The 115,343-nt window shown below is 61.4% G+C and carries 97 protein-coding genes and 1 pseudogene (1 of these 98 running past the window's edge); 60 read left to right on the forward strand and 38 right to left on the reverse strand.

What is annotated here, in order from left to right; translation table 11 throughout:
• Positions 1–284: 284 nt before the first annotated feature.
• Complete coding sequence (gene bkdR / locus ODQ19_RS12620) at positions 285–773, reverse strand: Bkd operon transcriptional regulator BkdR (RefSeq protein ID WP_003174877.1); 489 nt, start codon at positions 771–773, stop codon at positions 285–287.
• Between the two features lie 195 nt (positions 774–968).
• Here bkdR and ODQ19_RS12625 point away from each other — a divergent pair, with 195 nt between their 5' ends.
• The 5 genes from ODQ19_RS12625 to ODQ19_RS12645 all read left to right on the forward strand — a co-directional run bounded on the left by ODQ19_RS12625 (position 969) and on the right by ODQ19_RS12645 (position 7,137).
• Positions 969–2,204, forward strand: a complete 1,236-nt coding sequence (locus ODQ19_RS12625; RefSeq protein ID WP_014719015.1) for a 3-methyl-2-oxobutanoate dehydrogenase (2-methylpropanoyl-transferring) subunit alpha — start codon at positions 969–971, stop codon at positions 2,202–2,204.
• 1 nt (position 2,205) lies between these two features.
• Positions 2,206–3,264, forward strand: coding sequence for an alpha-ketoacid dehydrogenase subunit beta (locus ODQ19_RS12630; protein WP_005789444.1), 1,059 nt, complete (start codon positions 2,206–2,208; stop codon positions 3,262–3,264).
• Entirely contained in the window at positions 3,265–4,530 is a 1,266-nt protein-coding gene (locus ODQ19_RS12635; protein ID WP_330210195.1) for a dihydrolipoamide acetyltransferase family protein, read from the forward strand.
• Positions 4,531–4,534: 4 nt separating this feature from the next.
• Positions 4,535–5,914 carry a dihydrolipoyl dehydrogenase gene (gene lpdA, locus ODQ19_RS12640; RefSeq protein WP_116667741.1) on the forward strand — a complete coding sequence of 460 codons (1,380 nt, stop codon included), beginning with the start codon at positions 4,535–4,537 and terminating at the stop codon, positions 5,912–5,914.
• A 203-nt stretch (positions 5,915–6,117) separates the two neighbouring features.
• Complete coding sequence (locus ODQ19_RS12645; protein WP_330210196.1) at positions 6,118–7,137, forward strand: branched-chain amino acid aminotransferase; 1,020 nt, start codon at positions 6,118–6,120, stop codon at positions 7,135–7,137.
• Positions 7,138–7,273: 136 nt separating this feature from the next.
• Here ODQ19_RS12645 and ODQ19_RS12650 read toward each other — a convergent pair whose 3' ends face one another.
• Complete coding sequence (locus ODQ19_RS12650; RefSeq protein ID WP_330210197.1) at positions 7,274–8,167, reverse strand: GNAT family acetyltransferase; 894 nt, start codon at positions 8,165–8,167, stop codon at positions 7,274–7,276.
• 284 nt (positions 8,168–8,451) lie between these two features.
• On the opposite strand from ODQ19_RS12650, the gene ctlX reads away from it, so the two are divergent.
• From ctlX to ODQ19_RS12685, 7 genes are all read left to right on the forward strand, one after another.
• Positions 8,452–9,378 carry a citrulline utilization hydrolase CtlX gene (gene ctlX, locus ODQ19_RS12655; protein ID WP_116667814.1) on the forward strand — a complete coding sequence of 309 codons (927 nt, stop codon included), beginning with the start codon at positions 8,452–8,454 and terminating at the stop codon, positions 9,376–9,378.
• Between the two features lie 11 nt (positions 9,379–9,389).
• Entirely contained in the window at positions 9,390–10,436 is a 1,047-nt protein-coding gene (locus ODQ19_RS12660; RefSeq protein WP_116667813.1) for an ornithine cyclodeaminase, read from the forward strand.
• Between the two features lie 227 nt (positions 10,437–10,663).
• Positions 10,664–11,443: an ABC transporter substrate-binding protein gene (locus ODQ19_RS12665; protein WP_330210198.1), complete on the forward strand. Its 780-nt coding sequence runs from the start codon at positions 10,664–10,666 to the stop codon at positions 11,441–11,443.
• 178 nt (positions 11,444–11,621) lie between these two features.
• The gene (locus ODQ19_RS12670) at positions 11,622–12,323 is read left to right on the forward strand and encodes an ABC transporter permease (RefSeq protein WP_014719023.1); all 702 of its coding nucleotides are present in this window, start codon (positions 11,622–11,624) and stop codon (positions 12,321–12,323) included.
• Positions 12,320–13,033: an ABC transporter permease gene (locus ODQ19_RS12675; RefSeq protein ID WP_014719024.1), complete on the forward strand. Its 714-nt coding sequence runs from the start codon at positions 12,320–12,322 to the stop codon at positions 13,031–13,033. The genes ODQ19_RS12670 and ODQ19_RS12675 overlap by 4 nt, the downstream gene beginning before the upstream one ends.
• A 3-nt stretch (positions 13,034–13,036) precedes the next feature.
• The gene (locus ODQ19_RS12680; protein ID WP_014719025.1) at positions 13,037–13,867 is read left to right on the forward strand and encodes an ABC transporter ATP-binding protein; all 831 of its coding nucleotides are present in this window, start codon (positions 13,037–13,039) and stop codon (positions 13,865–13,867) included.
• 4 nt (positions 13,868–13,871) lie between these two features.
• A complete protein-coding gene (locus ODQ19_RS12685) occupies positions 13,872–14,369 on the forward strand; it encodes an Lrp/AsnC family transcriptional regulator (RefSeq protein ID WP_116667811.1) in 498 nt (165 codons plus the stop codon).
• Between the two features lie 139 nt (positions 14,370–14,508).
• Here the strand turns inward: ODQ19_RS12685 and ODQ19_RS12690 are convergent, their stop codons facing one another.
• The 4 genes from ODQ19_RS12690 to ODQ19_RS12705 all read right to left on the reverse strand — a co-directional run bounded on the left by ODQ19_RS12690 (position 14,509) and on the right by ODQ19_RS12705 (position 18,673).
• Positions 14,509–15,342 (reverse strand): TIGR03915 family putative DNA repair protein, encoded by an 834-nt coding sequence (locus ODQ19_RS12690; RefSeq protein WP_330210199.1) that lies wholly within the window; start codon positions 15,340–15,342, stop codon positions 14,509–14,511.
• Entirely contained in the window at positions 15,339–16,559 is a 1,221-nt protein-coding gene (locus ODQ19_RS12695) for a putative DNA modification/repair radical SAM protein (protein ID WP_330210200.1), read from the reverse strand. Before ODQ19_RS12695 ends, ODQ19_RS12690 begins: the two co-directional genes overlap by 4 nt.
• A 174-nt stretch (positions 16,560–16,733) precedes the next feature.
• Positions 16,734–18,071 carry a lysine N(6)-hydroxylase/L-ornithine N(5)-oxygenase family protein gene (locus ODQ19_RS12700; protein ID WP_330210201.1) on the reverse strand — a complete coding sequence of 446 codons (1,338 nt, stop codon included), beginning with the start codon at positions 18,069–18,071 and terminating at the stop codon, positions 16,734–16,736.
• Positions 18,072–18,190: 119 nt separating this feature from the next.
• A complete protein-coding gene (locus tag ODQ19_RS12705; RefSeq protein ID WP_060763710.1) occupies positions 18,191–18,673 on the reverse strand; it encodes a sigma-70 family RNA polymerase sigma factor in 483 nt (160 codons plus the stop codon).
• Positions 18,674–18,998: 325 nt separating this feature from the next.
• Here ODQ19_RS12705 and ODQ19_RS12710 point away from each other — a divergent pair, with 325 nt between their 5' ends.
• The 15 genes from ODQ19_RS12710 to ODQ19_RS12780 all read left to right on the forward strand — a co-directional run bounded on the left by ODQ19_RS12710 (position 18,999) and on the right by ODQ19_RS12780 (position 36,360).
• Positions 18,999–20,168 carry an efflux RND transporter periplasmic adaptor subunit gene (locus ODQ19_RS12710; protein ID WP_330210202.1) on the forward strand — a complete coding sequence of 390 codons (1,170 nt, stop codon included), beginning with the start codon at positions 18,999–19,001 and terminating at the stop codon, positions 20,166–20,168.
• Positions 20,158–22,140 (forward strand): MacB family efflux pump subunit, encoded by a 1,983-nt coding sequence (locus tag ODQ19_RS12715; protein ID WP_165861655.1) that lies wholly within the window; start codon positions 20,158–20,160, stop codon positions 22,138–22,140. Before ODQ19_RS12710 ends, ODQ19_RS12715 begins: the two co-directional genes overlap by 11 nt.
• Positions 22,133–23,545, forward strand: coding sequence for an efflux transporter outer membrane subunit (locus ODQ19_RS12720; RefSeq protein WP_116667807.1), 1,413 nt, complete (start codon positions 22,133–22,135; stop codon positions 23,543–23,545). Before ODQ19_RS12715 ends, ODQ19_RS12720 begins: the two co-directional genes overlap by 8 nt.
• Before the next feature lie 107 nt (positions 23,546–23,652).
• Complete coding sequence (locus tag ODQ19_RS12725) at positions 23,653–24,408, forward strand: alpha/beta hydrolase (RefSeq protein WP_330210203.1); 756 nt, start codon at positions 23,653–23,655, stop codon at positions 24,406–24,408.
• A 108-nt stretch (positions 24,409–24,516) separates the two neighbouring features.
• Complete coding sequence (locus ODQ19_RS12730; RefSeq protein ID WP_330210204.1) at positions 24,517–25,284, forward strand: FadR/GntR family transcriptional regulator; 768 nt, start codon at positions 24,517–24,519, stop codon at positions 25,282–25,284.
• A gap of 229 nt (positions 25,285–25,513) precedes the next feature.
• Positions 25,514–26,716, forward strand: a complete 1,203-nt coding sequence (locus ODQ19_RS12735) for an ABC transporter substrate-binding protein (RefSeq protein ID WP_330210205.1) — start codon at positions 25,514–25,516, stop codon at positions 26,714–26,716.
• Between the two features lie 57 nt (positions 26,717–26,773).
• Positions 26,774–27,634: a branched-chain amino acid ABC transporter permease gene (locus ODQ19_RS12740; protein ID WP_020301305.1), complete on the forward strand. Its 861-nt coding sequence runs from the start codon at positions 26,774–26,776 to the stop codon at positions 27,632–27,634.
• A gap of 1 nt (position 27,635) precedes the next feature.
• On the forward strand, positions 27,636–28,646 hold the full coding sequence (locus ODQ19_RS12745; RefSeq protein ID WP_330210206.1) for a branched-chain amino acid ABC transporter permease: 1,011 nt from the start codon (positions 27,636–27,638) through the stop codon (positions 28,644–28,646).
• Positions 28,643–29,392 carry an ABC transporter ATP-binding protein gene (locus tag ODQ19_RS12750; protein WP_330210207.1) on the forward strand — a complete coding sequence of 250 codons (750 nt, stop codon included), beginning with the start codon at positions 28,643–28,645 and terminating at the stop codon, positions 29,390–29,392. Before ODQ19_RS12745 ends, ODQ19_RS12750 begins: the two co-directional genes overlap by 4 nt.
• Positions 29,392–30,087: an ABC transporter ATP-binding protein gene (locus tag ODQ19_RS12755; RefSeq protein ID WP_330210208.1), complete on the forward strand. Its 696-nt coding sequence runs from the start codon at positions 29,392–29,394 to the stop codon at positions 30,085–30,087. Before ODQ19_RS12750 ends, ODQ19_RS12755 begins: the two co-directional genes overlap by 1 nt.
• A 13-nt stretch (positions 30,088–30,100) precedes the next feature.
• Entirely contained in the window at positions 30,101–31,369 is a 1,269-nt protein-coding gene (locus ODQ19_RS12760; RefSeq protein ID WP_330210209.1) for a Zn-dependent hydrolase, read from the forward strand.
• Positions 31,366–32,769, forward strand: a complete 1,404-nt coding sequence (locus ODQ19_RS12765) for an amidase (RefSeq protein ID WP_330210210.1) — start codon at positions 31,366–31,368, stop codon at positions 32,767–32,769. Before ODQ19_RS12760 ends, ODQ19_RS12765 begins: the two co-directional genes overlap by 4 nt.
• 346 nt (positions 32,770–33,115) lie before the next feature.
• Positions 33,116–34,372, forward strand: a complete 1,257-nt coding sequence (locus ODQ19_RS12770; protein ID WP_165861654.1) for a Vps62-related protein — start codon at positions 33,116–33,118, stop codon at positions 34,370–34,372.
• 61 nt (positions 34,373–34,433) lie between these two features.
• Positions 34,434–35,297, forward strand: a complete 864-nt coding sequence (locus ODQ19_RS12775; RefSeq protein WP_014719042.1) for a LysR family transcriptional regulator — start codon at positions 34,434–34,436, stop codon at positions 35,295–35,297.
• A gap of 58 nt (positions 35,298–35,355) precedes the next feature.
• Positions 35,356–36,360, forward strand: a complete 1,005-nt coding sequence (locus ODQ19_RS12780; RefSeq protein ID WP_116667797.1) for a LacI family DNA-binding transcriptional regulator — start codon at positions 35,356–35,358, stop codon at positions 36,358–36,360.
• On the opposite strand, the gene ODQ19_RS12785 is transcribed toward ODQ19_RS12780, so the two are convergent.
• From ODQ19_RS12785 to ODQ19_RS12810, 6 genes are all read right to left on the reverse strand, one after another.
• Positions 36,357–37,082: an SDR family oxidoreductase gene (locus tag ODQ19_RS12785; protein WP_116667796.1), complete on the reverse strand. Its 726-nt coding sequence runs from the start codon at positions 37,080–37,082 to the stop codon at positions 36,357–36,359. The two genes, ODQ19_RS12780 and ODQ19_RS12785, sit on opposite strands and share 4 nt — an antisense overlap.
• Before the next feature lie 139 nt (positions 37,083–37,221).
• On the reverse strand, positions 37,222–38,754 hold the full coding sequence (locus ODQ19_RS12790) for an FGGY-family carbohydrate kinase (protein WP_116667795.1): 1,533 nt from the start codon (positions 38,752–38,754) through the stop codon (positions 37,222–37,224).
• A 1-nt stretch (position 38,755) separates the two neighbouring features.
• The gene (locus ODQ19_RS12795) at positions 38,756–39,835 is read right to left on the reverse strand and encodes an alcohol dehydrogenase catalytic domain-containing protein (RefSeq protein ID WP_116667794.1); all 1,080 of its coding nucleotides are present in this window, start codon (positions 39,833–39,835) and stop codon (positions 38,756–38,758) included.
• A gap of 25 nt (positions 39,836–39,860) precedes the next feature.
• Positions 39,861–40,853, reverse strand: a complete 993-nt coding sequence (locus tag ODQ19_RS12800) for an ABC transporter permease (RefSeq protein ID WP_116667815.1) — start codon at positions 40,851–40,853, stop codon at positions 39,861–39,863.
• Positions 40,819–42,327: a sugar ABC transporter ATP-binding protein gene (locus ODQ19_RS12805; protein WP_330210211.1), complete on the reverse strand. Its 1,509-nt coding sequence runs from the start codon at positions 42,325–42,327 to the stop codon at positions 40,819–40,821. Before ODQ19_RS12805 ends, ODQ19_RS12800 begins: the two co-directional genes overlap by 35 nt.
• A gap of 62 nt (positions 42,328–42,389) precedes the next feature.
• Positions 42,390–43,313 (reverse strand): substrate-binding domain-containing protein, encoded by a 924-nt coding sequence (locus ODQ19_RS12810; RefSeq protein WP_014719049.1) that lies wholly within the window; start codon positions 43,311–43,313, stop codon positions 42,390–42,392.
• Positions 43,314–43,639: 326 nt separating this feature from the next.
• Here ODQ19_RS12810 and ODQ19_RS12815 point away from each other — a divergent pair, with 326 nt between their 5' ends.
• On the forward strand, positions 43,640–44,341 hold the full coding sequence (locus ODQ19_RS12815; RefSeq protein ID WP_330210212.1) for a sterol desaturase family protein: 702 nt from the start codon (positions 43,640–43,642) through the stop codon (positions 44,339–44,341).
• A 5-nt stretch (positions 44,342–44,346) separates the two neighbouring features.
• Here the strand turns inward: ODQ19_RS12815 and ODQ19_RS12820 are convergent, their stop codons facing one another.
• From ODQ19_RS12820 to ODQ19_RS12845, 6 genes are all read right to left on the reverse strand, one after another.
• Entirely contained in the window at positions 44,347–45,795 is a 1,449-nt protein-coding gene (locus ODQ19_RS12820) for a hypothetical protein (RefSeq protein WP_330210213.1), read from the reverse strand.
• Positions 45,796–45,910: 115 nt separating this feature from the next.
• Positions 45,911–46,291: a hypothetical protein gene (locus ODQ19_RS12825; protein WP_116667789.1), complete on the reverse strand. Its 381-nt coding sequence runs from the start codon at positions 46,289–46,291 to the stop codon at positions 45,911–45,913.
• Positions 46,292–46,293: 2 nt separating this feature from the next.
• Positions 46,294–47,289, reverse strand: a complete 996-nt coding sequence (locus tag ODQ19_RS12830) for a hypothetical protein (RefSeq protein WP_330210214.1) — start codon at positions 47,287–47,289, stop codon at positions 46,294–46,296.
• 140 nt (positions 47,290–47,429) lie between these two features.
• Complete coding sequence (locus ODQ19_RS12835) at positions 47,430–48,494, reverse strand: lipocalin-like domain-containing protein (RefSeq protein WP_330210215.1); 1,065 nt, start codon at positions 48,492–48,494, stop codon at positions 47,430–47,432.
• Positions 48,484–50,946, reverse strand: a complete 2,463-nt coding sequence (locus ODQ19_RS12840) for an ABC transporter permease (protein ID WP_330210216.1) — start codon at positions 50,944–50,946, stop codon at positions 48,484–48,486. Before ODQ19_RS12840 ends, ODQ19_RS12835 begins: the two co-directional genes overlap by 11 nt.
• Position 50,947: 1 nt before the next feature.
• A complete protein-coding gene (locus ODQ19_RS12845; RefSeq protein WP_116667785.1) occupies positions 50,948–51,616 on the reverse strand; it encodes an ABC transporter ATP-binding protein in 669 nt (222 codons plus the stop codon).
• Between the two features lie 274 nt (positions 51,617–51,890).
• On the opposite strand from ODQ19_RS12845, the gene ODQ19_RS12850 reads away from it, so the two are divergent.
• The 3 genes from ODQ19_RS12850 to ODQ19_RS12860 all read left to right on the forward strand — a co-directional run bounded on the left by ODQ19_RS12850 (position 51,891) and on the right by ODQ19_RS12860 (position 55,954).
• Entirely contained in the window at positions 51,891–52,571 is a 681-nt protein-coding gene (locus tag ODQ19_RS12850) for a histidine phosphatase family protein (RefSeq protein ID WP_330210217.1), read from the forward strand.
• A 181-nt stretch (positions 52,572–52,752) separates the two neighbouring features.
• The gene (gene arnT, locus ODQ19_RS12855; protein WP_330210218.1) at positions 52,753–54,408 is read left to right on the forward strand and encodes a lipid IV(A) 4-amino-4-deoxy-L-arabinosyltransferase; all 1,656 of its coding nucleotides are present in this window, start codon (positions 52,753–52,755) and stop codon (positions 54,406–54,408) included.
• A gap of 28 nt (positions 54,409–54,436) precedes the next feature.
• Positions 54,437–55,954, forward strand: coding sequence for an ArnT family glycosyltransferase (locus tag ODQ19_RS12860; protein ID WP_330210219.1), 1,518 nt, complete (start codon positions 54,437–54,439; stop codon positions 55,952–55,954).
• Between the two features lie 283 nt (positions 55,955–56,237).
• On the opposite strand, the gene ODQ19_RS12865 is transcribed toward ODQ19_RS12860, so the two are convergent.
• Positions 56,238–62,507 carry an amino acid adenylation domain-containing protein gene (locus ODQ19_RS12865; protein WP_330210220.1) on the reverse strand — a complete coding sequence of 2,090 codons (6,270 nt, stop codon included), beginning with the start codon at positions 62,505–62,507 and terminating at the stop codon, positions 56,238–56,240.
• 490 nt (positions 62,508–62,997) lie between these two features.
• Here ODQ19_RS12865 and ODQ19_RS12870 point away from each other — a divergent pair, with 490 nt between their 5' ends.
• Together ODQ19_RS12870 and ODQ19_RS12875 are read left to right on the forward strand one after the other, a co-directional pair.
• Positions 62,998–63,792 (forward strand): helix-turn-helix transcriptional regulator, encoded by a 795-nt coding sequence (locus tag ODQ19_RS12870; RefSeq protein ID WP_116665360.1) that lies wholly within the window; start codon positions 62,998–63,000, stop codon positions 63,790–63,792.
• Positions 63,792–65,216, forward strand: a complete 1,425-nt coding sequence (locus ODQ19_RS12875) for an efflux transporter outer membrane subunit (protein WP_330210221.1) — start codon at positions 63,792–63,794, stop codon at positions 65,214–65,216. The genes ODQ19_RS12870 and ODQ19_RS12875 overlap by 1 nt, the downstream gene beginning before the upstream one ends.
• Here the strand turns inward: ODQ19_RS12875 and ODQ19_RS12880 are convergent.
• The 3 genes from ODQ19_RS12880 to hpaA all read right to left on the reverse strand — a co-directional run bounded on the left by ODQ19_RS12880 (position 65,213) and on the right by hpaA (position 68,307).
• Entirely contained in the window at positions 65,213–66,067 is an 855-nt protein-coding gene (locus tag ODQ19_RS12880; protein WP_330210222.1) for a hypothetical protein, read from the reverse strand. The two genes, ODQ19_RS12875 and ODQ19_RS12880, sit on opposite strands and share 4 nt — an antisense overlap.
• A gap of 37 nt (positions 66,068–66,104) precedes the next feature.
• A complete protein-coding gene (locus tag ODQ19_RS12885) occupies positions 66,105–66,860 on the reverse strand; it encodes a hypothetical protein (protein ID WP_330210223.1) in 756 nt (251 codons plus the stop codon).
• Positions 66,861–67,446: 586 nt separating this feature from the next.
• Positions 67,447–68,307 (reverse strand): 4-hydroxyphenylacetate catabolism regulatory protein HpaA, encoded by an 861-nt coding sequence (gene hpaA, locus ODQ19_RS12890; RefSeq protein ID WP_330210224.1) that lies wholly within the window; start codon positions 68,305–68,307, stop codon positions 67,447–67,449.
• A gap of 128 nt (positions 68,308–68,435) precedes the next feature.
• Here hpaA and ODQ19_RS12895 point away from each other — a divergent pair, with 128 nt between their 5' ends.
• The 8 genes from ODQ19_RS12895 (at position 68,436) to hpaI (ending at position 75,822) form a co-directional block, all read left to right on the forward strand.
• Positions 68,436–69,101, forward strand: a complete 666-nt coding sequence (locus ODQ19_RS12895; protein ID WP_330210225.1) for a fumarylacetoacetate hydrolase family protein — start codon at positions 68,436–68,438, stop codon at positions 69,099–69,101.
• Positions 69,098–69,868, forward strand: coding sequence for a fumarylacetoacetate hydrolase family protein (locus ODQ19_RS12900; protein ID WP_330210226.1), 771 nt, complete (start codon positions 69,098–69,100; stop codon positions 69,866–69,868). The genes ODQ19_RS12895 and ODQ19_RS12900 overlap by 4 nt, the downstream gene beginning before the upstream one ends.
• A 5-nt stretch (positions 69,869–69,873) precedes the next feature.
• Entirely contained in the window at positions 69,874–71,334 is a 1,461-nt protein-coding gene (gene hpaE / locus ODQ19_RS12905; RefSeq protein ID WP_330210227.1) for a 5-carboxymethyl-2-hydroxymuconate semialdehyde dehydrogenase, read from the forward strand.
• 154 nt (positions 71,335–71,488) lie between these two features.
• Positions 71,489–72,346 carry a 3,4-dihydroxyphenylacetate 2,3-dioxygenase gene (gene hpaD / locus ODQ19_RS12910; RefSeq protein ID WP_330210228.1) on the forward strand — a complete coding sequence of 286 codons (858 nt, stop codon included), beginning with the start codon at positions 71,489–71,491 and terminating at the stop codon, positions 72,344–72,346.
• A 15-nt stretch (positions 72,347–72,361) separates the two neighbouring features.
• Positions 72,362–72,754: a 5-carboxymethyl-2-hydroxymuconate isomerase gene (locus ODQ19_RS12915; protein ID WP_330210229.1), complete on the forward strand. Its 393-nt coding sequence runs from the start codon at positions 72,362–72,364 to the stop codon at positions 72,752–72,754.
• Between the two features lie 131 nt (positions 72,755–72,885).
• Complete coding sequence (locus ODQ19_RS12920) at positions 72,886–74,190, forward strand: MFS transporter (protein WP_116665353.1); 1,305 nt, start codon at positions 72,886–72,888, stop codon at positions 74,188–74,190.
• Between the two features lie 11 nt (positions 74,191–74,201).
• Positions 74,202–75,005 carry a 2-oxo-hept-4-ene-1,7-dioate hydratase gene (hpaH, locus tag ODQ19_RS12925; protein ID WP_116665352.1) on the forward strand — a complete coding sequence of 268 codons (804 nt, stop codon included), beginning with the start codon at positions 74,202–74,204 and terminating at the stop codon, positions 75,003–75,005.
• A 16-nt stretch (positions 75,006–75,021) separates the two neighbouring features.
• The gene (gene hpaI, locus ODQ19_RS12930) at positions 75,022–75,822 is read left to right on the forward strand and encodes a 4-hydroxy-2-oxoheptanedioate aldolase (protein WP_330210230.1); all 801 of its coding nucleotides are present in this window, start codon (positions 75,022–75,024) and stop codon (positions 75,820–75,822) included.
• Positions 75,823–75,946: 124 nt separating this feature from the next.
• On the opposite strand, the gene hpaR is transcribed toward hpaI, so the two are convergent.
• Positions 75,947–76,369, reverse strand: coding sequence for a homoprotocatechuate degradation operon regulator HpaR (gene hpaR, locus ODQ19_RS12935; RefSeq protein WP_032896376.1), 423 nt, complete (start codon positions 76,367–76,369; stop codon positions 75,947–75,949).
• A gap of 207 nt (positions 76,370–76,576) precedes the next feature.
• On the opposite strand from hpaR, the gene ODQ19_RS12940 reads away from it, so the two are divergent.
• The 5 genes from ODQ19_RS12940 to ODQ19_RS12960 all read left to right on the forward strand — a co-directional run bounded on the left by ODQ19_RS12940 (position 76,577) and on the right by ODQ19_RS12960 (position 80,756).
• Entirely contained in the window at positions 76,577–77,875 is a 1,299-nt protein-coding gene (locus ODQ19_RS12940; protein ID WP_330210231.1) for an NAD(P)/FAD-dependent oxidoreductase, read from the forward strand.
• A 139-nt stretch (positions 77,876–78,014) separates the two neighbouring features.
• On the forward strand, positions 78,015–78,380 hold the full coding sequence (locus ODQ19_RS12945) for a cupin domain-containing protein (RefSeq protein WP_330210232.1): 366 nt from the start codon (positions 78,015–78,017) through the stop codon (positions 78,378–78,380).
• A gap of 13 nt (positions 78,381–78,393) precedes the next feature.
• Complete coding sequence (locus tag ODQ19_RS12950) at positions 78,394–79,215, forward strand: molybdenum cofactor biosynthesis F family protein (protein WP_330210233.1); 822 nt, start codon at positions 78,394–78,396, stop codon at positions 79,213–79,215.
• Positions 79,208–80,011 carry an SDR family NAD(P)-dependent oxidoreductase gene (locus ODQ19_RS12955; protein WP_330210234.1) on the forward strand — a complete coding sequence of 268 codons (804 nt, stop codon included), beginning with the start codon at positions 79,208–79,210 and terminating at the stop codon, positions 80,009–80,011. The genes ODQ19_RS12950 and ODQ19_RS12955 overlap by 8 nt, the downstream gene beginning before the upstream one ends.
• Positions 80,001–80,756, forward strand: a complete 756-nt coding sequence (locus ODQ19_RS12960; protein ID WP_330210235.1) for an SDR family oxidoreductase — start codon at positions 80,001–80,003, stop codon at positions 80,754–80,756. Before ODQ19_RS12955 ends, ODQ19_RS12960 begins: the two co-directional genes overlap by 11 nt.
• A gap of 186 nt (positions 80,757–80,942) precedes the next feature.
• Here ODQ19_RS12960 and feaR read toward each other — a convergent pair whose 3' ends face one another.
• From feaR to ODQ19_RS12975, 3 genes are all read right to left on the reverse strand, one after another.
• Positions 80,943–81,884, reverse strand: coding sequence for a transcriptional regulator FeaR (feaR, locus tag ODQ19_RS12965; protein WP_116665346.1), 942 nt, complete (start codon positions 81,882–81,884; stop codon positions 80,943–80,945).
• A 114-nt stretch (positions 81,885–81,998) separates the two neighbouring features.
• Positions 81,999–82,565, reverse strand: a complete 567-nt coding sequence (locus ODQ19_RS12970; protein WP_330210236.1) for a DUF3156 family protein — start codon at positions 82,563–82,565, stop codon at positions 81,999–82,001.
• A complete protein-coding gene (locus ODQ19_RS12975) occupies positions 82,528–84,027 on the reverse strand; it encodes an APC family permease (RefSeq protein ID WP_330210237.1) in 1,500 nt (499 codons plus the stop codon). Before ODQ19_RS12975 ends, ODQ19_RS12970 begins: the two co-directional genes overlap by 38 nt.
• Positions 84,028–84,243: 216 nt before the next feature.
• Here ODQ19_RS12975 and ODQ19_RS12980 point away from each other — a divergent pair, with 216 nt between their 5' ends.
• Positions 84,244–85,566, forward strand: a complete 1,323-nt coding sequence (locus ODQ19_RS12980) for a hypothetical protein (RefSeq protein WP_330210238.1) — start codon at positions 84,244–84,246, stop codon at positions 85,564–85,566.
• Between the two features lie 32 nt (positions 85,567–85,598).
• Here the strand turns inward: ODQ19_RS12980 and ODQ19_RS12985 are convergent.
• Together ODQ19_RS12985 and ODQ19_RS12990 are read right to left on the reverse strand one after the other, a co-directional pair.
• A pseudogene (locus tag ODQ19_RS12985) lies at positions 85,599–86,072 on the reverse strand (flavin reductase family protein); the annotation flags it as partial.
• Positions 86,073–86,128: 56 nt separating this feature from the next.
• The gene (locus ODQ19_RS12990) at positions 86,129–87,298 is read right to left on the reverse strand and encodes a p-hydroxyphenylacetate 3-hydroxylase oxygenase component (protein WP_330210239.1); all 1,170 of its coding nucleotides are present in this window, start codon (positions 87,296–87,298) and stop codon (positions 86,129–86,131) included.
• A gap of 236 nt (positions 87,299–87,534) precedes the next feature.
• Between ODQ19_RS12990 and ODQ19_RS12995 the strand changes: the two genes are divergently transcribed.
• On the forward strand, positions 87,535–89,022 hold the full coding sequence (locus ODQ19_RS12995) for an aldehyde dehydrogenase family protein (RefSeq protein ID WP_330210240.1): 1,488 nt from the start codon (positions 87,535–87,537) through the stop codon (positions 89,020–89,022).
• A 124-nt stretch (positions 89,023–89,146) separates the two neighbouring features.
• Here the strand turns inward: ODQ19_RS12995 and ODQ19_RS13000 are convergent, their stop codons facing one another.
• A complete protein-coding gene (locus tag ODQ19_RS13000; RefSeq protein ID WP_116665341.1) occupies positions 89,147–89,551 on the reverse strand; it encodes a RidA family protein in 405 nt (134 codons plus the stop codon).
• A 661-nt stretch (positions 89,552–90,212) separates the two neighbouring features.
• Between ODQ19_RS13000 and ODQ19_RS13005 the strand changes: the two genes are divergently transcribed.
• On the forward strand, positions 90,213–90,488 hold the full coding sequence (locus ODQ19_RS13005; RefSeq protein WP_116665340.1) for a DUF6124 family protein: 276 nt from the start codon (positions 90,213–90,215) through the stop codon (positions 90,486–90,488).
• 191 nt (positions 90,489–90,679) lie between these two features.
• On the opposite strand, the gene ODQ19_RS13010 is transcribed toward ODQ19_RS13005, so the two are convergent.
• The 8 genes from ODQ19_RS13010 to ODQ19_RS13045 all read right to left on the reverse strand — a co-directional run bounded on the left by ODQ19_RS13010 (position 90,680) and on the right by ODQ19_RS13045 (position 97,979).
• Entirely contained in the window at positions 90,680–91,612 is a 933-nt protein-coding gene (locus tag ODQ19_RS13010) for a pyridoxamine 5'-phosphate oxidase family protein (RefSeq protein WP_116665339.1), read from the reverse strand.
• A gap of 79 nt (positions 91,613–91,691) precedes the next feature.
• Entirely contained in the window at positions 91,692–92,576 is an 885-nt protein-coding gene (locus tag ODQ19_RS13015) for a LysR family transcriptional regulator (RefSeq protein ID WP_330210241.1), read from the reverse strand.
• Positions 92,576–93,496, reverse strand: coding sequence for a LysR family transcriptional regulator (locus ODQ19_RS13020; protein ID WP_116665370.1), 921 nt, complete (start codon positions 93,494–93,496; stop codon positions 92,576–92,578). The genes ODQ19_RS13015 and ODQ19_RS13020 overlap by 1 nt, the downstream gene beginning before the upstream one ends.
• A gap of 16 nt (positions 93,497–93,512) precedes the next feature.
• Positions 93,513–94,139, reverse strand: a complete 627-nt coding sequence (locus tag ODQ19_RS13025) for a glutathione S-transferase family protein (RefSeq protein ID WP_116665337.1) — start codon at positions 94,137–94,139, stop codon at positions 93,513–93,515.
• 140 nt (positions 94,140–94,279) lie between these two features.
• The gene (locus ODQ19_RS13030) at positions 94,280–95,527 is read right to left on the reverse strand and encodes an ATP-grasp domain-containing protein (RefSeq protein ID WP_330210242.1); all 1,248 of its coding nucleotides are present in this window, start codon (positions 95,525–95,527) and stop codon (positions 94,280–94,282) included.
• Positions 95,524–96,441, reverse strand: coding sequence for a DMT family transporter (locus ODQ19_RS13035; protein ID WP_050989046.1), 918 nt, complete (start codon positions 96,439–96,441; stop codon positions 95,524–95,526). Before ODQ19_RS13035 ends, ODQ19_RS13030 begins: the two co-directional genes overlap by 4 nt.
• Positions 96,442–96,463: 22 nt before the next feature.
• Positions 96,464–97,024, reverse strand: a complete 561-nt coding sequence (locus ODQ19_RS13040; RefSeq protein ID WP_330210243.1) for a phosphoribosyltransferase family protein — start codon at positions 97,022–97,024, stop codon at positions 96,464–96,466.
• A complete protein-coding gene (locus ODQ19_RS13045; protein WP_330210244.1) occupies positions 97,002–97,979 on the reverse strand; it encodes a cysteine synthase family protein in 978 nt (325 codons plus the stop codon). The genes ODQ19_RS13040 and ODQ19_RS13045 overlap by 23 nt, the downstream gene beginning before the upstream one ends.
• 346 nt (positions 97,980–98,325) lie before the next feature.
• Here ODQ19_RS13045 and ODQ19_RS13050 point away from each other — a divergent pair, with 346 nt between their 5' ends.
• A complete protein-coding gene (locus ODQ19_RS13050; RefSeq protein WP_330210245.1) occupies positions 98,326–99,402 on the forward strand; it encodes an aldo/keto reductase in 1,077 nt (358 codons plus the stop codon).
• A 283-nt stretch (positions 99,403–99,685) separates the two neighbouring features.
• On the forward strand, positions 99,686–100,891 hold the full coding sequence (locus tag ODQ19_RS13055; RefSeq protein ID WP_330210246.1) for a DUF1835 domain-containing protein: 1,206 nt from the start codon (positions 99,686–99,688) through the stop codon (positions 100,889–100,891).
• Positions 100,892–100,906: 15 nt separating this feature from the next.
• Here the strand turns inward: ODQ19_RS13055 and ODQ19_RS13060 are convergent, their stop codons facing one another.
• The gene (locus tag ODQ19_RS13060) at positions 100,907–101,428 is read right to left on the reverse strand and encodes a hypothetical protein (protein ID WP_003192436.1); all 522 of its coding nucleotides are present in this window, start codon (positions 101,426–101,428) and stop codon (positions 100,907–100,909) included.
• Positions 101,429–101,626: 198 nt separating this feature from the next.
• Between ODQ19_RS13060 and ODQ19_RS13065 the strand changes: the two genes are divergently transcribed.
• The 9 genes from ODQ19_RS13065 to ODQ19_RS13105 form a co-directional block, all read left to right on the forward strand.
• Positions 101,627–102,316, forward strand: coding sequence for a fimbrial biogenesis chaperone (locus tag ODQ19_RS13065; RefSeq protein WP_442962743.1), 690 nt, complete (start codon positions 101,627–101,629; stop codon positions 102,314–102,316).
• A gap of 23 nt (positions 102,317–102,339) precedes the next feature.
• The gene (locus tag ODQ19_RS13070) at positions 102,340–103,323 is read left to right on the forward strand and encodes a fimbrial protein (protein WP_003192439.1); all 984 of its coding nucleotides are present in this window, start codon (positions 102,340–102,342) and stop codon (positions 103,321–103,323) included.
• 57 nt (positions 103,324–103,380) lie between these two features.
• Positions 103,381–106,179 carry an ATP-binding protein gene (locus ODQ19_RS13075; RefSeq protein WP_330210248.1) on the forward strand — a complete coding sequence of 933 codons (2,799 nt, stop codon included), beginning with the start codon at positions 103,381–103,383 and terminating at the stop codon, positions 106,177–106,179.
• Positions 106,166–107,359 carry an EAL domain-containing response regulator gene (locus tag ODQ19_RS13080; RefSeq protein ID WP_003192443.1) on the forward strand — a complete coding sequence of 398 codons (1,194 nt, stop codon included), beginning with the start codon at positions 106,166–106,168 and terminating at the stop codon, positions 107,357–107,359. Before ODQ19_RS13075 ends, ODQ19_RS13080 begins: the two co-directional genes overlap by 14 nt.
• A 70-nt stretch (positions 107,360–107,429) precedes the next feature.
• Positions 107,430–110,603: a hybrid sensor histidine kinase/response regulator gene (locus ODQ19_RS13085; RefSeq protein WP_330210249.1), complete on the forward strand. Its 3,174-nt coding sequence runs from the start codon at positions 107,430–107,432 to the stop codon at positions 110,601–110,603.
• Positions 110,604–110,626: 23 nt separating this feature from the next.
• Positions 110,627–111,274 (forward strand): response regulator, encoded by a 648-nt coding sequence (locus tag ODQ19_RS13090; protein WP_330210250.1) that lies wholly within the window; start codon positions 110,627–110,629, stop codon positions 111,272–111,274.
• 197 nt (positions 111,275–111,471) lie between these two features.
• Positions 111,472–112,074, forward strand: a complete 603-nt coding sequence (locus tag ODQ19_RS13095) for a fimbrial protein (RefSeq protein ID WP_003192447.1) — start codon at positions 111,472–111,474, stop codon at positions 112,072–112,074.
• Positions 112,075–112,149: 75 nt separating this feature from the next.
• A complete protein-coding gene (locus ODQ19_RS13100) occupies positions 112,150–112,890 on the forward strand; it encodes a fimbrial biogenesis chaperone (RefSeq protein ID WP_003192448.1) in 741 nt (246 codons plus the stop codon).
• An 85-nt stretch (positions 112,891–112,975) separates the two neighbouring features.
• Positions 112,976–115,343, forward strand: the 5' portion of a protein-coding gene (locus tag ODQ19_RS13105; protein ID WP_330210251.1) for a fimbria/pilus outer membrane usher protein. Its footprint extends 143 nt past the window's final position; the window shows 2,368 of its 2,511 coding nt (coding positions 1–2,368); the start codon lies at positions 112,976–112,978; its stop codon lies off the right edge, out of view.

Genomic DNA, 115,343 nt, shown 5'->3' on the forward strand with positions numbered 1-115,343 from the left:
TGTAAAAGCGGAACCCTAAGTAGCCGTTACCGCAGGAATGGATATGTACTCGGTCTGACACCCTGTGTCGGCTGGCAGGCCGTCTTCGCAGGCAAGCCAGCTCCCACAATTTGATCGCGGGGCGTCAGGTAGATAGGTGTCGGCTGGCAGGCCGCCTTCGCAGGCAAGCCAGCTCCCACAGTTTGATCGCGGGGCGTCAGGTAGATATGGGTAGTCTGGCAGGCCGTCATCGCAGCGATGCGGCGACCCGACAAGCCAGCTCCCACATTTGGTCCTGTGTGGAATCAGGAACCGAGGCTGATGCCATTGGCCGGCAGCGGCAGCGCCGTCTTGTAGCGCACTTGCTTCAAGGCAAAGCTGGAGCGAATGTTCGCCACCCCAGGCACCTTGGTCAAAAAGTCCATCATGAAACGCTCCAGGGACTGGATCGTGGGCACCAGCACGCGGATCAAATAGTCCGGGTCACCGGCCATCAGGTAGCACTCCATCACCTCAGGCCGATCCGAGATCGCTCCTTCGAATTGCTGCAGCGCCAGCTCGTTCTGTTTTTCCAGGCTCACATGGATGAACACATTGACGTGCAGCCCCAGCAAATCAGCGTCCAGCAGCGTGACCTGCTCCCGAATCAACCCCAATTCTTCCATCGCCTTGACCCGGTTGAAACACGGCGTGGGCGACAGATTAACCGAGCGGGCCAGGTCGGCGTTGGTGATGCGGGCATTCTCCTGCAGGGCGTTGAGAATGCCGATATCGGTACGGTCCAGTTTGCGCATGAGACAAAATCACCTGTTTATTATGTTTATGCAGTTTTTTTATCCGCAAATAGCCGGCGACGCAATGAAACAGAGATAAATATTCTTCTACGCCACGCCTATGATTGTTGTAGGACAAGATTTCTTCTACCCGAAGACTGACTGTCAGCTAGCGCGCCCACTACAAGAAATTCACAAGATAGAGCGTAGAAAGCCATGACCCAGCCGTATGCACCGCTGCGCCTGCACGTTCCCGAACCCTCGGGCCGCCCAGGCTGCAAGACCGACTTCACCTACCTGCGTTTGACCGACGCCGGCCTGGTACGCAAACCCGCCATCGACGTAGAACCGGCCGACACCGCCGACCTGGCCAAGGGCCTGATCCGCGTGCTCGACGACCAGGGCCAGGCCCTGGGCCCGTGGGCCGAGGGTGTCTCCACCGAGATCATGCGCCGCGGCATGCGCGCCATGCTCAAGACGCGCATCTTCGACAACCGCATGGTGGTCGCCCAGCGTCAGAAAAAAATGTCGTTCTACATGCAAAGCCTTGGCGAAGAAGCCATCGGCAGCGCCCAGGCCCTGGCCTTGAATATCGACGACATGTGCTTCCCCACCTATCGCCAGCAAAGCATCCTGATGGCCCGTGAGGTGCCGCTGGTGGACCTGATCTGCCAACTGCTGTCCAACGAGCGCGACCCGCTCAAGGGCCGCCAGTTGCCGATTATGTATTCGGTCAAGGAGGCGGGCTTCTTTACCATTTCCGGCAACCTCGCCACTCAATTCGTCCAGGGCGTGGGCTGGGGCATGGCCTCGGCGATCAAGGGCGATACCAAGATCGCATCGGCCTGGATCGGCGACGGCGCCACTGCTGAATCGGACTTCCACACCGCCCTCACCTTCGCCCATGTGTATCGCGCGCCAGTGATCCTCAACGTGGTCAACAACCAGTGGGCGATTTCCACCTTCCAGGCCATCGCTGGCGGTGAAGCCACCACCTTCGCCGGACGCGGCGTCGGTTGCGGTATCGCCTCCCTGCGCGTGGACGGCAACGACTTTATCGCCGTGTACGCCGCCTCGGCCTGGGCTGCCGAGCGTGCGCGCCGCAACCTGGGGCCAACCCTGATCGAGTGGGTCACCTACCGCGCCGGCCCGCACTCCACCTCCGATGACCCGTCCAAGTACCGTCCCGCCGACGACTGGAGCCACTTCCCCCTGGGCGACCCGATTGCCCGCCTCAAGCAGCACCTGATCAAGATTGGCCAGTGGTCCGAAGAGGAACACGCGGCGGTCAGTGCCGAGCTTGAAGCCGAAGTGGTCAAGGCGCAGAAGGAAGCCGAACAGTACGGCACCCTGGCCGGTGGCCAGATTCCAAGCGCCGCGACCATGTTCGAGGATGTCTATAAAGAGATGCCGGAGCACTTGAAGCGCCAGCGTCAAGAGCTGGGGGTGTGACATGAACGACCACAACAACAGTATCGAACTGGAAACCGCCATGACCACAACCACCATGACCATGATCCAGGCCCTGCGCTCGGCCATGGATGTGATGCTTGAGCGTGACGACAACGTGGTGGTGTTCGGCCAGGACGTCGGGTACTTCGGCGGCGTGTTCCGTTGCACCGAAGGCTTGCAGACCAAGTACGGCAGCTCGCGGGTGTTCGACGCCCCCATCTCGGAAAGCGGCATCGTCGGCGTGGCCGTGGGCATGGGCGCCTATGGTTTGCGCCCGGTGGCCGAAATCCAGTTCGCCGACTACGTCTACCCCGCCACCGACCAGATCATTTCCGAGGCGGCGCGCCTGCGTTATCGCTCGGCGGGCCAGTTCACTGCGCCCTTGACCATGCGCATGCCCTGCGGCGGCGGCATCTATGGCGGCCAGACCCACAGCCAGAGTATCGAAGCGGTATTCACGCAAGTGTGCGGCCTGCGCACGGTGATGCCGTCCAACCCCTATGACGCCAAGGGGCTGCTGATCGCCTCCATCGAAAACGATGACCCGGTGATCTTCCTCGAACCCAAGCGCCTGTATAACGGCCCGTTCGACGGCCACCACGACCGCCCGGTAACGCCGTGGTCCAAACACCCCCAAGCCCAGGTGCCGGACGGCTACTACACCGTGCCCCTGGACGTAGCCGCCATCGTGCGCCCAGGCTCGGCCGTGACCGTGCTGACCTACGGCACCACCGTGTATGTGTCGCAAGTCGCCGCCGAAGAAACCGGCATCGACGCCGAGGTCATCGACCTTCGCAGCCTGTGGCCGCTGGACCTGGAGACCATCGTCAAGTCGGTGAAAAAGACCGGCCGTTGCGTGGTGGTGCATGAAGCCACACGCACCTGCGGCTTTGGCGCCGAACTGGTATCGCTGGTGCAAGAGCACTGCTTCCACCACCTGGAAGCGCCGATCGAGCGCGTCACCGGTTGGGACACCCCCTACCCGCACGCGCAGGAGTGGGCGTATTTCCCAGGGCCGTCCCGAGTGGGTGCGGCGTTGAAACGGGTCATGGAGGTCTGAATGGGCACGCACGTTATCAAGATGCCGGACATTGGCGAAGGTATCGCGGAAGTTGAATTGTCGGTATGGCATGTAAAGGTCGGCGACCTGGTGGTTGAAGACCAGGTGCTGGCGGATGTGATGACCGACAAGGCGATGGTGGATATTCCCTCGCCGGTCCACGGCAAGGTGATTTCCCTGGGCGGTGAGCCGGGTGAGGTCATGGCAGTGGGCAGTATTTTGATCAGCATTGAAGTAGAAGGCGCAGGCAATACCAAGGACGTACCGGTGGTTGCCGAGCCGCCGAAGGCCGCGCCGCCTGTGGCCGAAGCCAAACCGGTACAGGCACCGGTAGAAAGCAAACCCGCTGCAGCAGTGAAAGCACCGCAAGCGCCCGTGGCCCGTGAAGCTAGCGAACGCCCATTGGCCTCGCCTGCCGTGCGCAAGCACGCGCTGGATGCCGGGATTCAACTGCGCCTGGTCCAGGGCACAGGGCCTGCGGGGCGGATTCTGCATGAAGACCTGGAGGCTTACTTGCGCCAGGGCCCGGCAACGGGCGCCAGCGCCGCCAACCCGTATGCCGAGCGCACTGACGAACACCAGATCCCGGTGATCGGCATGCGCCGCAAGATTGCCCAGCGCATGCAGGACGCCACCCGCCGCGCCGCGCATTTCAGCTACGTGGAAGAGATCGACGTCACCGCCCTCGACGAGTTGCGCGTGCACCTCAACGAAAAGCACGGCGCGACACGTGGCAAGCTGACCTTGCTGCCGTTTATCGTGCGGGCCATGGTTGTAGCCTTGCGCGACTTCCCGCAGATCAATGCGCGTTACGACGACGAAGCCCAGGTCATCACTCGCCTTGGCGCCGTGCATGTGGGCGTCGCCACCCAGAGCGACGTGGGCCTGATGGTGCCGGTGGTGCGCCACGCCGAAGCCCGCAGCCTGTGGGGCACTGCCGAAGAAATCGCGCGTTTGGCCAACGCCGCACGTACAGGCAAGGCCAGCCGTGAAGAGCTGTCCGGTTCGACCATTACCCTGACCAGCCTCGGCGCCTTGGGCGGTATTGTCAGCACGCCAGTGCTGAACCTGCCGGAAGTGGCCATCGTCGGCGTCAACCGCATCGTTGAGCGGCCGATGGTGATCAAGGGCCAGATTGTGGTGCGCAAGATGATGAACCTCTCCAGCTCCTTCGATCACCGCGTGGTCGATGGCATGGACGCGGCGCAATTCATCCAGGCCATTCGCGGCCTGCTCGAACAACCCGCCAGCCTGTTTCTGGAGTAAGGGCATGACTCAGACATTGCACACCACGCTGCTGATTATCGGCGGTGGCCCCGGCGGTTATGTAGCGGCGATTCGCGCTGGCCAACTGGGCATCCCGACCATCCTGGTGGAAGGCCAGGCACTGGGCGGCACCTGCCTGAACATCGGCTGCATTCCCTCCAAGGCGCTGATCCATGTGGCTGAGCAGTTCCAGCAAACCGTGCACCATAGCCAGGGCTCGCAACTGGGCATTGAAGTGGATGTGCCGACCCTGGACATCCGCAAGAGCGTGGAATGGAAAGACGGTATCGTCGACCGTCTGACCACCGGCGTCGCCGCGCTGCTGAAGAAACACAAGGTGCAAGTGATCCATGGTTGGGCGAAGGTCGTCGACGGCAAGACTGTCGATGTGGGCGACCAACGCATCCAGTGCGAACACCTGCTGCTGGCTACCGGCTCGAAAAGCGTCAACCTGCCGATGCTGCCGATTGGCGGGCCGATCATCTCCTCCACCGAAGCCCTGGCGCCGACCCGCGTGCCCAAGCGCCTGATCGTGGTGGGGGGTGGTTATATCGGCCTGGAGCTGGGCATTGCCTACCGCAAGCTCGGCGCCGAAGTCAGTGTGGTCGAGGCCCAGGCGCATATCCTGCCTGCCTACGACGCCGAGCTGACCCTGCCAGTGGCTGAATCCCTGAAGAAATTGGGGGTGAAGCTGTACCTCGAGCACAGTGTCACCGGTTTTACCGACAACAAACTCCAGGTCCGCGCCCCCAACGGCGACACCCTGGCGCTGGACACCGACCAAGTGCTGGTGGCCGTGGGGCGCAAACCCAATACCCAGGGCTGGAACCTCGAAGCCTTGAACCTGGACATGAACGGCACGGCGATCAAGATCGACAGCCGCTGCCAGACCAGCATGCGCAATGTGTATGCCATCGGCGACCTCAGCGGCGAACCGATGCTAGCGCACCGGGCCATGGCCCAGGGCGAAATGGTTGCCGAACTGATCAGCGGTAAAGCCCGCGAATTCAACCCGGCGGCGATACCCGCGGTGTGCTTTACCGACCCGGAACTGGTGGTGGTCGGCAAGACCCCGGACGAGGCCAAGGCGGCAGGCCTGGATTGCATCGTGTCGAGCTTCCCATTCGCCGCCAATGGCCGGGCCATGACGCTGGAGTCCAAAGCGGGCTTCGTGCGGGTGGTGGCGCGGCGTGACAATCACTTGATTGTTGGATGGCAAGCGGTGGGGGCCGGAGTGTCCGAGCTGTCGACCGCGTTCGGCCTGAGCCTGGAAATGGGCGCGCGCCTGGAAGACGTGGCCGGCACCATCCATGCCCACCCGACCCTGGGTGAAGCGGTGCAGGAAGCCGCGCTGCGGGCGTTGGGCCACGCGTTGCACCTGTAAAACCGTGGCGAGGCCATCGCGGGCAAGCCCGGCTCCCACATTGGAATGCGTTCCAAGTGTGGGAGCTGGCTTGCCTGCGATAGCGGTGGATTAGCCAATGCAGAGGTTAATGGTCCGCCGCCCTCCTCCCACACCGGCCAAGAATGCAGTATTGTTGCGCCCATCCAGAAAAAAATCCGACTTGACCAGAGATAGAGGGTGTCATGGGTAACGAGAGCATCAATTGGGACAAGCTGGGTTTTGACTACATCAAGACCGACAAGCGGTTTCTCCAGGTCTGGAAGAACGGCGAATGGCAAGCTGGCACCCTGACCGACGACAATGTGCTGCACATCAGCGAGGGCTCCACTGCCCTGCATTATGGCCAGCAATGCTTCGAGGGCCTGAAGGCCTACCGTTGCAAGGACGGCTCGATCAACCTGTTCCGCCCGGACCAGAACGCCGCCCGCATGCAGCGCAGCTGTGGCCGCCTGCTGATGCCACAAGTGCCGACCGACGCGTTCATCGACGCGTGCAAACAAGTGGTCAAGGCCAACGAGCGCTTCATTCCGCCGTACGGCAGTGGCGGCGCGCTGTACCTGCGCCCGTTCGTGATCGGCACCGGTGACAACATTGGCGTGCGCACCGCGCCGGAGTTCATCTTCTCGGTGTTCGCCATCCCGGTCGGTGCCTACTTCAAGGGCGGCCTGGTGCCACACAACTTCCAGATCTCCGGCTACGACCGCGCCGCGCCGCAAGGCACTGGTGCCGCCAAGGTGGGTGGCAACTACGCCGCCAGCCTGATGCCCGGTTCGGAAGCGAAGAAATTCGGCTTCGCCGACGCGATCTACCTGGACCCGATGACCCATTCGAAAATCGAAGAAGTCGGCTCGGCCAACTTCTTCGGGATCACCCACGACAACCAGTTCATCACGCCGAAGTCGCCTTCGGTATTGCCAGGCATCACCCGCCTGTCGCTGATCGAACTGGCCCAGACCCGCCTGGGCCTGGAAGTGGTAGAAGGCGAAGTGTTCATCGACAAGCTGGACCAATTCAAGGAAGCCGGCGCCTGCGGTACCGCGGCAGTGATCTCGCCGATCGGCGGCATCCAGTACAACGGCAAGCTGCACGTGTTCCACAGCGAAACCGAAGTCGGCCCGATCACCCAGAAGCTCTACAAAGAGTTGACCGGCGTGCAGACCGGTGACGTGGAAGCGCCGGCGGGTTGGATCGTCAAGGTCTGACAGCCACGAAAGCCAGCGACACCACAAAACCCTGTGGGAGCTGGCTTGCCTGCGATAGCGGTCTGTCAGTCAGGATATTGGCTACAGACCCACCGCTATCGCAGGCAAGCCAGCTCCCACACTGGTTTGTGCACCTTCAAGAGCGTGGCGCAATATTCTCGGCAATCTTCTTGCCCATACTGATCCTCGGCTCCACCCCATACCCCAACGCCTCATAAAACCCCACCACCACATCATTGCCGCCGGTGATCTGCAGGTTGATCTTCATGCAGCCCAGCGCTGCCAACGCCTGTTCGGCATAGCGCACCAGCGACGATCCCAGGCCATGGCGCCGATAGTCGGTATGCACCGCCACCGAATACAACCAGCCACGATGCCCGTCATAGCCGGCGAGAATGGTACCGATCACGGCTTTGTTGTCGGTGGCAACGAAGAACAACCCGTCGTTGACCGCCAGTTTCTTATCAATCGCCAAGCTCGGCAGGTTATGCGCGGTGTCATAGCCAAACGCCTGCTGCCATAACTCAATCACCTGGGCACGGTGTTGACGGTCGCGATAAGGCCCGATGGGGTGGCGGGACGACAGCGTTTTTTCCATCACCAACGTGCGCTCATTGCCGTGGTACACGTCACGCACATTGTGAAAACCCAACTTGGCGTAGAAGGCTTGCGCCGTGAGCGAGGACGGCACGCTCAAGACCGTCACGCCGGCCTCACGGGCGCGCAGTTCGATCTCGATCATCAACAATCGGCCAATCCCCTGCCCTTGCAGCGCCGGGTTGACGAACACCGAGCGCACCACATTGCCATCCAGTGCGGCCGTAGCGACGATCAGTTGATCCTGAGTCGCCACCAACACTACCCGCCGCTGGAGCAACGCCAGCACAGCGTCGGGGGTGAAGTTGCTGGCAACCCGCGCAATCACATCCGCGGGGTAATCACGTGCGTTGCTGCTGTGCAGCGCAGCCAGGATGACGTGGCTGATACCTTCGGCATCTGAAGGTTGGGCAAGGCGAACAGCGGTAGACATGGTTCCTCCTGGCTGACACAGCGATAACAATCACCACAATACCAATGTGGGAGCTGGCTTGCCTGCGATAGCGGTGGGCCAGCCAGATTAATGGGGCTGACCCACCGCTATCGCAGGCAAGCCAGCTCCCACAGTTTGATTGCATTTCAACCTAGCAGCTGATTCGGCTGCGTCACTCCCCTTTTCAGCTTTCCCGGCTGAGCCGCCCTACTGTTTCAGCCGGGATCCTCCCCGCACAACGCACAAAATAGCGCTACAAGATCCCCCCATGGACCCGTGCCCCCATGCAAACCACGAACACCGTCCTGATGATCCGCCCGGCGCGCTTTGCCTTTAACCCGGATACCGCGATCAACAACCGTTTCCAACGCCCGCCGCTGGATCCGCTCAGTGCACAGCACAAAGCGCTGGAGGAGTTCGACGGTTATGTCGAGACTTTGCGCCAGCACGGCGTGGAGGTACTGGTGGTGCAGGACACGCCGGCGCCCCACACGCCCGACTCGATCTTCCCCAACAACTGGTGGAGCAGCCATGCCGACGGCAGCCTGGTGCTCTACCCCATGGAAGGCCAGAACCGCCGACTGGAGCGCAACAAGGGCGTGCTGCAAGTCTTGGAGCAACGTTTTGCGATCAGCGCCACCATCGACCTCAGCCACCTGGAACAACAGAACATCTTCCTGGAAGGCACCGGCAGCATGGTGCTCGACCGCCAGCACCGCATCAGCTACGCCTGCCATTCGGGGCGCACCCACCACGCGGCCCTGCGCCAGTTTGCCGAACGCCTCGACTACCAACTCTGTGTGTTCCATGCCCTGGACCGTCACCAGGCCCCCATCTACCACAGTAACGTGATGATGAGCGTGGGCCGCGACCTCGCGGTAGTGTGCCTGCAGGCCCTGCCCGACGACAGAGAGCGTCTGGCCCTGGAACGCTCTCTGCGTGACACCGGCAAGGACATCCTCAGCCTCGACTTCGACCAGCTGGAAGCCTTCGCCGGCAACATGCTGGAGGTCCACGACCGGGACGGCCAGCCGTTGCTGGTGATGTCCGCCAGTGCCTGGGGTGCCCTGCATCCGACGCAGCGTCAGCATGTGGAGCGCCATACGCGGCCGGTGGTGGTGAATATCGACAACATCGAACGCATCGGCGGCGGCAGTGCCCGCTGCATGCTGGCCGAAGTGCATCTGCCGGCCCGTCCCTCATTTCAATAAGGAGTCTTGCCATGACCCGTTATATCGACGTCAACGACCTCAGCTACCTGGTCTCGCAGAAAGGCCTGCAAACCTGCATCACCGAGATGGCCGACTACATCCGCGCCGACTACCTGCGCTGGCAGGACTTCGAGAAATGCGCGCGCCTGGCCAACCATTCACCGGATGGCGTGATCGAGCTGATGCCGGTGTCCGACGCCTCGCTGTACGCCTTCAAGTACGTCAACGGCCACCCGAAAAACACCCTCGCCGGCATGCTCACCGTGATGGCGTTCGGTGCCTTGGGCGACGTCGACACCGGCAAGCCGGTGCTGCTGGCGGAAATGACCCTCACCACCGCCATCCGCACCGCCGCCACCTCGGCCCTGGTCGCCCGCTACCTGGCCCGCGCCAACAGCCGCAGCATGGCGCTGATCGGCAACGGCTGCCAGAGCGAATTCCAGGCACTGGCCTTCCACGCCATGCTTGGCATTACTGAAATCCGCCTGTTCGACATCGACCCCCAGGCCACCGCCAAGCTCGCCGCCAACCTCAAGGCGTTCCCGGCGATCAAGGTGATCCTGGCCGCCAGCGTCGCCGAGGCGGTCAAAGGCGCGGACATTGTCACCACTGTGACTGCGGACAAAGCCTACGCCACCATCCTGACTGACGAGATGATCGAGCCAGGCATGCACCTCAATGCCGTGGGCGGTGACTGCCCGGGCAAGACCGAGCTGGACCGCCGCATCGTCGAGCGCGCCCGGGTGATCGTCGAGTACGAACCGCAAAGCCGCATCGAAGGCGAAATCCAGCATATGCCGGAAGATTCGCCGGTCACCGAGCTGTGGCAAGTGATCAACGGCCAACAGCCGGGCCGCGAAAATGACCGCCAAATTACCCTGTTCGACTCGGTGGGTTTCGCCATCGAAGACTACTCGGCCCTGCGCTATGTACTGGACGTGGCCAAGGCGTTGGAAGTGGGCAGTGAGCTGGAGCTGGTGCCAGACCTGGCCGACCCGAAAGACCTGTTTGCGCGCCTGGCCCAGCAACCGGTTGTACAGCACAAAAAGCGCGCCTGAAACCGCTCTGGCCTGCCGCTTTTCGCCCAGGGCAGGCCAGATTTTCACGGCTTGAAAGCCGATTTTGCCGGTGTCACAGCCGTTTCCGCTGCATTGCTCGTTTTAACAGCGCAATTTGCGCTTTGCACACCGGGTAAACGACACAAAAAACGCACCATCATGAAGCATTCTCTGCTCCCAGTTATTCACTGCCCCTGACATCAATTACAAAATATAGGGACCGACACATGACTCCTCTGCGATCACTCTTCGCTGCGTTGCTGTTGCCACTGTGCGCCACTGCCGCCCACGCCCAGGACTGGAAAGAAATCCGGTTTGGCGTGTTCCCCGAATACCCGCCCTTCGAATCTGTCGCCGCCGATGGCAGCCTGCAAGGTTTCGATATCGAACTGGGCAACGCCATCTGCGCCAAGCTCGAAGTGAAATGCACCTGGGTGCACAACGAATTCGACGGCATGATCCCGGCCCTGCGTGCGCGCAAGTTCGACGCGATCATGTCCTCCATGGCCGTGACCCCGGCCCGTGAGAAAGTCATCGACTTCACCGACCGCCTGTTCCTCAGCCCCACCTCGGTGATCACCCGCAAAAACGCCACCTTCGGTGACACCCCCGAGTCGCTGAACGGCAAGCACGTTGGCGTGCTGCAAGGCTCGTTGCAGGAAGCCTATGCCCGCGCGCACCTGGCCAAGCTCGGTGCACAGATCAAGGCGTACCAGTCCCAGGAACAGAACTACGCCGACCTGCAGAACGGCCGCCTCGACGCCACCCTGACGGACAAGCTCGAAGCCCAGCTCAACTTCTTGTCCAAGCCCGAAGGCGCCGACTTCAAGACCGGCCCGGCCTTCAAGGACCCGACCCTGCCGCTGGACATCGCCATGGGCCTGCGCAAGAACGACAAGGCGCTGCGTGAGCTGATCAACAAGGGCATCGCCGCCGTCCAGGCCGATGGCACCTACGCCCAGATCCAGAAGAAATACTTTGGCGATCAGGACATCTACAACGAGTAACCGGCAACCCGTGCCCCTGTGGGAGCGGGCTTGTTGTGGCGAGGGAGCTTGCTCCCGCTGGGGTGCGAAGCGCCCCCAAAAAGCCGGCTCCAGCTGCGCTGTCGAACGGGAGCAAGCTCCCTCGCCACAACAAGCCAGCTCCCACAGTAAATCCGTGCACTCCTTCGAGATCTTCCCCATGAACGACCTCCTCAACCTGCAAGGCTACGGCCCCATGCTGGCCCAGGGTGCCTGGATGACGCTCAAGCTGGCGTTCCTCGCCCTGGCCCTGAGCCTTACCCTGGGCCTGGTCGCCGCAGGTGCCAAACTCTCCAGCGCCAAATGGCTGCGCGTACCGGCCACGCTTTACACCACGTTGATTCGTAGCGTGCCGGACCTGGTGCTGATCCTGCTGATCTTTTACAGCCTGCAACTGTGGCTCAACGACCTGACCGAAGCGTTCGGCTGGGACTACGTTGAAATCGATCCGTTTACCGCTGGGGTGATCACCCTGGGCTTTATCTACGGCGCGTATTTCACCGAAAACTTCCGGGGCGCGATCCTCAGTGTGCCGGCGGGCCAACTGGAAGCCGCCACCGCCTACGGCCTGAGCCGCTGGCAGCGCTTTCACCTGGTGCTGTTCCCGCAACTGATGCGCTTTGCCCTGCCAGGCCTTGGCAATAACTGGCTGGTGCTGCTCAAGTCCACGGCGCTGGTGTCGATCATCGGCCTGTCAGACCTGGTCAAGGCCGCGCAGAACGCCGGCAAGTCCACGAGTGAGCCGCTGTACTTCCTGATCCTCGCGGGCCTGGTGTACCTGGTGATTACCACCCTATCCAACCGCATCTTCAAGCGCCTGGAACGGCGCTATAACCTGGGCATCAAGGGGATGGCGCGATGATCGAACTGTTCCAGCAATACGGCCTGGCCTACCTGTTCAGCGATGGCAGCGGCCTGTCCGGTGTTGCCATGACCTTGTGGCTGTTCATTATCTCGGTGGTGCTCGGCTTTGGCCTGTCGATCCCCCTGGCGCTGGCACGCGTCTCAGAGCATTTCTGGCTGCGCTGGCCGGTGGAGGTCTACACCTACCTGTTCCGTGGCACGCCGCTGTATATCCAACTGCTGATTTGCTACACCGGGCTGTACAGCCTGGAGGTGGTGCAGGACAACGCCCTGCTCAACCAGTTTTTCCGCAATGCGCTGAACTGCACGCTGTTGGCGTTTGTGCTCAACACCTGCGCCTACACCGTAGAAATTTTCGCTGGGGCAATCCGCAACATTCCCCATGGTGAGATCGAAGCGGCACGCGCCTATGGCCTGCACGGCTGGCGGCTGAACCTGTTTGTGATAGTGCCCGCCGCGCTGCGTCGCGCCCTGCCGGCCTACAGCAATGAAATGATCCTGATGCTGCACGCCACGTCGCTGGCGTTCACCGCCACCGTCGCCGACATCCTCAAGGTCGCCCGCGATGCGAATGCAGAGACGTTCCTGACCTTCCAGGCTTTCGGCATCGCCGCCCTGCTCTACATGCTGCTGTCCTTTGCACTGGTGGGCCTGTTCAGGCTGGCCGAACGTCGCTGGATGCGCTTTCTTGTTCCTACCCGAGGCTAACCCATGAATCAGTCCGCGCAGGCCCTGGCCGCTTATCCAATGGATGTACCCGTCGGCAAAACCGCCACGGCGGCCATCAAGCTGCAAGTCGAAGGTATCCATAAACGCTACGGCGAACACGAGGTGCTCAAGGGCGTGTCCCTCAACGCACGCCAGGGCGATGTGATCAGCTTGATCGGCGCCAGCGGCTCGGGCAAAAGCACGATGCTGCGGTGCATCAACTTTCTGGAACAGCCTGACGCCGGGGTGATCACCCTGGACGGCATCAGCATCGAAATGCAACCAGGCCGCGCCGGCACCCGTGCGCCGCACCAGGCGCAACTGCAAAACCTGCGCACGCGCCTGGCCATGGTGTTCCAGCACTTCAACCTGTGGAGCCACATGACCGTGCTGGAAAACATCACCATGGCCCCGCGCCGGGTGCTGAACGTGAGCGCCGCCGAAGCCGAGAAGCGTGCGCGGCTGTACCTGGACAAGGTCGGCCTGCCGAGCCGCGTGGCGGACCAATACCCGGCGTTCCTGTCCGGCGGCCAGCAGCAGCGCGTGGCCATTGCGCGCGCGCTGGCAATGGAACCGGAGATTATCCTGTTCGATGAACCCACCTCGGCCCTGGACCCGGAACTTGTAGGAGAAGTCCTCAAAGTCATACAGACGTTGGCCGAGGAAGGTCGTACCATGCTGATGGTCACCCACGAAATGGGCTTTGCCCGCCAGGTGTCCAGCCAAGTGCTGTTCCTGCACCAGGGCCGAGTCGAAGAACACGGCGGCGCCGAGATCCTCGACCATCCCACCAGCGAACGCTTGCAGCAATTTCTTTCCAACCGTTTGAAGTGAACTCATGGATACCAAGGCCAACGGACCCCATTCTTCCCCTACGCTGGATCGCATCGACGAAGCGATCATCGACGTACTCAGGCATCAGGGGCGTATCACCTACGAAAAGCTCTCGTCACTGGTGCACCTCACCCCCAGGCCCTGCCTGGAACGGGTGCGCAAGCTGGAGCGACGCGGGGTGATCCGTGGGTATGGGGCGATCATCGATGTGCAGATGGTCTCACCGGGGCTGTCACTGCTGGTGCTGGTGGCCTTGTCCAACCAAAGCGGGCGCTCGGCGCAAAAGGCCTTCGAAGCCTGCGTAAAAGCCTGCCCGCAGGTGTTCGAATGCCAGCTGATCAGCGGGCCGTTCGACTACAGCCTGCGCATGCGCTGCCGGGATATGGAACATTACCGAGTGCTGACGGAGATCTGGTTGAACAATGACGAGTTGCACATTGATAAGTTAGTGGCGCATCCGGAGTTGGCGGTAGTCAAGAACACTGCGACCGAACTGGCCTGATACCCACTCCCCCAGGCTGCGAAAAGCAAATGTGGGAGCTGGCTTGTGTGGGAGCGGGCTTGCTCGCGAAAGCGGTGTGACAGTTACACATAAGCTGACTGACCCACCGCTTTCGCGAGCAAGCCCGCTCCCACATTTTTTAACCTTGCCCACCTAATATTCTCTTGCCTGGCTTGGCCCCCACCAGCTTCGCCTGCCCATCCTTCTGCTTGCCCGTACGCGCCTCGCTGATCAACCCCGGGATCAACTTGCCCTCGGGCAAATTCTTCCAGAAGCGGCTGGGCAAATGCCCTTCCATCACTTTGGGGTTCAGCCGCGCCGGGTTGAAGATGTGGCTGTAGTAGGTCAGCCACATGGCGCTGTGGGGATCTTCGACATTCTGTGCCAGTTGCTGCCAGGCCTCGGGGCACTGGCGCTGATGAATCAGTTGCTCGCCGTCGTAATACACCCCGTCCAGGGGCGTGGCGATCATCCAGCGATGGCGGCCCATGCGCCCGATGAAATGCTCGCTGGCGCTCTTGAGAATGTCATGGGCCGGCTCATGCCAGGCCACGTACTCCGGCAGTGCCGACCCGGCCTCGACCGGCAGCGCGATGAAGCGCACAAACGCGTGCAAGTGGTGGGCTTCCCGGCTGACTTGCTTGATGCGCCGCTGCAATTCGCTGCCAAGCTTGTCCCCCGCGAGCATGGCCGTGCGATCACCGTGGCTGACCCGCCACAGCACTTCATACAGCAGGCTCCAGCGCTGATCACCGTGATAACAGGCAGCGGACTCCAGCAATTGCAACAACGCCTTGGGTATGCGCGCCTGAAACGGCCCCATCCCTGGTGGGATAGGTTCATCGGTAGCAAATAGGTCCGCCGCCTGCACCTCGCCCCAGCTGACCTGGCTGGGGTCGACCTGATGGCTGAGCAACCAGCGTGCCTGTTCGCGCCAAGTGCTGAAAAGGTTGTCGCACTCCAGGCTGATCATCCCCACAGCCCCATCTGTTGCGGCTGCGGACGGTCACGCAGTTGTTCGCGCAACAACACACTGGTGCTGTCGGCCTGTTGCGGGTGGTAGTCGCTGGTGATGAAAAACGGCTTGGCCTTGGCCAGCACGCAACGCATGCGCGCCAGGTCTTCGAAGCGGATCTTGCGTTCACGGCGCAGGTCGACCAGGCGCTGGGTGGTGCGCAGGCCGATGCCGGGGATACGTGCGATCAGGGTCGGCTCGGCGCGGTTCAAGTCCAGGGGGAACACCTCGCGTTGCTCCAGGGCCCAGGCCAGCTTGGGGTCGATATCCAGTGCCAGGTCACCGGGGCCGGCGAACAGCTCATTGGCGCTGAAACCGTAGCTGCGCAACAAGAAATCGGCCTGGTACAAGCGGTGCTCGCGCATCAGCGGCGGCGCGGCCAAGGGTACGCTTTTCGGGCTGTTGGGGATGGGGCTGAACGCCGAGTAATACACACGGCGCAGCTTGAAATTACCGTACAACGCCTCGGCACCGTGCAGGATGGTGCTGTCGTCGGTGTCGTCGGCGCCGACGATCATCTGCGTGCTCTGCCCGGCCGGGGCGAAACGTGGCGCGCGGGGTTCGTTGAGCACCGTCTGTTCGCCGGTGTAGATGGTCTGCATGGCCTGCTTGATCGAGCCGATCTGCTTCTCGGGCGCCAGGGTTTGCAGGCTGGCGTCGGTGGGCAGTTCGATATTCACGCTGAGGCGATCGGCATAACGGCCAGCCTCGGCGATCAGGGCCGGGTCGGCATCGGGGATGGTCTTGAGGTGGATATAACCGCGAAAGTCATGCTCTTCGCGCAGCAACTTGGCGACCCGTACCAGTTGCTCCATGGTGTAGTCCGACGAACGGATGATGCCGGAACTGAGGAACAGCCCGCTGACGCAATTGCGCTTGTAGAAATCCAGCGTCAGGGTGACCACCTCCTCCGGGCTGAAGCGCGCACGGGGCACGTCGCTGGAGCGGCGGTTGACGCAGTATTGGCAGTCGTAGAGGCAGAAGTTGGTGAGCAACACCTTGAGCAATGACACACAACGGCCATCAGGCGTGTAGCTGTGGCAGATGCCCATGCCATTGGTGGAACCCAGCCCCGCCTTGCCCTCGGAACTGCGCTTGGGCGCGCCACTGCTGGCGCAGGACGCGTCGTACTTGGCGGCGTCGGCGAGGATGCTGAGTTTTTCGATCAACTGCATGGAGGGCTACCGATACTGGTTTTTTGTACAGTACCAATAGCCACACTTTGTCACAAGTGCCGTCTGTAGGAGCGAGCTTGCTCGCGAAGAACGCAAGAGCGCCGCGTTAATCCAGAGAGGGCGCGTTATCGTTGACGTTCTTCGCGAGCAAGCTCGCTCCTACAGAGAGGCAGGTCAGCTGGCGGTTGCCAGGAGCAGATCCTGCACCGAACGCGCCTTGCCACGGTGATGGTCCAGCGCATACAACGACGCCGCAATCTCATCGGCCCGAATCGGCAGCACCGACAGCAAGGTATCGCTCAAGCCATGGCTGGCCTGGCTGAAGCCCTGGATGTAAATGCCAGCTTTGCAGCGCTCGTCGGTGACGATGCGGTAGTCGCGGGCCACCTCAAAGTCGCCCATGTAGGCCTCCAGCGGCGCCAACAGTTCCCGGTGCATCTGGCGCTCGTAGCCGGTGGCCAGAATTACCGCGTCGTAATGGTTGAGGCTGGTTTCGTCAGTGGCGGTATTGCGCAGGGCCAATTCGATGCCCAGCGGGCCAGGGGTGGCTTTCTCCACCACGGTCAGCGTGCGGAACGCCTGGCGGGCGATGCCGGAGACTTTCTGGCGGTAGAAAATCCCGTAGATTCGCTCGATCAGGTCCAGGTCCACCACCGAGTAGTTGGTGTTCTGGTACTCGGCGACCAAACGCTCACGCTCGGCACCGACCTGTTGGAACACCAGGTCAGTAAAGGCCGGCGAAAACACTTCGTTGACAAACGGGCTGTCGTCGGCCGGTTTGAGCGCCGAACCGCGCAGGATCATATCGACCTGTACCGACGGGAAGCTGTCATTGAGGTCGATAAAGGCTTCGGCTGCGCTCTGGCCACCGCCGATCACGGCGATGCGCATCGGCTTGCCGTCTACGCACGGCTGGTTGGCCATGCGCTCCAGGTACTGGGAATGGTGAAACACCCGGCTATCGCCCTTGAGCGCCTTGAATGCCTCGGGGATGCGCGGTGTGCCGCCGGCGCTGACCACCACCGAACGGGTGGTGCGCACATGCTGCTCGCCCTGGGCACCACGGGAGATCACGCGCAACGCCTCGACCTGTTGCTGATGCAGGATCGGCTCGATGGCCAGCACTTCTTCACCGTAGTTGGCCTGGGCCTGGAACTGCCCCGCCACCCAGCGCAGGTAGTCGTTGTACTCCATGCGGCAGGGATAGAAGGTGCCCAGGTTGATGAAGTCCACCAGGCGGTCGTGGGCCTTGAGGTAGTTGACGAAGGAGTACGGGCTGGTGGGGTTGCGCAGGGTCACCAAGTCCTTGAGGAAGGAAATCTGCAGTTCGCTCTGGGTCACCAGGGTATTGCCGTGCCAGCGGTAGTCGGCTTGTTTGTCGAGAAACAGCACGTCCAGCTTGCCCTGGGCCTTTTCACGCTCCTGCAGGGCGATGGCCAGCGCCAGGTTCGAAGGGCCGAAACCGATCCCGATCAGGTCATGAACCGCGGGCGAAGCAATTGCCTGTGTCATTCCAGTGTCCTCTGGATAAGCCCCATGGCGGTGGGGCGGGAATACCTTCATGGCCTGAACAACAGGCCGTGTGTTGATAGGAAACGAGGACAGTGAAATAAAATTTAACTAACCAGTGATCAGTGCGCTTCCCACTCGCGCATGCGCACCCGGCAGTGCTTCATCGCATTGACGATGTGTTTTTCCACCAGGCTGCGGGAAATGTTCAGGCGTTCAGCGATTTGCAGGTGGGACAGGCCTTCGAGTTTGCGCAACAGGAAACTGTCGCGACAGGCCGCCGGCAACTCGGCCAGGGCGCGTTCGAGCATCTCCAGGCGCTGGCCCTGGTCATGGCTGGCGTGGGGTGAACAGGCGGCGAAGCGCTCTTCGCTGTCCAGCACCTCCAGAGGCTCGGCCTGGCGCACGGCATTGCGCCGATGGCCGTCGATCACCAGGTTCAAGGCGGTGCGGTACAGGAAGGCGCGCGGTTGTTCGATCGGGGTGTCGCTTGCGCGCTCGAGCACCCGCACATAAGCGTCATGCACCACATCTTCGGCCACCTGACGGTTGCCCAGCTTGGCGTTGAGGAAACACACCAGCTCGCGATAGTAGTTTTCCAACATGACTCCTGGCCCCACGGCCTTAATACAAACGACGCCTACCCCTATAGGAGCGAGCTTGCTCGCGAAAAACCCGAGAGCACATCCCCTTACCTGGACGCACCCGCAACCATTGACGGTTTTGCCATCACCGATGATGGCAGTTTGAGTGTGTGCAATTTATAGTAATTCTCATCTACTTTTAAAGAACTCTCTCATCAGCGGTCGATTTTTTTCTCCAGCTGAGCTGTAACTACTTATGTAACAGCCTAAATTCCGGAGCATTTTCCTCGTTTACCTGTCAGCTCTGCGCGACTGCGCCCCGAACTTTCCTGGCTGGAAGCTACCCATGAAACGCCCTCGACCTGCCCGACGCGCCCTGCTTGTGGTGGCGTGCCTGATTCCCATCGTTGCGTTTGCCACCTGGCAGGGCCTGACGCCGGGCCGCGACGCCCTGGCCACCGTTACTGTGACCCGCGCCGACATCGAAAACAGCGTCACCGCCCTGGGCACCCTGCAACCGCGGCGCTACGTGGACGTCGGCGCCCAGGCCTCCGGGCAGATCCGCAAGATCCACGTCGAGGCCGGTGACCAGGTCCAGGAAGGCCAATTGCTGGTGGAGATCGACCCCGCCACGCAAAAAGCCAAGCTCGACGCCAGCCGCTATGCCATCGAAAACCTGCAGGCCCAGTTGCAGGAGCAGAAAGCCCAGCACGCACTGGCCCGTCAGAAGTACCAGCGCCAGCAGCGCCTGAGTGCCGGCAACGCCACCCGCGAAGAAGACGTGCAGACCGCCAAGGCAGAACTGAGCGCGACCCAGGCGCGGGTCGAGATGTTCCAGGCACAGATCCGCCAGGCCCAGGCCAGCCTGCGCAGCGATGAAGCCGAGTTGGGCTACACGCGCATCTACGCGCCGATGACCGGCACCGTGGTGGCCGTGGACGCGCGCGTCGGCCAGACCCTCAACGCGCAACAGCAAACCCCGCTGATCCTGCGCATCGCCAAGCTGTCGCCCATGACGGTGTGGGCGGAGGTCTCCGAAGCCGACATCGGCCATGTCAAACCCGGCATGAGCGCGTATTTCACCACCCTGAGCGGTGGCAGCCGGCGCTGGACCAGCACGGTGCGCCAGATCCTGCCGATCCCGCCCAAACCCTTGAACGAAACCCAGGGCAACGGCAGCCCGAGCAGCACCAGCAAGAGCGGCACAGGCCGAGTGGTGCTGTACACGGTGCTGCTGGACGTAGACAACGCCGACAACGCGCTGATGGCCGAGATGACCACCCAGGTCTTTTTCGTCGCCAGCCAGGTCAAGGACGCCCTCACCGTACCCGTCGCCGCCTTGCAAAGCGTGCCCGGCTCCGCAGCGCAAATCGCCCGGGTGGTGGCCAAAAACGGTGCCATCGAAGACCGCGAAGTGCGCCTGGGCATCAGCGACCGCCTGCGCGTCGAAGTGCTCGGGGGGCTGAACGAGGGCGACCACCTGTTGATCGGCCCGGCTGATAGCAATGGGGGCTGACTTGACCACGCCCCTGATTGAACTCAAAGGCATCCGCAAATCCTACGGCGGCGGCGACAGCCCGCAGGTCGATGTGTTGCGCGGCATTGACCTGTCGATCCATGCCGGCGAGTTCGTCGCCATTGTCGGCGCGTCGGGCTCGGGCAAGTCGACGCTGATGAACATCCTCGGCTGCCTCGACCGCCCCACCGAGGGTGATTACCTGTTCGCCGGGGAAAACGTCGCCCACCTGGGCAGCGACGAATTGGCCTGGCTACGCCGCGAAGCCTTCGGTTTTGTGTTCCAGGGCTACCACTTGATTCCGTCAGGCTCTGCCCAGGAAAACGTCGAGATGCCGGCGATCTATGCCGGCGTCAGCGCCGCCGAACGTCATGCCCGCGCCAGCGCCCTGCTCACCCGCCTGGGCCTGGCCGAGCGCACCGGCAATCGGCCGCACCAATTGTCCGGTGGGCAACAGCAACGGGTGTCCATCGCCCGCGCCCTGATGAACGGCGGCCATATCATCCTCGCCGACGAACCCACCGGCGCCCTCGATAGCCACAGCGGTGCCGAGGTCATGGCCTTGCTCGACGAACTGGCGAGCCAGGGCCATGTGGTCATCCTGATTACCCACGACCGTGAAGTGGCGGCGCGGGCCAACCGCATCATCGAGATTCGCGACGGCCAGATCATCAGCGATTCGGCTGACACCCGTGCGGCCACACCCAGCGTGGCGGCCGGCGCCTTGCACGCCGTGGACCTGCGCCAACGCCTGGCCGACGGTGCCGAGCACAATGGTGCCTGGAAAGCTGAATTGCTGGATGCGGTACAAGCCGCTTGGCGGGTGATGTGGATCAACCGTTTCCGCACGGCGCTGACGCTGTTGGGCATTATCATCGGCGTCGCGTCGGTGGTGGTGATGCTGGCGGTGGGCGAAGGCAGCAAGCGCCAGGTCATGGCGCAGATGGGCGCGTTCGGCTCCAATATCATTTACCTCAGCGGGTCTTCGCCCAACCCGCGTACGCCGCTGGGTATCGTGTCCCTCAACGATGTCGCCGCCCTGGCGACGCTGCCTCAGGTCAAGCGCATCATGCCGGTCAACGGCACCGACGCGGGTGTGCGCTTCGGCAACGTCGACTATATGGCTTACGTGGGGGGCAACGACACCAACTTCCCCGAGATCTTCAACTGGCCGGTGGTCGAGGGCAGCTACTTCACCGAGGCCGACGAACGCGCCGCTGCCACGGTCGCTGTGATCGGCGCGCGCATCCGCCAAAAATTGTTCAAGGGCGTGGCCAACCCTATCGGCCAGTACATCCTGATCGAGAACGTGCCCTTCCAGGTGGTCGGCGTGCTCGCGGAAAAAGGTTCCAGCTCCGGCAACAAGGACAGTGACGACCGCGTCGCCATTCCCTACAGCGCCGCCAGTGTCCGCCTGTTCGGTAGCTACAACCCCGAATACGTGGCGATTGCCACCACCGATGCGCGCAAGGTGCATGAAGCCGAACGCGCCATCGACCAGTTGATGCTGAAGCTGCACAACGGCAAGCGCGACTACGAGCTGACCAACAATGCCGCGATGATTCAGGCCGAAGCACGAACCCAGAACACCCTGTCGCTGATGCTCGGCTCGATTGCGGCGATTTCCCTGCTGGTGGGCGGCATCGGCGTGATGAATATCATGTTGATGACCGTGCGCGAACGCACCCGTGAAATCGGCATCCGCATGGCCACCGGCGCACGCCAGCGCGACATCCTGCGCCAGTTCCTTACCGAGGCGGTAATGCTCTCGGTGGTCGGTGGCCTGTTCGGTATTGCCCTGGCATTGCTGGTGGGCGGTGTGCTGGTGCTGGCCGAAGTGGCGGTGCAGTTTTCCCTGGTGGCGGTGCTCGGTGCGTTTGGTTGTGCGCTGGTCACCGGCGTCGTATTCGGCTTTATGCCGGCCCGTAAAGCTGCCCGGCTCGATCCGGTTAAGGCGTTGACCAGTGAATAAACGATCCATCACCCCGCCGTTGTCAGCGCTCAGCCTGTGCCTGTTGCTCACGGCCTGCGGCGCTAACCCGCCGGTCATCGACAGCGGCCTCCCCGCGCCCGCCGCCTGGCACTATGCCGAGCGCGAAGCGACCCAAGCCATCAACCAACGCTGGTGGACGCAGTTTGGCAGCCCGGCGTTGAACCGCCTGATCGACCAGGCCCGTCGTGACAGTTTCGACGTGGCGGCCGCCATGGCGCGTGTCCGTCAGGCCCAGGCCACAGCAGTGATTGCCGGCGCACCGTTGCTGCCGGAGCTGAAGTTCAACCTCGCCGCCAGCCGTCAAAGACTGTTGCGGGGCAGCGGCAACTCGGACCTGGACGCCACTGAGAGCAATAAGACCGTCAACAACTACGCCGCCAACCTCACGGCCAGCTACGAAATCGACTTCTGGGGTGGCCGCGCCGCTGCGCGTGACAGTGCAGTGCATAGCCTGCAGGCCAGTGAGTACGATCAGGCCAACGTGGAACTGACCCTGCTCAGCAACGTCGCCGACCGCTACGCGCAAACCCTGGCCGCACGCCAGCGCCTGCAGATTGCCGAGCTCAACCTGGCGAATGCGCGCAATGTGCTGAACCTGGTGCAGACCCGCTACGACGCAGGTTCCGCCACGGCTCTGGAACTGGCACAACAGAAAAGCCTGGTGGCCGGTCAGCAACGGCAACTGCCGCTGATCGAGCAATCGGCCGAAGAATCGCAGATCACCCTCGCTGCCCTGCTCGGCCAGCCTGTGCAAGCTTTGGAGCTAGGCACAGAACCCTTTCAGGCACTGACCTGGCCAAGTATCGGGCCCGGCGTGCCCAGCCAGTTATTGAGCCGGCGCCCCGACCTCGCCCAGGCCGAGGCCCAGTTGGCGGCCGCCAGTGCCGACGTCACGGTGGCCCGTGCGGCCATGCTGCCGACGGTGACACTGGGTGCGACCCTCGGTTCGGGCGCGTCCAAGGCCGAAGACATCCTGCGCAGTCCCTTCTACACCCTGACCTCGGGCCTGATGGCGCCGATCTTCAACAATGGCCGGCTGAGCGCCGAGCGCGACAAGGCTCGGGCACGCCAGGATGAACTGCTGCAAACCTACCGTGGGGCGATCATCAACGGCTTTGCCGATGTGGAAAAAGCCCTCAGCAGCATCACCCGCCTGGACCAGCAACGCCAGTGGCAGGCCGAGGAGCTGCAACAGGCGCAGACCGCCTTCCAGATTGCCCAAAGCCGCTATGAAGCCGGCGCCGAAGACCTGCTCACGGTACTGCAAACCCAGCGCACCCTGTACGACGCCCAGGACCAGAACGTGCTACTGCGCCTGTCGCGCCTGCAAGCCAGCATCGCCCTGTACAAGGCATTGGGCGGTGGCTGGAACACCGATATCTGATAAACGAAACTCATATTTCATACACGAGCTGTTTCTTCACCTTACATTTTCCACCCCAAGGTCCTTGGTAAAAAAGCCGTTATCACACGGATGCCCGGGACCTCATGATGAAACCCAGCGCTTTTGTAAACGGTCTGGTCTGCATCGGCTTTTGGCTGATACCAAACCTGGCGTTGGCCGAGCCCTTGATCGCCCCCACCGCGATCGACTGGTTGCTGGACTGCCCACTCACTGCAACAGCGCGCCTGGACCCCGAAGTGGTTGGCCGCACCCAATGCGGCCTGGTCAGCGTGCCCCGCGACCATGCCGCCCCCCAGCGTGGCCGTATTCGTCTGAGCGTGACACGGGTAGGCGCACGGCAGCCGCTCAACCGTGAAGGCGTGGTGTTCATCCAGGCCGGCGACCCCCAGCGGGTCAAAGACGCACCTTTCGTCCTTCACTTGGCCAGCCGCTGGGAGTCGCTTGCCACCACCGCCTATCGCACCCTGGTCGACCGCTACGACGTGATAGAGCTGAGCACCCGCGACCTGCGCCAGGGCAATGCCGTGGAACAGGCCGCACGGGACATGGAGTACGTGCGCGGGCAACTGGGCGAGGGGCGCCTCAACTACCTGGGCAACGCCGCGGCCACCCGCCTGGGCAGCCGCTATGGCACGCTGTTTCCCGAGCGCGTCGGGCGCATGGTGCTGATCAATACCGAACCTGGCGAAGCGCTCGCCGCCGGTGTCGAGCAGCTCTTGCTCAAGGAGTCGGCACACGCAGGCGCTGACGGTTGTGTGAGCCGCTGGCTAGGCGATTTCCTCGCTTATGGCAAACAGCCGCCGGCGTCCGCACGCTGCCTGGACCCGGGCGCCTGGGAATAACCTGCACATTTACGACCCCTATTCACCGAAAACGACCCCTTGCGTTGACGCACCTGCCCAATCGTTATTAAGTGCTATTTATCCGCATTAATACGATAAATCACCGCCATGCTGAGTCGCCCGTTACGCCGCAAACGCCAGAAGCTTTCCGATGTGATTGTCGAGTCGGTCAAGCGCTCGATCGTCACCGACGCCTTGAAGCCCGGCGACCGCCTGCCCACCGAGCGCGAGCTGATGGAAAGCTTCCAGTGCTCCAAGGGCTCGGCGCGCGAAGCGCTCAAAGCGTTGGAGGTCGAAGGCTTGGTGAGCACGCGCACCGGCCCCAGCGGCGGGGCCTACTTGAACCAGGCCGGCACTGAACCTGCCAGCCGCGCCTTGCGCAATTACCTGCACTTCCAGCACCTGGACGGCGAGCAGGTCTACCAACTGCGCAAGGTCATCGAAGTGGAACTGGCAGTGTCAGTGCTCGGGCGTTTGAGCGAAGACGATTACCTGGCCCTGCAAGCCAACGTGGATTTTTGCAGCGCCCCCGAAGATAGCGAAGCCGGCCAGCGCGAACAGCGCCTGGCGGAACTGGAGTTCCACAACCTGCTGGCCCGGGCCTGTCCCAACCCGCTGCTGAGCTTCATGGCGCAGTTTCTCAATGACTTGCTGCGCGACCTGGTGGTGCTGAAAAAGGCCTACAAGCCCAAGCGCAAGCAGTTCGACGCGGCCAACCTCGACTATCACAGGCAACTGCTGATCGCCTTTCGCGCCGGGGATGAAAGCGCGGTGCGCAGCTTGATGCATGAACACATGTGCGATGCCGAACACCATATGACCGCGCTGGAAGGCCAGGTCAGCCCGCACTTCCTACTGGAGTTCGACCACTCGTAAGCACACAGGCAATCAACTGTGGGAGCGGGCTTGCTCGCGAATGCGGTGTATCAGTCATTGCATGCGTAGCTGACCCAGCGCATTCGCGAGCAAGCCCGCTCCCACATTTCGACCAGGTTCCAACCTTTAGATCGGTTCACTCAGCCCAATAAAAAGCCTGCCCACAGGCCCTTGCTCCACCGTATCGCCCTTGCCGCTCCTGCCAATAACTAAACCAGGGAGTCACCCCATGCAGCGTCGTACGTTATTGAAAGCCAGCCTCACCGCGGCCGCCGCCCTCAGCCTTCCGCTGAGCGTGCGTTCGGCATTCGCCGCCGAGCCCTTTACCTTTTACGGCCTCAAGTCCATGTCTGGCGCCTTTGCCAGCTATGGCAAATTTGCCGACATGGGTTCACGCCTGGCGGTGCAACAACACCCCGACTTGCTCGGCCGCCCGCTGAACTACAAGGTCATCGACACCGAAGGCAACGCCGGCAAGGCGGTGCGCAAGGTGCAAGAGGCCATCGCGCAGGACGGCGCACGGTTCTTCCAGGGGTGCACGCTGTCGTCTTCCGCCCTGGCGGTGGCCAAGGAAGTGGACAAAGTCGGCGGCGTGTTCATGACCCCGGTGGGCGCCGATGAAGTCACAGGCAAGGACTGCAACAAAGCGACCTTCCGCTGGTCAGTGCCCACCTACGGTGCGATCCGCGAAACCATGGTGCCGCTGATCAAGTTGCTGCCGGACGCCAAGCGCTGGTACACCATCACCCCGCAATACGTGTTCGGCGAAGCCTTGCTCGAAGGCGCCAAAAACGTGCTCAAGGAACATAACCTGGAACACGTGGGCAACAGCTACCACTCACTGCAGGAACAAGAGTTTTCCGGTTACCTGACCAACGCCATTTCCACCAAGCCCGATGTGCTGGTGCTGCTCAACTTTGGCAGCCAATCGTCCAACACCCTGCGCCAGGCCGTGAACTTCGGCATCAAGGAGCGCATGAAGGTATTGCTGGTGTGGTCTGCCGGCCTGGATCAGTTCCAGGAACTGGGCAGCGATGTGCTCGAAGGCGTGTACCTGGGCGCGCAGTACTGGCACCAGGTCGACACCCCGCTCAATCGTGAGCTGGTCAAGCTGACCCAGGCCAAATACGGCATCAACCCCACCTACCCGCTGGCCGCCGACTACATCAGCACCAAAGTCATGCTCGACACCATCATCGCCACCGGCAGCTTCGACGGCCCGACCGTAGCCAAGGCCCTGCAAGGCTTGAGCTACGAAGGCCCGACCGGTAAGGAGTCGATCCGCGCCGGCGACCACCAGGTGATCAAGGATTACTACCTGCTGATCGGCAAGGCCAGCGGCGACATGGCCGACAAGGACGACCTGGCCAAAGTGCTCAGCGCTGGCCAGTCGTTCCCCGCAGTCGAGGCGACGGGCTGCACACTCGGCTGACCGCTTAACTATTGTCGCGCAGGGCCGCGCAAGCGGCCGCCTGCGGAGGGTGCCTGCATGCTTAATCTGTACCTGTTCCAGATCCTCAACGGCCTCGGGTTGGGGATGATCTACTTCCTGATCGCGGTGGGGCTGACGATCATTTTCGGCCTGCTCAACTTCGTCAACTTCGCCCACGGCGCGTTCTTCCTGCTCGGCGCCTACATCTGCTACACCGCGGTGAGCCTCACCGGCAGCTTCTGGCTGGCGTTGCTGATCGCGCCGTTGGTGGTGGCTGCGTTGGCCTGGGTGATTGAGCGCTTGTTGATCCAGCGTATCTACCACTTGCCGCATATGTTCCAGATTCTGGTGACCTTGGGAATCGCTCTGATCATCCAGGAAGCCAGCGTGATGATCTGGGGCCCGGTGGGCAAAAGCGTCGCCGTGCCGGAACTGTTGCGTGGCGTGCTGGTGGTGGGTGATTTTGTCTATCCGTACTACCGCCTGTTCCTCATCGTGTTTTCCGGGCTGGTGGGCTTGGGCCTGTGGCTGCTGCTGGAGCGCACGCGCTTCGGTGCCCTGGTGCGCGCCGGCAGTGAAAGCACCGAAACCGTCTCGCTGCTGGGCACCAATATTTTCCGCCTGTTCTCCATGACCTTCGCCCTCGGCGTCGCCCTGGCCGGTGTCGCCGGGGTGTTGTTCGCGCCCTTGCGCGGCGCCCAGCCCTTCGTTGGCCCGGAGATTCTCGGCATCGCCTTCGTGGTGGTGGTGATCGGCGGCATGGGCTCGTTCAGCGGTGCGCTGGTCGGCGGTTTGCTGGTGGGCGTGGTGCAAAGCCTGATGACCACACTCTGGCCCCAGGGTGCGAGCCTGATGATCTACGGCGCCATGGCCGTGGTGATCCTGGTGCGCCCCTACGGCCTGTTCGGGAGAGCCTGACATGAGCGAGAAAAACCCCCTGCCGTTTGCCAAGACCCAATCCAGAGCCATGTTGCTGTGGGTGTTGGCCGTGCTGATCGGCCTGCCATTGGTGTTGCCCTCGGCGACCCTGGCCACCGAGATCCTGATTTTTGCCATGGCCGCCCTGGCCTGCAACCTGCTGCTGGGCTACACCGGGCTGCTGTCCTTCGGCCAAGGCATCTTCTTTGGTGCCGGTGCTTATTGTGCGGCGCTGTTGATGATCCACCTGCAACTGGGCCTGTTCACCGCGTTGCTGGGCGCGGCGCTGGCCGGTGGCGTGCTGGCTTTGCTGGTGGGCGCCCTGGCGATTCGGCGCACGGGCATTTACTTCGTGATGCTCACGTTGGCGTTCAGCCAGATGGCCTACTTCGTCGCCTACACCTTGAGCGACTGGACAGGTGGCGACAACGGCCTGCTCAGCGTGCCACGTCCGGAAATTCGTGTGGGTGACACCGTGCTGCTGTCCCTGGACGATGCCCGCGCCTTCTACGGTTTTGTCGCGGTGCTGTTCCTGCTGATTTTCATCGGCGCACGCCGGGTGATCGCCTCGCCGTTCGGCAGCACGCTGATGGCAATCCGCGAAAATGAAACCCGCGCCTCGGCCATCGGCTACGACACGCGTCACTTCAAGATCCTGGTGTTCGTGCTGTCGGGCGCGGTCACCGGGATAGCCGGGGCGCTGTACGCCATGCTGCTGCACTTTGTGCCGCTGTCGAATATCGACCTGGCGATGTCCGAGAACATCCTGATCATGACCATCGTCGGCGGCACCGGCTCGCTGTTCGGCTCACTGCTGGGCGCCGGTTCCATCGTGCTGCTGGGCGACTTTCTCTCCGATCTGTGGCCGCGCTGGCTGATGCTGCTGGGGGTGATCCTGATCCTGGTGGTGATCTTCATGCGCGGCGGTTTGTGGGGCGGCCTGGCATCGCTGTTCGAAAAGCTGCGCGGCACGCGCAAAACCGCAGTCGTCGCCAAGGAGGACGGGCTATGAGTATCCTGCTGGAAACCCAAAACCTGGAGCTGGCCTACGGCGCGTTCCATGCGGTCAATGGCGTCAACCTCAAGGTTGAAGCCGGCACCATCCACACCATTATCGGCCCCAACGGTGCCGGCAAGACCAGCCTGTTCCACTGCCTCACGGGTGAGCGCCAGGCCACCGCCGGAGCAATGCATTTCGACGGCAAGAACCTGATGCGCAAGCCCGCCCACGGCCGCGTCGGCCTGGGCATGGCGCGCTCGTTCCAACTCACCAGCCTGTTCCAGAACCTCAGCGTGCGCGAGAACCTGCGCCTGGCCGCCCAGGGCCGCGACGGCGCCCGCGCCCTGAATTTCTGGCGTCGGGTAGACAGCCAGCGCGAGCACCTGGAGATGGCCGACCAGGTGCTGGAACGCCTGCAACTCACGGCCCGCGCCGACACCCTGGCCGGTGAGTTGTCCCACGGCCAGCAACGGGTGCTGGAGGTGGGCATGTCGATCTGCTCCAAACCCAAACTGTTGATGCTCGACGAGCCCACCTCGGGCATGGGCATCGACGATATTCCGATCATGACCCAACTGATCAGCGACCTTGGCCGCGACCACACGGTGCTGTTGATCGAACACAACATGAGCATCGTCATGTCCATCAGCCAACGCATCACGGTGATGAGCCATGGGCAGATCCTGGTGGAAGGCACGCCGGCGTTCGTGCGCGCCGATGAACGTGTGCGCACGGCCTATCTTGGGGAGGCTGCCTGATGCTGATCGTCGAGAATATCCATTCCTACTACGACAAAAGCCATGTGCTGGAAGGCGTGTCATTGACCGTCAACCCTGGCGAACTGGTGACCCTGCTGGGTCGCAATGGTGCCGGCAAGACCACCACTTTGCGCAGCATCCTGGGCATCATTTGCCCGCGCCAGGGCCAGATTCACTTCAACGGCCAGGCGCTGGTGGGGCAGAAAATCTTTGAAATCGCACGCCAGGGCTTGGCGCTGGTGCCGGAGAACCGTGGGATTTTCCGTCTGCTGACCGTTGAGGAAAACCTGCGCATCGCCGCCCGCAAGCACAGCCGCTGGCAACTGGAAGACGTGTACGCCATGTTCCCGCGCCTCAAGGAGCGGCGCAAAAACGCCGGCCATGCGTTGTCCGGCGGCGAACAGCAAATGCTCGCCATCGCCCGCGCCCTGCTGAACGACCCCAAGCTGCTGATCCTCGACGAACCCACTGAAGGCCTGGCCCCGGTGATCGTTGACGAGCTGGTGAAGATCCTGCGCAAGGTCAAGGACGAGGGCCTGCCGGTGTTGCTGGTGGAACAGAACCTGATGGTCTGCGACAAGCTCGCCGACCGCCATTACGTGCTCGAACAGGGCCGCGTGGTGTACGAAGGCAGCGCCGCTGACTTCCGCGCCGACCCGACCATCAAAAACCGTTACCTGGCCTTGAGTGCCTGAGTGGAGATTCCTGATGAATAGTCTTGCGCAACCGCTCCAGAGCAATGCCCCGCTGATCAACCGCGACCGCTTGTGGCAGTCACTGATGGACCTGGCCCAGCTCGGCGCCACGGCCAAGGGCGGCGTGTGTCGCCTGGCCCTCACCGACCTGGACCGCCAGGCCCGCGACCTGTTTGTGCAGTGGTGCGAAGCCGCCGGGTGCAGCGTCAGTGTGGATGCCATCGGCAATATTTTCGCCCGGCGCCCTGGGCGCAACCCCGCCCTGCCCCCGGTCATGACCGGCAGCCATATCGACACCCAGCCCACCGGCGGCAAGTTCGACGGTTGCTACGGGGTGATGGCCGGGCTGGAAGTGATCCGCACACTCAATGACCTGCAAATCGAAACCCAGGCGCCCATCGAAGTGGTGGTGTGGACCAACGAAGAAGGCTCACGCTTCCCGCCGTGCATGATGGGCTCCGGGGTGTTTGCCGGGAAGTTCGACCTGCAGGAGACCCTCGACAAGCGCGACGACCAGGGCCTGTCGGTAGGCAGCGAACTGCAGCGCATCGGCTATGCCGGTGACCGTGCGGTGCTGGGCCATCCGGTAGGCGCGTATTTCGAAGCGCACATCGAGCAAGGCCCGGTGCTGGAAGACCAGGCCATTACCCTGGGCGTGGTGATGGGCTGCCTGGGCCAGAAATGGTTCGACCTGACCCTCACTGGCGTGGAGGCGCATGCGGGCCCGACGCCCATGCACCTGCGCAAGGATGCCCTGGTGGGCGCTGCCGAGGTGGTCAGCGCGGTCAACCGTATCGCCCATCAGCATCAGCCTCACGCCTGCGGCACCGTCGGCTGCCTGAGCCTGCACCCTGGCTCGCGCAACGTGATCCCCGGCCAGGTGCACATGACCATTGACCTGCGTCACCTGCACGCCGACAAGCTGCAAGCCATGGTCAATCAAGTGCGCAGCGTGATCCAGGACTCGGCCGCCCGCCACGGCTTGACGTTTGAACTGACGCCCACCGCCGACTTCCCGCCGCTGGACTTCCACCCGACCTGCGTCAATGCCGTGCGCGAGGCTGCCCAGGCATTGGGCTTGAGCCATATGGACATTGTCAGCGGTGCCGGGCATGACGCGATCTTCGTCGCTGAACTGGGCCCGGCCGGGATGATCTTTGTGCCGTGCGAGGGCGGTATCAGCCATAACGAAATCGAAAACGCCGCGCCGGATGACCTGGCAGCGGGTTGCGCGGTGTTGCTGCGCGCCATGGTCAATGCGGCCCAGGGGGATGTGGCATGAGCGAGATTGGCCAACTGACAGCGGTGCAACTGTTGCAGCATTTTCGCGAAAAGAGCTTGTCACCCGTAGAGGTCACCGAAGACGCTTTGCTGCGCATCGAGCGCTATAACCCGGTGGTGAATGCCTACTGCCATGTCGACCCGCAAGGCGCACTGGACGCTGCGCGAGCGTCGGAACAACGCTGGTTGAAAGGTGAACCCTGCGGCGCGCTGGATGGCGTGCCGGCGTCGATCAAGGACCTGACGTTGACAGTCGGTATGCCCACGCGCAAAGGCTCGCGCACCTCATCCGCTGAGGGCCCGTGGGACGTAGACGCGCCCTTCTCGGCCTTCATGCGCATGGCCGGCGCGGTGCTGCTGGGCAAGACCACCACCCCGGAATTCGGCTGGAAAGGCGTCACCGATAACCCGCTGTACGGCATCACCCGCAACCCGTGGGACACGCGCACCACCGCCGGTGGTTCGTCCGGGGGCGCCGCTGCGGCGGCGGCGTTGAACCTGGGCGTGCTGCACCAGGGCAGCGACGCCGGTGGCTCGATCCGCATTCCCTGCGCGTTTACCGGCACCTTCGGGATCAAGCCGACTTTCGGCTATGTGCCGCAATGGCCGGCCAGCTCCATGACGATCCTGTCGCACCTGGGGCCGATGACGCGCACCGTGGAAGACAGCGTGCTGATGCTGCAAGCCGTGGCGCGACCGGATGCGCGGGATGGCTTGATCGGCGCGCCGCGGACTACGCCCTGGCTCGCTCCAGGGACGGACTTGAAAGGGTTGCGTATCGCCTATAGCCCCACGTTCGGCTATGTGAAAGTCGACCCCCAGGTCGCCCAGGTGGTGGATCAGGCGGTGCAGGGCCTGGTGCAACTGGGCGCCCATGTCGAACAAATCGACCCTGGCTTCAGCGACCCGCTGGATGTCTTCAGCACCTTGTGGGCCGCCGGTGCCGCTCGCCTGACCGGCGCGATGAGCGAGGCGCAAAAGCAACAACTCGACCCCGGGCTGCTACGCATTGCACAGCGGGGCGAACGCGTGAGCCTGGACGATTTCAACACGGCCCTGGAAGCGCGAGCGGCGCTGGTTGCACGGATGGCAGCGTTCCATGAGCATTACGATGTGCTGGTGTCGCCGATGATGCCGATCACCGCGTTCGAAGCCGGGCACAACGTACCGCCGGGCTCGGGGATGACGGAGTGGATGCAATGGACGCCGTTCACCTACCCGTTCAACCTCACCCAGCAGCCGGCGGCGTCAGTGCCCTGTGGGTTGGCGGCAAATGGCTTGCCAGTGGGCTTGCATGTGGTGGGCGCGCGGTTTGCCGATGAGCAGGTGCTTAGGGTGTGTCACGCGTATGCACAGGCATTCCCCACAGAGCACTTGCACACACCGAGAAGCCCGACCTGAAATACCCACAACGGTGGGAGCTGGCTTGCCTGCGATAGCGCTGGTTCAGTTAGCCCATTGGCCTCTGACACACCGCTTTCGCAGGCAAGCCAGCTCCCACATTGATCGCATTGCAATCCTGCAGCTTGCATGTGGTGGGCGCGCGGTTTGCCGATGAGCAGGTATTGAAGGTATGCCAAGGCGTTCCCGATGCCGTTTCTGAAAGCACCGAAAAACCCGGGTTGACCGATTTCACGACAGCGTTCAGCTAAATGGCCTGGGACAGCTATGTACCGCTCTACCAGGTCGTTTCAGCGGTCAAATCTTCAGGGTGTTTCAGCACCTCAACCTTGAAGGAGTTCCCACCGTGGAATCGATCCGATACAAAGACCTGCTTATTAACTTCACCTCTAACTTCACCTATTACGGCAACAACCGTACCGGCGAATACGAGCACTTCGGTGACGCCGCCTTCACGCTCTATCGCCCCCGAGTTACGCCGGCACTTGCCGAATATTCGATACTCGGCGATGTACTGGAGCCCAACTTTACTGATATCCATGGCCTGAAAGTGGTGCCGATCGTCGCGGACGCACAGGGCTCGACAGGTACAGCGCTCAAACCACCGACCGGTTTTACCTGGGTATGGGAGATACAAAGACCCGAGCTCACCCTGTCCATCTGGCGCCCGCAGCCACCGCCCGGGTACGTGTGCATGGGCTTGGTCTGCAGCAACTCACTGCGCGCACCTGATATCGGAACGGTCAAGTGCATCCGCGCAGACTTGGTCATTGAAGCCCGCATCAGTCAGGAGGTCTGGAACGACAGGGGTACCCACTCAGGCACGAACTTCTCGGCCTGGAGCATTTCACCGCCGCCACCCATGCCAGCAGAAGTGTTTTTCAGCACCGGCACCTTCATCGGTCACGACCAATACCAAGCGCCGTCACCCGTAACGCCCACCTATGCCCTTCGTACTCACCTGTCCATTGAGCCCCCCGCCGAGCCGTCGCACGCCCCCGTACTGCACAACTATGCGCAACCCACGACACTGACCTCCGACACTGCGACGTATACAACCTTGCTGCCCTGGTTTGTCATCTCCGACCCGGGTTTGACGGCGGACCAACAGTTCCTTCAATCGCCCCAGTACCAGTTGGTAACCACTGAAACCTATAAGCTGGTACGCCATGCTTATAACAACACAGGTGACATTCAACGCTACAGTTGGACGTTCCAATCCAGCACGTCCACCAGCGCCACGCAAACCGACACAGATACCAAGACCGCAGAGGCATCGGCAGAAGCGACCTTTGCCGGCTACTTCAAGACCAGCGTCAAAGTCGGTTCCAGCATCAGTCAAAGCAATGCCATCACCCAAGGTTGGAGCACCACAAAAAGCTCCACCGTCTGGTGCACGCTGGGCGCCTATAAAGCCGTCGCCGTGTACTTGATCAGCTACACCTACCGACTACTGCGTGCTGACAAAACGGAAGTGGGTAAAAGCCTTACCCGTCAACCCAACAGTAGTTTGTACTGGACCGAATACCCGCCAGCGCCGAGAGCAGTGACCATCGTCGAAGCGACGGAACCCCAGGACCCCGCGTTTGTGCAGCACGAATGAGTGCAAGTCCAGGCGCCGATGACTCTACAATAACCGCCACTTTCCTCGGCGGCTGACATCCATGGACATCGAACTGGCACGCACCTTCCTCGAAATCACCCGCTGCGGCAGCCTGGCCGCAGCGGCCGAGAAACTGCACGTCACCCAGACCGCTATCACCGCTCGTGTCAAAAACCTTGAGAACCAGCTCGGCTGCACGCTGTTTGTGCGCAACCGCGCCGGTGCGCGCCTGACCGCCGATGGCGAGGCCTTTGTGGTGTACGCCAACCAGCTGCTGCAAACCTGGGAAGCGGCGCGGCGGGACCTGCCGTTGCCCGATGGCTATCGCAATGTGCTGCATATCGGCGGTGAGGTCAGCCTGTGCAACCCGCTGATGCTCGGTTGGGCCAAAGCGTTACGCGAACACATCCCGGGCCATGCACTGCGCACCGAGGTGCGTGAGGGCGAGTACCTGCTGCGCCAACTGGAGCTGGGTGTGCTCGACGCCGCCTTGGTGTTCCAGCCGCAATACTGGCCGGGCTTGCAGGTGGAGCAGGTGCTGGAAGAAAAACTGATCCTGGTGCAATTGGCGAGCAAACCCTCGCCTTACGTATATATCGACTGGGGCCAGGGTTTTCGCCAGCAGCATGATGCCGCCCTGCCCGACCGCGCGCGTGCCGCGCTGAGTTTCAACCTGGGGCCGCTGGCGTTGCAGTACATCCTGGAAAACGGCGGTGCCGGCTACTTCCGCACACGGGTGGTGCAAAGCTACCTGGACAGCGGCGTGATGCAGCGCGTGCCCAAGGCGCCGGAATTCAGCTTTCCGACCTACCTGGTGTATTCGCGGGCGCGGGATTCGGCGGTGTTGCAGCAAGCCCTGGAACTGCTACGCGCGGTGGTGAAGGCCGAAGGCGACTGGTCGCAACGCTGGGACCCGCTGATTTGAATCACTCTACGCCTGCGCACATGCTAGCCTGCTGGTGTTTCCCCTCGCAGCCTTACCGATGAACAAGAAAAAGTCCGTCACCATCAGCGACATTGCCAAACGGGTCGGTATGACCACCATTACGGTGTCCCGGGCCTTGAGCAAACCCGACCTGGTCAAACCCGCCACCCTGGCGCGCATTCTTGAAGTGGCACGCGAGCTGGACTACGTGCCCAACGCCTTCGCGCGCGGGCTCAAGCGCAGTGAAAGCCTGATCATCGGGGTCATCACCGCTTCGGTAGACAACCCGTTCTACAGCGAGATGATCAAGGCCATCTCCCGCGAGGCGAAAAAGCACGGCTACACCATCATGCTGGTGGACACCGATGAGCTGGAAGAACTCGAAAGCAAGGCGGTGGATACCCTGCTGGGCTACCGCGTGGCCGGGATCATCCTGTCGCCGGTCTCCGACGAGCCGAGCTACCAGCCCGACTACCTGGAACGCCTGGGCAACGGCAAGACCCCGGTGGTGCTGCTCGATCGCACGATCCACGACAGCCCGTTCAGCCGTGTGGTGCTCGACAACTACCACAGCGGCCTGCAAGCCGCACACTACCTGTTGCGCCAGACGCCGAACCTCAAGCGCCTGTTGGTGCTGACCGGCCCCGAGCACTCGCGCATCAGCGTGGAGCGCCTCAAGGGCCTGCGCGAAGTGCTGGCTGAGCACCCCGACATTCAGGTCGAGGTGCAGGCGGGCGACTACACGCTGATGCCGGCTTATCTGCATACCCTCGACTACCTGACCGCACACTCGGCGCCGGACGCGATCATGGGTTTCAACCAGTTGATCACCCTGGGTGCCCTGCGTGCGTTGCGCATGCACAATATTGCCCATGACAGCCTGACCATCTGCGGCATCGACCGCCTGCCCTTCGCCGATATCTTTGGCGTGCCCATCGCCTGCGTAGCCCATGATGCATCCCTGGCCGGCAGCAGTGCGGTGCGCCTGCTACTTGACCGCCTGCAAGACCCGCACAAGCCACGGGACAAAGTGGTCATCGCCGGGCAGTTGGAAAACGGCTAACGGCTGGTGTAGCCGCCGTCTACCGGCAGGCTGACGCCACTGATCATGTTTGCCGCGTCACTGAGCAGGAACAGCACCGGCAGCGCGACGTCCGCCGGTTGCGCAAAACGCCCCAACGGAATCGCAGCCAGCGCCGGGTCGCGCTTGGCCGGGTCGGACCAGGCCATGGCTGCCATCGGCGTCAAGGTCACGGTGGGGTTGACGCTGTTGACACGTATGCCAAAACGGCCCCACTCGGCGCATTGCACGCGGGTGATCGCGTCCAGTGCAGCCTTGGAGGCGCAGTAGCTCAGGTGATCGTCCAGCGCCACCAACGACGCCTGGCTGGAGACGTTGACGATGCTGCCGGCAATGTTCGCCTCGATCATCTTCGCCGCGACCCGGCTGGCCACTTGCGCAGCGGCGCGGGCGTTGACGCTCATCACCTGGTCGAAAGCGTTGGCGCTGATGGCAGCGGCGGGCTCCAGGCGTGAGATACCGGCGCAGTTGACCAAGCCGTGCAGGGGCGGCAAATCTTGCAGGGTTTTGTCGAGGGCGATGCTGTCAGCGATATCCACGCACAAGGTATGGCAACCCAATGCCGCCAACGCCTGGGCATCGCGACCAAGGGCGAAGACTTCAGCGCCGCTGGCGATCAGTTGCTGGGCAATTTCGCGACCGATGCCGCTGCTGGCACCGGTGACGAGGATGCGCTGGTGAGAGAAGTCGAAGGTGGTGATCATAAATAAAGATCTCAAAACCAATGAAGATCCACTGTGGGAGCTGACTTGCCTGCGATAGCGGAGTGTCAGTCTCCTTATCGGGTGCTGATACACCGCTATCGCAGGCAAGCCAGCTCCCACATTTCTGGACCGTGTTGAATCAGGTGGCTTGCAGGTTGTGCATGATGGGTTTCAGGGCCGGGTACAGCTTCAGGTATTCGGCAAATGCCCGGTCATAGGTCATGACATTCTCCCGCTTGGGCTGCGCCCGCAATTGCAACTGCACCCAGCCGGTGTCCATCTGCCCATCACTCACCAGCCCCACCGTATGTGCCGCCAACAACGCCGCGCCCAGGGCTGCTTCTACCTCCTGCACGATGGTGTACACCGGGTAGCGTGTGACGTCGGCGATGATCTGCATCCACAGGTCCGAATGGCTCGCTCCGCCTACCACAATCAGGCGCGGGTCCAGGGAGTGCGCGCCTTGAGTACCCGCTTCGATATTGTGGCGCAGGGCAAAACTCACACCCTCCAGCACCGCGCGGTACAGGTGAACGCGACTGTGGTACAGGTTGAGCCCGACAAAACTGCCGCTGGCGTGGTCATCCCATACCGGGCTGCGCTCGCCCATCAGGTAAGGCAAAAACACCACGCCTTCGCTGCCTGCCGGAATCTTCATCGCGCTCTGCTCCAACAGTGCCAGGCTGTCTTGCCCCGTGGCCTGGGCCTGCTGTTCTTCGGCCTGGCAGAACTGCTCGCGAAACCAGCTGACCGAGGCCCCGGCGGTGATCGCACCGCCGAAGATGTACAGGTCCCGGTGGCCGTTGTACACGTGGGGCATGCTCACCAAACCGTGACGTGCATCTACCTGCTGGTTCAGATAGCCCCAGCACATGCTGGTGCCGATCATCGCCACATGATTGCCTGGCTGAGTGACACCCGCCGCCAAAGTCGCCATGGCCGCGTCCACGCCCCCAGCGAGGATTGGCGTGCCCGCCTGCAAGCCCAGGCGGGCGGCCCAGTCTGCGCGCAAACCACCCACCACCTCGCCGGAATACACCAACCGCTCGGGCATCATCGACTGCGCGATACCCAGCGCATCCAGCATCTCGCCTGACCAGTTGCGCGCCGCCACATCGTAGACACCACCGATATTCCCGGCGCTGCTGTGGTCCACCGCCAACTCGCCGGTCAGGCACCAATTGATATAGCTGTTGGGCGGCAACAGGTAACGGGTATTCGCCCACACCTGGGGCTGGTGCTGCTTGAGCCAGAGCATCTTGGTGAAGCCGTAGTAGCTGTCCACCGAGTTACCGGTGATGGCGAACAAGCGCTCCAAGTCCACGTGCTCGCGCACCCAGGCCACCTGCTCGCCGGCGCGGCGGTCCATCCAGATCAGGCACGGGTGCAGCGGCGTCATCTGCGCATCCACGGCAATGCCCGAACCACCGTACAAACTGCTGATGCACAGCGCCTTGACCTGCGGCGCCGGCACCCCGGCCTTGGCCATGCACTGGGCCACGCAGGTTTGGACGGCATCCAGCCACACCTGCGGCCACTGCTCGGCCCAGCGCACTTTCGGGGTGTCCACCCGGTAGCCGTGGCTGTGCTGGGCGATGATCGTGCCCTGGGCATCCACCAGCAGCGCCTTGGTGCTCTGGGTGCCAATGTCTACACCGATGACGTAGTCCATCTCAGAGCACCGGCTTCAACAGCACCTTGATCGACTTGGTCGAATTGGCCAGTTCAAAAGCCTCGGCCCAGTCGTCCAGCGGGAAATCATGGGTGACGATGCCTTGGGAGGTGACCAGGCCACGCTCGAACAGGTCAATGGCGATCGGGTAGCAATACGGGCCCAGGTGCGCGCCGCGCACGTCGAGTTCCTTGCGGTCGCCGATGATCGACCAGTCCACGCTGGTCTCGGCGCCAAACACGCTGAACTCGACAAAGCGCCCGAGCTTGCGGATCAGGTCCAGGCCCTGGGTGACGCCGGCCGGTACGCCGGTGGTTTCGATATAGACGTCGCAGCCGTAATTCTCCGTGAGGCCGTTGATGATCTCGCGAGCGTTGTCACGGCCGGGGTTGATCACCACATCGGCGCCGAACTTTTTCGCCAGTTCCAGGCGCTCGTCGACCATGTCGATCACCACCAGCTTTTTCGGGGTCTTCAGCGCGGCGACCTGGACCATGCACAAACCCAGGGTGCCCGCGCCGGCAATCACCACCACGTCGTCGAGCTGGATATCGCCACGGTTGACGGTATGGATCGAGCAGGCCATCGGCTCCACCAGCGCCGAGTCTTCCAGGGACACCGACTCGGGGATCTTGTGCACGATGGCGGTCTTGGGAATGCGCATGTACTGGGCCATGCCGCCTTCGGCCACTTCGCGCTGGAAGCCGAAAATGTTGTGCACTTCGCACATCCAGTATTTGCCCGATTTGCAGAAGCGGCACTTGCCACACGGCACGATCTGTTCAGCGATGACCTTGTCACCGACCTTGACCTCAAAGTGCTCCTCGGCGCCCTCGCCGGCCTCGACCACGTAGCCGAAAAATTCGTGGCCCGGTACCACTGGCGCCTTGACCCAGGGGTTGTCGCCGCCCCAGAACATCGCCGCGCCCGAGTGGCACTTGCAGTCACTGGCGCAGATGCCGCAGGCAGCAATACGGATCACCAGTTCATTGGCACGCGCCTGGGGTTTGCCGATGCGCTCCAGGCGGTAGTCTTTCGGGCCGTGGCAGACGACGGCTTGCATGTGAGTGTGCTTGTCCATGTGTTCGGTCCTGTGTGGTGAGGTATTAACGATGGCGCTGACGGCTGATGAAAATCGCCAGCAAGATGATCCCGCCCTTGATCACGCTCTGGACGTAGGGCGACACGCCAAGCATGTTCAAACCGTTGTTCAACACGCCCAGCAGCATGGCGCCGAGCAAGGTGCCGATGATCACTCCGCGGCCGCCGGCAATCGACGCGCCACCCAGTACCACGGCGGCTATTGCATCGAGTTCGAACGACACGCCGGCATTCGGCTGGCCGCTCATCAAGCGCGAGGTGAGCACCAGCCCGGCAATCGCGGCGGTGAAGCCGCTGATGCCGTACACCAGCAGCTTGAAACGCGCCGCACGGACCCCGGACAAGCGCACCGCTTCTTCATTGCCGCCGATGGCATAGATGTAGCGGCCGATACGCGTGTGTTGCAGCAGTACATAAGCTGCCAGGTAGGTGATCAGCATGATCAGGATCGGCACCTGCAGGCCAAACACACTGGCGCGACCGAAGAACGCGAACCACTCTGGCAACCCCGAAATCGGGTAGCCGTCGGTGTACATCAGCCCGAACCCGCGCGCGATGCCCATGGTCGCCAGGGTGACGATGATCGGCGGCATGTGCAGGTACGCCACGAACAGCCCGTTGCCGATGCCGAAGGCCACGCCCACCAGCAGCCCGACGCCAATCGCCAGGCCCGGCGGCAACCCGGCGACCATCAGCCCGGCGGTCAAGGTGCCTGACAACGCCATCACCGGCCCCACCGACAAATCGATGCCACCGGTGAGAATCACGCAGGTCATGCCCACCGCGATGATTGCGTTGATCGACACCTGGCGGGCGATGTTGGAGAGGTTGCTGGCGGTGAGGAAGGTGTCACTGGCGAGGATCATCACCAGGGTCACCACCACCAGCCCGACAAAGGGATAAAACGCCGGCGAACGCAGCAGCCGCGCCACGTTCAGGCGCAACCGGCCGGTGCCGGCGGTGTTAATGGACGTATTCACTTGAGCCCCCTGTTGCATGGCGCATGACCTCTTGAGGATTGACGGCGGACGCTTCCAGTACCTTGACGATGGCGCCCTTGTGGAACACGGCGACGCGGTCGCACATGCCGATGACTTCGGGCAGCTCGGAGGAAATCATGATGATCGCGTAGCCCTGTTCGGTGAGGCTGCGCATCAACGCGTAGATCTGCGCCTTGGCACCCACATCGATGCCGCGTGTGGGTTCGTCGAACACCAGCACGTCGCAGTGGTGGTTGATCCAGCGGGCGATCACGACTTTTTGCTGGTTGCCGCCGCTGAGGTTCACCACAAGGCTTTCGCCACTGGGCGCCTTGATCGACAGCTGGCGCATCAGCGCTTCGACGCTGGCGCACTCGCGGGCCTTGTCGATCAGGCCCGAGGCGTTCTGATACTTGGGCAAATTGTTCAGCGAGATATTTTCGCGAATGCTGAAAGCGGTGATCAGCCCTTCGCTCTTGCGGCTTTCGGGGAGCAGGCCGATGCCGTGGGCCAGGGCTTGGGCCGGGTCATCGAGGCTGACTTTTTCCCCGCGCAGCCACACGTCTTTGCTCACCGTGGGCAGCGCGCCCATCATGCCCAGGGCCAGCTCGGTGCGGCCCGAGCCCACCAGGCCGGCGAAGCCCAGGATCTCGCCTTTGTGCAAATTGAAACGGTTGTGGGGGCCGTTGCGCACCAGCTGGATATCCTTGACCTCCAGCAGCAACGGGCCGCGTGCGGTAGTGGGTTTAGGCGGAAAACTGCACTCCAGGCGACGGCCGACCATCATCTCGACCAGGCGGTCGATGTCGCTGTCGGCCACCTCGGTGACGCCTGCATTGCCGCCGTCGCGCAGCACGCTGATGCGGTCGCAGACCTGGAAAATCTCTTCCAGGTGATGCGAGATAAAAATCACCGCCACACCCTGGCGCTTGAGTTCGCGCATGATGTCAAACAGCAACTCGGCCTCACTGGGGGTCAGCGTCGCGGTCGGCTCATCGAGCACCAGCAAGCGTGCGTCCAGGGCCAGGGCCTTGGCGATTTCGACAAACTGCTGCTCGGCCACGCTCAGGTGCTTGACCGCGCAGTGCAGGTCAATACTGACCCCGAGGCGCTTGAACAACGCCTGCGAGGCCTCGGCCATTTCGCGCTTGCGCAACAGGCCGAAGCGGTTGCTCAGCTCATGGCCCAGGAAGATATTTTCTACCGCCGTGAGGTAGGGAATCAGGCTAAATTCCTGGAACACAATGCCTATCCCGGCGGCAATTGCATCCCGATAGGTCGCAAATTTTCGGGCCTGCCCGTCGATAAGGATCTGCCCTTCGTCCTGATGCTCGACCCCGCCCAGAATCTTCATCAGGGTGGACTTGCCCGCGCCATTTTCGCCGAGCAAGGCGTGGATTTCGCCGCGCTCCACTTGCAGGTTGATGGCCTTGAGGGCCTGCACCCCCGGGTAACGCTTACAGATATTTTCCAGCTTCAGAAGACTGCTCATACCGCCGACCTCGCACTCAGAAGGAAGACCTGGGCCCCACGCATTGCGCGGGGCCTGGGGGTTTACCAGCTGAAGTCCTTGGCCTTGGCCTGGTCGATCAGGGTGATGTCCACCGGCACGCTGGCCGGTACTTGGGCGCCCCACTTCTTGGCCAGGGCAATGCCCAGGGCGAGGCGGATCTGGTCGCGGGGGTATTGGGCCGAGGTGGCGATGAAATGGCTGCCGGGTTTCTGGATCGCCTTGATCGCTTCCGGTGCACCGTCGACACTGACCAACTTTACGTCCATGCCGCTGGCTTCGATGGCCGACAGCGCGCCGAGGGAGCCATTGTCATTCACGCTGAAAATACCCTTGAGGGTGGGTTGGGCCTGCAACATGTTTTCGGTGACGGTCAGGGCCTGGTCACGCTCCTGCTTGCCGTTCTGGATGCTGACAATCTTGATGTCCGGGTGCTTGGCCACCGCCTCTTTGCAGCCGCGCACACGTTCCAGGATCGGCACCACGGCGATGCCATCAAGGATGGCGATATTGCCTTTGTCACCGATGGTTTTAGCCAGGTACTCACAGGCCTGGAAACCGGCATCGAAGTTCTTCGAGCCCACGAACGAATCCAACGGTCCATCTGCCTGGGCATCCACCGCCACCACTACGACGCCGGCAGCATGGGCCGACTTGACGGCCGATTGCACGCCGACCGAATCAGTGGGGTTGATCAGCAGGATGTCGATGCCCTTTTGCAGCATGTCTTCGACATCACTGACCTGCTTGGACACGTCGTGGCGGGCGTCGGTGATGATCAGCTTGGCACCGATGGTCGCGCCGGCTTCTTCCAGGGCATTTTTCATGGTGACGAAATAGGGGTTGTTGATTTCCTGGAACGAGGCGCCGATGCGGATGGGCTTGGCGGCGTCGGCAAACGCGGGGGTCGCGCTGCCCAGGGTAATGCTGGCAGCCAGTAAACACAGGGTTTTTGGGAGCATTTTCATGGCGTGGGTCTCTGTTTTGTTTTTATTTTTAGAGCAAATGTTATCGTTAACATTTTGCCAGAAACTAACAAGTAATTCAGACCTGTGCAAGTCTCCGCTGGTCGGCAGTGGTCAAAATGTGGGCGCGGGCGTGCCCTGTTGTAGGAGCGAGCTTGCTCGCGAAAAACTCACAGGCGCTGCGTTTATTCAGGAAGCCCGCGTTATCGTTGACATTTTTCGCGAGCAAGCTCACTCCTACAGGGGGCAAGGGTTGCCAGTAAAAACTCGCACATCCGCCTAAGCCAACTAAGCTCAGCCTCAAATAAAAACACAGCGAGCAGCCGGCCATGTCCCACCCAACCGAGACTTTCCGCGACCGTTACCGCGCAAACGTTAACCCGCATTACAACCCCTGGCTGCATGCCGCGTTCGTCCTCGGTTACGGCATCGCCTGCATCACGCTGGCCTGGTCGTCAACCACCGATATCACTGCCCTGCAGTGGCTGACCGTGCCCCTGACCCTGCTGTTCTTCAACCTGTGCATTTACCTCGTGCACCGCCACCTGGGCCATCACAAACATGCGTTCGCCCGGCTGTTCTACGCACGCCACACTGGTGACCACCACAGTTTCTTCACCCCCGATCACATGACCTACGACAGCCCCCGGGACTGGCGCGTCATTCTATTTCCGGCCTGGCTGATCGTACTGCACAGCCTGGCCATCACCCTTCCCGCCTGGTGGCTGCTCAGCCAACTGAGCCCCAACGTTGCCGGGTTGTTTGCCGGATGCATGATCCTCGGTTACCTGCTCTACGAAGTGTTCCACGCCTGCGAACATCTGCCTGCCGAACACCCGTTGGCGCGCCTGCCTTGGATTCGCCAGATGCACCGCCTGCACGCCTTGCATCACCGTCGTGAGCTGATGCAGGGGCGTAACTTCAACATCGTGCTGCCGTTGATGGACTATCTGTTTGGCACTTTGCATTGGGAACCCACAGTAAAAAAAAGGGGCAGTCCAACTGGACTGCCCCCCGCTTCACACACATAGATCAATCAGCGCACGATGGTCTGGCTGCAGATGTGGCCGAGGCTGACGTATTGGACGGTATTGCCACCCACGCCCACACCAGGGAACTCCCTGAGCTCGATGCGCCAGCCGCCCTCGTTGAACCAGGTTTCCCAGTTGTAAGTCTGGCCCGAGCCGCTGTCCGGGTACCGCACTTTGTAGTCCCCAGAGCAGGTGCCCAGCGCGACATTCCCCGAGGCTGCACCGGTGATGCCGGTCTTGGCCTCATAGTCGACCCAGTTGTAAGTGCCGCCAAAATGCTTGTCGACACGCAGTACAGGGGTGACGCCGCGCAGGGGCTCGCCAGTGCTGTCTGACCACTGGGTGCTCCAGCTCAGATTGCGGGCCGCCTGGGTGGCCAGTTGGAAGATCGAGCTGGGGATGCGCACCACGTTATCGCCGTTCACATTGTGCTGGTTCAGGCGTGGCGCCGAGCCGAGGGTCAGCTTGTATTGAGCCTGAGGGTTCAATGCCACCGCCGGGTTGGCCCGTACACGCACCTTGACTGTGTAGCCCGGCGTCAGGTTGGGATAGGTGGAGGTAGAGCCCTGCGGGACTTCCACCCACTGGGTGCCATCGAACCGTTCGAAGATCCACTGGTTACGCGTACCCGCACCGTCATCGCCCAGGAACATGCCCACACCTTGGCCACGCAACGAGACGAAGGAGAAGTAATCCACGTCATTGACGCTGTCGAGGTTACCGGTCACCTGGTTCAAGGCATCCGGCAGCGCGAACGCGGTTTGCTCAGTGTCGTTGGGCTCGTAGGCATCCACATTGCTGTCCACTGCCACACCGAAACTGAACTGCGAGTTGCTCGCGGTATTGGCCACCATGAACCAGTAGTAGTCACCGGCCGGCAACACGCCGTTGAGGTATTCATCGGCACTGCCAGGGTTATCCGAGGTGCCCAACGGCGTCAGGTTGCCTTGGCCGTCGTCATGGAACAGCGTCAACGACATATCCGTCCCGGCACTCTGGTTCAGCAGCTGTACCTGGATTCGCGCGTTTTTCGGCAGGTTGAAGTGGTAAGCGATTTGCGCGCCGGTCTCCACACCGGTGAGGGTATAAAGGGTATTGATATCCAGGGTGGGAAACAACGGCGTGAAGGCTGCAACCGCGGCTTGTTTCATGTGCGCCGAGTCAGGTTTTTCCAGCTGGCCAACCGGGGAGTCAATCGCCGCATTACCGACGGCCGCCTTGCTTTTTTTGACGACGTTGGACTGCCCGGCCTTGGCGGCATTGAGCTTTTGCTTGAGTTCGCCCGAAACGCTGGCCTTTTCCAGCGTACCGCCAGGTTTCAACGCTTTGTCCACGGCCTGCTTGACCGCCTGTGCGCTGAGTTTTGCCGGGGTTTGCTCGGCCAGGGCAAAGGCCGAAACGAAGCAAGAGGCCGCCATGGCCGCGCCCAGAATGAAGGCTTTTTTCGATTTCATTTTTTATCCATCCATAGTTAAAAAATTGAAGCTCAGGTAACCGGTGACATCCGGTCACCTGGGATGGACTGTAGGACAAAGCTGTATGCATGTACAGTGTTTTTTCTGCCTCCTTTTATGGAATTGGGATATCACACCATCTGCGCCAAACCTCCCACACAATCATCTCGATGAAACAAACATCCGCGAGGCGATACGGCCACAAGGCCCAGCGCTTAAGCGTCAAGGGGACAGACGCCAGCTCGGCTTCGGTCACAAGGCCTGCCTTCAGAAAAGCTTTCGGCCCTGACAGGATGTCGATCATCAGGCTCATGCGATGATATCTATCGATCGGATCATATCCTTCCCTGAAACGCTTATGCCTAAGAACCTTCTCGTTCTCACTGAAGTAACTTTCCAGTTCATCCAGCTTTGCGTATTCAGCAAACACTATCAGTACGAAGACGACAAACACCCAAGCGAACATCACAATGCTATATACAAGAAAAAGGGACATCGTTATGTTCCCTCGGGTTGGAATATCAGATCGCCGTCGACTTCCAATATTCTTCCCCCCAAAAACCCACCAAACTCACCAAAAAAAGCGCCTCCCGCAGCCCCGCCCGCAGCCCCTCCGATAATTCCACAAGCCAGTTCACCGTTGCCTTTCAGTGAAACACCCAATGCAATTCGGCATGCACTGCGGGCAATAGTTGCGCCACGCTTGCCCAAAACAGCAGCCCCTAATACTCCACCTACCAACCTACCCGTCTCCACATACTTCGCCCGCCGACACTGTGCCTCCCTTCCCACCACGCACGCCTCCTTGATTTCCAAACTCGCCACGCCGACATCCAGAGCCAGCCCCACATAAGTCCCCTTTCCCAGCCATTTCGACGCCTGCGCAATTGCTCCGATCCGCTGCGCATACCCCGCTATCTCGCCTTTATGCAGATAGCTCTTGGTCGAAACCCCAAGCACCTTTTTCAATGACTGATTCCCCCGCAGCCCCGTCCCAAACCGCGCTGCACCTTGCAGTTGCATGTTCAAGTTGCCGAACAGAATCTGCCGCTGGCGAACAAACTCAACCCGATCCAAGCCACCACCCTTCAACCGATGATGTAACTGTTCAATCGACTCGAGCGTGAGCACCACCTCATCCAGATGTCGCCCCCACGCCGATGTCGCACTGCCCACTCCTATCGAGCCATATCCCAACAGGCTCTGCAGCAGGTCGTAGTCATTGATCGCTGCTGCTCCAGCCGATGTATCCAGTGCCAGTCCCCGGCGAATCTCTTCGGCATAACGCATCAACCAGGCTTCCTCTGCACTGCAAGTAATGCTGTAGTTATCCGGGATAATCACCAACTGCCCTGGCGTCACCAGCCCATGGCGCAGGTGCCTATTCAATACATTGAAATGATCAGAACGCTGCAGACTCAACGCCCCACCCATCAGCCGGGATTTCAAACTGAGGTAGTCCGTGGTGCGGTCGTTGAGGTATGCCTGCGCCATGCCTTACATCTCGAATGCCATGAAGATGGCATCGAAATATAAGCAAGCGCCTACAGCCCGGACACAAGCAGGCGGGGGTCAAAAAGTACGTTTGGGAAGTTGCCTACACAGCAAAAGATGAACGCCTACAGAAAGCGCCCCTAATACCCCGTCATCTCCAAATACCCTACCCCACCCTCAAACCGCACCGGCCCTTCCCAGTACGGAATACCCAGGTCCATCCACGCCTTCGGGTTGACGGCTTCGGTGGTGATGTACAGCTGTTTGCCGGGAATTTTCAGCGACCAGCGTGTGGGAATGTTGCGCCCGTCGATGGCCGTGGTGGTCAGCGGTGTGAGTTGGATGTCGCTGTTGTGCAAGGTCTCGGTGTGGCCCTGGGCGTCGATCCAGGTGCCGGTGAGGTAACCGTCGCTGTCTTTCTGCCGCACGCGAAACAGCATCAGCTGCGCGCCGCGGTCCAGGTGCAGGGAGAACCAGTCCCAGCCGGTCTGGCTGGCGGCCAGGGGTTGGCTGCTCCACTCGCGGTCGAGCCAGGCTGGGCCGCTGACCTGGTAGGTGTGGCCGTCGAGGCTGACGCTGCCGCTGGCGGTGAAAAACGGCTGGCTGTAGTAGTACGACGCCTGGCCCTGGTCGGATTTGCGGCTGTAGCCATGCTCGCCTTGCAGTACCAGCGGGCGGCTGGAGGTCAGGTGCAGGTCGTAGGCAAATTGCGCGCCGCTGGCCTTGAGTTGCATGTCGGCCAAGGGGCTGGCGGCGCCGGGGCGGCTGGCGAAGGTCCAGTCGTCGATCCAGGCGTTGAACGGCAGCGCCTGTGCCCCGGCTTGCCCCACGCCACCCCGGGCCAAGCGTTCGGCAGCGTAGTGGCGGGTGGCCGAGGTGACGGCGGCGTGGCCGAGCCACACGGTTGAATCGCGCCAGCCCGGTTCAACAGGGCCGGCCTTCAACGCGTTGCGAAACAGCGTCCATTGCACGCCGAAGACATTGCCTTGGGCATCCTTGAGGTTGGCAGTGACGTACCACCATTCGATACGAAAGCCGTCATGGGGCCCATGGTCCTCAGGGAAGCTGAAGACTTTGCCGGGCACCACCTGGGCAAAGTCCGCCGCATTGCTACCCAGCCCGGCGAAACTGTCCTCGGGTGCGGGCGCCTGGTCGCACCCGCTCAGCAGTAACCAGGCGATGCACGCCAATGCCTTAATCTTCATGGGCGAACGTCCTCAACAAATCCGCCGGGCGGCTGCGGTACAACTGCCATAAAGGCCAGGCCGACGCCAGCAAGGTGGCAAGCATCGCCAGCCCCAGCAATTGCGCAAGCTGCCCGGGGAAGACCTGCAGTGGCAGGCGCCAGCCGAAGGCCTGCACGTTGATCACCGCATCCAGGCACCACGCCAGCAACAGCCCCAGCGGCAACGCCAGAATCAACGTGAGTACCGCCAGCAGCCAGGTCTGGCCGAGGTTGAGCAGCATCAATTGTCGGCGCGTCACGCCCAGTGCCCACAACGGCGCGAGCTGGCCGAGGCGGCTTTGGCTCTGGGTCAGCAGGCTGATGAACAACGCCACGCCGGCGACGCCAAGGGTCAGGCTGTTCAACGCGGCAGTGGCGGCGAAGGTGCGTTCGAAGACCTGGCTGGACCAGCCCTTGAGTTGCTGTTGGTCGACGATGCGACTGTCTTCCAGGGCAAACTCACGCTGCACTTCACGGATCAGCGGCGGCACGTCGGCTGGCGCCACCCGCAGGTTGAAGCGTGCCGGTGAGAGCGTCGGCCAATGCACCAACAGGTGCCGGGCGTTGACCAGCAGATGGCCCTTGGGGTTGCCGTAGTCGGCATAAATGCCGACGATCTTCGGCGCCCAGATGCCCTGCGGGGTGGGGATGGAAACCGTATCGCCCAGTTGCACCTTCAGGCGTCGCGCCAGTTGTTCGCTGAGCATCAGGCTATCGTCTTGCAGCAAGCGGTCCCAGGGCGCGTCCACCGCCTCCAGCAGCGGCCAGTGTTGACGATAAGTGGGGTTGTCGACCACGCCGAACACCTCCGCAGGCCAGCCTTGCAGTTGTACTGACACCTGCCAGGCGGGCAATACGGCCTGCACCAGGGGTTGGCGGGTCAACCACGTTTTCAGTTGCTCAGCCTGCTGTGGATTTTGCGGGTTGAGGTACAGCTCGGCGGTGAGGCGTTGCTCCAGCCAATGGGTGAAGGTCTGGCGAAAGCCCGAGGTCATGGAGCCGGCGCCGATATTCGCCGCCAGGGCCAACAGCAACGCCATCAGCGCCAGGCTCAAGGCCGGCAGCTGTTGGCGACAATCGGCCAGGAACCACTGGCCCAGCACCGAGCGGCTGCGCCCCAGCACCGCTTTCAATAACCCGTTGAGCAGCACCGGTAACGCCAACGCCGCGCCCAACAGCAAGGCCGCCATCAGCACAAACCCGGCGGCCAGGCTATCGCCCAGCCACAGCGCCAACAGCGCGATCGTCAGGGCCACGGACGCCACCCATCCCTGGCGCCGCAGCCAGCGCCCATGGGCTTGATGCCAGGCCTGGGCGTTGGCCAGCGCCAGTAACGGCAAACGCGCTGCGCGCCACAGGCTGCTGGCCCCGGCGAGCAACGCGCCGAGCAGGCTCACGCCCAGGCCGGCCAGCCACCACCAGGGGCTCAAGTTCAATTGGCCAGCGACTTCGGCGCCGTACAGGCCACGCAAACTGGCGGCGACATCCGGCAGCAACAGGCTGGCCAGCAGGTAGCCGCTGGCGATACCGAGCACACCGCTCAACACCGCCAAAGCGCCCAATTCGAGGCCCAGGCTCAGGATCAGCATGCGTGCGCTGACCCCACAGGCGCGCAGGGTTCGCAGCAGGCCACGGCGCTGTTCCAGGGCCAGGCCGATGGCCGCATGCACGATAAACAGCCCCACCACAAAGGATAAAAAACCCACCGCGTCCAAGTTCAGGTGAAAGCTTTCGGTGAGGCGTGACAGGTTGCTGTCCTCGCCCTGCTTGAGTTGCAACGCGGCAGGTGGCGTGGGGTGGCGGGCGGCGAAGGTGTTGTCCAACAGTAAGCTCGACAGGCGCCCGGGCATGTTGAGCAGGGGTTGGGCAAAAGCGATATCGGTCAGCAGTAGGCCGGGCGCCATATCGGCCTGTACCTGCAACGGTGGCAGGCGTTGCCCGGTGGACGTCAGTGGCTGCTCACCCGCCTGCAAGCCCAGCGCCTCTAACGTTTGCGCAGCGACCCAGGTACGCCCCGGCGGCTCGAAAAACGCCAGCATCTGCGCCTGGCTCAAGCGTTGCCCCGCCACGCTGCCGCTGCCGGGCAACGACACCGGGTCGATGCCCATCAATTGCAGACGCTGTTGCTCACGCCCCTGGAGCACCACCCGCCCCTGCACCACCGGGGATACCGGCCAGCCGGCGCGACGCAGCTCGGCAAACAGTGCTTGGGGGAAACTGGCGGCGTCCGGCGCAATCAGGCTGGCTTGAGGTTCGCCACCGATCAATTGGCTGGCGCGTGCGTAGCTGTCCCGCGCCTGGCTGTTGAGGGCCTGCACGCCGGTCAGTAGCGCGGTGGCCAGCCACAGGCCGGTGAGCACGCTGAAAAATTGCACCGGATGACGCCGCCAGTGGCTCAGCAAAGCGCGCAGCGTCCAGTAAAACAGCGCCATTTCAGCGCGCGCCCATCGGCACGACACGCCCACGGTGCAGCACCACTTGCCGGTCAAGCCGTGCGGCGAGGCGCGGGCTGTGGGTGACCATCAGCAGGCTGGTGGGGCTGTCCCGCAGCAGGTCCAACAGCAGTTGCAGCACTTCATCGCTGGTGGCTTCGTCGAGGTTGCCGGTGGGTTCATCGGCCAGCAACAAACCCGGTCGCGAGGCCAGCGCCCGCCCGACGGCAACCCGTTGCTGCTGGCCACCGGAGAGTTGCTCGGGGTAACGCCGCAGCAAGTCGCCCAGCCCCAGGCGTTCCACCAATTGCGCTTGCCAGTGCGGGTCGAAACGCCCCGCCAGCCGCGCCTGGAACGCCAGGTTGTCTTCCACGCGCAAGCTGCCGATGAGGTTGAACTGCTGGAAGACCAGGCCGATTTGCGTGCGGCGCCAATGGGCCAGTTGCCCTTCGTTGAGTTGGTCCAGGCGCTGCTCGCCGATGCGGATGCTGCCGGCGTCCACTCGGTCCAACCCGGCCACCAGGTGCAGCAAGGTGCTTTTGCCACTGCCCGATTCGCCCATCAGCGCCAGGCTGCTGCGCGCACCCAGGTACAGGTCGACGCCGGCCAGGACGGTCAGCGGGCCTTGCGGGGTCGCGTAGTTTTTAACAACACCTTGCACCTGCAACATAAGAACGCTCATCTGAAGGACCCGCAATGAGAATAACGGCTGACGCTCCTGCCCACGCAAATTTTTCACATGGATTTCACCGTCTGCCCATCCACCGAACTTTAAAGTGCCCGCCAACTCGTGGTAATTCACAACTTATTAGTTAATCCAAGTGACACTCTTAACATGCAAGTGTTCAGCAAAAAGACAGCAGTGCTGTGACAGTCTCCTGCCTCACTAAGGGCAACTGCCCCGTCGTGCAACCTTTTTATAAACACAATAAACAGTGCCGAGGATGAACCGCGTGGCAGACATGATCCTGGCCAACCCGCAACCCAAAAGGTCAAGGTTAAAACGCCTGAGAAAATACCGCCTGCACCTGCTTGGCATCAGCGTTACCGCCTTGTTGTTGGCGGGCTTTTTATTCTGGCCCAGCTCGCCCCTGGACCTGGGCGTGGGCAATCGCCTGGTGACCTCCGGGGTGCTCGCCAGTTGGCGCGAGGGTGAGCTGGTAGTGCTGGTGCGCCATGAAGAGCGCTGTGACCGCTCGGCCAACCCCTGCTTCGGCCCCGCCGATGGCCTGACCATCAACGGTACTGAACGCGCCGTCGAACTGGGCAAAGCCTTTGATTCATTGGGCATGGCCCTGACCGACGTGCTCAGCAGCCCCACCACGCGAACCGCCCAGACGTCACTGTTCATGTTCGGCAAGACCGAGCTGTCCCCCGGCCCGCTGGCCATCTGCGGCGACGCCATGGGCGACGAAATCCTCAGCCACAAACAGCCGGGGCGCAACCTGATGCTGATCACCCACAGCGCCTGCATGAGCGACTTCCAGACCAGCCTGGGTTTCCCTCACGCAGCCGCTGCAGAGTACGGCAGCGCACTGTTCGTCAAGGTGCTGCCCAACGGCACCTTCAAGGCCATGGGCACCATGAACAGCGAAGAGTGGACCGCCGCACTTAAACAACTTTAATTACACTTGTTTACATATTAAGCCGCGAGACGTTCAGCAAAACGACAGCCCCCCTCTGGCATGTTTAGTCGCGCCTGGTAGTTAAGTTTTCCTACAACAACTTAGTGACCCTTACGATGCTTCATCCTATTAAATTAATACCGACATTGCCCCTGCTTGAACGTTATGGAGCGATGTGCGTATGCCCCGCGTAAACCCTCTGTCCTGGCTCTTGCTGGGCGTTGCCGTGTTCTTCCTGTTGCCCCTGGGCTTTCACGGTTTATGGACGCCGGACGAAACCCGCTACGCCCAGGTCAGCCAGGAAATGCTGATGAGCGGCAACTGGGTGGCGCCGCACTTCATGGGCGTGCGTTATTTCGAGAAGCCCGCCGCCGGCTATTGGCTCATCGCCCTTGGCCAGGCGGTATTCGGTGAAAACCTGTTCGGTGTGCGCATCGCCTCGGTCCTGAGTACAGGCCTGAGCGTGGTGCTGGCCTACCTGCTCGCCCGTCGTTTGTGGAACGACCCACGCAAGAGCTTTGCCTGCGCCCTGCTCTACATGAGCTTCGGCCTGGTGGCCGGGCAAGCCGGGTATGCCAACCTCGACCCGCAATTCACCCTGTGGGTGAATCTGAGCCTGATGGCGATGTGGTTTGCCCTGGACTGCCGCACGCCACGCGAACGCCTGTGTGCCTGGGCAGTGTTGGGCGTGGCCTGCGCCATGGGATTCATGACCAAGGGGTTCCTGGCCTGGCTGTTGCCGGTCTTGATCGCCGTTCCCTACCTGGTCTGGCAACGTCGCGTCGGTGAGTTGATGCGCTACGGGCCGCTGGCGGTGCTGGTTGCCGTACTGGTATGCCTGCCATGGGCCCTGGCGATCCACCTGCGGGAACCGGATTACTGGCATTTCTTTTTCTGGCATGAGCACATCCGCCGCTTTGCCGCCGACAACGCACAGCATGCGCGGCCGCTGTGGTTCTTTTTGCCGATCATGGTGGTGGCGTGCCTGCCGTGGGCCGCCTTGCTACCCGGCACCCTGCTAAAAACCTGGCAGGAAAAGCGCCAGCCGGCGATTGCCTTTCTCGCCCTGTGGCTGCTGCTGCCCCTTGGCTTTTTCAGCCTGAGCAAAGGCAAATTGCCGACCTACATCATGCCGTGCCTGTTGCCCCTGGCCTTGTTGATGGGCCACGGTTTGATCGACCTGATCAAGCAAGGCAAGGTCCGCACCCTAGTCATCAACGGCGCGCTCAATTTCGTGCTTGGCATGACGGCCATGGTGGCGCTGATCTACCTGCAAATCACCCGCCCGCTGTATGGCAATAGCCATGCGGAGATGTTCAACCTGTCCCTGACGTTTATCGTGCTGCTGGGCTGGATCCTCGCCAACCTGCTGCAAGCGGTGCGCCCGCTGACGTTGTGGGCGATGCCCGCCCTGGGCATTGGTTTGCTGGTGGCACTGCTGCCGGCGGGCATGCCGGCCCTGATCGAAGATAACGAGATGCCCGACCAATTCGTGCTGGAACATCTGGACGAACTGCAACCTACCCGTGCTTTGCTGAGCAATGACCTGGGCCTGGCATCGGCCTTGACCTGGCGCCTGCGCCGGCCCGACGTGGCGTTTTATAACACCCAGGGTGAGTTACGCTACGGCTTGAACTACCAAGACGCGGCACAGCGCAAGGTCACGCCGGATAGCGTCCAGGCCTGGTTGGCCGAGGCCCGCCAACACGGGTCGGTCGGCGTGCTGATGCAGGTCAAGAGCACCAGCGAACACCGCGAAGAAGGGCAGTTGCCCCCCGGCGGCAAACGCTATCGCAAGGGCAACCTGGTGCTGACGATCTACCCCCAACAACCTTGAATGCAGCGCCTGCCACAGGGAACATCCCATGAGTTTCTGGAAAACCGAACGCGGCGCCCTGGTGTTACTGCTGGGCACCTCGGCCTTGCTGCTCTTGCTGGGCCTGGGCAGCCGCGACCTGTGGGGGCCGGAAACGCGCTGGGCGAATATCGCCTTGCAGATGTTGCAAAGCGGCGACTATTTCGACCCGTATCTCAAAGGCACGCCGTATTACGACAAACCCCTGCCCTCCTACTGGCTGATCACCGGGCTTGCCCATCTGCTCGGCGGCCTCGGCCCGTGGTCGCTGCGCCTGTCATCGGTGCTTGCCGCGTGGTTGAGCATCTGGCTGGTGTACCTGATCGGTGAACGCCTGTTTCGCAAAGGCACTGGGCTGATCGCCGGGTGGATGCTCGCCACCACCTTCTATTTCCTGTTCTGGGCCCGCGTGGCCACCGCCGATGTACTCACCGTGTGTGGCGTATTGGCAGCGGTGTGGTGGTATTGGCGTGGGCCGGATGACACGCGGCTGGGGCGCTACACGGTGTTTTTCCTGTTGCTGGCCGCCACCTCGCTGTTCAAAGGCTTGATCGGAGTGGTGCTGCCAGGGTTGGTACTGCTGCCACACCTGCTCAGCGAACACCGCTACAAACGCCACCTCAACCTGCGCCTGGTGCTGGCCCTGCTCATCGCCGGCGTGGTGTATGCGATTCCCTTTGTGCTGTCCCACCGCTACGGCGCCCCCACTTACGGCGAGAGCGGCCTGGAACTGGTGTTCCGCGAAAACGTGGTGCGCTTCTTCGACCCCTTCGACCATATGGGGCCGATCTACACCTACCTGATTTACCTGCCGGTCTACACCCTGCCCTGGGCACCCTGCTGGTTACTTGGCCTGTGGCTGGCCGTGCGCAACTGGCGCAGGGCGCCGCCCAACGTGCGCTGGCTGGTGTGGGGCCTGGGCCTGTTGTTTGTATTCTTCACCGCCAGCGGCAGCCGCCGCAGCTACTACGTGTTGCCGCTGGCGCCCTTTGCCCAACTGCTCGGTGCCTGGTGGCTGAGTGAACGCCTGCGCAAAAAACCTTCAAGCTGGCCGCGCTGGCAAACAGGCTTTGGCCTCAGCGCGGGCCTGCTCTTGCTGGTGCTGGGCGTGATCTACCCCTGGACCAACGGCAACGGCGGCGTTACCCGCTTCGCCACCGACCTGCAAGCCCAGGCGGAGAAAAGCGCGCCCTGGAACCAATGGCAACTGGTGCTGGTAGAGGTCGACAACAAGCTGCCCATGTACCTGCAAAACCACGGCAAGCCTTTCTACTACGTCAGCGAAAGCCAGGACTTCCCGCGCCAGGGCGACAGCGCCGCGTTCATGGCCTGGCTGGAGAAAACCAGCGGCCAGGGGTTTGATCCGCAACGCACGATAATCGTCGCGCAGTATTCCAAGGACGAGCCGACGCCGTTGGCGTTTCTGGGGGTGGACCATCAGGTGGTGACGACCCAGCCGGATAATGGGGAGCGGTTGTTCAGGGCGCGTGAGGGAGGGAGTGTGGCGTTTGTTCCGGGGATACGCTGAGGCACTGTGCTTGCTGGCCTTTTTCATGGCGAAGATTCTGGCGGTGTGGCATTTGTTGGCGATAGCCAAGACTAAGGTGGATCGGTCTCTGTAGGAGCGAGCTTGCTCGCGAAAAACTCACAGGCGCCGCGTTTATTCAGGAGGCACGCGTTATCGTTGAGGTTTTTCGCGAGCAAGCTCGCTCCTACAGTGGTATTTGATGCAAATACCTTGGTAGTTCAGGCATACCGAGTCGATGCCATCGCAGGCAAGCCAGCTCCCACATTGGATCGCAGTGCCTGAGCTAAATCCGTCGACGGCGGTTGAGTTGGGGGATGGCGGTATAGGGGGCTTCTACGCGAGGGGCCTGGGCCAGCGTTTTCGCGGCCAGTTGCGCCAGCGTGGGCTGGCTGAACAAGGTGCGTGCGTCCACGTCCAGCCCGGCCTTGCGCAGGCGGGCTACCAGGTTCACTGCCAGTAGGGAGTGCCCGCCCAGTTCAAAGAAGTGGTCATGGCGTCCTACCCGTTCGAGTTTCAACACGTCGGCCCAGATCCCGGCCATCAGGGTTTCCACCTCGCCCACTGGCGCTTCGTAGGCTCGGCTAAGCACGGCCTCCAGCCCCGGTGCCGGCAGGGCCTTGCGGTCGAGTTTGCCGGCGGGGTTAAGGGGCAGTGCGTCGAGTTGCACGAAGGCGGCCGGCACCATGTATTCCGGCAGGTGTTCCAGCACATGGTCACGCAAGGCTTGCAGGCTCGGCGCCTGGCCGCGCAGGGTGAAGTAGGCCACCAGGCGCTCATCGCAAATCAATACCGCCACCTCGTGCAGCGCCGGGTGGGCGGCCAGGTGTGCTTCGATCTCGCCCAGTTCCAGGCGCACGCCGCGCAGTTTGACTTGGAAGTCGTTGCGCCCAAGGAATTCAAGAGTGCCGTCGGGCAGGTAGCGCACCAGGTCGCCGGTGCGATACAGGCGGTCGCCGGGCACGAAGGGGCTGTCGATAAAACGTTCGGCAGTCAGCTGTTCCAAGCCCAGGTAACCACGGGCAACGCCGACGCCGCCGATGTGCAGTTCGCCGCTGACGCCCATGGGCACCGGCGCATCATGGGCGTCCAGCACATACAGGCGGGTGTTGTTGATGGGTCGGCCAATCGGCAGTTGCAGGGTGGGCACCGGCGCGCCGGGTTCGAGGGTCCAGGCGCTGCTGTCCACTGTGGCTTCGGTGGGGCCGTACACGTTATGCAAACGCACCCTGGGCAAGCGTGCCTGTACGCCACGGGCCAGGGCGGCGGTGAGTTCACCGCCGCCGCACAGTACGTCGGTGAGGCTGGTGCACAGGGCCGATTCGTCCAGGTCAAGAAACTGCTGCAACATGGCGGGCACGAACTTGATCACGCTGATCTGCTGCGTGCGAATCACCTGAGCCAGGTAAGCCGGTTCACGGTGCCCATCGGGCCGCGCCAACACTAGGCGCATGCCGTTGCTCAACGGCCAGAACAGCTCCCACACAGAACCGTCGAAGCTGAACGGCGCACGCTGCAACAAGGCGCCGCCTTCGGCGTTCGGGCACAGTTGCGAGCCCCAATGCAGCAGGTTGCCCAGGCCGCGATGCTCGATCATCACGCCCTTGGGCGTGCCGGTGGAGCCCGAGGTGTACATCACGTAGGCAAGGTTGGCGACGCTCAAGCCTGGCACGTGTGGGTTGTCGCTCGGTGCCTGGCGCCAGGTGCAGTGGTCGAAGTCGATCAGCGGGACCGAGACATCGCCCACCACTTTGCGGGTGGCGGCCTGTACCAGCAACGCCACCGGCTGGCTGTCGGCGAGCATGTAGGCCAGGCGCTCGCGTGGGTAACCGGGGTCGAGGGGCACATAGGCCCCCCCTGCCTTGAGAATGCCCAGTAAGCCCACCACCAGGTCCAACCCACGTTCTACGCACAACGCCACCCGAGCGTCGGGCTGTACGCCGTGCTCGCGCAAGTGGAAGGCCAGTTGGTTGGCGCGCTCGTTGAGCGCCCGGTAGGTCAATGCCTGCTCATCCGTCTGCACCGCGATGGCATCGGGGATTCGTCGCACATGGGCTTCAAACAGCGCTTGCACGGTCGATGTATGCGGGTAGTCGGTGACGGTCGCGTTGAAGTCCACCAGCAATCTGCGCAGTTCGCCGGCGGGCAACACTGGCACCTCGCGCAACGGCATTTTCGGCGTGTTTTCCAGTGCGTCCACCAGGCCGTTCAGCGTGGTGTCCAAGTAGTCCAAGGCCCGTTCAGCGCCGACTGCGTGTGGCGTTTTTGCCTTGAGCCGCAAGCCACTGCCCAGGTCGTCCACCGTGAGCATCAACGGGTAACTGAGGATGTCTTCACTGCTGAGCAAGGCAATGCCCGGCACCAGGTTCAGCTCGGGGTCGGCCGAGGTGTGACGGTAGTTGAGCAGGCTGTTGAACAGCCCGGTCACCCCACTGCAGCGCTGGGCCAATGCCAGCGACGCCTGTTCATGGGCGAGCAAGGCGCTCAGTTGTGCGTGGGTGTCGTGCAACGCCTGTGCCACGTTTTGCCCGGCCAGGCGCAGGCGCAGCGGCAAGGTATTGATGAACATGCCCAAGGCCCGCTCGGCGCCCTCGCCGGCTTGCAAGCGGCCGAGCAGCACCGTGCCGAACACCACGTCTTCGCGGCCCGCGACACGGCTGAGCACCTGGGCCCAGGCCAGGTGGAACAGGCTCGCAGCACTCACCCCCAGGGCTCGGGCCTGGCTGCGCAGGCGCACATTGAGCGTGTCGCTGAGCGTGCGCTGCGCCTCTTCGGTCTCGGCACGATTGGCCTGGCGCTCCTGCAGGCCGAACGCCAAGGTCGGCTCACCCACATCCGCCAGACGCTCTCGAAAGAACGCTTCGTGCGCCGCCTGGCGCAGGGTCGAACGGGCGTGCGCCACCATGTTGCGATAAGGCACGGGCACAGGCAGTTGCGCCTGTTGACCCAGCAGATGGGCACGAATCTCGTCCACCAGCAGCGTGGTCGACGTGGCATCGTTGACCAGATGATGAAAGCGCAGCCTGGCGACCCAGCGCTGGTGCTCGGGCTCCTCGGCGTAATCCAGGGCCATCAGCGGCGCCTGGCGCAAGTCCAGGGGTTGCGCCGGATCGCGCAGCGGTTCGAGCCGCAGCTGCGCCTGGCGCCACACCACCTGCATCGGTTGTTCAAGGGCATCCCACACCAGGCTGGTGCGCAAAATATCGTGGCGATCAATCACCTGTTGGAGGGCACTGGCGAAGGCCCCCAGTTGCTCACGATGCGCAAAACTGAACAGCGCCTGTTGCTGGTACGGGTCGTGCGCGTCGGTGAGGTGGTGGTAGAGCAACCCTTCCTGCAACGGCGCCAGCGGGTAGATGTCCTGCACGTTGGCGGCGCCACCGGGGATGCCGGCGACGATGCGGTCGAGGCTGGTTTGGTCAAGTTCGGCCAGGGCGAGCAGATCCTTGGTGATATGGGTGCAACCGGCCGGGATTCGATTGGCCGGCACCGCCTGTTCGTGACCGACACACGCCGCCGCCAGCGCCGCCACGGTGGGCTGGCCGAACAGCACTTGCACATCGGCGCGCAGGCCGGCCTCGCGCATGCGCTGCACCAACTGCACCGCCAATAGCGAATGCCCGCCCAGCTCGAAGAAATGGTCATGGCGGCCCACTGGCTGCACGTGCAGCAACTCGGCCCAGATCTGCGCCAGTGTGGTTTCCACACCCTCCTGTGGCGCTTCGAAGCCGCGGGTGATAAAGGCTTCCTGGGTCGGCGACGGCAAGGCTCGGCGGTCGAGCTTGCCGTTGGCGGTGAGGGGTAACGCGTCGAGGCGCACGTAAGCCGCTGGCAGCATGTAGTCCGGCAGCGAGGCTTGCAGGTGGGTACGCAGCGCTTCGATCGCCACAGGCTGACGAGGCACAAACCAGGCCCATAATTGCCCGTCGCGAAACTGCACCACTGCATCCTGAAGCGCCGGATGGCTGGCCAGGGCCGACTCGATTTCTCCCAGTTCAATGCGCACGCCACGGATTTTTACCTGGTCGTCGTTGCGCCCCAGGTAGTCGAGATTGCCGTCTGGCAGCCAGCGCGCCAGGTCGCCGGTGCGGTACATGTGACCGCCGCTGAAAGGGTCGTCGAGAAAACGTTCGGCACTGAGCTCCGGACGGTTCAGGTACCCCCGCGCCACGCCCTTGCCGCCGACATACAACTCCCCCGCCACGCCAATCGGCACCGGGCGCTGTTGCGCATCCAACAGGTAGACCCGGGCATTAGCGACCGGCGCGCCGATATGCAACGGCTGGCCCACCTCGACAAGCCCCGAGGTTGCCACTACGGTGGCTTCGGTGGGGCCGTAGTTGTTCACCACCGCGAACGTCTGTGCCTGGGTGAAGGTGCGCAGGCGGTCGCCGCCGATCAGCAAGGTGCGCAAGGTGGGATGCCCCAGCCCCTGGCTAAACGCATATTCGGCCACAGGCGTGGGCAGGAAACACACATCCAACGGTTGCGAGCGCCACCAGCCAAGCAACGCGTCGATATCTTCCGCGCCTTCGGGGGCCGGTGGCAGGTGCAAGGTCGCGCCCACGCACAAGGCCGGCCAGACTTCCCAAGCCATGGCATCAAAACCGAAGCCTGCGACGCTGGCGGTGTGGCTGCCCGCGTGCAGGTCGAACGCCTGGCAATGCCAATCCACCAGGTTCGACACGCTGTGATGTTCAACCATCACGCCCTTGGGCAAGCCGGTGGAACCCGAGGTGTAAATCACATAAGCCAGGTTGGACGGCGTGACCGCGACCTGAGGGTTACTGTCGATGGATGCGCTGCCAGGCTCCAGCGCGATCACCGGTACCGTCGAGACGGGCAGACGCTGGCGCACGTTCTGCTGGGTCAGGATGGCAGCGGGTGCGCTGTCGTGCAGCAAATACTCCAGGCGTTCGGCGGGATGGGCCGGGTCCAGCGGCACGTAGCAGGCGCCGGACTTGAGGATCGCCAACAGCCCCGCCAGGGTGTCGAGGCCACGCCGGGCCAGGATTGCGACACGGTCATCGGGCTGTACGCCGAGCGCTAATAATTGATGGGCCAGTGCATTGGCCTGGCGGTTGAGTTGGGTGTAGCTCAGTGGGCGGTCCTGATATACCGCCGCAATAGCGTGAGGCGTGCGTGCGGCCTGGGCTTCAATGCGCTGGTGCAGGGTTTGCGGCGTAGCGTTGGGCTGCGCGGTGGCGTTCCAGTGCTGCAATCGGGCCTGCTCCTCGGGCAGCAGCATGGAAAACTCGCCGATGGGCAGCGCAGTGTCCTCCAGCCCCTGCTCCAGCAGCCCGATGAAACGCTGAGCCAACGCCTGCACGTCGTGCGCCTGGAAGTACGCCTCGTTGTAGACGCAATGCAGCCACGCATTGTCTTGGTAGCGGTGGCTGCGCAGGTGAATGGCCAGCGGTAGCCCTTCATGCTGATTGGAGACTTTGATCGCGCGGGCCTGGACCTGACCGAAGCGCAGGTCGTGGTCGTCCTGCTCGAACGATACCGACACGTCGAAGAGTTGCCCGCGATCTGTTCGGCGCAAGCCCAACTCGCGGTTCATCTCACTCAACGGGAAGCGCTGATGACGAAAGTCCTGCTTGAGCTGGTCACGAATGCCACGCACCAGGGCGCCGAAAGACACGCCCTCGCTGAACGCAAAACGTACCGCGCTGACCTGAGTGAACAGGCCCACGGTGGCGCGAAAACGCGCGTTGGAGCGGTTGAGAATCGGCAGCCCCACCCCCCATTCCTGCCGTTGGCTGGTGCGGGTGAAATACACGTACATCGCCGCCAGCAACACATGAAAGGCCGACGCCTGGTACTGGTTGGCAACCTGCTCCATGCGGTTGAGCAGCGCCACCGGAAAGCCTTGCACCCAGGTGTTGCTCGACGTCTTTGCGCTGTGCCTGGGGGTGAGCAGCGGCTCGGGCAGCACCTGGTATTTGCCCAGCCAATAGTCGCGGTCGCGGGTGTAGCGGGCCGATTGCAGGTAACGTTGGTCGGTGTCAATAAAGTCGATGTAGGACGGCGCCAGCGGCTCGGTGACGCGCCCCTGTTCCAGGGCGCTGTAGAGCTGCGCGAGGGATTGCAGCATCTGGCCGAAGCCCCAGCCGTCGAGGATCAGGTGATGAGCCTGGGTGCCGAGGCGGTAGTGATCATCGTCAAGTTTGACCAGGAAAAAACGGCAAAGTGGTTCGCCGCTCAGGGCGTAGGGCCGAGCCATTTGCGCCTGCATCAAGGTTTGGCTTGCCGCGGATGGGTCGGGCAGCGCGGAGAAATCATGCAGCGCCATTTCCACCCTCAGCTCAGGGGCGAATGTTTGCCCAGGCAGGCCATTGGCGTCGGTGTGCAGTTGGGTGCGTAGCGCATCGTGACGGGCCACCAGCAGTGCGACAGCATGCTGCATGCGTTCGGGCTCGACGGTGCCGGCAAAATCCAGGTAGCCGCCAATGTTGTACAGCGGTGAATCGCCCACGCGCAGTTGGTCGAGCCAAATGTCTTGTTGGGCGCCAGTGAGGGGGAAGCGGGCCGGCAGGCTGGAGGAATGCTGCATAAGATCCTTCTCATGGGGGTCAGGCACTGGCCGCGCAGAGGTGGCTCATTACGCCGAAGTTGCCGGATTGGAGCATGGCCGCCGGCGGGTGTCTGTCACCCGAAACCCGGACATTCAAACGGATGGAAATGGGTTGGTCGCAGGTTCATGACTGAAACGATTAAAGCGCTGTAGGAAATTGGCTATAGCTGATCGATAGTGGCGTTTTTGATATTTCCTAATTTTGTTATTTTCCTTATTAATTTCAGCATGTTAAGCAAAACTAAAAATAACTTACGCTTGTACGTAGCCGGCTTCACTCATGAGAAACGTCGGATTAATGGCGCAATTTTTATGGCAGCTTGTGTCCCTCGTTTCCACTACATACGTAGGACAAATCCCCATGGCTAAATAAAATCTCGAACGCCGAGTTACGTTCAAGCAGTACGGAGCGCCCTGCACAGGCCCTGGGCAACCGTTGACGGTTTTCGACATCAAGGATGAGATGGCTATGAGTCTGACCCCAAGTATTGGCGGCACCTGCGGCCCGCATTTCTATGCCGAAATGGGCGAGTTGATTTCAAACAGCGGCGACGAACATTTCGCCGCCACGATGTTGCAGTTGGTGGGCAAGTGGGTACCGATTCACCTGGTAGACCTCAGCGAATGGACCCTGGATGAACTGCGCGACCGCGTGCTGGACATCAAGTTACTGGGCAGCGCCGGGGTGAAAAAGGATTTGACGGTGCCCCAGACCTTGCATGCGCTGAACGACCACCCGCTGTTGCGGCAGATGCTGCACATGCAAGACCCGCTGCTGATCCAGATGAACGCCAAGGCCAACAGCGCGCACCCGCGCGGCACCTCGCACCAGTGCAACCTGGTATCGCGCCAGGGCAATCGACGCTGTGTGATTTCGTTCTACCGCCCGCCGACCCAGCAGGGGTTTTCCCTGGCTGAGTTGTCGTTTCTCAAGTGCCTGTCGGATACGCTGTTGCCGTTGATGGAGCGGCATGCCCAGAGCCTGCGCCAGGCGCCACACGCCGAGACTGAGCCGGCCCATACCCTGCTGGAACAATCGCAGTTACAGCGTGAGTTCTACAAACGCTTGTCTTTGAGCGACATCACCCTTTCGGCGCGGGAACAGGAAGTGTGCCTCGGTCTGCTGACCGGCGGCACCGTGCCGCAAATCGCGGAGAAACTCAGTGTCAAAAACAGCTCGATCGAGACCTACCTCAAGCGCGCCGCCGCCAAGCTGGGCGTGAGCGGCCGGCATGGCCTGGCCAAATGGATGGTGGGCGCCTGATGAACACACGAGCACTGTGCACCGTCGGCATAGTCTGGATGCTCGGCGGTTGCTCGCTGATCCCCGAGTATCAGCGGCCAGCCGCGCCGACGCTTGCGCAGTACCCCCAAGGCGGTGTCTACCGCCTGGCGCAGGCCGGCACCCAGGCGCAAAACCCAGACTGGCAGCAGCTGTTCCACGACCCGGCGCTGCAACAGCTGATTAATGATGCGCTGGTCAACAACCGCGACCTGCGGGTGGCGGCCCTGAATGTGCAAGCGTTCCAGGCGCAGTACCGAATCCAGCGCGCGGATCTGTTCCCGGCAATCTCTGCCACAGGCGCCGGAAAGCGCCAGAAGTTGCCAGGGAGCGTGACCGGCACCGGCAAATCGGCGATCACCTCCAACTATTCCGCCACCTTGGGCCTGAGTGCCTATGAGCTGGATCTATTCGGCCGCGTGCGCAGCCTCAGCGAACAGGCGTTGCTCACTTACCTGGGCAGCGAACAAGCGCGGCGCAGCACGCAATTGAGCCTGGTGGCCAACGTCGCCAATGCCTACCTGACCTGGCGCGCCGATCAGGAACTGCTGGCCCTGGCCGAGCAAACCCTGGTCGCCAACGACCACAGCTGGCAATTGACCCGCCGCAGTAAAAGCGCAGGCAAAGCCTCGGCGCTGGACGTAGTGCAAGCACGCACAGCGGTAGAAAGTACCCGCGCCAGCGTAGCCCGCTATGAACGCCAGGTGGCCCAGGACCTCAACAACCTCACACTGTTGGTGGGTGGCCCGGTGGATGAACACCTGCCTGCGCGCCCATTGGCCGACGATCTGGTCGCCCGCGTGCCCGCCGGCTTACCCTCCGACCTGCTGCAACGCCGCCCGGATATCCTCCAGGCCGAATACCAGTTGCAGGCGGCCAACGCCAATATCGGTGCGGCCCGTGCCGCGTTCTTTCCCTCCGTGACCCTGACAGCAAACGCGGGCAGCACCAGCAAGGAGCTTTCGGGGCTGTTCAAGGGCGGCTCGGGCAGCTGGGCGTTCCAGCCGCAGATCAATCTGCCGATCTTCAACGCCGGCAGCCTGCGCGCCAGCCTGGATTACGCCAGGCTGCAAAAAGACATCACGGTGGCCCAATACGAAAAATCCATCCAGACCGCCTTCCAGGAAGTCGCTGACGGCCTCGCGGCGCGCCAGACCTTCAACGACCAACTGGAGGCGCAACGGGATTTCGTCGAGGCCAACCAGACTTATTACAACCTGGCCCAACACCGCTACCGCAGCGGCGTGGACAGCAACCTGACGTTCCTCGATGCCCAGCGTTCGCTGTTCAGCGCGCAACAGGCGCTGATTGTGGACCGGCTGGCGCAGTTGGTCGCCGAGGTGAACCTGTATACGGCGTTGGGTGGCGCGTGGAGTGAGTGGCCGAGCCTGGCGGCTGCGCGTTAGAGTAACTTGAGCCCAACCGCGGCATGACTGTGTGCATCGCGGCTTTCCAGTGGCTGTTTGTGCCCGTAACTGTCCAGGAAGCCGCCCACCACGGCCATCGAATGAAACCCGCTGTTGACCGTGCCGATAGCGCCGTTCAGGAAGTCCTGAAGGGTTGCGGGCGCAACGAAGTCTTTCAAGCCCAGGCGACGCAAGGCCTGTCCCGGATACTCTCCATCATTGAGGCTGCGTATGGCGGCGGCAAAACTCTTATTAGCCTCCCCGTCGTTATTTTCGAGGTAAGCGCGTTTGGCACTGACGGCATATAGAAAGTGCGCATTGACCAGAACATCGTTGGGCCGGTCGGTGCCGAAGTTGGCGCCGGCCTTGGCCTGCTTCAGTTCGTCATGGGTGATGTGCAGCTTGAACCCATCGCGCGTGACAATACGATAGCCGGTGTCGGTGACCACGATGGATTTGTAAATACCGTAAGGGTTATGGCCGAATCTCATCATTGCGGCCTTAATGGCGGATATCGTCACACAATTACCTTCGGTCAATTGGTAAAAGTCTTTGAAAATATCAGTGGGCTTGATGCCCGTATTCGCAGGTGTACCTTTCAAGAATTCGTCACGATTGACGTTGCGGTTAGCGGTGACACTCGCAGGCAAAGGTACTGAATCAACCTTCGGTTTCAACCGAGCGGATAACGTCGCCAACAGACGCTCCAACTCGCCTACCAGGCTACTGAGTTGTTTGGCTTCGCTGGCTGGCGCAGGCGGGTTGGAAGAGGACAAAACCACTGGAGAAGTTACGGCATCGCTCGTTCTGGCATGACCAAAAGCAGCAGCGTTCACGGAAGACACTAACATGTTGAATAACCTCCTGACACTTACCGAATACTTTAAATTACCCGCGAAGGGTGACCACCTTCAATGACGGTGAAACCGGCCTGTTGTATAACTGACCCTCCATCACGCCTTCAATAATCACGCCGTTCTTGTTTCTCTCGCCTTTGTCCAAGGGCACGCCGATCTGCGCGCCCAATGCACTGGCCTCGATAACCTGCATATGTTCTTTAAGCCCCAGATAGGACAGCGCCGTGTCACCGTCGATGCCGCCCCCGGCCCCCACCAGTACACCCGGATAACTAGCCTCGGCATGGTACGCGCTGTCTTTTTCATAATGGCTGAAGAAACGGTTCGCGGCCCTCTCGCGCGCCAGCTCAATGTGTTGGCGCTTGATCATCACGCCAAACAGAAATTGCGCATCCTTGACCATACCTTCATCGCCGCCACTGAACTTTGCCGCCCTGGCCGCCAGTTCAAGTTCTTCAACGGTGATTGTCAGCTTGACGCCGTCTCGCATCGTCACGTCATAGTGGTCACCATGTTTGACGACGTGCTTGAAAATCCCGACAGGGCTTTGCCCGAATGTAGCCATGGCAACCTTGATCGCGGCCACGTGCTCCTCTCGGCCCAAGGCGCCCAGGTAAGGAAAGTTCTCATACGTGGCACGCAACCCATTGCGCAGGTCGTCAGGCTTTTGCCCTTTAGGTTTTTCAGACATAAACGTAGTGATTGGCTCATAGTTTTTATCTGAAAACATCTCAGCGAGCTCGGTATCAAACGCGCTACGGGTCTTGGCCAGGTTCGGCCGGTTCATGAAGGGCGCCAAGTGTTCTTTCCATACACTTTTAACGGTTGGTACGGTGTCAGGTGCAGGCTCCGTATTCATCAGTGGCCTATGCGGCGAACTCACAACAGGGGTTGGGTAAGCCGCAACGGGTGGCTGGGGTTTCGGCGTCTCATTCTCCCTGCTCATCCATGTTTTAAGTGCCACGACTAATGTACCCAACAACTTCAACAGCTCCCCCAACTCTGCGTCACGGTTTGAGTTAACGCTTGGGCCAATCGGATAATGTGCCGGTAATTGACCAAGGTGATTGGGTCGATCTGTAACGGGTTGATCAAGGGTTTTATCAGGCTGTGCAAACGTTGAGTGCGCAGGTGAGTAAGCAGGCTGAGTGTGCGTGAGCATTGTAGGAAGTCTCATTTAATCGAAGGAGGACAAGCGAAAACTATCAGGCGCTACTTGCTCACCGCCGCTGCCGAAAGCCTGCACTGAACAAGTACTCATGCGTGGCCAGGCGGTCGGAAAAGTTCCTGCCAGACAGGTAACAACATCCTTCTCGTTCAACGGACCACTATCAGAAAATTCCTCAGCATTGCGCTTTTTTTCCGAACAATCCTCAGCGTATCGCCGACTGACGCACCCGATATTCCCCCGGCGTCATCTGCGCGTGCCGCAAGAAAAACCGGCTGAAATACGCTGGGTCCTTGAACCCCAGTTGGTAGCAGATTTCATTTGCGGAACTGCCGGTAAACAACAGCAGGCGCTTGGCCTCCTGCATCAGCCGTTCAAGGATCAGGCGCTTGGAGGGCAGGTCGGCGATGCGCCGGCACACTTCATTGAGCCGCGCCTGGGTCACGCCAATACCTTGGGCATAACGCGCCAACGGCCAATGTTCCAGATAGTGGGCTTCGATCAGTTCGTTGAAGCGATGGAAGATACGCAGGTCTTCATGGGCTGTCGGACGTGCGGGCTGGGCGTGGGCGCACAGGCGCAGCAGGCGGATCATGATCAGCCGCGTCAGACTGTCGAGGGCGGCGGCGCGCCCTGCCCGTTCGGCGTTGATCTCACTGCACAGCGCCTCGAAGAGTTGCTCCAGACCCTCGGCGTCGCCATTCAAGGCGACACATGCGGCACCGGAAGCCAGGCTGGGGTCGGCGTCGATCAAGCTCCACACCAGCTGCTGGCGCACCGTCAACACATGCCCGTCGGCATCGGCCTCGGTGACAAAAGCGTGGGCCACCGTGGGCGGCGTGAGAAAAAACATCGGCCCCGATTCAACGTATTGGTGGTCATCCAGATACACCCGCACCGCGCCACTCTTGACGTAATGCACCTGGAAAAACCGGTCATGGCGATGCACCGCCATATTGCGCCCGAAAAAACCCGCCAGGTTGCCGAGCTTGTCGTAATGCACCTCGGCGTCGCTGTAGCGCTGGTCGTAGACCTGCCCGATGTTGATGTTGGGAATCGGCTTCACGGGGCTCTCTTCTTGTTGTTGTGAGGCCAGCGCAGTGTGCCACGCTTGACGGTAGTTAACATATTAATTATAACGTTAACAACTTAACGAACGGCCTGTGCAGCCGTCGTCACCGCCAGGAGAAACGCATGAGCCGTACTCTGCATGATGTTGCCAGCGGCACCCTGTTCGGCGTTGCGCTGAACTACCAGGGCCTGCTGGACCAGCATCTCGCCGCCTTCCAGCAGGCGCCCTACCAGCAGCCGCCGACCAAGCCGGTGCTGTTTATCAAAACCCCCAACACCCGCAATGGGCACGACGGCGTGGTGCTACACCCGCACGGCGAGCGCCTGCAACCGGGCCCGGCGCTGGGCGTGGTGATCGGTCAGCGCGCCAGCCGTGTCAGCCTGGAGAACGCCATGGCGCATGTGGCCGGGTATGTGGTGGTGAATGAATTCAGCCTGCCGGAAGACAGCTACTACCGCCCTGCCGTCAAAGCCAAATGCCGCGATGGGTTTTGCGCCCTGGGCCCACAGCTGGTGGCGCGGGATCAAGTGGCCAACCCCAATCAATTGAGCCTCAAGCTGTTCGTCAATGGCGAGCTGCGCCAGGAAAGCTCAACCGCCCATTGGGTACGGGACATCCCGCAATTGATCGCCGAGATCAGCGAGTTCATGACCCTGTACCCCGGCGATGTGCTGATCACCGGCACCCCGGAAGGCCGCGTGGATGTTCAGCCGGGCGACCAGGTTGAGGTCGACATCACCGGCATTGGCCGTCTGAGCAACACCATTGCAGCAGAGGCATCGGCATGAAACGCGCGCGTATCCGCTTTGAAGGTGCAACCCACAACGTATTGGTGCAAACCGACTGCAGCGTGCGCCTGGAGGATGGGCGGTTGCTGGCCGAAGACCAAGTGCAATGGTTGCCACCCGCCACCGGCAACATGTTCGCCCTGGGTTTGAACTACGCCGACCACGCCGCCGAACTGGCCTTTACGCCGCCGACCGAACCGCTGGCCTTTATCAAATCGGTGGGCACCTACACCGGCCACCGCCAAGTCACCTGGCGCCCGGACAACGTCGCCTACATGCACTACGAGTGCGAGCTGGTGGCGGTGATTGGCAAGACCGCGCGCAACGTCAAGCGCGCCGACGCCCTGGACTACCTGGCCGGTTACACGGTGTGCAACGACTATGCGATCCGCGACTACCTGGAAAACTATTACCGCCCCAACCTGCGCGTGAAAAACCGCGACGCCACCACCCCGGTCGGCCCGTGGATCGTCGATGTCGCCGATGTGCCCGACCCAGGCAACCTGAAATTGCGCACCTGGATCAACGGCGAACTGCGCCAGGAAGGCAGCACGAAAGACATGATTTTCGATATCCCCTACCTCATCGAATACCTGTCCAGCTTCATGACCCTGCAACCGGGCGACATGATCGCCACCGGCACGCCCGAGGGCCTGGCCGATGTGGTACCGGGGGATGAAGTGGTGGTGGAAGTCGAAGGCGTGGGCCGCCTGGTCAACCGTATTGTCAGTGAAACGGAGTTTTTCTCCGCGCGCAAAGAGGCTTGAGCACCATGATCAAACACTGGATCAACGGCCGTGAGGTCGAAAGCAAAGACACCTTTATCAACTACAACCCGGCCACCGGCGAGCCTATCGGCGAAGTGGCCAGCGGCGGCGTCGAAGAAGTCGCGCAAGCCGTGGCGGCGGCCAAGGCAGCGTTTCCCAAGTGGGCCAGTACGCCGGCCAAGGAGCGCGCGCGCTTGATGCGCAAGCTGGGCGAGTTGATCGAACAGAACGTGCCACGCCTGGCCGAACTGGAAACCCTGGACACCGGCCTGCCGATCCACCAGACCAAAAACGTGTTGATCCCGCGAGCCTCGCACAACTTCGATTTCTTCGCTGAAGTCTGTACCCGCATGGACGGCCACACCTACCCGGTGGACGACCAGATGCTCAACTACACCCTGTACCAGCCGGTAGGCGTATGCGGGCTGGTGTCGCCGTGGAACGTGCCGTTCATGACCGCCACTTGGAAGACCGCGCCGTGCCTTGCACTGGGCAATACGGCGGTGTTGAAGATGTCGGAACTGTCGCCGCTGACCGCCAATGAACTGGGGCGCCTGGCGGTGGAGGCCGGGATTCCCAATGGCGTGCTCAATGTGATCCAGGGCTACGGCGCCACCGCTGGCGATGCACTGGTACGGCACCCGGATGTACGGGCGATTTCCTTTACCGGCGGCACCGCCACCGGCAAGAAAATCATGCAGAGCGCCGGCCTGAAAAAGTATTCCATGGAACTGGGCGGCAAGTCGCCGGTGCTGATTTTTGAAGACGCCGACCTGGAACGCGCCCTCGACGCCGCGTTGTTCACGATCTTTTCCCTCAACGGCGAGCGCTGCACCGCCGGCAGCCGCATCTTCATCCAGGAAAGCGTCTACCCGCAATTTGTCGCCGAGTTCGCGGCGCGCGCCAAGCGCTTGATCGTCGGCGACCCCCAGGACCCGAACACCCAGGTCGGCTCGATGATCACCCAGGCCCATTACGACAAGGTCACCGGCTATATCAAGATCGGCCTGGAGGAAGGCGCCACGCTGCTGGCTGGCGGCCTGGAACGTCCGGCCAACCTGCCGGCGCACCTGCGCCGCGGCCAGTTTATCCAGCCAACGGTGTTTGCCGACGTGAACAACCGGATGCGCATCGCCCAGGAAGAAATCTTCGGCCCGGTGGTGTGCCTGATTCCGTTCAAGGATGAAGCCGAGGCGCTGCAACTGGCCAACGACACCGAATACGGGCTGGCCTCCTACATCTGGACCCAGGACATCGGCAAGGCCCACCGCCTGGCGCGCGGTATCGAAGCGGGCATGGTATTTATCAACAGCCAGAATGTACGGGATTTGCGCCAGCCGTTTGGCGGGGTCAAAGGCTCGGGCACCGGCCGTGAGGGCGGCCAGTACAGCTTTGAAGTGTTTGCCGAGATCAAGAACGTGTGTATTTCCATGGGCAGTCATCACATTCCGCGCTGGGGCGTGTAGCCCAGGATCAAACAAGCCTCCTGTGGGAGCCGGGCTTGCCCGCGATGCAGACACCGCGGTCCTTCAGCCGTACCGAGTCGATGCCATCGCAGGCAAGCCAGCTCCCACAGGGACCTCACAGGCCATACAAGAATAATTATTCAGGAGAGTCATCATGGGCGAAGTGGTTCTGGCAGCCAAGATCTGCCACGTACCGTCGATGTACCTGTCGGAACTGCCCGGCAAGCATCACGGCTGTCGCGAAGCGGCCATTGCCGGACACAAGGAAATCGGCCGGCGTGCCCGCGAACAGGGGGCCGACACCGCGGTGGTGTTCGACGTGCACTGGCTGGTCAACAGCGGCTACCACGTCAACTGCGGCGAACAGTTCCAGGGCACCTACACCAGCAACGAACTGCCGCACTTCATCAAGAACATGGACTACGCCTACCCCGGTTGCCCCGAGCTGGGCGAGCTGATCGCCGCCGAAGCCAACCTGGCTGGCGTGCGCAGCATGGCCCACAACATCCCGAGCCTGGAGCTGGAATACGGCACCCTGGTGCCCATGCGCTACATGCATATGGGCGTGCCCGACGCACAGAAATTCAAGGTCATTTCCATCGCTGCCTGGTGCGCCTGGCATCGCCTGGAAGACAGCTTTGCCTTCGGCGCCGCTGTGCGCCGGGCGATCGAAAAGAGCGACCGCAAGGTGCTGGTGCTGGCGTCCGGCTCGCTGTCCCATCGGTTCTCGGACGACCGTGAGGCTGAGGCGAATATCCACAACTGGACCCGCGAATTCGACAAGCAGGTGGACCTGCATGTCGTGGAAATGTGGAAGCAAGGTCGCTTCAAAGAGTTCTGCGCCATGCTGCCCGACTACGCCGAACACTGTTTTGGCGAAGGCAAGATGCACGACACCGCCATGCTCCTGGGCCTGCTGGGTGGGCCGGACTATGCCAAGCCGGCCGAGATCATCACGCCGCCGTTCGGCAGTTCGGGCACCGGCCAGATCAACGCGATTTTCCCGCTTTAACCCTGGGAGAGCCCCATGCCGCACTTTATCGCTGAGTACACCGACAACCTCGAACAGCAGGCCGACTTGCCCGGCCTGTTTGAAAAAGTCCACCGCGTGCTGGGCGACAGCGGTGTGTTTCCGCTGGGCGGCATTCGCAGTCGCGGCGTACGCCTGGACACCTGGCGCATGGCCGACGGCAAGCATGACTATGCCTTTGTGCACATGACCCTCAAAGTCGGCCATGGCCGCGACCTGGCCACGCGCGAGGCCGTCGCCCAAGCGGTGTTCGCGGTGATCATCGCGCACTTCGCCGAGCTGCAGGCACAGCGCTTGCTCGCGTTGTCGTTCGAGATGATCGAGCTGCACCCGCAGCTCAACTTCAAGCAGAACAATGTGCATGCGTTTCTGAACAACGCGACAAGCTGAAACGACCCCGCCCCCCTGTAGGAGCGAGCTGGCTCGCGAAAAACCTTCAGGCACGGCGGATCCAACAGCGCTGCGTTTTCGTTAACGTTTTTCGCGAGCAAGCTCGCTCCTACAACAAAAAGAACACCACCATGAGCACAGCCCATTCCACTGCAAGCCTGCAGCTTGCCGAGCACGACCGCACCCATCGTTTGGTGACCTGGCGCCTGATGCCCTTGTTGCTGGTGTGTTACCTGTTCGCCCATCTGGACCGCATCAACATCGGCTTTGCCAAGATGCAGATGAGCAGCGACCTGCACTTCAGCGACACCGTGTATGGCTTCGGCGCCGGCCTGTTCTTCATTGCCTACGCACTGTTCGGCGTGCCCAGCAACATCGCCCTGGACCGCGTCGGGCCACGGCGCTGGATCGCCGGCCTGATGGTGGTATGGGGCCTGCTCTCTACCGGCATGCTGTGGGTGGAGAGCGCACGCGGGTTCTACGTGCTGCGCTTTCTACTGGGGGTGGCCGAGGCCGGGTTTTTCCCGGGGATCCTGGTATTCCTCAACCGTTGGTACCCGGCACGCCGTCGCGCCCAGGTCACCGCATTGTTTGCCATTGCGGTGCCCATGGCCGGGGTGCTGGGCGGGCCGATTTCCGGGGCGATCCTGGAAAACTTCCACGATGTCGGCAGCCTGCGCGGCTGGCAGTGGATGTTTCTGATCGAAGGCGCGCCCGTGGTTTTGCTGGGGCTGGTGGTGCTCAAGTGGTTGCCGGACAGCTTCGAGTCGGTGCACTGGCTGACTGCCGAGCAAAAACAGCAACTGCGCACCCAACTGAGCAACGAGGAACAGCGCAAGACCATCACCTCATTCGGCGGCATCCTGCGTGACCCGCAGGTGTGGCTGCTGGTGGCTGTGTACTTTGCGGTGATGCTGGCGGTCAACACCCTGGCGTTCTGGATGCCCACCCTGATTCACGGTGCTGGCATCGGCCGTGACAGCCAGGTCGGCTTGCTCAGTGCCGTGCCGTACCTGGCCGGTTGCTTCTTCATGCTCGGCTGCGGGCGCTCGTCCGACCGCCACCGCGAACGCCGCTGGCACCTGTGCGTGCCGTTGCTGATGGCCGCGCTTGGTATCGCCGTGGCGGGCCTGGCGCCCGGCAATGCACTGCTGGTGATGAGCGGCCTAGTGGTCGCCGGCATGGGCGCCAGTGCCGCCCTGCCGATGTTCTGGCAACTGCCGCCGGCGTTTCTCTCCCACACCACCCAGGCGGCGGGCATCGCCATGATCAGCTCGTTCGGCAGCATCGCGGCGTTCCTCGCGCCCTACCTGATCGGCTGGATGCGCGACGCCACCCAGAGCGCCAGCCTGGCCCTGTACGTACTCGCCCTGTTTATCGCCCTCGGTGGCTTGCTGGTGCTGCGCACCCAGGCCGCCATCGTCAACCCACACTAGAGACCGTTGCCATGCTCGACTCCCAGCAAATCCTCGCGGCCGCCGCCCACCTGGACCGCGCCGAACGCAGCCGCGAACAGGTGCGCCAGTTTTCCCTCGACTACCCCGGCATGACGATCGAGGACGCCTACGCCATTCAGCGTGAATGGGTCGCGCAAAAGATCAAGGACGGGCGCACGCTCAAGGGCCACAAGATCGGCCTGACGTCACGGGCCATGCAGGTGTCGTCGAATATTACCGAACCCGATTACGGCGCCCTGCTCGACGACATGTTTTTCGACGAAGGCAGCGACATTCCCTTCGAGCGTTTCATCGTGCCACGGGTGGAGGTGGAACTGGCCTTCATCCTCGGCAAGCCGCTCAAAGGGCCAAACTGCACGGTATTCGATGTGCTCGACGCCACCGAATGGGTGATCCCGGCGCTGGAAATCATCGACGCCCGCATCCAGCAGGTCGACCCGCACACCAACGCCACGCGCAAGGTGTTCGACACCATCTCCGACAACGCCGCCAACGCCGGTGTGGTGCTCGGCGGCCGCGCCGTGCGCCCCACCGAGATCGACCTGCGCAAGGTGCCGGCGGTGTTGTATCGCAATGGCGTGATCGAAGAGTCCGGGGTGTCGGCGGCGGTGCTCAACCACCCGGCCAAGGGCGTGGCGTGGCTGGCTAACAAGCTGGCGCCCTATGACGTCACCCTGCTGCCCGGCCAGGTGATTCTCGGCGGCTCGTTTACCCGCCCCGTGGCAGCCCGCCCTGGCGATACCTTCCACGTCGACTACGACCTGCTCGGCTCGATTGCCTGCCGCTTCGTCTGAATCCAGGAGTGCTTTCATGGACATGCCTGTCAACCGCTTCAAGCAACGCCTGCACAACCGCGAGGTACAGATTGGCCTGTGGCTCGGCCTTGCCAACGCCTACTGCGCGGAGCTGGCCGCCAACGCCGGTTTCGACTGGCTGTTGATCGACGGCGAACATGCGCCCAACCAACTGGGGGACATGCTCGCGCAGTTACAGGCCATTGCGCCCTACCCCAGCCAGGCGTTGATTCGCCCGGTGATCGGCGATACGGCCCTGATCAAGCAACTGCTGGATATCGGCGCGCAGACGCTGCTGGTGCCCATGGTCGAAAACGCTGCCCAGGCCCAAGAACTAGTGCGCGCCCTGCGCTACCCACCCCAGGGTATTCGCGGGGTCGGCAGCGCCCTGGCCCGTGCCTCGCGCTGGAACAGCATCGCTGATTACCTCGACCAGGCCGATGCGCAGATGTGCCTGCTGGTGCAGATTGAGAATGCCGAGGGCCTGGCCAATCTGGACGCCATTGCCGCCGTCGAAGGCGTGGACGGGGTGTTTATCGGCCCGGCAGATTTGAGCGCGTCCATGGGCCATCGGGGTAACCCGGGGCATCCGCAGGTACAGGCGGCGATTGAGGACGCCATCGTGCGTATCGTCAAGGCGGGTAAGGCCGCAGGGATTCTCAGTGCAGATGAAAATCTCGCACGACGCTATATCGAGTTGGGGGCGACGTTCGTGGCGGTGGGGGTCGACACCACGGTGTTGATGCGGGGGCTGCAAAGCCTGGCCGGGAAGTTCAAAGACGTGCCTCTGGCTGCCAGTACCGGTGGTGTCTACTGAGATCCAATGTGGGAGCTGGCTTGCCTGCGATAGCGGTGCATCAGCGACAAATAAGCCAGCTGACCCGGCGCTATCGCAGGCAAGCCAGCTCCCACAGTTGACCGGTGGTGGTTCAGTCACTAGGTCAGCGCTTGATGTTCTTCAAGTCATCCAGCAACCCTAACAGCATCTGGAATTTCTCTTCGCCAAACTGATCCTGCAAGCGCTGGTAGTTGGCCTCCATGCACTGGCTCATCGACTCGAAACTCGCCTTGCCCTTGTCTGCCAGGGTAATCAGCACCCGGCGCTGGTCCTGTTCGGCCTTGCGCCGGTGCACCATGCCGGCCGCTTCCATGCGCACCAGCACGCCGGTCATGCTCGGCTTGAGGATGCAGGCCAGTTCCGCCAGTTGGTAGATCTCCAACTCACCATGCTGTTCAAGGATGCGGATGATGCGCCATTGCTGTTCGGTCAGGCCGTGTTCATTCAGGGAAGGACGGAAAAAACTCATCGCGGCCTCACGTGCTTGCAGCAAGGCCAGGGTCAGGGATTGTCGAGGTGTGGACATAGGGCTCAGGGTCACGAAGTATTTAGTTAATAGTTTAACGAAACTCTAACATTCCCGGCCGCAGAGCGCGCTATAACTTGTAGGTGCCCTCGCCCGTGGCGCGCTGAATCAAAAACCCGGGCACGCAGGATCAAGACTTCCAGCCCGCCAGGGGCCCTAATGGAGGTATCCGCTTTAGCGCCTTCCTTCACTTTTTCAGGCTGCGCCATGATCAACATCGAAACCCCCACGTACTACACCGCCACCAAGAAATACAACCTCAGCTTCCCCACCCTGGAACAGGATATCGAGGCAGACGTCGTGGTCATCGGCGGCGGCTTTTCCGGGATCAACACGGCCCTTGAGCTGGCGGAAAAAGGCATCACCAACATTGTGGTGCTTGAAGCGCGCTACCTGGGCTTTGGCGGCACGGGCCGCAACGGTGGGCAGATCATGGCGGGCATCGGCCATGACTTGGAGAAGATCAAGAAGGACGTGGGCGAAGACGGCCTGCGCCAAGTGTTCGAGATCAGCGACCTGGGCGCCGACATCATCAAGAACCGCATCGCCAAGTACAACATCGATGCAGACTTTTGCCACGGCTACGGCTACATGGGCTTCAACGCCCGCCAGGAAAAAACCCTGCGCGCCTGGGAGAAGGACTTCAAGTCGATCAACAGCCAGCACGAAATCCGCTTTCTCGGCGGCTCCGACGTGCAGCAGATCATCGGCTCCACCGCCTACACCAGCGCCCTGTTGCACATGGGTGGCGGGCATGTGCATTCGCTGAACCTGCTGCTGGGCGAAGCCACCGCACTGGCCAGCCATGGCGTGAAAATCTTCGAGAACAGCCCGGCGCTGGAAGTCAGCTACGGCGAGCGCATTACTGTGCGCACCGGTCGCGGCTCGGTACGCGCCAGCAAGTTGCTGTGGGCCTGCGACAGCTTTCTCAACAAGCTGGAGCCAGAACTGCACCGCTCGACCATCAACACCTACGCGTTCCAGATGATGACCGAGCCGTTGTCCGAGGAGTTGATCCAGCGCATCAGCCCGATCCGTGGGGCCTACAGCGACATCCGCCCGGTGATCGACTACTACCGCGTCACCAATGAGAACCGCCTGCTGTTCGGCGCCGCCACGCCTTTGGTGGAGCACATTCCCGGCGACCTCAAAGCCTGGAACCGCCACCTAATGCTGAAGATTTTCCCCTACCTCAAGGACGTGAAAATCGACCTGGCCTGGGGCGGCCCGATGGCGTGCAGCCCGAACCTGTTCCCGCAGGTGGGCACCTTGCCGGGGCGCAGCAATGCGTTTTTCGTGCAGGGCTATTCCGGCTTCGGCGTCACCCCCAGCCATATCATCTGCAAGGTGCTGGCCGAAGGCATGAGCGAAGGCTCGGCGCGCTATGACCTGGTCAGCTCGATTCATCGCCCCACCATCATTGGCAAGGACGCGATTCGCCCGCTGCTGCTGACGGCGGGCAAATCCTGGCACCAACTTTCCGGCTACTGGAACGGTCGCCGCTAACCCCCTGTAGGAACGGGCTTACCCGCGAAAAACGTCGACGATAACGCGGGCATTCAGGTGAATCGCGCTGCCAATACGTTCTTCGCGAGCAAGCTCGCTCCTACAAAAAATAATGCTGTATTAATCAGGAGCATCTGCCATGACCCTTACCACTATCAAACACAACGTCCAGCTGTCGGAACTCGACGCCTGGGGCACCGTGGCCGACCTCGGCTCGCAAATCCTCGAAGGCGAAGTACGCGCCTTCGGCAAGATGACCTTAGGCGCGCCCACCGATGCGGTCAGCAGTGCGTACTTCGGCACCACCCAGGGCAAGTTCCGCATGGTTTACCCGTTCGCCGAACAGGCCATGATAGTCACCGGCGAAGTGGTGCTGACCGACGAGTCCACCGGCCAATCCACACGCTACAAAGCCGGTGACAGCTGGTTCGTGACCAAGGGCACGCCCGTGCTGTGGGAAGTGGTCAGCGAGAGTTTCGTCAAACACTACTTCGCCGTCGTGTAAGGGAGGCGTTGCCATGTCGAATTCATCTGACTGGATCACCGTAGGCGCCCTGGCCGACGGTTTTGCACCCGAGGCGTTCATCCTGCCGAACCTGGCCGACCTGGCCGGCCAGACCTTCACCCTGCACTTTGCCAATGGCTGGCGGATCGAACACCGCTTCGAACAGGAACGCCTGGCCTGGCATGCCGCCGATGGCCACTCCAGCGGCAGCGCGGCCTACCGCGCCAGCTCGATTCGCCCGGGCCTGTACCTGGTGGACTTTATCAAGCACGAGGCCGGGCAAAGCTGGTCGATCAGCCTGGTGCTGGACACGCCAAATGCCTCCTTTACCGCGGTGATTGGCCGTATGCCGGAACCGGCAGAGACCCACGAAGGCCTCTACCACCGCGCCCTGGCCGGCAAACCGCTGACCTCTGTACAGGTTGACTTCCTCCACGGCAGCCTCGACCGGCCGTGGCAGGACGGCCACTGCCTGCACGCCCCCACCGACGAGTTGGTCGGCCTGCGCAACCACTATCGCTACAGCCCCAGCGAGGTCTACGAGCACATCTACCTCAACCCGCGGTTCTACGCCTGGCAATGCCTTGAGGGCGTGGAGAAAGGCCTGTGCGACACCGACCGCTGCCATTACTACAAGATCGCCGAACAGCTGTACCTGTTCGTCTGGCAGGAGAAGATCGTGCCGACCCTCGGCCTGGTGCTGATCGACCTGCAACAGCACCGCAGCGACGGCAAGATCTTCGGCTATGCCGGGGCGTCCTTCGACGCGCTGTCGAACTTCCCGATCAGTTCCTATTGCCAGGTGCTCAACCGCACGGAGTACCCCCGTGACTGAGCCGCGCACGGTGGTGATCACTGGGGCCGGCACCGGCATCGGTGCCGCCTGCGCACGCTTGTACGCGCAGGAAGGCGCGCATCTGGTGCTGATCGGTCGGCGTCGTGAGCCACTGGAACAGGTGGCGCAGGACACCGGCGGGCTGATCCTGGTGGGCGATGCTGCCTGCCCGGACACCTGGGACGGCTTTATCCAGCAAATCCGCACCCACTGCGGGCGCCTCGATGTGCTGCTGGCCTGTGCCGGTGGCCACGGCCTGGGCAGCGCGACCCAGACCAGCCCGGCCACCTGGGAAGGTGCGCTGCGCAGCAACCTCGACAGTGCGTTCTACAGCGCCCGCGCTTGCCTGCCGCTGTTGCAGGAAAGCGCCGGGAACATGGTGCTGATTGGCTCCATCGCCTCATTGGCGGCAGGCCCCGAGGTGTGTGGCTACACCACCGCCAAGCATGCGTTGCTCGGGCTCAACCGCTCGCTGGCCCGCGATTATGGGCCCCATGGCGTGCGGGTGAACGCGGTGTGCCCAGGCTGGGTGCACACGCCGATGGCCGATGCGGAAATGCAGCCGTTGATGGCGGCATATGGCGACACCTTGGCGCAAGCGTACGCGCGCGTGTGTGCCGATGTACCGCTGCGGCGCGCCGCCCGTGCCGACGAGATCGCCAAGGTGTGCCGCTTCCTGGCCAGCGACGACGCCTCGATCATTACCGGCGCCACGTTGGTGGCGGACGGTGGGGCCAGCATCGTCGACGTGCCAACGCTGGCGTTCACGCGCCTGGAGCCTGCCCATGCCCCATGACCTGGATTTCAGCGGCCAAGTCGTGCTGGTCACCGGCGGTGCCCAAGGCATTGGCCTGGGCATCGTCCAGGCCTTTGCCCAACGCGGTGCGCGAGTGGTGATTGCCGACCGTCTGCTTGAACAGGCTGAAGCCCTGGCTGCCGGATTACGCACGCAAGGGCATCAGGTTGACGCCATTGGCGTTGACCTGGCGGATGCCGAAGCGGTGTTCGCTTGCGTCCAAGGCTTGGCGCAACTGGATGTGCTGGTGCACAACGCCGGGTACTTTCCGCTGACCGCCTTTGCCGACATCACCCCAACGATCCTGGAGCGCACCCTGGCGGTGAACCTGTCGGCGCTGTTCTGGCTGACCCAGGCGGCGTTGCCGAGGTTTCGCGAGCAAGGCCGGGGCTGCGTGCTGGTGACGTCTTCGGTCACCGGCAACCGGGTCGGTTATCCGGGGCTAAGCCACTATGCGGCGTCCAAGGCCGGGGTGAATGGGTTTATCCGCAACGCAGCGCTGGAGCTGGCGCCGTTGAATGTGCGGGTCAACGGCGTGGAGCCGGGCATGATCGCCACGCCGGCGATGGATAACCTGGGCGATGCGGCCGTGAATGACAGCATCGCCCGCCGTGTACCGCTGGGGCGCCTGGGCGCGGCGGCGGATATTGCCGGGGCGATGGTGTTTCTGGCCTCTGACCTGGCGGGCTATATCACCGGGCAGACGCTGGTGGTGGATGGTGGGTCTACCCTGCCCGAAACCTGAAACCGGAACTAACTGTGGGGGCTTGCCCCAATGCCCTGTAGGAGCGAGCTTGCTCGCGAAAAACGTCAACAATAACGCGTGCTTCCTGAATGAACGCGGCGCCTGTGGGTCTTTCGCGAGCAAGCTCGCTCCTACAAAATGCCTTGCCTGCCCCACATTGGCTCTCATGCAGCTTGAAGAAGCTGTTTATGCCTGCACCGCCTGCAACCGGCTCGAACGAAAATCCTTGGGTGATACCTCGAACTGCTTCTTGAACGAGCGGCTGAAATGCGCCGAGTCGGTAAAGCCCCATTTGTACGCAATCGAGGTGATCGACTCACTGCGCAGGAACGGGTTGGTCAAGTCATCCGCACTGCGCTTGAGCCGTGCGCGCTGGATATAGCGGCAGACGCTGTCGTCCTGTTCTTCAAACAAACGGTACAGGTGTCGCACCGAAATATTCAGGCGGTTGGCCAGGCCAATCGGGCTCAGGCCCGGCTGGCTCAGCGACTCATCGATGACTTTTTGCACATAGCTGCGCAGGTTATTGCCCTGCAACGAGGCCACGCCTTCACGGCACTCGCCGCCCTGCTCCAACGCCGAACCCAGCAGCGAGACAAAGGCCGCTTGCAGTGCTTCCACTTGCGTGGCGTCTTCGTCGGTATCGTCCTTGCACAGTTGGTCCATCAGCACATGCAGCATGCGCCCGCAGGCTTTGGTCGAGGAGATCTTGCCGAAGGCCCGTGCCTGGCCGCCCAGGTGCTTGCACACCGCAGTGCGCGACAGGGACAGCGAGGCGTGTTCGATCAGGCCGAAGGGGGTGATTTCGATTGAGCCCACCGAGTCCATCAACAGCATTTCGCCGGGAGCCAGTTGTACGGTCTGGTCGTTTTGGGTGATCTGGGAATAGCCGCTGCGCTGGCTAACCAGGAAACATTCCTGGTCGTTGTCATGGTCAGCTTGGTGCGTCGGGCGTTTGATCAGCCCGGCGTTGGTGCGCAGGATGGCCAGGCCACGCGACAGGTTGTGGATCTCGCCGATAAACAGCGAACGGTTAAAGGCCAGTTCGGTATCGAAGTGGCCGCACGCGGCGCGCAGTTCGCGGTTCCAGCTGTCGAGCCCGTCGGGTGCATGCTGTGGGATGCTCATGGGGTGTCTCCGCAGTGGCGTTATTCTTGTTGTTCTGGTGCAATAGTTAACATGTTATCTATATGCACGCAACAACAACCTGTTTGCCCTTTGCAGAAGCACTAATGGTGCCAATCAGAGATTCGACAGTACCCTGTGCAGGCCGACCAATGTGGCGAGCAAATGCTCGCGTTGTGCACGGCTCACAGCAATGTAGCGCCGAAACGCCGGCATGCGGTTGACCACCTCGCTGCCGCCCATATGCTCCAGGCGCACGCACCATTGCTGGTCGTGCAGCTCGATGCGCAGGCGCTTGAAATCCAGCGGCATTAACGCTTGGAACAACGTGCTGTCAGCCAGCAAACGCGCCTGCAACTCACGGCCCAGTGCCTGGTTGCCAGCGCGGCGCCGCACATGAATGCCGCTGCGACGGAACGCGCCGCCATGGTGCACCTCGAAGTTGCCAGCGCCACCCGCTGCAGCAGGAACGCGCAGGACACATTCGGTCAGCACCAGGTGCATTAACAACTGCGACTCGGTGCGCTCGACAATCTCGAAGGCCACACCGTCCACTTCAAGGGTTGCCAGGCCCAGATCACGCCGCAGGTGGGCCAGGGTCACCCCCGGCCGATACCCGCTGGGTGCGCGGTCAGCACGAAACAGCTCAAACAGTTTTTGCCGCAAGGTCGCTATAACCGTCATGGGCCTGCCCCGGTTCGTGATTGAATTCCTTGGCCAACACCTCCTCCACACAGGCGGGCTTGAAGGGGTTGACCTTCTGCACCACCAGGGTCCAGAACAGTGCGTAGGTGGCCGTCACGCCGAGCATCACGCCAAACGGCACGTAGATGTCAGCCGGGTTCATGCCTGGTGGGGTGATAAACCACATGCCCAGCAGGATGCCGATGCTGGAGACGATCTGCGGCAGCGGGAACCACGGCGAGCGATAGGCCCGTGGCAAGTCCGGACGCCGAATGCGCAGGATCACCACTGACAAGGTCACCAACAGGTAAGCGAAACTCCACGCGCACACCGCCGCCAGCACCAGGTGCATGATGTTGTCGGTGTTGCCGCCCAGGTACAGCGCGTGCAGGCACGGAATCAACATGGCCACCAAGATGCACAATAGCGGCGTCTTGAAACGCGGGTGCAGGTAGGTGAACACCTTGGGCAAGGCGCCATCCACCGCCATACCGTAGAGGATGCGCGGCACGCCGGCCATCAGGGTATTGATGGTCGCAGCGCCAGCGAACAGAAAGCCGATGCCCAGCCACAACGGACCGATCTGCCCCATCACCTGTTCGGCGAACCGGGGGATGGCCATGGGTGTGTCCAACAGGTGAACGCCGGACGCCACATCGAGCACCACGTTCTCTACCTGGCGTTTCATCGCCGCGCCATAGATGAACATGCAGGTGGCCACGCCCATCAGCCCGAGCATCATCGCCCGTGGCATCACCTTGGCCGATTGGCGCAGGTCCGGCGCCAGCGGGGTGACGAACTCGCAGCCCACGAACATGAACATCGCCATGCCCACCAGCGACAGCACGGTAACCAGGTCGGTGCCCACCAACGACTCGCCGAACCAGCCATCCAACTGCACCGCCGGCGCGGCGATCAGGCCCAGTACGCCGAACACCATCAGGGTGGTCCACATGCCGAAGGTGAGGATGATCTCGGCGCGGCCAAATGCGCTGACGCCAAAAGCATTCAGCACGCCGAACACCAGTACGAAACCGACGCCCAGCAACCACGAGCCGCCGGCCGACTCTGCCAGGGTATTGAGGTGTTCGAAGTTCACCAGGGCCATGACGCCGGCGAGGATAGTTTCGGCGGTGCCGGCGAACACATGCACGATCAGGTAGGCCGACAAGGTCCCGGTGATCGCAAAGAACCTACCCATGCCGCAGTTGATGTAGTCGTACACCGAACCGGTGGTAGGCAGTATCGACGCGGCCTCGGCGAAGGTGGTGGCCTGGGCCAGCATCATCACCACGGCGATCAGCATCGCCAGGGCAAAGGCGCTGCCGCCGATGCCAAAACCCATGGTGGCGGTGAGAATCACCGGGCTGGCCATGATCAGGCCGATGGTGCTGGCCAACGCAGTGGGAAAACCTACCGTGCCCCGGTTGAGGTGTGCGGTGAGTCGGTCGTTGATCGACATGGAGGGGTCCTCGAAGCGGTTTTTTTAATGTGTCGGCACTCTGCGCCCCACTCCCGTTGATCGTCTTGCCCCTGTCTGCCGCCGGTTTTGTTGCTGCCTGCCAAGGCCTGCTGCCTGGCGGCCAGAGTCAATTGCCTGGCACGCAGGGAAAAGACTTGGCCTCATACCGCTCGCCCTAATGCGCCCTCACTCTTAACCAAGATGGGGGCAATAACAATGGAGCACACACTGAAAAACCGCTGCCTGCGCCAGACGGTCGGCCTGGGCGTGGCACTGCTGGTGGGCCAGGCGCAGGCCATCGAGTTGTATGCAGACGCCGACACTCAGGTCACCGGCAACTTCCTCGCCGTGTACGGTATGTTCAATAGCCCGAAGAACTACGATGGGCGCAGCGGCGGCTCCACTTGGCGTGAGGCGTTCATCAAGTACGGCCTGAGCGTCGAACAGAGCCTGGGCAACCTGGGCGGTGTGTATGGCACGGCCAACCTGGTGAGTTCCGGTACCTGGGGCGACGGCGATGCGGCCGGGTTGACCAACGGCACCGAGCGCACCACCAAGTTTGACGAAGCCTTCGCTGGCTGGCGGTCTGGCGAGTTGTTACCGGCGCTGGGCAAGGACGGCCTGGACCTGTCGTTTGGCCGCCAGATCATCATGTTGGGCGACGGTTTTATCCTTAACGACGACGGCCCCAACCTGGGCAACGGTGTGGGCGACGGCGAGTTCAATCGCGGCGGCGCCTACTACATCGCCGCGCGCCATGCCTTCGATAAGACGGCGGTGATTCGCTTGGGCGGCAAGGACGGTGTGCACGGCAGCCTGATGTGGATCAAGTCCGACAACCGCGCCCAGGCCCTTACCGAAATGGCCGCCGGCACCCTGGAATACAGTGCCGCGCCGGGCACCCTGGGGCTGACCTATATTCACGGCATCGACGTGGATGAGCGCTTCGCCACCGACCTGCAGCGCCAGCGCAAAGGCATGAACCTCTACAGCCTGCGCGGCGCCGGCAATGCCGGTATCGACAACGCGCACTTGGCCTTCGAACTGGCGCGCCAAAGCCGTCGCGACGGCCAGGAAAATGCCGGTTACGTCGAAGCCGGCTACACCTTCGCCAACCTGCCGTGGTCGCCGGACCTGACCTACCGCTACGCCCGTTATTCGAAGAACTGGGACGGCATGTTCTCAGGCTTCAACCGTGGCTACGGCACCTGGGTGCAGGGCGAAGTGGCGGGCAACTATTCCGGCCCCTTCAACAGTAATACCGCCGTGCAGCATGTGGCGTTCAAGGTCAAACCATTGGAGAACGTCACCCTTGGGGCGCTGTTCTTCGACTACAACACCGTCAGCACCCGTGACCAGCCCAATCTGGATGGCCGCGAACTGGACCTGTATGCCGAATGGGCCGTCAACGAGCACCTGATCATCACGCCGCTGCTGGGCCTGTACACACCCAATAAATCAGCCGATACCGGTGGCAATCAGGTCGGCGGCAACGGCACCAATGTCTACAGCCAACTGGTGGTCGCCGTGCCGTTCTAAACCGCCTCGGGCGCGCAGGGAGGCAGCGCCCGGACCTCGGCATAGGCGCCCTGATGATAGAGCAGCGGCGCACGGCCAAAATCATCAAAGGCCACCACCTTGCCGATCATGATCCAATGGTCGCCGCCGTCCACCTGCTGGTATTTCTCGCAGTGAAAACGCGCCGAGCAATCGGCGAATACCGGCGAGCCACCCTCCCCCGGCTCGTACTCGATCAGGGCGAAGCGGTCTTCACGAGGGCGGGCAAAATTGTTGGATAGATGCACCTGGTCCGCCGCCAACACATTCACCGCAAAGTGGCTGGCCTCCTCGAACACGGCATGGCTGTTGGAGCGTTTGTCGATGCTCCACAGCACCAGCGGCGGGTCGAGGGATACCGAGTTGAAACTGTTGGCCGTCACGCCCACCTTGCGCCCGGAGGCGGTGGCGGCGGTGACCACGGTCACGCCAGTGGCAAAATTGCCCAAGGCGCGACGAAAGGCTCGTGGGTCGAATACGTCTGACATGCAAGACTCCCGGGTGGCCTCTATGGGCCGCCCTGATTGTTGTAGGGAAAACGCGGCTACACCATGCTCGGGTCGGGTTCCAGGCCCATCAGCTCACGGCCAAGGATCTGTGCGCACACGTCATAGTCGGTGTAGGCATGCGCGCCGGTCATATGGGCATCGCGGAATAGGCGCTGCATTTCGTTGTGTTCGAACCAGGCATTGCCACCGGCGGCGGCGAACAGGCGGTCTACCGCTTCGATGCACATCTTGGTGGCGTAGGCCTGGTTGGTGCGCCAGAACGCCAGGGTTTCTCGCGCTGGGTAGCGGTGGGCGGCGCTGTGTTCGGCGTGGTCTTGCCAGGTCTTCTCCAAAAACGCCCGAGCGGCGGCCACCTGGTGGGTGGACTCGGCCAGGCGCATCAGCGCCGGGGTCGCTGCGCCGACGGCGGCACCGGTGTAGGCGCGCACGCGGTTTTTGGTTTTTTCGCGGAACACCTCCAGCATGCGCTCGGCCACGCCGAGGCTGACGGTGGAGAAGCCACTGGCGAAATACGGCCGGTACGGCGCGTAAAAAATCTGGCTGTCAGGGTAGAGACCAAAGCCTGCGGACTTGCCTTCCATCATGTCCTTGGCCTTCTGGATCCGGTACTCAGGCACCCAGGCGTTGTCGATGATCAGGGTCTTGGTGCCGCTGCCTTTCATGCCGGCCGCGAACCAGTCATCGCGGATTTGATAGTCACTGCGCGGCAGCACGGCAAAGCAGTAATCCTGGGTGCCTTCGGCATTCTGGCGACGGCAGCCGACAATCGCCCACTCGCCATGGTCACAGCCGCTGCTCCAGCCCATCTCGCCACTGAAGTACACGCCGCCCTCGCCCTCGGTCACCCGGCCGAACGGCGCAATACTGCTGCTGGCCGTGGCATCCGGGTTGGCGCCCCAGATCTCCTCCTGCAACTGCGCCGAGAACAGCGCCAGTTGATGGCTATGGGTACACAACAAACTCATGGCCCAGGCGGTGCTGGCGCAACTGCCGGCGAGCAAGGCGATGCAGTCGGCGAATTCGGGCAGCGACAGCTCCAGGCCGCCGAATGCCTTGGGCTGGAAGGCGCGGTGCAGGCCGATGCTTTTGAGCAGCGCAATATTCTCATCCGGCACCTGGCGCAGCTGTTCTGCACGGCTGGCGTTCGCGGCAATGGCAGGCAGAAGAGGCTTGAGATCTTCGAGGAGCGGGTTTGGCTTTTTCATGGACGGCCCTGCTTATTATTGGAAGTCCGGCAGGCGCTCCGAATCGTGGAACGGCGCGGGATGCAGGGCCAGTATCAAACGGGTCGTGCAGGCGGGAAATGCACGTTCGGTAGGCAAGCTTGTACTTTTCACAAGCACGGCAGGCACAGGCATAAAAGCTGGCAGGCACAGTCAAGCTGCGTACCTGCGCGTTGGTTAACCTCGGGGTTTCTTTTGTGAACTGCCAGGAACCTGCCATGAGCGATATACCGCTGCTGCCTCAAGTCGACGCTTTTCTACGTCGTCGCCATGGGCTATTCATTGACGGTGCCAGCGTGCACAGCCACACCGATACACGCCTGAGCGTGACCAACCCCGCCACCGGCCAGGTGATCGCCGATGTGGCCGACGCAGACCTGGCGGATATCGACGCCACGGTTGCTTGCGCCAACCGGGGTTTCCAGCTGTGGTCGCAGACCGCACCGGCCATCCGTGGCAACGTGCTGCTGAAACTGGCCGACCTGCTGGAACGCCACCGCGAAGAACTGGCGCAGATCGAAACGTGCCAGTCAGGCAAGATCATCCAGATTTCCCGCGCCTTTGAGGTCGACCAGGCCGCGCACTTCCTGCGCTACTACGCCGGCTGGGCCACCAAGCTCAGCGGCCAGACCCTCACGCCCTCCCTGCCTTCGTTCAATGGCGAGCGCTACACCGCCTTCACCTTGCGCGAACCGGTGGGCGTGGTGGTGGGCATTGTGCCGTGGAATTTCTCGACCATGATCGCCATTTGGAAACTCGCCTCGGCGCTGGTGACCGGCTGCAGCATCATCATCAAGCCCAGCGAATTCACGCCGCTGACCCTGCTGCGCATCGCTGAACTGGCCATCGACGCCGGGCTGCCGGCGGGTGTGCTCAATGTGCTCACCGGCGGCGGCCATGTCGGCAAGGGGCTGGTGGAACACCCCGGCACGCACAAGGTTTCATTCACCGGCTCAGTGCCCACCGGCATCGCCGTTGGCCGCAGCGCCATGGGCGCCGGCCTCACCCGTGCAACCCTGGAACTGGGTGGCAAGAATGCCGCCGGCTTCCTGCCCGATATGGACGTGGACAAGGCAGTGGACGGCATCATCGAAGCGGGCTTCTTGCACTCGGGGCAAATCTGCGCGGCGGCCGAACGCTTTTTCGTGCACCGCTCGCAAATCGACGCCGTGCTGGAAAAACTCAAGACGCGCCTGAGCCGCCTGAATATCGGCTCGCCCCTGGACGAACACACCGAATTCGGCCCGGTCACACACCAGCAGCATCAGCACAAACTGCTTGGCTACTTCAACCAGGCCCGCGCCGAAAACAACACGATCATCCACGGCGGCCACCTTATCGACCGCCCCGGTTGCTACGTCGAACCCACGGTGATCCTCGCCAACCACCTGCACGACACCCTGCTCAACGAAGAAACCTTCGGCCCCATCGCCACCTTCCTGCCCTACGACGACGAAGACGAGCTGCTGGCGCTGATGAACCACGGGCCCTATGGGCTGAGCGCCAGCCTGTGGACCAACGATTTGGGCAAGGCCCTGCGCATGATCCCGGCGATCAAGGCAGGCACCTTGTGGGTGAACATGCACACCTTGCTCGACCCGGCAGTGCCGTTTGGTGGGTGCCGGTCTTCGGGGGTTGGGCGGGAGTTTGGCAGTGCATTTATTGAGGATTACACCGAGCTTAAGTCGGTGATGATTCGGTATTGATTGGGGGGGGGCAGTGCACATCTGGTTTGGTGTACACCGCCCCCTCCCACATATGGATCGCATTGCATCAGTGAGATAGCTGTCTTTGTCAGCCACTACTTGCTGCTTTCAAAAAAGCGCTCGCCTAACTGAACGGAACCACCGCCTCCGCCTCAACCTCGATCAACCAATCCGGCAACGACAACCCACTGACCATAGTCCACGAAGACGGCGGCGGGTTATGCGCGAAGCGCTGGCGCAAAGCTTCAGCAATCGGCTCCTGCTGCTCCCGGGCAGACTCGACGATATACAACCGCAGCATGATCACATGGGACAGATCGCCCCCCACCTCAGCCAGCACCTTGTCGACATTATCCAACGCCATGGCCGTCTGCTCGGCAATGCCTGGGCCCACGGTGCGCTCTTGAGCATCGACGCCCACCTGCCCGGAAAGCATGATCCGCCGCCCCTGCGGCACTTCCATGGCCTGGCTGAAACCGTATTGCAGCGAATTGAATACCGTCGTGGGATTAATGACCTTTCGTTGCATGACGAGTCCTTGTTGGCAGTAGGAAAACAAGGCTAACCCAAAGGAACTGCTCAGTCGGACGGTTCAACATCCAGCAGCATGTTCATGGATAAAGCGCTGAACCGGGCACGTCCGGTGGCCTGATGAATAAACGCAATTCAACAAGCAATGACGTCCCACTGTGGGAGGGGCGGTGCGACGATTCGACTTGCTCCCAATGAGGTAGTGTCAATCAATACATCTGTGACTGACCCACCGCCATCGGGGGCAAGCCCCCTCCCACATTTGGGTCGCATTGCGTCAGTGAGATAGCTGTCGTTTTCAGCCCCCAGCGCCTGCGCCTCCATCTCGATCAACCTTCCGGCAACTACCACCCGCCGACGTTGATCCAAGGAGTGAGTTCATCAGACCGCTCTTACACAAACTTCGGGTTGCGTCCGATGAGCCTCACCGCTAACCTTCGCGGGTCGCTGCAAATTCAGCGAATGGGTGTGGTAGCCCAGTTCTTTCATAGACCCCAAAACGCTCAAGGGCGTTTTTTTGTGCGGGCTGCTTTGTGGCGGCTGTGCATGGGAGGCTTCGGCCTGCCGGGTTTCTATGACCGGTCTACCACCCCGTGTACAGTCGCCTCCTTACTTCGTGTGGTAGCGAAATGGAGGTGCTCATTCATAGGAGCTTCGCCATGAAGAAAGTCACACCCAATCCCCCGCCATCCCCCTCGGATAACAACCCGCTACTACCTCCCGATGTCATCTTTACCGTCCGCCCCGGACTCAGCACTGAAGCCGCCTTGAGCAATGCCAGCGAAATGCTGGAGTCAGCGACTGTCTGTGCCTACGACTGTGCCGAACAGCTTGACGGCCAGAGCCGCAAGCATGTGCTGGCGGTGGTGCAGATGATTGAGATTGCGCAGTTGCTGGTCGATGAAGCGCTGAACCGGGAATGCCCGGTGGCCTGATGAACAAACGCAAACTCAACAGGCAATGACGTTCCCCTGTGGGAGGGGCTTGCTCCCGATGGCGGTGGGTCAGTCACAAATGTGTCTACTGACACTACCTCATCGGGGGCAAGTCGAATCGTCGCACCGCCCCTCCCACATTTGATCTCACTGCATCAGTGAGGTAGTTGTGCCAGGGAGAGCGTGCCAGGCTACCAGGTGCCCATCGCCAGGCTGTGCGGTGAAAACTCTGCGAACTGCCAGCGCAGTGCCAATGCTGCCGGGCGGCGGACCACGTGCTCCACCGTCACCGTCCACAAGCGCTGCGCGCCCTCGAACTCGGCCACTGGCGACCCGCTGAGAATCAACGATGTACGCCCCGCCACTTGCAGCACGTCGCCGGTTTCAAAATCGACAAACAGCAACCCCGCCACCGGGTTGGCGTGCAGGTTGCCGAGGGTGTTGAAGAACAGGTTGCCGACAAAATCGGGGATGGTCAGCACGTTGCCTTCCACCCGCACAAACCCCGTGTTGCCGCCGCGATGGGAAACGTCCACCGAGCGTTCGCCGTGCTGGTCCACGTAGCTGGCGACGAAGAAGGTGTCAGCGTTGCGGATCAGCGTTTGGGCGGCGGCGTCCAGGCTGGTGCTGCGCTCGGCTGTATCGCCAGGTTTGCGCGCAATCCCAGCGACGGGCCGCAGTTGGATGTACTTGGGACAGTTGCCGAAGGTGTGCACCACGTTCACCGCAAAGCCGTCATGATCCAGCGCTCCGATCCGACCGTTCATGCGGTTGCGACGCCGGGTGCCGAGGTCGATGCCCAGCAGGCCAACGGACGCGCCATGAGTGATGCCAGCCCAGGCCGGGTCGCTTTTGGACGGCAGGCCGTCGATTTGCAGCGCCTGTGGATCCGGTGAATGGGCAAACCCTGGCGCGCCCTCCAGCATGGTCGCCCAGGGGATACCCTGTTCGTCCACCACTCCCAGAATGAGGTAAGGCAACAACGGATAAAAATCACGATGCTGCTCGGGCAAATAATCACGAATGACCTTCGGCCCGATCATGGCCATGCGTTCAGCGACGCCGGCACTTTCCTGCAAGTGGCGTTCGCCGACATGCCAAGGGGATTGTTCGATCGAGTTCATGGCGATCACCTCTGGTTGGATAACCGAATGCTGCGCCTACCCAACCCTGCAGAGAATGCCCACCCCAGGCAATCCACTATTACTCCAACTGAAATGCCGGATGTTCGCGCAACGCGGTGACGCAGTAGTCGACAAAACTGCGCACGCGCATCGGCGCATGGCGGCCTTCGCGGTAGATCACATGCACCGGCAGCGGCGGCAGTTCAAAGGCCGGCAAGACACGACGCAGTTGGCCATTTATGAGGTGATCATGAACCGGGTAACTGAGGCAACGAATTACCCCCGCGCCCTGCACGGCCGCATTGATCGCGCCTTGCACCGTGGCGCAACTGAGGCGGGCGCGGGCGTTGAGGGTGTAATGCAGGAAATCCCATCGCAGCGCTTCGGCGCTGGCAATCAGATGATGTTGCTTGAGGTCGGCCGGATGCCGGGGCTCGCCTTTGGCCCCCAAATACGTGGGGCTGGCGCAAAGCAGGGTGCGCACTTGCCCAACCTGCCGTGCAATCAGCGATGAGTTGGGCAATTGGCCCACCCACACCGCCACGTCAAAGCCCTCTTCGTGCAGGTTGGGGTAATAGTCGTGGTAGTTAGCAATGACACGCACCGCCGGGTAGCGATCCATGTAGCCTGCCAGCAATGGCGCCATGACATAGCGACTGAACAACAACGGCAGGCATATCCGCAGGTTGCCCTGGGCGTGCACATGGGCGCCGTTGGCCGAGGCTTCGGCCGCGTCCACCGCTGCCAGCAAGCGCACGCAGTCGGTAAGGTAAGCCTGGCCTGCATCGGTGAGGTTGACCCCACGTGTGCTGCGTTGCAGCAACACCACCCGCAAGCGTGCCTCCAGGCGCGCAACCGCTCGTACCAGGGTCGGGCCGGAAACCTCGGCCTGGCGTGCCGCCGACGCCAGGCTGGGTTGGCCGGCCAGCGCGACAAACAGCTGCATATCGCGAAAGCGCTCCATCAGGTGCGCCGCTTCGTCGCCGGGTTCAGGGCCGGGTCCTGCCCGAGGTGATGGCTTAAGAAATCCACAAAGGTGTTGACCTTGGCCGGTATGCGGCCGTTTTGCTGGAACACCACGTGGATCGGCAGCGGCGCCGGTTCGAAAGCCTCCAGCACCAGCTCCAGCTCACCCGCCGCCACCGCTGCCGCCACCTGATAGGACAGCACCCGCGTCATGCCCCAGCCCAGGCGCGCCAGGTTGATTGCGGCATTGTTCGCCGTAACGCTCAGACGCGGCTCAATGGCTATCTTCAGCGGCCGCCCGGCGTCGACGAACGTCCATTCACTGACCAGTTGGCTGGACGATGAGGAGACGATCCTGGCTTCTCGCAATTGCTCAGGTCGCTGCGGGCGCCCATGTTGGTCCAGATAAGCCGGCGATGCGCACACCACCCGGCGCACTTCGCCGACCTTGATCGCCTGCTGCCCGGGTTCGTGCAGATGGCCGATACGCACCGCTACATCGACGCCTTCATCGGCCATATTGACCACACGGTCGACCAGCAAGGCACTGATGTTCACCAAGGGGAACTGGTCAAGGTACTCCCCCAGCACAGGCGCCACATACAGCTCGCCAAACAGCACCGGTGCGGTCACCGTCAACTGGCCGCCGGGGATGGAGTAACTGCCCGCTGCCGCTTCCTCGGCCTCCTCCAGTTCGGCGAGGATGCGCCGGCAATCTTCCAGGTAACGCTGGCCGGCTTCGGTCAGGTGCAGGCTGCGCGTGGTGCGCGCCAGCAGTTGCGTACCGATGCGCTGTTCCATAGCGGCAATGGCGCGGGTCACGCTGGGTGGCGAGGTCTTCAGGCGGCGTGCAGCAGCCGCAAAACCCTCCTCCTCGGCCACCGCCAGGAATACCTGCATCTCATGAAATCGGTCCATCGGCATCCCTTGATCGTTACTGTGATTGCAGCCCCACCGCCGTGCGCGGCATAGCGACAAACCCTGGCAAGGCTTCGATGCTGGCAAGCCAGGCACGCACCTCAGGGTAGTCGGCCAGCGACACGTTGCCTTCCGGCGCATGGGCCACGTAGGTATAGAACGCAATATCGGCGATGCTTGGCTGATCGCTGGCGAGGAAACGGCTTTGGCTCAGTTGCTGTTCCATCACGCTCAGCAAGGCATGGGCACGGTTGATCGCGCTGACAGTGTCCACCTCGGCGCCAAACACCGTGGCCAAGCGCGCCGTGGCGGGCCCAGCATGGAGTTGACCAGCGGCGGCCGAGAGCCAGCGTTGGACCCGCGCTTGCCCGATGGGGTCGCTTGGCAACCACTGCCCTTTGCCATAGGTACTGGCAAGGTAGACCAGAATCGCATTGGAGTCGGCCAGCACAGTGCCGGCGTCGTCGATCACCGGCACCTGTCCGAAGCTGTTGAAGTTGGCGATGAACGCAGGTGCTTTGTGAGCGCCTTGTTTGAGGTCCACGAGGATGAATTCAGTCGGCAGATCCAACAGGGACAACATCAGCTCGACTCTGTGGGAGTGGCCAGACAAGGGAAAACCATACAGTTTGATAGCAGGCATGAAAGACTCCAGATCGTTGTCGACCGAGTATTCGCGTCGAGGGAAGCGATCTTCTTATGGGCAACCCTGCGATGGAATCACCAGATTGTGCAATCCAGCATTTCACAGAATGAAACAATGAGGTGATCCATGGCGAACGGCTACCTCTCCGCCAGATAAGCCCCCTGCCATTCAAGTATGCGAATCTGGTGGTAATCTGCCTTGAGCACGGCGGGGTCTTCATGTACCAGATACACCGTGCCCGGCTGACTGAAAACATCCTGCGTCACGCCGATCTGCTGGCCGTCCTCAACGTAAAACACTGCTTCGAAAAACGACTCAAGCTTGAGTAACTCCTTCAAGAACCCATCTTTTTCAAAACGCCCCTCTGAGCGGTTTATCAAGCAAACATTGTAGGTATGTTGCAGACGCTGATAATTGATCTTCCTCGCCAGTTGTTGTTCAAATAACTCAGGCTGCATGAGGGATAAAACCACAGCATCGATCTGACCAAGGCCAGTAGTTACCTTTGAAACCCCAGGCCGAAGAATGCCGTCAGTGCGGGCAGCAATTTCCACCAGTTTCGGACCGTCTTCAGTAAACATAATCTCCGCATGGCTAGGCCCATTTCGGATCCCCAGGCACTGCACCACTGCTCGTGTGTATTGGACCAGAATCGGATAAACCATCGAATCGGGCCCAATCAGTTCGTCAATGTCATAGAGTACGCCGCCGGTCGGCGTTCGCTGCTTTCGATAACGGACGACTTCAGTGACGAGTTGTTGCCCGTCGAGCGATACCATGTTCACCACATACTCCAGTCCCGCCAGGTATTCCTGAATCAGGACCCGCGTGTTAGGTATATTTAGTTTGTTGGTCGTTCCTAACAGGCGCTCCATAGCAGCTTTGCACGCGCACATATCCTCGCAAATAGACACCCCATCGGCGCCTGCGCTCTCGAGGGGTTTGATGACCACAGGAAAACGTCCGTGTTCATCGATCCACTCTTGTGCAGGACGCCAACTATCAGTAATGAACTGCCTTGCGGCCGGCAACTGCGCCTGGGTAATGCAATGGATCATTTCGTACTTGTTTCGACGTGCGTTAGTTTTGTCGAAATCATTGCGATAAGGCAGCTGCAGTTGCTCATTCAGCTCGTCAGCCAGAAGCACACCCGTTTCTGCACCCGCGAGGATGAACTGTGGCATGAAGCGTTGGACTTCAGCCAAGGTCATTCCAAAATCGCTATTGACGATCATCTGCTCATAAAGCGTGCAATCAAAACCTTGATAATAATAGCCGTCCAGTGTTGCTGATGAAGCCACATGCACCAGCACGCAGCCATCGTCGTTCAATTGCTTCGCTAAAAATTTACCCGATGAGAACCCATCGACTATCACAATTTTCATACGATCTCCCGTTTCAGCGCATGCAACGACCTGAACGACAGCAAAAAGATGATGACTGTTACGGCTGAGAGGCTGGCTACAGAAAACCCAACTCTCGAATCCAGGTACTGGAACAAAAAAACGAACACAGGAAGCGTCAGCAATACCAGGGAAACGTGAATAGGCGTGAGGTAATAGATGGTTTTCTGAATCAGGTAAATCGGCAGCAAATGTCCGGCTATCACCAAGATAGCCATAGGCAGAACCCATCCACTATCGAGTAAAAAGCTGCCTCCTGTAGCAGGAATCGCAACGGCACAGACACCCACCATCGCGATGTTTCTGACACCCAAAATCTCGTAGACCGACCATTGACGAGCGAACATCTCTTTAGAAAAAACCGTGTACATGACCGTGCCCAACGCGCACGTCAATACGCTAACGATACCGAGCACCCGCTGCACAGCGGTGGTGGTGACTACACCGCTGTCCCCCGCAAGGGAATTGAACAACATCATCGCTACCGAGATGAGCACCAGCCATGAAACCACCGCATCGACTACGGCCACCTTCACGCTACGATTGGTCAGCAGGGAGACAATCAACGTGAGTGCAGGGCCGCAGGCTACGGAGGCGACTCCCACTACTGCTGGCTCCAGATACCGGAGTGCGTAAAACAACCCGCCCCAATTGCACAGAACCGCAAGATTGATGATAACGATCAATCGCCATTGGGTTCTGAGCTTTGACCACAATGAATTGGGATTTCGATAAACCGCCCAAACACCAAAGACACAGGCTGACGTTGTAAAACAATAAAAAATAACGTTCAACGTGCTGATCGACTGCGTGACCAACGCAACATAAACATCGAATGCCGCACTGATCAAGCAAAACACCAAGCCGATAATTAACCCGGTTCGTTGCATCAACATTTAGCCACCCGCGCGCGCATTTTCATTCAACCGTTACTCGATCTTCGCTCACCAACACTTTCAAAATCGTTTTAACGGCAATCCCAGTCGCACCTACTACATTCTCAACCCCAAAATTCCCAACCTTCTCTACAGCGCAGACAACATCTGCCACTTCACCACCCGCCCCTTTCACAGCGTCTACCAGCGCAATTACCGCACCGCCGGAACTTAGCGTATCGTCAATGATGATGACTCGATCGCCAACTTCGACGCCGTTGAGATACAACTGTCCCTTGTAGTATTCGGAGTCAATATCGACCACTTGCTCATTGAAACCACCAAGACTGTAGGAATACCACCTGGCCATGGCTAAAGGTATACCCGTCAACAATGAGACCGTGGTTGCCAACGCGGCCCCCTTATCTTCCTCGGTGACAATTTTCGAAACGTCACGCTCCATGACTTTGATGATTTTATGCGCGACCTCAATTAAAACTTCCGGCCGCAAAGCAGGTATCTGATCCGTAAACTCATTGACCGTAGTCAGAGATTTTCCAGATCTCACAACTTTAGCTTTTTTATAAATTTCTTCCAGCAACATGGCGCACCTCACTGTACTCAGGATAAAACCCATCCCAGCGACTCGCATACTTCCAAGAGCTATCAAAAAATAACGTGACTATGCTCTTGCATTTATGCGCTTGAACGATCTCGTCACACATCAGTAGATTGGCTCCGCAGGTTGGTCCAATGGGTATTTTTTCTGACGCGATGAAGTGCTTCATCCGAGCCCAAGCGTCGACATCATCAATCACTCGTATTTCATCAACTAGACCGGAGTCTGTATTCGCTGATAAAACTCCTGCGCCCAAACCCATCAAATTGTGCGAGCGATGATTGAACGCCAAATTATTTCTTTGCGCAAACAGAGGCGCAGAGTTGCTAACCTCCAGCGCTATTGTTTTAATCCCACTGTACGTTTGCTTCAATACCTCAGCGATTCCAGAAAAAGTGCCGCCCGTACCGATTGAGCACACGAAGAAATCCGGCACGATATTTTGTGCACTCAACTGTTTCACGATTTCTTTCCCACAGCACCGCCAACTGTCTTTATTCAACAGGCTATTAGACTGATCCAGATAATAAAACTCTTCCGATGAGTTCTCGGATAGATACGCTTTTGCTTGGAGAACTGCTCCCGTCAAAAAAGACTCTTTTGGAGTCTCTACTATATCCGCCCCATAGGTACGTATTTGTGTTTTCCGCTCCTCGGTCATACCTTCAGGCATGAATATCTTTACGCCGTATCCCTTCAACCTGCCGATCCAAGCGAGTGCAGCCCCTCCGTTCCCAGTAGAACAGTCAATTAGCGTCATACCAGGTTTAAGGACGCCTGCCTTCTCCAATTTATTGATAATATTTAAATAGGTGCGATCCTTATGACTTCCCGATGGATTCAAGTACTCACACTTAGAGAAAACCCTATTTCCATTCACAGAAAGTGTTGCCAATTCGAGTAGCGGCGTATTACCAATATCTTTCAGCTCCATTTCCATGCCTCAGCGACTCGTCAATGAATTCAGACGCTAGCAAATCATTTCGATAAATAATAGCTAGCCGAACGGATAGGTAATAGAAAACATTTGGCCACCTATCCATTAAGGGAAATGTATGTAGGAACGCCCCGACAACAGCAGGTAAACCACGTAATAACTAACAATTTATTACGTACAAAAAAGACTTTTCGTACGAGACTCGCCACCTTCAATAGCAGTGCGCCCTGCCAAATCCCGTGGCCGCAATGGTGCGGCGCCCCCCTCAGACGAGTTTTCATTAAAAAATTCAAACTATCGCCCTCCCCATCGTTCACACCTTCACGTGCAACGTTAAGTAGGAGGCGACATGCAATACCGACAACTGGGTCATTCCGGCCTGCTGGTATCGGAAATCATCCTGGGCACCGTGCCCTTTGGCGGTCGTGCGGAGTTCGAAAAATGCGGCGCAGTGGACGTGCCCTTGGCCAAGCGTATGTTCGATATCGCGTTCGATGCCGGGGTGAATATGGTCGACACCGCCGATCTTTACTCCCACGGCTTGGCCGAAGAGGTCGTCGGCAAAGCCTTGGGCGACAAGCGCAACGATATTCTGCTGGCGACCAAGGGCCGCAGCCCGGTGGACCAGAACCCGAACAATTCCGGCTCATCGCGCTATCACTTGATTCGCGCCTGTGAAGCCAGTTTGAAGCGTTTGGGCACCGACCATATCGACCTGTACCAACTGCATAACTGGGACGGCATGACGCCCATTGAAGAGACCCTCGAAGCCCTGCGTCTGTTAGTCGGCTCGGGAAAGATCCGTTACTTCGGCACCAGCAACTTCACCGCCTGGCAGATGATGAAAACCCTGGGCAAGGCTGAGCTGCACGGCATGCTCAAGCCCATCACCCAGCAGATCTACTACACCCCGGAATCCCGTGAAGCCGAGTACGAATTGCTGCCGTTGGCCTTGGACCAGCACGTCGGTACTTTGGTATGGGGCCCGATGGGCGAAGGCTTGCTGACCGGCTCGACCCGACGCGGGCATAAGCCGCCGGCCAATACCCGCCAGGGCAGCGGTTGGCCGGAACCCTATGTCCACGACCAGGAGCGTGCGCTGGACATTATCGAGACCCTCGCCGCCGTCGGTGATGAACACGGCGTCTCCGTCGCCCGCACCTGCCTGGCCTGGCTCAAGGATCGCCCGGGGATCACCTCGCTGATTGTCGGCGCCCGTACGGAAGCACACCTGCGCGACAACCTGGCGGCCACCGAACTGAAACTCACCGACGAGCAGTCGGCGCGCATCGAGGCTGTCACGCGTCGTCAGCCGTTGTACCCCTACTGGCACCGTTTCACCGCCGGGATTGATCGTTTTGATCCAGCGGAGCAACCCTTCCTGGCCGAGCATCAAAAAACCCTGGATGCCCGCCAGGAAAAATAACCCCCCCCTTGGAGCAGGCTTTTCTGTAGGAGCGAGCTTGCTCGCGAAAAAACCACAGGCACCGCGTTTATTCAGGAAGCACGCGTTATCGTTGACGTTTTTCGCGAGCAAGCTCGCTCCTACATTTTTGGGGTTGCCACCCGACGGCAATGCTGCCTATATTTCCGCCTGGCGCTCTCTACGCCACCTTCCGCGGAAAGGGCTGCGCCCAGGACATCACAGCTCTACCTCATTTCTACGACTCCCAACCTTAAAGCGGAAAAGGTTCGAACAAGGAGCTCGTATGTCGCAACGCCCTTTCGCCTCAAACACCGACGGCCGCCTCAACCTTGAGCAGCAGCGCAAGCGCGCCAAGGAACTGTTGTCGCAGCTGAAAAGCCTAGACCCCAGCGCAACCTTGTCCCAGGCTCAATGGCAGGTAGCCAAACAGCTGGGCTTCGCCAGTTGGCCCAAGCTCAAGGCCCACGTCGACGCCCTCGACTTTGCCGCCCGCCACCCTGGTTTCGATGCCAGCGATGAATCCCGCACCACCCATTGGCGGTGTGGTAATGATATTGCCCACAGCCTGCAACTGGCCGGGTTCAAGGGACAGTTCCGGATGCTCACTGACCCGCTGTGCATGGGGCCAGTGCGTGAACTACCCAGCGAAGCGTTCCGAGCGATGCGCAGTACCTTTATCAGCCAGGCCTTTGCCATTGACTCCACTGAAGTTGCGCATCGCATCAACGATGAATACAACCAACTACAAGCCTTGAACAACGCCGATCCCAGTGTGCTGTGGTGCGAGGCGGACGCCTACGATCAATTGTTCCTGGTCCGCGCCCTGGCTGGCCTTGAGCAGGCGCCGCGCAAGCTGGAGCTGATTGAGGCAGACCGAATTCCCGGAGTCGAGCGATTTATCGGCATAGGCCAATTGGCCCCCGATGTGCTGGCCTGGCTCTGGCCGCAGCGGCGCTTGATCGACGACGACGCAGTGCAGTTGGCCAAACGGGCCTGGTCGGCTTACTGCGACAGCTCACCGCTCAAGCTCGCGGAACTGGCCCATGGCAATCACCCTGCCCTGCCTTTTCTGGCACCGGCGTTACGGCGCCAGCTACAGGAGTTGCCGGGTATCGAGGACGGTTTGTCACTGACTGAACGTTTGTCCCTGAGGTATATCGCTGAGGCCGGGCCTGTGCCTTTCGGTCGGGTGTTTGCCGAGTTGATGGCCAAGCGCGAGCCACTGCCTTTCCTGGGCGATATGATGTTTCACGCGCTGCTGCGCCCATTGATTGATGGGACGGCGCCGCTGCTGATCGAGGCCGAAACGGACGTGGAGTGGCCGCGCCGCGTATTGGCGTTGACGCCACTGGCGCAGCAGGTACTGGACGGCAATGCCTGCTGGCTGGAGCACGCCAGCCATGAGCGTTGGGTCGGCGGTGTGTGCCTGCAGCCACGGCAACCTCATTGGGCACTGGGCCTTGATGATCTGCCCGTCTGGCGTGACTGATGCTGCGCGATACGATCAGCGCTTGGGAAATAACCCAACAGCGCATGCCACCACAGTCGGATCGCCCTGGTAGACCGCCCGCGGGCTCATCGAAGGCTGGGGCGCTCGGCCGTCCACGGCGCGCAGCATGGGCCACTCAGCGGTCGGAGAACTGTGTGCCGGATCGACAATTTCCATGCAGCGACGCAGGGAGGTGAAGTCTGGCGACTGTGACAACGACAGGTGCAGGGTCTGGCTGACCGAGACCGACACTACCGAGCGCTGCGCACATTGCCCGTCATAGATCAGCGTGTGGCGGATCAACGGGTTGTCATGGCAGTACTTGAGCAGGTTGACCTGCCGCGAGTGCACCAGCGCAGTGTTGATGATCAGCAGGTCAAACGCCACAACGCCCGAGCGTGTCAGTGCCTGCAACTCGTCGAACGAACTCAACGGGGCGATGCGGTGATAGCCCAGCTGGTTGAGCATTTTCTCGATCTTGATCCGTTGCAAAAGCTCTGCATCGGCAATCAGAAGGCGTAACGCTTTATTGGACATAGGGTAAACCTGACAGTTGGGCATCCGCGTCGATCATTCAACGCGGAGCAAAGTAACCGTCAGGGGTGAACCCTGACTTTAAGGCGATTCTGAAACGGCAATCCGGGGCACACCGTACTTTTAAGAATCGCCTCAAAGCCTTCGCGCCACTCGCTACCTACCATGGGCTGCGTTCCCTTACCCGACCATGGAATTACCGTGTTCATGTTTCTACTCAGAATGGTGCTGCTGGCCTGCGGGTTGCTGGTGCTTGCGCCCCCGCCTGCCGATGCGGCGCTGAAGATCGAAGGCACCCGCCTGATCTATTTCGGCCAGGACAAGGCCGCCGGTATCAGCGTGGTCAACCAGGCCTCGCGGGAAGTGGTGGTGCAAACCTGGATCACCGGCGAGGACGAATCAGCCGACCGCACCGTGCCCTTTGCCGCCACCGAGCCATTGGTACAACTGGGCGCCGGGGAGCATCACAAGCTGCGCATCCTGTATGCCGGTGAGGGCTTGCCCAGCGATCGGGAATCGCTGTTCTGGCTCAATATCATGGAGATCCCGCTCAAGCCTGAAGACCCCAACAGCGTGCAGTTCGCGATCCGCCAGCGGCTCAAGCTGTTCTATCGGCCCCCCGCACTCCAGGGCGGCTCGGCCGAGGCGGTGCAGCAATTGGTATGGAGCAGCGACGGGCGCACGGTGACGGTCAACAACCCCAGCGCCTTCCACCTGTCGCTGGTCAACCTGCGAATCGACAGCCAGTCGCTCAGCGATTACCTGCTGCTCAAGCCCCATGAACGCAAAACCCTGACCGCGCTCGAGGCTGTGTCCAAGGGCGCCACTCTCCACTTCACCGAAATCACCGATATCGGTTTGCAAGCCCGTCATAGCACGGCGCTCAACTGATAAATCACGGGGTATTTATACCAATGTCACTGACCAAACGCTGTTTACCCCTACTGATATGGGCCTGCGCGGTCTTGCCCGCCACCAGCCACGCACTGGCCTGCCGCGAGGACGGCACCAACTCGATCATCACCCAGGAAGCGCTGGGCACGGCGCTGGCAGTCGCCGCCGATGCACCCAACGGCACCATCATTTGGGAATCCGGCCCGCGCTCGACCAATGTCATCTGCAAGGACGACTACCTCCACGGCCGTGAGGAAGTGTATTTCTACGTCAACCCGGCCAGCGTGAGTATCGGCACCGGGATCCGCGTGGGCATTCGCTATAACAACCAACCGATTACCCAAAGCACCGGTAAGGTCGGTACCGGTTTCTTCTCCGACCGAGGCTGCAATTTGTCCAACTGCGTGGGCTGGGACAAGGCGCGCTTCACCCTCAATTTCAGCGTGTTCATCGAGAAGTACGACCCCACGCCACCGAGCGGCCAGGCCAGCACCCTGACCTCTTACCGCGTGTTCCAACTGGACGGCGTGCGCGGGCTCAACTCACGCCCCAACAGCAACTTCAATTATGTGGTCACTGGCATGAACGATATCCGCTTCGTGCCTTGCACTCCCGAACTGACCATCAGCCCCAGCGTGGTCAACTTCCCCACACCTTCGCGCAAGGCCTCGATCGGTGAAGTCGCCAGCAGCGCGAACTTCAGCCTGAACCTGCGCAAAGGTTGCGACACGCCCTATACCGTCAGTGCACGCTTCGCCACCACGCCGGGCGGCGGCAGTGTGAACAATGGCCTGCTGGTGCCGGACAACAACAGCTCAGTCGGCATCTCGCTGTCTCGCGCCGAGAGCCAGCAGCAACTGCCCTTCAATAACTGGTTCACGCTGCAGGAGCTGATGGGCCTGGGCCAGAGCCACGATGAATTCCGCGCCGACCTCAAGTGGCGCACCCTACCGATTCCCGGAGCGTTCGACGCTGCCGTAGTGGTGGATATGTACTACAAGTAGGTGATTTTTAAGGATCGTCTTATGCCACCGGCAGAGGCCCAGACGTAAAGTCTGCCGATGCGATTGAAAAGTTATCTGCTCCAGATCAACCCCGTCCTCTCCCGACCCGAAGCAGCCAGAAGGCTGCTTCGTATTTTTGCGAGCGTGCTGCTGGTAGGCATCCTCAGCGGGGTCTATACCTTTTTGCTGTCGACTTTCAACAACGACATCTCCCAGCGCCGCGGCTACATGAGCAGCGCCATTGCCGAAGCCCATACCTTTTTCACCAACCGCCAAGCCCTGCTCGAAAGCCTGAGCCTGTCGGCAGTGCGCAAGCAGTCCAGGGTCTATCCGTCCTCGGCCGAAGAACAACACCTGGAATTGGGCGACACATCGGGCAACCAGTGGAGCATCTGGCTGACCGCACGCATGCGCGACTACCTCAAGGCCACACAGCTGAACCTACTCTATGTAAACGCCGGCCCCAACCCGCAAGTGATGCGCCTTTACGACGCCACCCCGCAGGTATTGCCGATTTCCAAATGTATGCTCAACCGCCTCAAGGCTCTGCAGCACACCGACCCGGCCACACTTAACGAACTTTGGCTGAGCGACAGGACTGAACAGCACTCGCACCTATACATCTTCATCCGCCTGGACGAACGCGACCGCGACTCCGGCTGGCTCGGCCTGGAGATGGATAGCCGTGAAGTCTCATCGACACTCAGCGACCAGAGCGCCGGTGAGTTCATGATGCTCAATTCCCAGGGCATGCTGGTGTTCACCAACAGCACCGATACACAGTTGAGCCAGCAACACCTGAGGCCCGGCGAAGACAGTTTTTTCGGTTTTGTCGGCAGCGGCTGGCTGCCCGACCACCTGGTGATTCGCAAACACTTGAAGTCCTCCGAGTGGCAGTTGATGTACTCCATCGACCTGCGTGCGGTGGTCACCGGCCTGTGGAAACAGCTGCTCGGTTCGCTGCTGTTCTGCCTGTTCAGCCTGACACTGATCTGGCTGGTGATGCGCCGCGTCGATCAGCGTTTCATCATTCCGTCGATCCATCGCATCCAGGCGTTGATCGAAAGCGAAGCCTTCGGCCGCGATGTGATCCAGACCGCGCCAGTGGCCCTTTGCGTGCTGCGCCGCACCGACGGCCAGGTGGTACTGGAAAACACCCTGGCCCAGCAATGGCTGGGTAACGGGCCGGAGCGCGAGGCGCTGCGCGCCGGCTGGATCGAGCAAGCCTTTGCCAACGGACCTTCCGAGCGCAGTGACTACTTTGAAACCATCGACGGCCGTCACCTGTACCTGAGCAGTGCACCGACCCGCTACAAAGGCGAAGACGTGCTGTTTTGCGCCTTCAGTGACATCAGTGCGCGCAAGCAGGTCGAGGCGGCGCTGGAAGAGGCGCGGCAATCGGCGGACGCAGCCAACGCGGCAAAAACCCTGTTCCTGGCGACCATGAGCCATGAAATCCGTACACCGCTGTATGGCGTGCTCGGCACCCTGGAACTGCTGGCGCGCACGCAACTGGATGCACAACAAAAGGACTACCTGCAGGCGATCGAAGGCTCATCGTCGACCTTGCTGCAACTGATCTGCGATGTGCTGGACGTATCGAAGATCGAGGCCGGGCAGTTGGCACTGGAGATGGGCGAGTTCTCGCCGCTGGACCTTGTGCATGAAATCATCCAGGGCTACGCCGCAGCCGCCCACGCCAAGGGCCTGCAGCTGTATGCCTGCTTCGATCCCAAGCTGCCGGAACGCCTGATCGGCGACGTAACGCGCATCCGCCAGATTCTCAATAACCTGCTCAATAACGCGGTGAAATTTACCGACTATGGGCGCGTGGTAATGCGGGTCAAAGTGCTGGGCCGCGACGGGGAACGCTCCAGTCTGTTGTGGCAAGTCTCGGACACCGGCAAAGGTATCGCCCAGGAAGACCAGGCGATGATCTTCGAGCCGTTTTACCAGAGTGAAGGCAATACCAATGTGGTCGCCGGCACCGGCCTGGGCCTGCCTATCTGCCAGCGCCTGACGGAGTTGATGAACGGCAATATCCGCATGGTCAGCGAACTCGGCCTGGGCAGCAGTTTCAGCCTGATCCTACCGTTGGAAGAAGCATCTGTTGCACCGATGACACCGTTGCTGGCTGAGACCATTTACGTGGCCTCGCCGATCCCGGAACTGGCAAACGCGATCGCCGGCTGGTTGCGCCGCTGGGGCGCAAGGGCCCAGGCCGGCTTGCCGACGCTGGCGGACACGCATCTGCTGTTGCAAGTGCACCCCGGCAGCGTCGACCCGTTGCTGGTGCCCGAGTGGCCCGGGCCGGTGATTCACGTGAGCAGCAACGCCTGCCCCGGCGTAGAAGCCGACGCCGGCGCCTGGCACGTCAACCTCAACCACCTGGGGGCTATTCATCAGGCCGTGAGCCAGGCGCAAGGGCTATGGGTGGCCCGTGCCGATGAGCAAACGCACCGGCGGGATCTGAACAAACTCAACCTGCACCTGCTGGTGGCCGAGGACAACATCATCAACCAGCTGATTTTGCGTGATCAACTGGAAGAACTCGGCTGCACCGTGGAGCTGGCGGCCGACGGTCAGCAAGCGTTGCAGCTCCACACCGCCGGCAACTTCGACGTGGTGTTGACGGATGTGAACATGCCCCATATCAACGGCTATGAACTGGCGCGTGAACTGCGGCGCCAGGGCTGCACGTTGCCGATTATTGGGGCCACCGCCAACGCCATGCGCGGCGAGGCCGACCTGTGCCTGGCCGCCGGCATGAACCATTGCCTGGTCAAACCCTTTGCGTTGCGGGCTCTATTCAACTCCCTGGCGCCTTATGCACGGATCACCCATGAAGCCCCTTAGTATTTTGATTGTCGAGGACCATCCCCTGCAGCATATCTACCTGCAGAACTTGCTCAGCGAGTTGGGAGACTTCCTGCTTGAAACCGCCGAGGATGGCAAAGAAGCGCTGGAGCGCCTGCGCCAGCGGGACTTCGACCTGGTACTGACCGACCTGCTGATGCCCGGCATGGACGGCGTGCAGTTTATCCAGTGCCTGGCCAGCCTGCGCTGCAAGCCGGCGCTGGCAATCATGAGTGCGGCGTCGAGGCGCATGCTGATGGCGGCCAGCCTGGTGGCGAAAAACCTCGATGTGGAAGTGCTTGGCCTGATTTCCAAGCCCGTGAACGCCGAAGCCTTACGCACCCTGGTCAACCAACTCAGGAACAGGGTGCGCACGCCTACCCCCGAACTGCCCGAGCACATGGACATCGACCGTCACACGTTGGTGCAGGCCATGAGCAGCGGCCAGTTCCAGGCCTGGTTCCAGCCGAAAAAATCCCTGGCCAACGGCCGTATCGTCGCCGCCGAAGCCCTGGTGCGCTGGATGCACCCCGAACAAGGCGTGATGCTGCCTGCCGCGTTCCTGCCGGCAATCAAGGCGTTCGAACTGGAGGAGCGGCTGTTGTGGCTGGTGCTCAAGCAAGCGATCCACGCCCAGGAACACTGGCGCCAGCGCGGCTATGAAATTCCGGTGTCGATCAACCTGCCGACCCACTTGCTCAACAGCCATGACCTGGCCGACCGTTTGCTGGAGTTCGTGCTGCACCACGATGGTATCCCGGGAATGATCTGCTTCGAGTTGATGGAATGTTCGGTGCCGCAGGACATCAGCAATTTCTACGCCGGCGCCTGCCGATTGCGGATCAAGGGGTTCGGTTTGTCCCAGGATGATTTCGGCAAGGGCTACAGCTCCTACCTCAATCTGGTGTCCACGCCCTTTACCGAACTGAAGATCGACCAGGCACTGGTGCAGGGCAGCCACGACAACGAAGGCATCGCCCAGGCATTGGCGAGCATTATCGCGCTGGGCCGCAAGTTGGGTCTGACGGTGGTGGCCGAGGGCGTAGAAACCCCGCAGCAATTGGCGCTGCTGCGCAAAATCGACTGCAATCAGGTGCAAGGTTTCCTGATCTCTCACGCCGTGTCTTCGGACCAATTTCAGCAACTACTGAACAATGATGGCCCCGCGACATCTCACTAGCTGGCGGCCGCGATTCCAGGGAGTAAGCTCCATCCTGTACCGATTTATCCTGCGCCTGCGGAAAACCTTGATGAAGCACAATAACGCGATTCTCGAAGCCTTTACCCGCAGCTCATTGCGCCTGAACAAAGGCTTGATGGTGTTGATGGGAATCGCGTTGCTGCTGATGCTGACCAATTACTGGTCTCTGCACCGGGGCGTCGAAATTCGCTACAGCGCGATGCGCTTTCACTTTGCGCGGCTGATGGAAAACCTCGCAGAACAGCAAACCTACCTCAAGAGCCTGACACACCCCGGCATCCAGGCCGAACTGCTGCACGCCACCAACGTGCAGGTCAGCCTCAAAAGCCGCATGGTCGACAACCGTCGCACGCTGTACGAAGGCCAGAAGTATTCGTTTTCGGTGCCCTTCAGCGTCAAGTTCGATGAACAGCAGATCAGCACCGCCGCCAGGCCGCCGATTTTTGCCCTGGGTGCGCACTTGACCAGCTACTACAGCGCCTTCTGGTCCTCGTCGCCGTACGAGGCGCCGCAAACCTTCCTGCTCAATCGCCAGGCCGACTACGCCATCACCATTCCGTCCGTGGGCTATCAGCACCGGGAAAACCCCGAGGATACCGACAACCCGGTGGCCCGGGTCAACGCCGTGCAGCAAATCCTTGCACAGGCGCCGCAGCCACTGGAGCAGAATCGGGTGTATTGGCAGGCCGGCCCCGAACCCGAGCATTTGCTGGCCTACATCGGCCTGCCACTCGACGCCCAGGGCCAGGCCGTGATCGGCACCCTGCTCGACGTGTCGCAGGTCGACGATGTACAGCGCGCGCTGAATCACTCGGCGTTTGATCGCTTTACCCTGATAGGCCCTGACGGCAACCGGTTGATTGGGCCAACCACCCAGGCGCAGCTCAGCGATGGTGTGCATTTCACGGCCGACGGTTTTGAATTCAAGGTCACCGAGGCCGGCGACCAGCCCTGGAGCGCGGTCTATGGCCTGGACTACTCGCACTTCTTTCACTCCGCATTGTGGCCGTTGAGCACCATGGCGTTGCTGCTGTTCAGCCTGATTACACTGGGTTGGGCCGGCAGCCGATGGTATCGACGCCAGGTGATCACTCCGGCACAACTGGCCCACGAACGCATCGCCGAAAGCGTGGCGTTCAGCCGCGTGATCATCGACACCGCCCCCACTGGGTTATGCGTGGTGCGACGCAGCGATGGCAAGGTATTGATCGAAAACCAGCGCGCCCAGCAATGGCCGGGCACCTCGCGCCTGGTGCAGGCCATGGCCGGTAAGCACGATGGCGCCGAGAGCGGTGAGACGCACTTGGAGATCGAAGGCCGGCACCTGCAGATCGGCTTTGTGTCGACCCGTTATCAGGCTCAAGACGTACGCCTGTATGCATTCAACGATATCACCCGGCACATCGAAGACGCCCAGGCCCTGGAAGAGGCACGTCATGCCGCCGATGCGGCCAGCGAGGCCAAGACGCTGTTCCTGGCAACCATGAGCCATGAGATCCGCACGCCGCTGTATGGCGTGCTCGGCACCCTCGAATTGCTCGGCCTGACCGACCTCGACCCGCATCAGAAAACCTACCTGCACACCATCCAGCGTTCGTCCGCCACACTGTTCCAACTGATCAGCGATGTGTTGGATGTCTCGAAGATCGAGTCCGGGCAAATGGCGATAGAAGCCGTGGATTTCTGTCCGCTGGACATGCTCGAAGATACCTTGCACACCTACGCCGCCTTCGCCCGGCGCAAGGGGTTGCAGCTTTACAGTTGCATCGACCCGCAGTTGCCGAACTGCCTGATGGGCGACCCGATGCGCATCCGCCAGGTCCTCAATAACCTGGTGAGCAACGCCATCAAGTTCACCGACTTTGGGTGCGTGGTGATTCGTGCCAGGGTGGTGGGCAGCGACGCCAATAATGTCGACCTGGAATGGCAAGTCACCGATTCCGGCGTGGGCATTGCCGAGGCGCAGCAGGCCAAGCTCTTCGATCTGTTCTACCAGGCACCGGACACCGCCAGCGAAGGCGGCACCGGGCTGGGCTTGCCGATCTGCCGGTGGCTGGCGCAGATGATGGACGGCGAAATCCGCGTGGTCAGCGAGCCCGGACTGGGCAGCAGCTTTACCCTGAAAATGCGCTTGCCACTGTGTTGTGGCGCACTGACCAACCTGCCGCTGATCGAACCCAGCCCGACGCCGGTGTACGTGCAGGCACCGGTACGCGAACTGGCGCAGGCAATGAGTGACTGGCTCAACCGCTTGGGCATCACCGCCGCCCGGGCCGCGCCCCCCCAGGACAAAGACAGTCACCACGCGGTACTGGTAGATCTGTTACCTGGCGAGCCCCCCAAGCCATGGGCCGGCCAACGTGTGCTCTGCCTGCCCGGTGCGCACAGCCCGCCGCTGCACACGGCGCAAGGCTGGGTGGTGGATATGCACGACATACGCACCATCGCCGCCACCGTATCACTGGCGCAGCACGGCAGGCACGAGCACCCCACGGCGACCCGGCCACAAAGCGCCGGACGGCTGGAGCTGCGCATCCTGGTGGCCGAGGACAACCCGGTCAACCAGGCGATCATCAAGGAGCAACTGGAGGCGCTCGGTTGCTCGGTGAGCCTGGCCGCCAACGGTGAACAGGCGTTGCAGTTATGGCAACCGGAGGCCTTCGACCTGGTGCTGACCGACGTGAATATGCCGTTGATGAATGGCTATGAACTGGCCAGGACCTTGCGTGAGCATGATCCACAGTTGCCGATTGTCGGCGTGACCGCCAATGCAATGCGCGAGGAAGGCGTACGTTGCCTGGCAGTGGGCATGAACGCCTGGATCGTCAAGCCCTTGAGCCTGCAGACCCTGCGCGACCAGTTGATCAAACTGTGCAAGATCAAGTCGCCGGTTGAGCCTGACGCCCAGGTATTCGACGACCGCGTGCAACTGTCGGACAAGATGCGCCCGCTGTTCATCAGCAGCGTGCAGCAGGATGTGCAGCGCATCGGCGTGGCCCTGGTCCAGCGTGATGCCCGCGGCCTCGGCCAATTGCTGCACTCGATCGCTGGGGCCCTGGGCGCAGTGCAGGCGCTCAGCCTGGCCCAGGCCTGCATCGAACTGGAAAGCGCACTTAACCGCGGCAGCCTCGACACAACGCTTGAGCTCAAGGTGAAGACTGTGATGCAGCGTCTGTCGGCCGTTCTGGAGACTCTCCAGCCCGGGCACTCTTCACTCACTTGAACTGGCACTACGGACGGCCCTTTATGAAAAAATTCAATGTGGTAATCGCGGACGATCACCCGATCGTGTTGCTTGGCGTTCGCGAACTGGTAGAGCGTGACATGCGTTTTCAAGTCATCGGCGAGGCCGTGTGTTCGGCCGGCCTGATCGAGCTGTTGCAGCATCAAGGCGCTGACATCGTGATTACCGACTACAACATGCCGGGCGACTCGCCTTATGGCGATGGCCTGAAGCTGGTGGAGTACCTGAAACGACACTTCCCGCAGGTACAGATCCTGATCCTGACCATGATCTCCAACCACCTGATCCTCACCCGCCTGCAAGAGCTGGGCGTGGTCGGCATCATCCAGAAAAGCCAGTTGCATACCGAGATTCAACTGGCACTCAAGGCGATCGCCCAGGACAGCGACTATCGCAGCCTGGAGCCGCCAAAGACCTCGGTAATAGAGACCCTCACGGCAATTGACGAGCGCTTTACCAGTTTGTCGCCCAAAGAGTTCGAGATCCTGCGCCTGTTTATTTCCGGCATGAGCGTGAGTGACATTGCGCGCCGCCAGAACCGAAGTTCAAAGACCATCAGCGCACAAAAGATATCGGCCATGCGCAAACTTGAAGTCAGCAGCGACCAGGATCTACTTGCTTATTGCCTGGAACGTAACATTTTCAACTAACGCATCACTTGCAAGCCATTCCTGGACAATGGCTTTGCCCTTTATTTTCAAGCCTTTAACCGCTGCAACAGCACAAATAACCTGCCCACCCCAGCGCTTATAAGAATCGTCTTATTCGCTCCCGCCGCCTCGTCGCCTACTCTTTGCTCGCAGTTCAACAACAGCAAACTTTTCAACTAACACTTACGGACATCATCATGAAGAAGTTTTCCCTGGCTGTGATCGCCTCGGCCATTATCGCCGCTTCCGGCAGTGCATTTGCCGTGGATCCTGCTCCTACGCCAACCCTGGGCGGCAGCGGCAAAATCACCTTCACCGGCGTGATCAACAACGACGCGTGCTCGGTGGACGGCGCCAACTCCGACCGCACCATTTCGGTGGACATGGGCAACGTTTCGATCAAGGACATGGGCACCGCGGAAAACCCAACCGCAGGTCGTGTGACCGCCAAAGACTTCAACCTGAACGTCAACTGCAACCAGGGCACCAAGGTCGCCATGATCTTTGACGCCAACAACGGCGGTTCGGGCCTGGTCACCGGCAAAAAAGTACTGGCCCTGAACCCGGGTTCGGCCACTGCACAAAACGTCGGTATTGCCCTGCTCGACAGCAAGGGCGGTCTGATTGACCTCAGCTCGCCAAGCACCGCACGTATTGAAAGCACCATGCACGGTGCTGGCACTGAAGGCGGCGACGCCACCCTGAGCTTCGCGGCCGCCTACGTCACTACCGCAGCGGCTGGTTCGTCGACCGCCGGTCGCGGTGACGCCACCCTGCCGTTCATCCTGCAATACGAATAATTCGGCGCCCCGGGCACCGAACGCGCGAGGCCTTCCGGCCTCGCCATTGTCTTCTGATTACACCGGATAACCGTCATGCCGCCTCGTTCTATCGCCGCATGTCTGGGGCTGCTGGGCTTGCTCATGGCTACCCAGGCCGCCGCCAGCATTTCATTGAATGCCACCCGTATCGTGTTTGACGGTGACCACAAGGAAGCCAACATTACCGTGCGTAACGGTAACCAGGATGTATTGATTCAATCCTGGGTCGACATGAACGACGCCAGCGCCAGCCGCGCGCCGTTTGCCGTCACCCCGCCACTGGCACGGGTATTCGCCAAGGAACAACAACTGCTGCGCATTCTGTATGAAGGCACCGGCATGCCCACGGACCGCGAGTCGGTGGTGTGGCTCAATGTGCAGGAAATCCCCAAGGCCAGCGAGGCCGAGAACACCTTGCAGTTGGCCATCCGCCAACGCATCAAGATTTTCTACCGCCCTGCCGGTCTTACCGGCAGCGCGCTGCAAGCCCCTGCGCAGCTTGAATGGACGCTGGCCAAACACGGCAGCCAAACCCTGTTGCAGGTGAAAAACCCGACGCTGTACCACGTGTCCATGGCCGACATCAAAGTACAGGCGGTATTGGCCAGCGACTCCACCATGATCGCGCCCGGCGAGCAAAAACAGTTTGCGCTCAGTGCTCCAGTTGCCAGTGGGCCGGTGCAGTTGTCGTTTTCCAGCATCAATGACTACGGCGCGCAGAATCACTACAGCGCGCCGCTGACCAGCGGCACTGCGCTACCGGCGCATGCGACTGAATCGCGCCTCAACCCCTAAGCACTTTCGCTAACCCACAGGCTCACTTCGCGTGCGTGTTTGCGTGCCCGGCTGTCCGTCAATCAGGGATGTCATAGGTCTTCGCATGTCTTTTCTTTCCAGCAACAGGCCCGCACGTGGCGTACTGAAGTTGAAGACGCTGTCGCTGGCGATTGCTGCCAGCTTGCCCAGCCTGGCCATGGCCGATGACGCTGCGCAAACCTTCAACACCACCTTCCTGCAAGGCTCGCAGTCGCCGGTGGACCTGCAGCAATTGCTCTCGGCCAACAGCGTGCTGCCGGGCAATTACCGCGTCGATTTGTACAGCAACGAAGTGCTGGTGGGCCGGCGTGATATCGACTTCAAGCGCAACCCTAAAAACGGCCGCGTCGAAGCCTGCCTGACCCTCGACCTGCTCAAGCAACTGGGTATCGACCTGCACCGATTGCAGGCCGAGGGCAAACTTGACCCGCAGCAGCCGCAGGACTGCTACGCCCTTGCCGACATGATCGAAGACGCCAGCGTGCGCTACGACAGCAGCCGTCTGCGCCTGCTCGCGAGTATTCCGCAGGTAGCGATGCAGCGCGGCCTGCGCGGGTATGTCGACCCACAGTTGTGGGACGACGGTGTGTCCGCCGCCTTCATCAACTACCAGCTCAACAGCAGCCGCACCGCCGGCGACTACAAGACCCGCATCGCCAATAACCTGGGCCTGCGCAACGGCATCAACCTGGGGGCCTGGCGCCTGCGCAACGAGTCGAACCTGAGCGGCGGCACCGATCGCTCGAACACCTTTACCAGCAACCGCACTTACTTGCAGCATGACGTCACCGCGATCAGGGGCCAGTTCAGCGCCGGTGAGATTTTCTCCGACACCGACCTGTTCGACAGCGTGCGCTATCGCGGGGTCAAGCTCGCCTCGGATGATGGCATGCGCGCCGACAGCGAGCGCGGCTATGCACCCGTAATCCGTGGAGTCGCGCAGACCAACGCGACGGTGGAAATCCGCCAGAACGACTACATCCTCTATACCGCCAACGTCGCGCCGGGGCCATTCGAGATCAACGATATCTACCCCAGCGGCTCCAACGGTGACCTGCAAATCACCGTGATCGAAGCCGACGGCACGCGGCGGGTGACGATGCAGGCGTTCTCCAGCCTGCCGATCATGGTGCGCGAAGGCCAGGTGAAATACAGCGTCTCGGCGGGCACGTTCAAAAGCAATGCCGATGGCCTGGCAAGCCCGCGCTTTCTCAGCGGTACGCTGGCTTATGGCTTGACCAGCAACCTCAGTGGGATTGTCGGTGTGCAAGCCAGTGAGGACTACAGCGCACTGTCGATCGGCGCCGGCAGGAACACTGCCTTCGGTGCGTTCTCCCTGGATACCACCCACTCGTCCAGCAAGGCTCAGGGGCGTACGTCCCAGGGCAGCAGCGTGCGCGCCTTGTACGCCAAGACCTTTGCCGGCACCGATACCAACTTCACCCTGGCCGCCTACCGTTACTCTACCGAGGGCTATCGCACCCTCACCGACCATGTGGAAGACAGCAGCGAAGACCTGCGCGTACGCACCGGCCACTCGAAAACCCGCACCGACCTGACCATCAACCAGAGCCTCGGGCGCAACAGCGAATTTGGCAGCCTGTATGTGAACGCCAGCGACCAACGCTACTGGAATCGCGGCGGTTCCCAGAGCTTTTCCGCGGGCTACACCGGCAACTGGGGCGATCTGAGCTACAATCTTGGCGTGACGCGCACCAAGCAGATCGTCACCTGGGGCGAGCCGAGCAGCGACACGCAGGTGAACCTGTCGGTGTCTTTCCCACTGGGCAGTCAGGCCCGCGCGCCACGGGCGTTTGTCACCACCAGCCACCAACGCGGTGACACCACCACCCAAGCGGGCATCAATGGCTACGTGGCCGACACCAGCGACACTTTCTATTCGGTGCAGGCCGGCCACAGTGACACCAGCGGCGACTCAGGCTCGGTGAACATCAACAGTCGCACCGCCGTGGCAGACGTCAGCCTCGGTTACAGCCAGGGCCAGGGCTACAACTCACAGAACTTCAACCTCGCAGGCTCCGTGGTGGCTCATGCGGGTGGCGTCAACCTGGGGCAGACGGTCAGCGAGACCTTCGCCCTCGCCGAAGTACCAGGCGTCGCTGGAGCCAAGATCAGCAGCTACAGCGGGGTGGAAACCGGCTACAACGGCTATGCGGTGGTGCCCACTGCGCAACCCTACCGGGTCAACTGGATCAGCCTGGACACTCGCGATCTGGGTGGCGACGTGGAAATCACCAACGCCACCCAGCAACTGGTGCCGCGCCGTGGCGCCATCGTGGTGGCGCATTACAGCGGCACCACCGGGCGGCGGGTGTTGTTTGAGTTGTTTGATGCAGAGCATCAACCGCTGTCGTTTGGTGCCTCACTGGAAGACGCCAATGGCAAACAGTTGGCGATTGCCGATCCCAATG

The organism is Pseudomonas sp. AM4(2022) (assembly GCF_036346515.1).
GTDB lineage: Bacteria > Pseudomonadota > Gammaproteobacteria > Pseudomonadales > Pseudomonadaceae > Aquipseudomonas > Aquipseudomonas paracarnis.

Coding starts and splice junctions, on each gene's coding strand:
- bkdR (WP_003174877.1), bottom strand. CDS start 773: ATGCGCAAACTGGACCGTACCGATATCGGCATTCTCAACGCCCTGCAG.
- ODQ19_RS12625 (WP_014719015.1), top strand. CDS start 969: ATGACCCAGCCGTATGCACCGCTGCGCCTGCACGTTCCCGAACCCTCG.
- ODQ19_RS12630 (WP_005789444.1), top strand. CDS start 2,206: ATGAACGACCACAACAACAGTATCGAACTGGAAACCGCCATGACCACA.
- ODQ19_RS12635 (WP_330210195.1), top strand. CDS start 3,265: ATGGGCACGCACGTTATCAAGATGCCGGACATTGGCGAAGGTATCGCG.
- lpdA (WP_116667741.1), top strand. CDS start 4,535: ATGACTCAGACATTGCACACCACGCTGCTGATTATCGGCGGTGGCCCC.
- ODQ19_RS12645 (WP_330210196.1), top strand. CDS start 6,118: ATGGGTAACGAGAGCATCAATTGGGACAAGCTGGGTTTTGACTACATC.
- ODQ19_RS12650 (WP_330210197.1), bottom strand. CDS start 8,167: ATGTCTACCGCTGTTCGCCTTGCCCAACCTTCAGATGCCGAAGGTATC.
- ctlX (WP_116667814.1), top strand. CDS start 8,452: ATGCAAACCACGAACACCGTCCTGATGATCCGCCCGGCGCGCTTTGCC.
- ODQ19_RS12660 (WP_116667813.1), top strand. CDS start 9,390: ATGACCCGTTATATCGACGTCAACGACCTCAGCTACCTGGTCTCGCAG.
- ODQ19_RS12665 (WP_330210198.1), top strand. CDS start 10,664: ATGACTCCTCTGCGATCACTCTTCGCTGCGTTGCTGTTGCCACTGTGC.
- ODQ19_RS12670 (WP_014719023.1), top strand. CDS start 11,622: ATGAACGACCTCCTCAACCTGCAAGGCTACGGCCCCATGCTGGCCCAG.
- ODQ19_RS12675 (WP_014719024.1), top strand. CDS start 12,320: ATGATCGAACTGTTCCAGCAATACGGCCTGGCCTACCTGTTCAGCGAT.
- ODQ19_RS12680 (WP_014719025.1), top strand. CDS start 13,037: ATGAATCAGTCCGCGCAGGCCCTGGCCGCTTATCCAATGGATGTACCC.
- ODQ19_RS12685 (WP_116667811.1), top strand. CDS start 13,872: ATGGATACCAAGGCCAACGGACCCCATTCTTCCCCTACGCTGGATCGC.
- ODQ19_RS12690 (WP_330210199.1), bottom strand. CDS start 15,342: ATGATCAGCCTGGAGTGCGACAACCTTTTCAGCACTTGGCGCGAACAG.
- ODQ19_RS12695 (WP_330210200.1), bottom strand. CDS start 16,559: ATGCAGTTGATCGAAAAACTCAGCATCCTCGCCGACGCCGCCAAGTAC.
- ODQ19_RS12700 (WP_330210201.1), bottom strand. CDS start 18,071: ATGACACAGGCAATTGCTTCGCCCGCGGTTCATGACCTGATCGGGATC.
- ODQ19_RS12705 (WP_060763710.1), bottom strand. CDS start 18,673: ATGTTGGAAAACTACTATCGCGAGCTGGTGTGTTTCCTCAACGCCAAG.
- ODQ19_RS12710 (WP_330210202.1), top strand. CDS start 18,999: ATGAAACGCCCTCGACCTGCCCGACGCGCCCTGCTTGTGGTGGCGTGC.
- ODQ19_RS12715 (WP_165861655.1), top strand. CDS start 20,158: ATGGGGGCTGACTTGACCACGCCCCTGATTGAACTCAAAGGCATCCGC.
- ODQ19_RS12725 (WP_330210203.1), top strand. CDS start 23,653: ATGAAACCCAGCGCTTTTGTAAACGGTCTGGTCTGCATCGGCTTTTGG.
- ODQ19_RS12730 (WP_330210204.1), top strand. CDS start 24,517: ATGCTGAGTCGCCCGTTACGCCGCAAACGCCAGAAGCTTTCCGATGTG.
- ODQ19_RS12735 (WP_330210205.1), top strand. CDS start 25,514: ATGCAGCGTCGTACGTTATTGAAAGCCAGCCTCACCGCGGCCGCCGCC.
- ODQ19_RS12740 (WP_020301305.1), top strand. CDS start 26,774: ATGCTTAATCTGTACCTGTTCCAGATCCTCAACGGCCTCGGGTTGGGG.
- ODQ19_RS12745 (WP_330210206.1), top strand. CDS start 27,636: ATGAGCGAGAAAAACCCCCTGCCGTTTGCCAAGACCCAATCCAGAGCC.
- ODQ19_RS12750 (WP_330210207.1), top strand. CDS start 28,643: ATGAGTATCCTGCTGGAAACCCAAAACCTGGAGCTGGCCTACGGCGCG.
- ODQ19_RS12755 (WP_330210208.1), top strand. CDS start 29,392: ATGCTGATCGTCGAGAATATCCATTCCTACTACGACAAAAGCCATGTG.
- ODQ19_RS12760 (WP_330210209.1), top strand. CDS start 30,101: ATGAATAGTCTTGCGCAACCGCTCCAGAGCAATGCCCCGCTGATCAAC.
- ODQ19_RS12765 (WP_330210210.1), top strand. CDS start 31,366: ATGAGCGAGATTGGCCAACTGACAGCGGTGCAACTGTTGCAGCATTTT.
- ODQ19_RS12775 (WP_014719042.1), top strand. CDS start 34,434: ATGGACATCGAACTGGCACGCACCTTCCTCGAAATCACCCGCTGCGGC.
- ODQ19_RS12780 (WP_116667797.1), top strand. CDS start 35,356: ATGAACAAGAAAAAGTCCGTCACCATCAGCGACATTGCCAAACGGGTC.
- ODQ19_RS12785 (WP_116667796.1), bottom strand. CDS start 37,082: ATGATCACCACCTTCGACTTCTCTCACCAGCGCATCCTCGTCACCGGT.
- ODQ19_RS12790 (WP_116667795.1), bottom strand. CDS start 38,754: ATGGACTACGTCATCGGTGTAGACATTGGCACCCAGAGCACCAAGGCG.
- ODQ19_RS12795 (WP_116667794.1), bottom strand. CDS start 39,835: ATGGACAAGCACACTCACATGCAAGCCGTCGTCTGCCACGGCCCGAAA.
- ODQ19_RS12800 (WP_116667815.1), bottom strand. CDS start 40,853: ATGCAACAGGGGGCTCAAGTGAATACGTCCATTAACACCGCCGGCACC.
- ODQ19_RS12805 (WP_330210211.1), bottom strand. CDS start 42,327: ATGAGCAGTCTTCTGAAGCTGGAAAATATCTGTAAGCGTTACCCGGGG.
- ODQ19_RS12810 (WP_014719049.1), bottom strand. CDS start 43,313: ATGAAAATGCTCCCAAAAACCCTGTGTTTACTGGCTGCCAGCATTACC.
- ODQ19_RS12815 (WP_330210212.1), top strand. CDS start 43,640: ATGTCCCACCCAACCGAGACTTTCCGCGACCGTTACCGCGCAAACGTT.
- ODQ19_RS12820 (WP_330210213.1), bottom strand. CDS start 45,795: ATGAAATCGAAAAAAGCCTTCATTCTGGGCGCGGCCATGGCGGCCTCT.
- ODQ19_RS12825 (WP_116667789.1), bottom strand. CDS start 46,291: ATGTCCCTTTTTCTTGTATATAGCATTGTGATGTTCGCTTGGGTGTTT.
- ODQ19_RS12830 (WP_330210214.1), bottom strand. CDS start 47,289: ATGGCGCAGGCATACCTCAACGACCGCACCACGGACTACCTCAGTTTG.
- ODQ19_RS12835 (WP_330210215.1), bottom strand. CDS start 48,494: ATGAAGATTAAGGCATTGGCGTGCATCGCCTGGTTACTGCTGAGCGGG.
- ODQ19_RS12840 (WP_330210216.1), bottom strand. CDS start 50,946: ATGGCGCTGTTTTACTGGACGCTGCGCGCTTTGCTGAGCCACTGGCGG.
- ODQ19_RS12845 (WP_116667785.1), bottom strand. CDS start 51,616: ATGTTGCAGGTGCAAGGTGTTGTTAAAAACTACGCGACCCCGCAAGGC.
- ODQ19_RS12850 (WP_330210217.1), top strand. CDS start 51,891: ATGAACCGCGTGGCAGACATGATCCTGGCCAACCCGCAACCCAAAAGG.
- arnT (WP_330210218.1), top strand. CDS start 52,753: ATGCCCCGCGTAAACCCTCTGTCCTGGCTCTTGCTGGGCGTTGCCGTG.
- ODQ19_RS12860 (WP_330210219.1), top strand. CDS start 54,437: ATGAGTTTCTGGAAAACCGAACGCGGCGCCCTGGTGTTACTGCTGGGC.
- ODQ19_RS12865 (WP_330210220.1), bottom strand. CDS start 62,507: ATGCAGCATTCCTCCAGCCTGCCGGCCCGCTTCCCCCTCACTGGCGCC.
- ODQ19_RS12870 (WP_116665360.1), top strand. CDS start 62,998: ATGAGTCTGACCCCAAGTATTGGCGGCACCTGCGGCCCGCATTTCTAT.
- ODQ19_RS12875 (WP_330210221.1), top strand. CDS start 63,792: ATGAACACACGAGCACTGTGCACCGTCGGCATAGTCTGGATGCTCGGC.
- ODQ19_RS12880 (WP_330210222.1), bottom strand. CDS start 66,067: ATGTTAGTGTCTTCCGTGAACGCTGCTGCTTTTGGTCATGCCAGAACG.
- ODQ19_RS12885 (WP_330210223.1), bottom strand. CDS start 66,860: ATGAACCGGCCGAACCTGGCCAAGACCCGTAGCGCGTTTGATACCGAG.
- ODQ19_RS12895 (WP_330210225.1), top strand. CDS start 68,436: ATGAGCCGTACTCTGCATGATGTTGCCAGCGGCACCCTGTTCGGCGTT.
- ODQ19_RS12900 (WP_330210226.1), top strand. CDS start 69,098: ATGAAACGCGCGCGTATCCGCTTTGAAGGTGCAACCCACAACGTATTG.
- hpaE (WP_330210227.1), top strand. CDS start 69,874: ATGATCAAACACTGGATCAACGGCCGTGAGGTCGAAAGCAAAGACACC.
- hpaD (WP_330210228.1), top strand. CDS start 71,489: ATGGGCGAAGTGGTTCTGGCAGCCAAGATCTGCCACGTACCGTCGATG.
- ODQ19_RS12915 (WP_330210229.1), top strand. CDS start 72,362: ATGCCGCACTTTATCGCTGAGTACACCGACAACCTCGAACAGCAGGCC.
- ODQ19_RS12920 (WP_116665353.1), top strand. CDS start 72,886: ATGAGCACAGCCCATTCCACTGCAAGCCTGCAGCTTGCCGAGCACGAC.
- hpaH (WP_116665352.1), top strand. CDS start 74,202: ATGCTCGACTCCCAGCAAATCCTCGCGGCCGCCGCCCACCTGGACCGC.
- hpaI (WP_330210230.1), top strand. CDS start 75,022: ATGGACATGCCTGTCAACCGCTTCAAGCAACGCCTGCACAACCGCGAG.
- hpaR (WP_032896376.1), bottom strand. CDS start 76,369: ATGTCCACACCTCGACAATCCCTGACCCTGGCCTTGCTGCAAGCACGT.
- ODQ19_RS12940 (WP_330210231.1), top strand. CDS start 76,577: ATGATCAACATCGAAACCCCCACGTACTACACCGCCACCAAGAAATAC.
- ODQ19_RS12945 (WP_330210232.1), top strand. CDS start 78,015: ATGACCCTTACCACTATCAAACACAACGTCCAGCTGTCGGAACTCGAC.
- ODQ19_RS12950 (WP_330210233.1), top strand. CDS start 78,394: ATGTCGAATTCATCTGACTGGATCACCGTAGGCGCCCTGGCCGACGGT.
- ODQ19_RS12960 (WP_330210235.1), top strand. CDS start 80,001: ATGCCCCATGACCTGGATTTCAGCGGCCAAGTCGTGCTGGTCACCGGC.
- feaR (WP_116665346.1), bottom strand. CDS start 81,884: ATGAGCATCCCACAGCATGCACCCGACGGGCTCGACAGCTGGAACCGC.
- ODQ19_RS12970 (WP_330210236.1), bottom strand. CDS start 82,565: ATGACGGTTATAGCGACCTTGCGGCAAAAACTGTTTGAGCTGTTTCGT.
- ODQ19_RS12975 (WP_330210237.1), bottom strand. CDS start 84,027: ATGTCGATCAACGACCGACTCACCGCACACCTCAACCGGGGCACGGTA.
- ODQ19_RS12980 (WP_330210238.1), top strand. CDS start 84,244: ATGGAGCACACACTGAAAAACCGCTGCCTGCGCCAGACGGTCGGCCTG.
- ODQ19_RS12990 (WP_330210239.1), bottom strand. CDS start 87,298: ATGAAAAAGCCAAACCCGCTCCTCGAAGATCTCAAGCCTCTTCTGCCT.
- ODQ19_RS12995 (WP_330210240.1), top strand. CDS start 87,535: ATGAGCGATATACCGCTGCTGCCTCAAGTCGACGCTTTTCTACGTCGT.
- ODQ19_RS13000 (WP_116665341.1), bottom strand. CDS start 89,551: ATGCAACGAAAGGTCATTAATCCCACGACGGTATTCAATTCGCTGCAA.
- ODQ19_RS13005 (WP_116665340.1), top strand. CDS start 90,213: ATGAAGAAAGTCACACCCAATCCCCCGCCATCCCCCTCGGATAACAAC.
- ODQ19_RS13010 (WP_116665339.1), bottom strand. CDS start 91,612: ATGAACTCGATCGAACAATCCCCTTGGCATGTCGGCGAACGCCACTTG.
- ODQ19_RS13015 (WP_330210241.1), bottom strand. CDS start 92,576: ATGGAGCGCTTTCGCGATATGCAGCTGTTTGTCGCGCTGGCCGGCCAA.
- ODQ19_RS13020 (WP_116665370.1), bottom strand. CDS start 93,496: ATGGACCGATTTCATGAGATGCAGGTATTCCTGGCGGTGGCCGAGGAG.
- ODQ19_RS13025 (WP_116665337.1), bottom strand. CDS start 94,139: ATGCCTGCTATCAAACTGTATGGTTTTCCCTTGTCTGGCCACTCCCAC.
- ODQ19_RS13030 (WP_330210242.1), bottom strand. CDS start 95,527: ATGAAAATTGTGATAGTCGATGGGTTCTCATCGGGTAAATTTTTAGCG.
- ODQ19_RS13035 (WP_050989046.1), bottom strand. CDS start 96,441: ATGTTGATGCAACGAACCGGGTTAATTATCGGCTTGGTGTTTTGCTTG.
- ODQ19_RS13040 (WP_330210243.1), bottom strand. CDS start 97,024: ATGTTGCTGGAAGAAATTTATAAAAAAGCTAAAGTTGTGAGATCTGGA.
- ODQ19_RS13045 (WP_330210244.1), bottom strand. CDS start 97,979: ATGGAAATGGAGCTGAAAGATATTGGTAATACGCCGCTACTCGAATTG.
- ODQ19_RS13050 (WP_330210245.1), top strand. CDS start 98,326: ATGCAATACCGACAACTGGGTCATTCCGGCCTGCTGGTATCGGAAATC.
- ODQ19_RS13055 (WP_330210246.1), top strand. CDS start 99,686: ATGTCGCAACGCCCTTTCGCCTCAAACACCGACGGCCGCCTCAACCTT.
- ODQ19_RS13060 (WP_003192436.1), bottom strand. CDS start 101,428: ATGTCCAATAAAGCGTTACGCCTTCTGATTGCCGATGCAGAGCTTTTG.
- ODQ19_RS13070 (WP_003192439.1), top strand. CDS start 102,340: ATGTCACTGACCAAACGCTGTTTACCCCTACTGATATGGGCCTGCGCG.
- ODQ19_RS13075 (WP_330210248.1), top strand. CDS start 103,381: ATGCGATTGAAAAGTTATCTGCTCCAGATCAACCCCGTCCTCTCCCGA.
- ODQ19_RS13080 (WP_003192443.1), top strand. CDS start 106,166: ATGAAGCCCCTTAGTATTTTGATTGTCGAGGACCATCCCCTGCAGCAT.
- ODQ19_RS13085 (WP_330210249.1), top strand. CDS start 107,430: ATGAAGCACAATAACGCGATTCTCGAAGCCTTTACCCGCAGCTCATTG.
- ODQ19_RS13090 (WP_330210250.1), top strand. CDS start 110,627: ATGAAAAAATTCAATGTGGTAATCGCGGACGATCACCCGATCGTGTTG.
- ODQ19_RS13095 (WP_003192447.1), top strand. CDS start 111,472: ATGAAGAAGTTTTCCCTGGCTGTGATCGCCTCGGCCATTATCGCCGCT.
- ODQ19_RS13100 (WP_003192448.1), top strand. CDS start 112,150: ATGCCGCCTCGTTCTATCGCCGCATGTCTGGGGCTGCTGGGCTTGCTC.